The sequence below is a fragment of the Clostridium sp. OM05-6BH genome (assembly GCF_003481635.1).
Lineage (GTDB): Bacteria > Bacillota > Clostridia > Lachnospirales > Lachnospiraceae > Butyribacter.
In genome coordinates this window covers 1-115,343 of the sequence record NZ_QULH01000007.1, presented here as the reverse complement: position 1 = coordinate 115,343, position 115,343 = coordinate 1, and the positions used below count along the sequence as shown (strand labels likewise).

Here is a 115,343-nt window from a genome sequence, read left to right as displayed (position 1 = left end):
ATGTGTGAAGTTTGGATTATTTATTTGTATAGGGGGATGGGTGTCTGCTTTGCATCCCGATAGTATAGTATACTAGCATTTTGAAAATTACTCAACTTTCCTTTTTACTATAGGGCGAAAGAGTGCTACAATAGGTGTGGCTATTATGCGCAGAAATCATGCGCTATTTACTGGAATGACAGGAGGTATGACGATGAGAAGTTTATTGATAAAAGATACCACAAAGGAAGAAAGAATGGCGATCATTGAAGAATCTGTGGGCGGTGATGCAGGTGGCTGTGATGGATGTTCGGCAGGAATCCTAAAAATGTACGAACCGTATATTGAAGGGGAAATGGAATTGCGAGAATGCAATATGGCGTTTCGTGCACATTATATTTCGGGGAAGGAACATCCGATGAAAAACGGCTGCGGGTATATGTAACGTATGAAAAAGATATCTATTTTTGCAAAAAGAAGCATAATTATAATGCTAGGGATAATTTGGGGATGCATTAGTTTTATCTGGCTGGGATACAGTATCTTAACAGCAGGTAATCTTATGGAAGAACCCGGGTCTATTGATTACGTTGCGGAAGGCGAAGCTATGCGGATATATGGTTTCATAGGATGTGCTTTGTATGTTCTTGCCTTTTGTCCAATATTGTATTCGCTGTATAAACGCAAACAGTCTATTGCTGCATTTTTGTTATCTATGCTTTTGGGTGGCGGCATTTGTGGAGTGTATCTATTTGTACTCCGCTAACGCCAATATAACGCAAACTTCCGGTATGAGAAGCTTGAGAATATAAATGAAAACAGGAGGAACTTAGAGAATGAAGTTTGAGAAGATTGATAAAAAGGAAGAAGGTAAATTTATTACCCGTTATGATATTACTTATAAGACGGTAGATGATACGACAAAGATATATGAAATGATCAGCCGCAACCGTAATGTTCAAACAAGAGAAGAGCTTCGTGGCAATAAGCCGGATGCAGTTGTGCTGATGGTCACTGATGAGAGTGGGGAGAAAATCGTTTTGAACAAAGAATTCCGTATGGCGGCAGGTACGTGGGTTTATAATTTCCCGGCGGGATTGATTGATCCCGGCGAGGTGCCGGAGCAGAGTGCGAAGCGCGAGTTGTGGGAAGAAACGGGGTTAGAACTATATGAGATCAATGATGAGTTAGGACTCAGCTATAGTGCGGTTGGGTTCAGCAATGAAATGAATGTATGTGTCATCGGAAAAGCACGTGGTGAATTCCGCCAAAGCACATCTAATGTGGAAGAAATTGAAGCAGGATGGTACACCAAAGAAGAAGTACGGAATCTGTTAAAGACAGAACGATTTGCGGCGAGAACACAAGCATACTGTTATCTTTGGGCAAATAAATAACGCCAACTTCCCATGCCGGAAGTTATTGCACAACCACATATTGCTTATTATGTCAAAGAATGCTAAGTATTTTGCAGACACAACATAGCGCTTTCTGCCGGCAGTGAACTATAGTAATTGCCTTGCCGCATTTTCGTTTTTCGTGATTTCTAGATTTTGTTGTCTCTGATGATTGATTTACATGCCCTTCGGAAACTTGCAGTCCCGGAAGGAAGGTAATCATCATTTTTGAAAGGGACTTTGCGCTCGTCGTTACTTATGTCTCGTATTTCAGAGACATTAAGTAACGTGACGTAGCGCAGTGTAGCGAAAGCGTCCCGTCCAAAAATGGATGATACCTTGCTAAACCGGGACAACTCAGACAATCCTTCGGGCGTGTATTCATCAGAGACCTAACAAAATAAGAAATCACACAAAAACGTTGCGTTCTGCGGCAATTATCTTAGTTCGCTGCCGGCAGAACAAGTTAGTTTGTCGGCTGCAAAATACATATTTATTGCTGACATAATGAGCAGAAATCATGCGCAAGTATTCTGACATAATAAGCAATATGTGGTTGTGGAGGATTTGAGGTATGGGAAGTTGGCGTATATAGGCAGCTAACTCATAGATACTACGGTGAGAATGTCATTCTGTACGAAAAAGCGGACAGTAACGCCGGCGAACTCAAACGCATAGATGCGTTCCGGATCGTTTTGGTAAGAAGGGCGAGGATCTTGAGCCAGCACTTTTTCCAGAGAAAGAAGCTTTTCGGCAGGCAATACTTGGCCCGCATTGTCCGGAAGTATTACGCGCAGCAAATGAGCTTCTACGCTGTCTGTAAAACCACCCGTAGCCAGCGGTTTACAGTCGGCATACGGAAGATATGGTTTTATATCATAGATCGGGGTGCGGTCCATGAGATCGGCACCCGTTATTTCCAGGATTGGTCCATCTTCTTTTGAAAAAATAATGTCCTGTAATTCTACACAAGAAAGCGCCAGTGAATTTGGTCGAAATGGAGATCTCGTTGCAAATACTCCCATGCGCTTATTGCCGCCAAGTTTGGGCGGACGAACGGTAGGTGACCATTCCCCACGTATTGTTTCTGAAAATTCCCAGATCAGCCATAAATGAGAAAAATCTTCCAAGCCGCGGATCGCATCGCGATTGCGGTATTCCGGTTCAAATATGATACGGCTGCGTAACTCCGGAACCAGACCGCTCTGTCGTGGAATGCCAAACTTTCCCGGAAAATCAGAGTGTATCCGGGCAATCGGATGAATTTCCATGTTTTCCTCCTGTCACTAATATCAATTATTCAATATGTCACTGATATCATTTATCATTTCATCATCTTTCAGGCGGAAAAGAAATTCCACGCGACGAGATGCATTTTGATCTTCTTTGCCATCCTTATCCAATATAGGATTGCTAAAGGACTTGCCGTTTGCCGTCACAATTTTGCGTAGTTTCGTGATCTTGGCAGTCGACAGCACTTTCTTGTTTTCATCTAAGCAGAAAGTTGCGACAGACAAGGCTCTTTTTTGGGACAGCTCCAGATTATATAAATAGTCGCCCTGTGTATCTGTGTGTCCTTCAATAATAATCTCTGAGATATAATCATTAAATTGCTTGTCTGTTAATACGCCGATATACTTTGGTAAAAACTTTTGCAGCAATTCTTCGCCCGACGCTTTCAACGCAAATTGTCCGGAATCAAACAAAATGCTTGAGTCAAGCGCGATGGATCCGGTCTTTTCATCAACTTTCACACTGAGATCCGTACCGTCAAACTCTTTCTTGAGAGCCTCGATCAGTTCCGTTCGAATACCGATCAATTTGTCTAACTGTTCCTGTTGCTCCTGCAGTTGTTCCTGTTGGCTTTGAACCAAAGCCTGCTGCTGCTTTAATTCCTCTTGTTTTTGCTCATAACGTCTTTGCGATTGCAGCATTGTAAACGAAATGATCAACACAAAGATCAACAAAAGAGCAGCCATCATATCGGAATAGGAAAGCCAATAACTGGTTTCCTCCAAATGTCTTTTCTTTTTTCTGCGCATAATAAACCTCTTTTCTGTACGCGGAACCGAGTGGTGTTACTGTCTGAGTGCCCGAGCAATCTTATCAGCTACTTCATCACTAAATTTCTCCATCATCTTCTCCGTCTGCATCATTTGCAAAGCTTGATAATCCAAGAAAATATTTGCCGCATTATTTTGTGCACGGGGTGCGACATATTTATGGTAACTGTCCAAAAAATCGTCCATGGCATTATAAGCATCTTCTAAGTTTTTCTTGTAAACAAAGTTAAATACCAAAGAAAATACCATACCATAAATAGATGTGTGGAACGCGATCTTGATACCATTCATCAACTGCGGAATGCTGTCCGTAATTGCGGACGCACTGCCGGTATTAAAATTCTGAAGACCAAACGACAGACCGATAAAAGTACCCAAAATACCTAGACCGGTCATTACGCCGGGAACAATGCTGATCAATCCACATTTCATTACGCTGTCAATGTAATATTCATTCAGATAATCATCAATATCGCATTGGGCACTTCGCTCTAACATTGTTAATCTTCTGCGCTCCTCGCAATATTCACGAAAACGTGTATCTGCCAATTTGTTACCAAAGAGCTTTGGATTATCTTTATAATCATCCCACAAATAATCGCCTTTACGTTTGAAGTCAGTCTGAAAGTTGCGTGCCGCAAGATGCAGGCTAGCCATCATCCGATTAGCAGGCATGAAACAATGTGTCGTAGAATACAAAATAATCCCGCCGACAATTAAAAACATTCCAATATTAATGATAATGTTGGCGATATCAAGACCCGAACCCGTAAACACGTTCAGATATACGGCCAAAGCCAGCATAATAAAATATACAGGGAATAAAATCCCCTCACTACCAAAAGATTTCATAGGTACCCTCCAATGTTTGCTTTGCTGCAAAAAACCAGCGACCATCCCCCCTGTTCTAAAGAAACCGGGCGTATATCAAAAGCTGATGCCTCGCAGTCGTAAAATGTGACGTGTGCCCGATGGCACAACATATATACTATACAAAGTTTGAGGGAGAAAGTCAAAAGGTGGGCGGGGCGGTGCACTGCATATGAGAGGATTTCGTAAAATAGAAAATGTTATGTTATCTATTACGATAAAAGAGAAAGGATGAAAAGCAAATGGCACTAATTAGTTGCCCGGAATGCAACCGGGAAATTTCGGATACCGTAAGAAAATGTCCGAATTGTGGATACAAAATCAAAAATCACCGATCAAAAAAAGAACCTAAATTATTGAAAAATACGATTTAGTACGTTTTATGGGACAATAAATGTGCTATAATAGTGGCATGTCATAAAAGAATGTGTAGAGAATCCACACTAAGACAAGTAATGTTAAATTTTGTACCAAGAAATCTACGATAGGTATGCGTATAAGAGATGGGAGGGTAAATGGCAAAACGACCGAATCAAAGGCTAAAATTGTTGTATTTAGCAAAGATTATGCTTCGACTGACGGATGATGAACATGGTTTACAAGTAGAGCAGATTATCAATGAGTTGGCCAAGTATGACATTGCGGCAGAGAGAAAGAGTATATATTCTGATTTAGAAGCTCTGCAATTGTTTGGAATTGATATTGAAAAAAAGCACATAGGACGATATGTATATTATTGTGTAGGAAATCGAAATTTGGAATTGGCAGAATTGAAACTTTTGGTAGACGCGGTACAGTCTTCTAAATTTATCACAGAGAAGAAATCCAGCCAGCTTATAGAGAAACTGGAACGATACGTTAGTCAATACGAAGCGAAACAGTTAAATCAACAGGTATATGTTCACGGTCGGATAAAAACCATGAACGAAAGTATCTACTATAATGTAGATGAAATACATAATGCAATTACAGCAGACGTAATGATTTCATTTCAATATTTTCAGTGGAATTTGAAAAAGGAGATGGAGCCAAGACACGAAGGAGAGAGATACATAATATCTCCGTGGGGGCTGATTTGGGATAATGAGAATTATTATATGGTAGGATATGACGCAAAGGCTGAGCTTGTCAAGCATTTTCGAGTCGACAAGATGTTACGTATTCAACCGATGAAATGCAAAAGAAAAGGTCAAAAGTTATTTCCACAGGGAAATATAGCAAACTACGCAGAGAAACATTTTGGAATGTTTTCGGGAAAAGAGGAATCGGTCACGCTGCTTTGTCAAAATGAGTTTATAGGTGTGATCATAGATAGATTTGGAAGAGACGTTAAAATTCGTCCGGTGGATGAGGACCACTTTCAAGCAAAAGTTGAAGTGGTTGTCAGTAATAATTTTTTTGGATGGGTGTTAGGATTAGGAGAAGGGGTTAAGATTGCTGCACCGCAGGAAGTTGTCAGTGAACTACAAAAGGAAATTCAAAGAATGAGGAGACAATATTTTGCGGATGATCTGGAAATGGAATTGGTTATGAAGGATAACAAGTGCTGATTCTTAGATTGAAGTGATGGGGAGGAGATGATCTGGTATGAACAAGCAACAAAAAAACTCGCCGAGGCGAGTTCCTAAAGTTCAATTAAATCACACACTGTGATGCCCGAAGGCGATTTGAATAAATTTTTATTTGAACTTATGATGTAGTTAATACGTATGGTACTTAACTGACATCAATAATAAAGCATAAACTACGACATGTCAAGAGAAAAAGGAGGATTTTATGAAAAAATTTGAAGAGTACTATATTGGATTGGATATGGGAACCGGTTCTGTAGGATGGGCAGTGACGGATCCGACGTACAATATTATCAAACGTCATGGTAAGGCATTATGGGGAATTCGCCTGTTTGAGTCTGCTAAGACAGCCGAAGAAAGAAGAATCTTTCGAACATCTCGAAGAAGAACAGAGCGCCGTAAAAATCGATTACATTTATTGCAGGAAATCTTTGCGGAAGAGATTAGCAAGAAAGACATGGGATTCTATCAGCGGATGAAAGAGAGTAAGTATTGGCATGAGGATAAGAAAGACATCAATGGAAACATGCCGGAGCTGCCGTATGCACTGTTTGCAGATGATGGGTTTACAGATAAAGACTATTATAAGAAATATCCGACAATTTTTCACTTGCGCTATGCGTTGGCAACGAATACAACAGATAAGCCCGATATTCGATTGCTTTATTTGGCATTACATCACATTATTAAGCATAGAGGACATTTTCTGTTTGAGGGCAAGAAATTATCAGAAGTAAAAGAATTTTCAACAGCGATTGAGGCATTAGTGCAGCAGGCTGAAGAACAAGAGATTGATCTGAAATCTTTGACGCAAGAAGAAGTGTTGACTCAATTGGAACACATTATGAGTGATGCTCAATGCACAAAATCAGATAAAAAGACGCAGGTCAGCAAGCTCATAGTAGGAACGGATAAGCAGAAGCAAAAACAGGAGAAAGCGATAGCAGCTTTAATTACGGGTTGCACCGTAAAGCTAAGTGATATTTTTGCTGATCCGGAGTTGGATAAAGAAGAAATCTCGAAAATATGCTTTTCTGATAATGGTTATGAAGAAAAAGAGGTAGAAATAGAGTCTGTATTGGCGGATCGATTTTTGCTTATAGCAGCAGCAAAGGGTGTGTATGATTGGACGGTATTGCATGATATACTGGGGGATGCGCGCTTTTTGTCGGAAGCAAAAGTTAAAACCTATGAGAAACACCGTGATGATCTGCGGAAAGTGAAGCAGCTTCTTCGGATGGATAAAGAAGTTTACGAGGCTGTTTTTGGTGTGTCTGAGAAAAATGAGGCAAATTATAGTGCTTATATTGGCATGGCAAAGAAAAATGGAAAAAAACAGCCGATTGAGAAAAAATGTTCACAGGAAGATTTTTATAAATTCTTAAAAAAGCAGCTGGATCGTCTGTCTGTGGATGAAATGGGGCAAGAGATAATCGATGAGTTAAAAGCAGAGATGGATCTTGGAACATTATTTCCAAAACAAATGATTCGCGATAATGGAGTTATTCCTTATCAATTGCATGAGAATGAATTGAATGCAATATTGGACAACGCACAGAAATTCTATCCGTTTTTGTTGGAGAAAGATCAAGATGGTTATACGCCAGTGGAAAAAATACAAAAGATATTCCGCTTCCGCATTCCGTACTATGTAGGACCTTTGAACACGGCGCATCAAGATAAAGGTGGTCATAGCTGGTCTGTACGTAAAAAGGAAGGCAAAATTTATCCATGGAATTTTTCAGAAATGATTGACGAGGAAGAAAGTGCAACGAAATTTATTGAACGCATGACGAATAAATGCACGTATCTGATCGGAGAGGATGTTTTGCCGAAGGAATCATTGTTGTATGCGAAATTCAATGTATTGAACGAGCTAAATAATCTGCGCATTGATGGGGAACTGATAGCTCCGGAACTTAAGCAGGATATTTATAATAATGTTTTCAAGAAATACCAACGTGTAACAGGGAAAAAGGTCAAGGACTACCTTAGAATCAACGGCGTAATTTCTAAAGAACAAGAACTATCCGGATTTGATCAGAATTTTAAGAGTTCGTTGAAAGCGTATCATGATTTTAAGCAGATCGTTGGAACGGGGGTCCTTTCGGAAAGTGAACAGGAGGATATCGTCAGAGATATTACGCTATTTGCAGATTCTCAAAAGATGTTGAAACAGCGTATTCATAGAAAATATCCGATGTTGTCTGACAAACAGGTTGCTCAGCTTGCCAACAAAAAATATGCAGGGTGGGGCAGATTGTCGCGCACCTTTTTGGAAAATATTGAATCAGTCAATAAAGAGACTGGTGAAGTGATGAATATCATCACTGCGCTTTGGGAAACGAATGAGAACTTAATGAAACTTTTAAGTGGAAAATACGATTATACAAAGCAGATTGAGCAATGGAATGCCGGACAGATGAAAAAAGGAGAGATAGAATATCAAGACATTGAAGAGCTTTATGTGTCTCCTGCAGTAAAGCGCCCAATTTGGCAAACTATAAAAATTGTAAGGGAAATTACAAATATAATGGGTGGTGCACCAAAACGCATTTTTGTCGAGGTTGCAAGAGAGCCCGGTGAAAAAGGCGTGAGAAAAGTTTCTAGAAGAAACCAGTTGTTGGATCTTTACAAAGCCTGCAAAAAGGAAGCACCGGAATTATACGACCGTCTGGCAAATAAGGAGTCTGACAATGCATTGCGCAGTGACAAACTTTTCTTATATTATTCGCAGATGGGAAGATGTATGTATTCCGGAGATGCCATTGATTTGGATGAGTTATTCACAAACCGATATGATATTGATCATATATATCCACAATCGAAGGTTATGGACGATAGTATAGACAACCGCGTATTGGTCAAAAGAGATTTAAATAGCAAAAAGACAGATACATTCCCGGTCCCTGAGGAATACCGAAAAGCCGGAAAAGCATTATGGAGCACGCTGTTGAAAAAGGGACTGATCTCTAAAGAAAAATATAAGAGATTAACAAGAACAGAGCCATTTGGTGAAGATGAGTTGGCTGGTTTTATTGCCAGACAATTAGTGGAGACACGTCAGAGTACCAAAGCAGTTGCGCATTTATTGGAAGAGGCATATCCTGATGCCGAAATCGTTTATGCAAAAGCTCGTGCAGTTAGTAAATTTAGGAATAAATTTGACATGATCAAAGTGCGTGAGGTGAATGATTTCCATCATGCCAAAGATGCCTATTTGAATATTGTTGTCGGCAACACATACTATGTAAAATTTACAAAGGATGCGGCTTGGTTTGTGCGCAACAATCCGGGACGTACATACAACTTAAAGAAAATGTTTGAGAATGAAACGGTAAAACGTGGAAATGAAACAGCATGGATTCCTGGAGATAACGGGACAATATGTACTGTGAAGAAATGGATGCGAAAGAATAATGTTTTATTCACCAGAAGAGCATACGAAGTGAAAGGAGGGCTTTTTGATCAAAATATTTTGAAGAAAGGGAAAGGACAGATACCGATCAAGGGAGGTGCCGATGAGAGACTCCAGTCGATCGAGAAATATGGAGCGTATAATAAGGCGAGTGGTGCTTATTTTATGCTGGTGGAATCCGATGGTAAGAAGGGAGAGAGAAAGAGAACGATTGAGTTCGTGCCGGTATTTTTGGCGAAAAGCTTAGAGGAATCTGTGGAGCTTCGTAGACGATATTGTGAGGAGGAACTTGGCCTTGTGAATCCAGACGTGCGAATACCTAAGATAAAGATTAATACGCTATTTGACGTGGATGGGTTTAAGATGCATTTGTCGGGAAGAAGTTCTAATGGTTTATTATTTAAAGGGGCTAATCAGCTTGTTGTACCGTATAAGATGGAAAAGATAATTAAGGTGATTAGTAAATATTGCTTTGATTATAAGGAAAATAAAGAAGCAGTACTTTCAGAAAAAAATAGACCAACAGAAGAGATGTTTGAAGAGTTGTTCGACATTTTGGTAAGTAAATTGGAATACGCAGTTTATGAAAAACGCTTGTCAGCACAAGTACCTAAACTAAAAAACGGAAAAATTATATTTGTTGAATTATCAGCAGAGGAAAAATGTATTGTATTAATGGAAATTTTACACTTATTTCAATGTGCCAGTCAGTCAGCTAATTTAAAATTAATAAACGGACCGGGACATGCTGGAATTTTAATTATGGGATTTGATATATCAGGATTAAGCAATGTGCACATTATTAACCAATCAATTACAGGTTTCTACGAACAAGTGATTGATCTAAAAATGATATGAGTTGGCGGATTGTTGTCGTGCACAACACGGCAAAGTTGGACTTGCAATTGCAATATTTAGTGGTACGGAGTGAGATGAAAACGCAGAAGATACATATTTCAGAAATAGCACTTCTGCTTGTGGAATCTACTTCTGTATCACTGACAGTTGGATTGTTGGCGGAATTAATGAGACAGAAGGTGAAAGTGATATTTTGTGACCATAAGCGAAATCCATCCTCGGAGTTGATTTCGTATTATGGCTCACATGATACAAGCAATAAAATCCGTACACAAATTACGTGGCCACAGTCGGTGAAGGAAGCTGTGTGGACGGAAATTGTTCGTGAGAAAATAAATAAGCAGGCGGAATTCTTGCTGGAAAGGGGGAAGAATACGGAAGCTGCGTTGCTGAGAGACTATGTTCAACAGATACAATGGAATGATGCCACTAATCGTGAAGGTCATGCTGCAAAAGTATATTTTAACGCATTGTTTGGCATGGATTTCTCACGGAGTCAAGATTGCCCGATTAATGCAGCATTGAATTATGGATATTCACTGATGCTTTCTGCAATTAATCGTGAAATTGTAATGAATGGATACATTACGCAGTTGGGGTTATTCCATGATAATATGTTTAACCAATTTAACTTGGGCTCAGATTTAATGGAACCGTATCGTGTGCTTGTCGATCGAAAGGTATGTGAAATGAGACCAATAGAATTTGAGCATGAACAAAAAATGAAATTAGTTGCTTTGCTAAATGAGGAAATAATAATGGAAGGCAAACATTTTGTCATCCTAAATGCGATCAAGCAATACGTTAAGAGCGTATTCGATGCTTTGAATGAGTCGGACATTGCGCAGCTTTCCTTTTATTCTTATGAGTTATAGGTACATGAGAGTGATAGTAATGTTCGACCTTCCTGTACTATCAAGTGCGCAGCGACGAGAATACACGAGATTTCGGAAATATTTGCTGAAGAGTGGGTTTGTCATGCAACAGGAGTCAATCTATAGCAAGTTAGCATTAAATACCAGCATAGCTCAAAGGATTGAAGATAATGTTCGCAAGAACAAACCTCCTGAAGGTTTGGTGCAAATGTTGACGATTACCGAAAAACAGTACGGTCGAATGGAACTTTTGGTCGGGGAAGTTACAAGTGAAGTGATTCAGAGTGATGAACGGTTAATTATACTGTAATCACAGTAAAAGAGGGGAGGGGGATGTTTGAAATTAACACATCCGGATGTTCATTTCGATATAGAATTTGGAAAGGATGATTCTCTGATACCAGTATGTGTTGTAGAATCGCCGGTAAGATGGCGGGAGATTCAAAAGGAATTAATATCTCAGCAAAGTGGTGATAGCGGTAACTGGGTATTGTCGGAAGGTGATAAAGAATTAAAAATCAGCAAAGTCATGGAAATGATATTTAATCCATTGCAGCTAGACGTTAATCAAAGAAAGCTGGTTACTGCCTTTTTGAAATCGTTTGCAGAAAAAGCGGTGAATGAAATGCATTGGAGAGAGGGGCAGGAGCTAAACACACATATCCAAACATTCTTTGGTAATCTAGAGGTGGAGTATTCGTTTGAGTTCAGTATCAATGAGGAACTTGATTATTCGAGTTTGGCGAAAGCTATGGGTATTCAATTAGTTACTGAATATGAAACGGACTTGGAGCGGTTATTGCAATATTGTATATTGCTCCAGGAATTGATAAAGCCAAAATTATTAATATTCTGGAATTTAAGACAATACTTTTCTGCTGAAGAAATGAAATTATTGTATTCGGAAGTGTGCTGTCGAGAATGGAATGTTTTATTAATGGAACATTATATTGACAGTAGAATAGATGGTGAGAAGTGGTATATTATTGATAAGGATAACTGTGAAATCTATTGAAAAAAGAGAAAGATCTCGTTATACTATTATTTAGATAAGTGTGTTTGAGCACAGCAGAGATACATTTTATGTTAGTGATGGCATTTCATTTTCTGATTTGAGGTTTGAGAATGATGTAGAAATGTATGGTGCTCAAACATGTATTATTCGTCAACAACTGATTGACATGTTTGAGAATGATGTAGAAATGTATGGTGCTCAAACCCTATCACTAGGGCCAGCCCAACCGCTATTGTTTGAGAATGATGTAGAAATGTATGGTGCTCAAACTAACACAAACTGGCAGAGTGCGAAGAGTTGGTTTGAGAATGATGTAGAAATGTATGGTGCTCAAACTTTGAGTTTAGATGTACTTACATGTTGACTGTTTGAGAATGATGTAGAAATGTATGGTGCTCAAACTAAGATTATTGCTAATTCAAGCAACCCCAAGTTTGAGAATGATGTAGAAATGTATGGTGCTCAAACTAAACGTCACGTGTTAGAGCAACTCGTTGCGTTTGAGAATGATGTAGAAATGTATGGTGCTCAAACACATTCTCCCTTAAAATGGGTGGAGATATCGTTTGAGAATGATGTAGAAATGTATGGTGCTCAAACTTATTATCTCGATGTAATTTTACACCTATAGTTTGAGAATGATGTAGAAATGTATGGTGCTCAAACTTATAAGGTCCTGTTAATACTCGTCTATTGGTTTGAGAATGATGTAGAAATGTATGGTGCTCAAACAAGGTGCTTGCAGATTTTCTTGACAACCACGTTTGAGAATGATGTAGAAATGTATGGTGCTCAAACGCTTTATGAAGTTCAGATTATCGGCAGTGTGTTTGAGAATGATGTAGAAATGTATGGTGCTCAAACATCGTTCATTGTCGCACGCAACTGACTCTTGTTTGAGAATGATGTAGAAATGTATGGTGCTCAAACTACACTACGAAAGATCCGCAAAACTATGTTGTTTGAGAATGATGTAGAAATGTATGGTGCTCAAACCGATTTTTAGCGGAGTGCTTGGTGACTGGGGTTTGAGAATGATGTAGAAATGTATGGTGCTCAAACTGTAAAGATCATTATATAAACGTGATGCTGGTTTGAGAATGATGTAGAAATGTATGGTGCTCAAACTTCAACAAAAGCAGAACCAGCAGTCTCACTGTTTGAGAATGATGTAGAAATGTATGGTGCTCAAACGATCTATGATATCCAGATGAACGACGCATTGTTTGAGAATGATGTAGAAATGTATGGTGCTCAAACTCAAGATCGACCCCGCCAAGGGGCGTTGCTGTTTGAGAATGATGTAGAAATGTATGGTGCTCAAACCTTATAGCAGCCAAACATTAAAAGAGGATAGTTTGAGAATGATGTAGAAATGTATGGTGCTCAAACTTATCTTTAACATATTTGTATTGTAACACAGTTTGAGAATGATGTAGAAATGTATGGTGCTCAAACGAGAGTTGCCGCCATGCTGCAAACTTGGTAGTTTGAGAATGATGTAGAAATGTATGGTGCTCAAACTCCATCAAGTTTCAGATAATCATAGAAGTAGTTTGAGAATGATGTAGAAATGTATGGTGCTCAAACAATTATATTGGTTTGTGTCTTTTCGGTCATGTTTGAGAATGATGTAGAAATGTATGGTGCTCAAACCGATGAATGACGAAGAAAACAAAATCATTGTTTGAGAATGATGTAGAAATGTATGGTGCTCAAACGGCAGTCCACGCTACAGTATCCCGATTGTTGTTTGAGAATGATGTAGAAATGTATGGTGCTCAAACGGCAGTCCACGCTACAGTATCCCGATTGTTGTTTGAGAATGATGTAGAAATGTATGGTGCTCAAACCTTAAAGCATGATGTATAAGCATCATTTATGTTTGAGAATGATGTAGAAATGTATGGTGCTCAAACAATATGTCGGTAGATACTGCTTTTTGGATTGTTTGAGAATGATGTAGAAATGTATGGTGCTCAAACTGGCAATTCTACCACCTTTTTTAGAATACTGTTTGAGAATGATGTAGAAATGTATGGTGCTCAAACTGGCAATTCTACCACCTTTTTTAGAATACTGTTTGAGAATGATGTAGAAATGTATGGTGCTCAAACTCATTAGCACGTCTGACCCCGATCAACTCGGTTTGAGAATGATGTAGAAATGTATGGTGCTCAAACCTTAAAGCATGATGTATAAGCATCATTTATGTTTGAGAATGATGTAGAAATGTATGGTGCTCAAACAATATGTCGGTAGATACTGCTTTTTGGATTGTTTGAGAATGATGTAGAAATGTATGGTGCTCAAACTGGCAATTCTACCACCTTTTTTAGAATACTGTTTGAGAATGATGTAGAAATGTATGGTGCTCAAACTGCGTCAGATGATAATACTGCACGACCAAAGTTTGAGAATGATGTAGAAATGTATGGTGCTCAAACGATTCAAATGTAGGAATTGAGAGCGGAGTGGTTTGAGAATGATGTAGAAATGTATGGTGCTCAAACAACAAATCAATAAAAAGTTTACTGAACAAAGTTTGAGAATGATGTAGAAATGTATGGTGCTCAAACGTGGTTATCTGTGCGAATATGCTAAAGGTAGTTTGAGAATGATGTAGAAATGTATGGTGCTCAAACGTCTATTTGGACAGATCATATGGGTACCGTGTTTGAGAATGATGTAGAAATGTATGGTGCTCAAACGTGAAAAAGGTAAAAGAGGAAGTGTTGCAGGTTTGAGAATGATGTAGAAATGTATGGTGCTCAAACGGCAGTCATGGAACAATATGTACAGCCGGCGTTTGAGAATGATGTAGAAATGTATGGTGCTCAAACAGCAGATATGGCAAAGTTAGCAATGATCTCGTTTGAGAATGATGTAGAAATGTATGGTGCTCAAACAGTTAAGTTGTCTATCGCCATCATTGCCAAGTTTGAGAATGATGTAGAAATGTATGGTGCTCAAACATAGCAGAACTCACCCTTTGCTGCAACGGAGTTTGAGAATGATGTAGAAATGTATGGTGCTCAAACAAGAGTTGGCAAAAACGATATGGATGGAGTGTTTGAGAATGATGTAGAAATGTATGGTGCTCAAATATACTTTAGCAATGGCGTATTTACCATTTGTTACAGAGACTGGGCACCGGAACATGAGAAAATGGGAAAAGGTGTAACTTTGACTGAGGATGAAATGATGAAATTGAAGGAACTATTGTAAAGAGGTGAGAAGATGGATACGAGCAGGCTTATTGGCATGCGTGTTGTTAATGTTAACACTTATGCTATAGGAACAATTGAATATATAAAAGATGGATATATTGCAATTGATTTCCATGGAGATATAAGTAAGTATGCGTATCCATCTTCATTCGCCAAAATGTTTGAACTCGAAGACGAGGTGCTTCAAGAAAAGATACAAACTGAAGGTGTTGGAGCATCTTTTGAGATGTTTAAGAGAGATTGTAGATTTGCTATTAATAGTGAAATAGAGTATTTGAAAGTAACTGGTGGGAAGAAATATAGAATTATTGATGGGGAAAAATTACTATCTAAAAATGGTGAATATTTATATGCGTTTGATACAGATACTGAAATGCATTATCCAGATGGAACAGCTATAAAATTATGGTTTCCAGATAATATTGTAACAGCTTATGTAGTATCGTGTGAAGATTTTACAATACTTATTAGGACGATGGAGTATATTGGAGAATTTGTAGAGAGCGTAGAATTTACTTCAGAACAATGGCAATTATTGGAGTCATTGATGGATAGGCTTGATGAGATGGAACCTAAATCTGATTCTATTGTATATGAAATTGCATGTAATGGAAGAAGGCAAATCTCGCAATGGAATAGTATTAGAAGTGGACAAAATTATGCTTTTAATAGAGCTATCACTGAAAAAATCACATTTATTTGGGGACCTCCGGGAACTGGAAAAACAGAAACTCTTTCTAATATAGCAATAGAACATATTTTAAAAGGAAGACGAGTTCTTATGCTTTCATACAGTAATGTTTCAGTAGACGGAGCCCTACTTCGTGTTGCAAAAAAAGCGGATCTTCCAGATGGCGTGGTTATCCGATATGGATATCCTAGAACAAAGGAATTGGTCTACAGCAAAAGCCTAACATCGTATCAGTTTGTATTACAAAAAAATCCCAGTTTAGCTCAGGAATATCAAGAACTTTTAGAAAAAAAGAAAAAATTAAAAAGAAGATCACCTGAAAGGCTTGAAATAAATAATAGAATTAATAAAATTAGAGATTATTTATCGGAGCAGGAGAAAGAACTTATTCATAAGTCAGCATTTGTTGCAACCACAGTATCTAAGGCCACAGTTGACAAGGCAATATACACACAAAGATTTGATGTTGTCATATTTGATGAGGCAAGTATGGCGTATGTTCCACAGGTGATATTTGCAGCAGGAATTGCAAAAAACTATTTTGTATGTTTAGGGGATTTTTGCCAGTTACCTGCAATTGTACAGAATAAGGTTGATGATCGATTAACTAAGGATATATTTGAGCATACAGGAATTACATCGGCTGTGGAGAATAATGAAGGACATGACTGGCTTGTCATGCTTGACTTACAATATAGAATGCATCAGGAAATAGCTGATTTTGTAAGCAAAAATATGTATCAGGGAAGGTTAAAAACATTTAATAAAATAATGGAAAGTCGCAACGAAATTGCTACACTTCCGCCATGCCCAAATGAGGCTATGACTTTGATGGATTTGAGTGGAATGTATTCTGTATGCACTAAAACAAAAGACAATTCCAGAATAAATCTTTTATCAGCGATGATGAGTATGAGATTGGCTGAAAAATATATAGGTAATTATGAAGTGGGAATTGTAACTCCGTATAGTGCACAATCCAGATTAATTGTAGCAATGCTTAGAGATATACAGGTAGTAGATAAAAGATGGGAAAAAGTATCTTGTGCTACAGTGCATCAGTTTCAGGGTTCAGAGAAGCCTGTCATAATATATGACGCAGTTGACTGTTATAGAATGCCATATCCTGGCACATTGCTGACATCTTTGAAAAATGACACTGCGAATAGGTTATTTAATGTAGCTGTAACAAGGGCAAAAGGTAAATTTATATTAGTAGCAAATGCTGATTATTTATTAAAGAAGAAAATATCTAAAAATCTAATTTTTACTAAGGCTATAAATATGATGAGGCAATCAACTAAGAAGAAAAAAGGTTTTGAAATATTAGATGAGTTAATGCCTGAATTGAATGAAAAACCAAGCATATACCTTGAGGATAGAGAGACTAGTTGGGGAACTTTTATCAGTGATATTGAGGCTGCAAAAAAGATAATTCATATAGACATGCCGGATATAATGGATGATTTAGATGGTAGGCTTAGTCAGCTCAGTAAAATCCTTAATGAACAGAATGAAAAAAATGTGGAAATTTGCATAAGACATTTGGAAGAGATTGATTTACCAAATGATTTGCAAAAATTCCAAAAGATATTTGAGTATGTTACTACACCGGTAACGATTATAGATAAAAGTATAATATGGTTTGGACAACCTCTATATGCAGCTGATTTTATTTCAGAGGGAGAAATTTTGGATACAGAATATTTTCCATGTATGCGATTTGAGGGGAAATATTTAGCACGTTTGTTGCAAGCTTTTTTGGAAATGTAATGGGAGGTAATAGGATTGAACATAAATGAACATGCCGAAGAATTAAAAAAAGAGGAACAAAAAGTACTTGATATTTTAATTACTAAAATGGATAAGGTAATTAGAAATCTTGATCAAAGAATGCAGGGTTATGTGGAAGAGGCGAGGAATACAGATATATCCATTAATCCAGATTCTTATTTAGCAAAAGTACTGGCTCAACAGGGGCTTAAGGATACTCATGAAAATAGAAAAAATTTTCTTCAAGCAAGAGATGAACTATATCATACACGCTTATTATTGCATTATAAAGATGTTAATGGAGAAGGTTTAGTCGAAATTAAGGTGGGACTTCATTCATGTAATAATAATGCCGAAAATTTTGTGACATCTTGGAAAATGCCATTATGTAGACATTATATATTGAATAACTCATCTGTAGAATATGAAAGTGTAGTAAAAGATAAACATGGGATAGAACATCATACAGATTATACACTTATTGTAAAAAATCAAGTAAAACTGAGATTTACAAGAGTTGTGAGTGCATTAAATTTAGTTCCTGGTGTGTTTGATGATGTACTAATGAATCAGATAAAGGGAACAGGCTATTTCAGTGATTCTTTCTTGGAAAAAATGATACAGGAATTTAAACCGGACGAATATGACCCTAATGCAGCAGCAAAGATAATCTCAGATGAATTTCTTCAGGAATTATTGGAAAGGCGATCTACACCAGAGTTTAAAAATATTGTATTTTCTATTCAAAAGAAGCAGGGCGAAATTATTCAAGCACCATACAATAGAAATATGATTGTACAGGGGTGTGCTGGTTCAGGTAAATCTATGATCATGTTACATAGATTACCGATTATTTTATATGATAATCCGAAAAGTTTAAATAGAAGTAACTTGTATATAATTACACCATCTCAAATGTATATTGATATGGCAGAAAATATGCGTCATCAGCTTGAAATCTCTGATATTAAGATGGGCACAATTGAACAATATTTTGATTATTGTATTCAAAAATATGCAGGACACAAGGCTGGCGAATATGGAAAGATAAGCTATCATACAAAACTGACCTCTAAAAAAGAAAAGTATATTTATTCAAAGGAGTGCATAGAAGCTATTAAGTCTTTTTTAGATAAGAATTGTAAAATGGATATGTCTTTCCTTGAGCAGGCATCCCAGACATTGTCGGTGCCATTAAATTTGACAGATTCAGGCGAAAATTATTTATCACAGATAAGAGGTAGAGTGCTGAATTGTCAGAAAATAATTAATGCAAATAATGTTATTCTTTCACAGTATTATGCAGAAATTAGAAATACTTTGGATGCTCTGGATATGCTTCGCACAGCGTTAAGGCATCGCAAAGATAATACAATTAGAAATATTAATAAAGCTATTTTTAAAGAAAAAAAGACAATATCAGATGCCCAAAAGAAAATGAAAACTTATGATTCAGTAATAAATGCACAGGCAATTGAAAATAGAAAAATAGAAATCAATGAGTCAAATGATAAAATAGAATTTTTAAAATCTACACTAGAGAGTGTGTATGAAGATGATGGCTATTTTAAAAAATTGGTGAATATTGGTGAAAAGTTGCAAGAAGCGTTGAATATTTTCGAAAATCTGAAAAAAGAGTATGCGCAAAATGATGATGACACAATCAATGAAGCTGTAAATAATATTGGAAAAATCATTGGAGCATACTTTATGATATCATGGGATTTATCTAAAGTAGAAGATAAGTATTCAGAATATCAGGAATCCATTGCTGAACTTTTAGATAAGGCTCAAAACTGCGTCAATATATTACAAAATGAAAATAAAAAGTATTTAGAATATAGCTATTTTGCTAAGATAAAAAACAAGTGTGATATATTGATTCAAATGAATGAAGGTATTGTAAAAAATACATATACGTTTATTATGAATAAAATTGGCATAAAGGAGAGTGACAATGGAAAAATTCAAGCATTTAGTTGCTCACCATATTTATACTTGCAGATTTTATATCAATTTCAAGGACATCCGAATAATGGCTTTGAGTCGTTTTTATCAATTGATGAAGCACAGGGAATTGCACCAGAGGAAATAAGATTACTGTATAATGTTAATGATGGAAAAACTGTATTTAATATGTTCGGAGATGTGTATCAACATATAGAGGGAGCAAAGGGTATTGATAGCTGGTCAGAATATGCTGATGTTTTTACTTCTGATATGCATGAAATGCAGGAAAACTATCGTAATGCTTCACAAATCACGGATTTTTGTAATAAACAATTTGGTATGAATATGTCAGCAATTAATACACCGGGAAAAGGTGTTCATGAAATATTGTCAGATGAAGAATTTTACAACGAAATGATATCACAGCTTGTAGATACGCAGAGAACGGGATTAGCTGCTATAATAGTTGGAAATGATATGGAAGCAAGATATTTATTGAATCGTTTTGGAGCATACGAAAACAAATTTCATGATATGACAATTGAAGATTTCAGTATTCATCGTACTAGATGGAATATTATTAACATTGATGATGCGAAAGGACTAGAGTTTAGTACAGTCATTGTGTTGTCTGGGAGAATGAGCAGAAATGAGAAATATATTGCTTATACCAGGGCATTAGATGAACTTTTTGTATATTCAGATGTTATAGATGTGACTGGAATTGAAGGTAAATCAACGAAAGCCAAGACGAATGAAATAAAGGAAAATGTTGCTTCTAATACAAGTAGTCGACAAGTTCATGTAAAACATGTTTCTGAAAAGAATAATAATAGAGGAAACAGTGCAGTTAGAGATTTCTTTAAAAATAGTGGCTTTGAAGTGATAGACAATAGGGGAAATGGAGGTCGTCTATGGATAATTGGGGAAAAGACAGATATTCGTGATACTGTAAATTCGGCAATCGCTCAATTTGGAATGTCTGGGAAATATGCATCGAGCAAAGAAACAAATTTTAAAAATGGATGGTATACAAAGACTGATAAATAAGAGACACAGGAGGATTACATCATGGAACGAGTAGTAAAATTTTTAAAAGAAGCAGAGATATATTATTTGGCAACTGTGGAAGGTGACCAGCCAAGGGTAAGACCTTTGGAACAGCACACATTTTTGAAGGAAAACTGTATATTCAGATTGGAAAGGTAAAGGATGTTTCAAAGCAGATTCATGCAAATCCAAAGGTGGAAATTTGTGCATTTAAAAATGGCGAATGGCTTCGTATAGCAGGAGAACTTGTGGAAGATAATGTTGGTGTTGTAGTAAACGTCTCCAGCATTGAATGAGAAACTTCACGATTGTTGGAGTGATCGTTTTTAATTTTAGACACTCCGATTATGGCATGGATTTGTGAGGGGTGCAATCCGTGGGCAGATTAGGCGCTTACTGTAGAAATGTAAAATAGTGAAAAAATAGTGTAATTTTAATGGAAAAATTAGCACTCTCGTGATATAATGAGCCTCAGAGAAAAACAAGCGGATGCGAAGCAGACAGTTGTTTTTCTTGGATCATTAACGAGCAAATAAGCTTGTGAAACAAGCGAATAAGTTCTGAAAGAGCGGATTTGTGAGTTTGATAAAAGGCTAATTGATGTTTGATATAATATACGTATCAGGAGGGCGCTTTTTATGATTAAAGTAACTTTGTCAAATGAAATATTAAAGTATATTACTGAGATAGATAAAAACAGGTATAAAGCATCAGAGGTTGCGTTGCCTATTGCGGTAGCAAGTAAGTTGCGGAAAAATTCAAAGAAGAAAAGTTCCTATGCATCTACTAAAATTGAGGGGAATCCTTTATCGGAGAAGCAGGTGGATGAGGTTATAGATAGCGATGAACGAAAACACTATCTTAAACCGGAGCAGGAGGTTCGTAATTATTTCCTGGCACTGAATTATTTGGAAGAGAAAGCGGCAAAGAAGGAGAGGTTTTCCAAGAAACTGATATTGGATGTACACAAGTATGTTGAAAAGGGAGCTTCAAAAGAAAAAATCGGACTTCGAGGACCAATGCCCCCCGGAGTATTATTTGCTGTATATGATTCACAAACAGGGAATCCTGATTATATTCCTCCGGAATATATTGATATACCGGATCTGTTGGATGAATTGGTGGAATATGTGAATGAAACAGATGATCATCCGCTCATAATTGCAGCTGTAGTGCATTATCAGCTTGTAACAATTCATCCATTTGAAGATGGAAATGGGCGAACAGCAAGGCTGCTCTCGGGATATATTTTAGATATCAACGGATATGGTTTTAACGGAATTGGCTCATTAGAAGAGTACTTCGCATATGATATTGATGAATACTATGAATCAATCCAGATGGGGCTGCCTGCACTGTATTATTCGGGACGAGAGAATCCTCCGCATCCTGAGATTTGGATCAATTATTTCCTTCGCATGGTGCTGCTATACTCAAATAAGGTTTGCGAATTGTCAGAGAGTTCAAACAACGAAGAATTGGAAGGAAGCCTTTCGTATCTAAAAGGGAAAGAGAAGGCATTGCTCTTGCTGCTCATGAAGAACTATAAAAGAGAGTTCACGCCTATCGAAGTCAGCAAAGAGCTTAAGGTTACAAATAAGACTGTAATCAATCGACTTGCAACACTTGTAAAAAATGGTTTCGTCATTCCGAATTTGGTTAGGGAACGTATACGTTCCTACGAACTTTCTGATTTTACCAAGCAGAATGAGAAGGAGATAAGAAAGCTTTTGAAGTGAGGCGGGAGATTGATGAAATAATGGATGGCAAAGTGGATAACAAAATTATAAAAAATTCCGTCCGCTTTTGTGCTATAATTTATAAGTAGATGGAGTCGTGAGGAGGTGATGTATCATGCTTACCGACGATGAGATTAGAGAAATTTGCTGAAAATTATCATGACCAGGAATTGGAAACAAAGGACTTTCGTGAAGTGGTCAGTTATATTGTGAAACACGATAAGAAGATGTTGCGCAATTTTAAGAAAAGAACAAAGATGGATAAAATATTTGAGGAAATCGAGGAAAATCAATGTTCTGATTAATAGGGAAAGGTAGGTAGAATACTATGGATTTTTTTGGTTGGGAAGATTTGGACGGGGACGGTCATGTTGATGAAGTTGAGAGCCTGCTTGCAGACGATCTTATGTGTACGAATGATGAGGAACGTGAAATGAATGATGGTATCGGAGGCTTGGGTCCGACCTCTGGGTCGTTTGGGCTGGAAAGTGGTCTTGACGGCGATGTGGATGAGGAATTTCATGATGGACTGGAAATAGATTTACTGAATGCCGACATTGATCCGGATGATTTTCGGTTAATGGATGAGGAGGAAAGACTCGAGGCTTTGGATGACGCTGGTTTGGATCCTGATGATTTTGATGATTTTTTATGATTTTTGACATTGATTATAGTAATAGTGTGATGACATAGAGGACGGTATTCTTGATCGCGAGCAAAGACTTAGATCCTGCTCGCAATCTTGGATACCGTCTTTTTCGACAAAGAAACCTTTTCCCGAAGCCTTCAAATATTTAATAGGCATTTTATAGACCTTCTGCATATCTGTTGTTTCAATTAATGTCAGAAAGTCCTTGCCCAAACCTGAGCAAAGTGTTTCCTCTGTCTCAGAGAGCTCGTGTAACTTCTCCAAAAATTCCAAATAATGCCGGAATGGATTTTCTTTGGCATGCGTTATGCAATATCGGTAAACATCATCATCCATATAGGTGAATAATTGCATACGTGTAGGAATCTTGCCATCGAGCTTTTCTTTAACACGATAAAATTCATGTGTTATCCGCTCTTTTGTCGTAAGGGATTTTTGATCTAATTTCTTAAATAGGTCAATTAAGCGCATATCGAAATCTACAATACAGTCATCTGGATATTCTATGCTGGAATCATAATAATTGTTTTTCATTGATTCCACCATACCTTCTATAGCTTGTATCATGTACCATAATGGAAGTTGATATAATAAAAATATTATATTCTATAATTAGAACAATGACAGTCGGATAGTCTGTTTTTTCGGATGCGCAGTGGTAGTGCCACTAGATTTTCATTTGCCAATCCCCCGCCTGCCTGTTAAAATATAACTATAATTACTGTGTATGGATTTTCGTACGATCCACACAATAATAGAACATACAACAAAGCAAACAGTATGCCCTGGGATTCACTCTAAGCGGATCTGGGAGAATGGAGGTTCACCATGAACAAACAAATTTCTAAGATTTTGACAATGTTGGTGATCGCATGTATTTGTGTGACAACAGTTGGAGCAGAAGCTTCTGCATCTGCGTACAAGATGTTTATGTACAAGAAGGGTGTGAAAGTGTATCGGGAGGCATCGCTTACGAAGGGAAAGAAGCATTATACGAAAGGAACCAATCGCAAGGATGAAGCTACGCAATATCAAATTGTGAAGATGACAGGTAAGCGCATTGTGGTTCGTCCGCAAAAAGGATATTTCGACAGTGCCGATCCTTATTTTTTGAAGAAAAAGATTACGTTGAAGTTATCGAAAAAATGCCGATTTTATTACACAGATGTATTGTTTCCGTTAGATGGGGAGAAACGAAAATATCGTCGTGTGTCCAAGAAATCGGTCAAGAAGTACATGAAGGAGTTAAAGATTTATTATTCACAGATAGAGAATGCCGGCAAGTATTACAATGGTGGATATGCCGGTGAAATTTATATGAAGAATGGGGAAGTGGTGGCTGTACTCAGTAACGGCGGTGACTGATGTTGCCGGTGCGCATGAGGATGCACTTATGTATGAACTGCAGGATATGGAAATGGCGATTCCGGGAGATGCATCGCACATATATGCAGAGTATATGGAAGAGGTCATGGAGATCATGACAAGTTTGCGCCGCGAGTGGGGAATTGTTTATCCGGAAGAGGAGGCATGATTACATGGAAGAGCGCTTAAAGGTTGAGGTGCAGATTTCCTCGTATGATGCAAAAGGGCTGCAATGTTTTGTTGCAGAGCAGATACAGAAGTATCGGCCGGAGGAGTCCGGTCCTAAGAAAATGTTCAAAAAGGTTGCGGGCTCTTTGGTTAAGAGAATACCATGCCAGGCAGAATTGCAGCTTGCATTGAATGTGCTTAGTGTCCCGGCGGTCAATCGTAATTTATCTCGTGAAGCGACGGAGGCAATCAATCATTGGCTGGCAGGCGTTGCAGGTACAGATGGGAAAGACGATGAGAGCGTTTTGACAATCGACAGCTTTTCCTGTCAATTGCGCGATGAGGAAATGGATTTGCAGGCAGATGTGAGCGGATTTAAGCTGGAACGGTTATTGGACTGTCTGCTTCCCCAAGGAGACAGCGTGGGAATCCGGGTTTTACAAGAAATCCGTAACAACATTTCCGAACAGGAATCTTACCAATTACTGGAATATATCGTGTGGTGGGCGAATGAACATCGAGTGTATCAACTTGCACTGGATGCATTGCAGCAAGAAGAGGCTCCACAATATAAAGCGCTTCGCCAGATTCAACCGCATATTGAATATGTGCACGTGATCAGAGACATTAAGTAACGTAACGTAGCGCATCGTAGCGAAAGCGTCCCGTCCCAAAATGGATGATACCTTGCTAAACCGGGACATCTCAGACATTCCTTCAGGCATGTATTTATCAGAGACATAACAAAATAAGAAATCACATAAAAACTCTGCGTTCTTCGGCAATTATCTTAGTTCTCTGATGACAGAACAATTTAATATATTGGCTGCAAAATAGTTTTTTTATGCTAACATAATAAGCAATATGTGGTCGCGGCGGATTTGAGGTATGGGAAGTTTGAGTAGGTGAAATGAGAGGTTAAAGGAAGAAAGGAATATCGGCTTATGATGTATCAAATAGGGAATATTCCGGTGCAAATTGTCCGCTCCCGGCGTAAAACGATTTCATTGGAGATCAAAAAAGACTGCCGGGTGGTGTTACGTGTGCCAAATCGGATGCCGAAGCGGGACATTGTTCGATTTTTGAACGAGAAACAAAGCTGGCTGGAAGAAAATTATGCAAAGATGGTGCAACGAAATAAAGTGCGAATGGCGGCCAAGGCAAAGTACCATTTATCGGACAGTAAAATTCATGAGCTTGCAGAGCAGGCGGTTGAGGTGGTGCCAAAGCGCGTGGCGCATTATGCGGCCCGGATGGGTGTGACTTATGGACGCATTACGATCCGTCATCAGAGAACCCGTTGGGGCAGTTGCAGTAGCAATGGCAATTTGAACTTTAATTGTTTGTTGATGTTAGCACCGCCGGAAGTGCTGGATTATGTTGTGGTGCATGAATTATGTCACCGCAAATACATGAATCATTCGAAGCAGTTTTGGGCAGAAGTGGCAAAGGTGATGCCGGATTATAAAAAATGCGAACGCTGGTTAAAACAGGAAGGCAGCTTGCTGATTGGGTAATATTGGAGAGAAAAATGTATACTATTTTGACCGTGGAAGACGATTTACATATTAATAATTTATTGAAGGAAGCGCTTGGCAAGGCAGGGTATGCCTGTAGTCAGGCGTTTTCTGGGACAGAGGCGTTGTTGTGGTTAGAACACAATGAATGTCAGTTGATCTTGCTGGATCTTATGTTGCCGGGATTATCCGGCGAAGAAGTGCTGCAGCAGATCCGGCAAACAAGTAATGTGCCGGTCATTGTGTTGACGGCAAAAGGCGAGATGGAAGAAAAATTGGATCTGTTGACGAGTGGTGCAGATGATTATATGACAAAGCCTTTTGACGTGAAGGAAGTTATTGCCAGAGTGCAGATTCAATTGAGACATTTGCAGCATGGCGCAGGTGAAGAATCCACACATTTAAAATGTCGAGGGATGGATTTGGATAAGGAAACGCATCGGGTGATGATTGATGGTCAAGAATTGGGACACTTGACGCGGCAGGAATTTGCAATTTTGGAATTGTTACTGGAACATCCGGGACAGGTATTTAGTAAAGAGGCTGTGTTTACTTATGCTTGGCAGGAGGAGTATATGGGGGAAACCAAAACATTGGATGTTCATATCAGCAATATTCGCAAAAAGATTAAGAAAATTACAGAGCAGGAATATATACAAACAGTATGGGGAATCGGTTATTGTATGGTCGCGCATTTATAAATCTTTACTATTTCTTTACGATTTCTTAGCGATATATTCGGAAATGGCAGTTATGATAGTCTATGTAAAACAAGAGAGAGCACAGAAAGGATGAATATGAGCGAAGGCAATAGAGAAATGTTATTGAAAACGAGAGGTTTGACGAAGCAGTTTGGCAAACATGTTGCAGTTGACCACGTGGATATGCACATACGGCGGGGTGCGATATATGGATTTATCGGCAGGAATGGTGCAGGCAAAACGACGGTTTTAAAGATGATCGCGGGATTAGCGGATCCAACTGCTGGCGAGTATGAGATATTTGGCTGTTCCGGAAAATCATTAGCGAAAGTACGGTCGAGAGTGGGATGCCTTATTGAGCAGCCGGGATTGTATCCGAATATGTCAGCGCAGGACAATCTTATGATTAAGGCAGAATTGTTTGGAATCCGTGATAAAAAATATGCAGAAGAATTGTTGGAATTAGTCGGTCTGGTACATGCCGGGCGCAAAAAGACAAAGCATTTTTCGCTTGGTATGAAACAGCGGCTTGGTATTGCTTTGGCTTTGGTAGGCAACCCGGATTTTTTGGTATTAGATGAGCCGATCAATGGGTTGGATCCGCAAGGCATTGTGGAGATCCGTGATATGTTGCAGCGTTTGTCTGAGGAACGAAATATTACAATATTGATTTCCAGCCATATCTTGGAAGAATTATCAAAGTTGTGTACGGATTTTGGGATTATTCACAATGGTGTGTTACTACAGGAGATTTCGCAGGAACAGTTGATACAGCAATGCAGCAAACGATTGGAACTTACATTAGATCAGCCGGAGCAGGCGATGCCGATTTTGGATCGACTGGGAATAACTCGTTATGAGATGATCGATGTCAACCATTTGTATTTGTATGAACGGCTGGAGGATAACGCGCAGATCAATGCACAGTTGGTTGAAGCGGGGGTGTTTCCGAGGGAATTACGGATTTACCAGGAAGAATTGGAACGTTATTTTTTGAATATGACAGCAGAAAAATAGGTTGTCGGTGAAAGGAGCAATAATATGTGGAATAGTATTCGCATGGAATTATATAAAATATTTCGGATGAGATCTTTTTGGGTGATCAGTATTATTATGATCGGCTTGGTTTTTATGACAACAGAGTTTAACTGTGATGATATGAAGGCTGCGAGACAGGAACAAAGTGCATCAGAGGGGAATATTTCGGGACAGGAACAAAGTGCATCAGAGGGGAATATTTCGGGACAGGAACAAAGTGCATCAGAGGGGAATATTTCGGGACAGGAACAAAGTACATCAGTGGGGAATGTTTCGGGACAAGAACAAAGTACATCAGTGGGGAATGTTTCGGGGCAGCAGAACAAAGATGGTCTGCAGACAAGTGAATCGAGGAAAAAGGATCAGGCAAATCTGGAAATAGAGTCAGCGAACGATAATAACGCTACAATATTTTTTGGTATTTCCGAGGACACCAGCGAGATGGATGCAGAGTCAGTAGAAGTCTTAGATATGTTTTTATTGCATTTGAAATCGGGTATTTTGACAATGATGGCGCTTATTTTTGCGATAATGTTTGTGATGTTAGATATCAAAAATGGATATATCAAAAATATTGGCGGGCAGATGGAACATAGGCGTCACCTTGTGTATGCAAAGTGGATCGCCATGGCGATATATACAGTCGTATTTGATCTGATCAGTTTGGCTGTGCAGAGCATTGCGGTATACAAAACATTTCATTATATAAAATGGGGTGATGTGACAAAATATTTGCCGGAGATTTTACTGGGAATGGCATTGCAGTATGTGTTTTTGATCCTTTGTATGACGATCGCAATGCTTATTCGAAGTATGGCATTTAGCATGACATTGGGAATGTGTTTGATCATGGGGGCGGCACCGGTTGCCTGCATGGGGATTTCTGCGGTGATAAAGAAATTGTTTAACAGAAGTGTAGACCTGCAGCCGTATTTGCTGACGACCAAAATGAAAACATTGCAGATTGACATGACTGCAACAGAAATTCGGAATGTGTGCTTGTTAGTGGTCGGCTATTTCGTAGTGATGTCTTTGATAAATATAATACAGATAGAAAAGAGGGATTTGGTATGACGTGGTATGTGGCAGTATCGTTGTCCGCGCTGGTGGTAATGTCCTATTTGTTGGTCAAGGTGCGGTGGCAGATGCGCAAGCTGGAGGAACAACTCCGGTTTGTGCAGGACAAGCAAAGTGATGGGATATTGGTCAGTGATATTCGTATATTGGGGATTGGCAAATTAACGGATTCATTGAATGAGATCTTGCAAAAGCAGCGCAGCAACAGGCAGGAGTGGGTGCAAAAGGAGAAAAGACTTGTGCAGACGTATACCAATCTGTCACATGACATTCGCACACCGCTAACCTCCTTGGATGGGTATTTTCAGTTGTTGGAGGATACAGAGGATGCAAAGGAGCGAACACGTTATTTGCAAATTATTCAAGAACGCATTCATGCGTTGCGGGATATGTTAGAAGAGTTGTTTACTTACACAAAATTGGAAAGCAGAAGTTATGAGGTTCCTTTGACAAAATGCGATTTTGGAGCATTGGTCAAAGAAGCCTTGTTTTCGTATTATAATGAGTGGCAAAAACAACAGATGGAACCGCAATTACAGCTTGAGGAGGGCGCATTATGGGTGCTTGGCAATGATCAGGCAATGCGCAGAGTGCTGCAAAATGTGATTAAAAATGTATGGGAACATGGTGGCAGACATGTAAAGATCGTTTTGTCAGAGCAGGAGGGAGAGGCATGCCTGCTTGTACAAAATGAAGTGATGCACCCGGAATATATTGATGTGGAGCGGATATTTGAACGGTTTTATAAGGCGGATCTGGCGAGGAGTACCACGTCGAGCGGACTTGGAATGGCAATTGCACGTCAGCTTGTAGAACAGATGAATGGACAGATCACAGCAGATCTGCAGGAAAATATATTTTCTATTTGCTTGCAGTTTGTATGTATACGGTCATAAATAACGGCACAGGATTTCTATGCCTAATGGAATTTCCGGGGAACTCCTAAGATGAGTACGTCGTGTTTGTTATGGAAAAATGATTGGGATAGATTCTATGTAAAATATATGATACACTGAAAGAGAATTGTGACGTTATGTTGTTATTTTTGGAACAGGAGGAAACAGAAAATGTATTTGCCGAGTGATAAGAGATATGACAAAATGATCTATTCGCGCTGTGGCCGCAGTGGGTTAAAACTGCCTAAAGTGTCTATGGGATTATGGCAGAATTTTGGGCATCAGGGTCGTTTCAGCGATATGGAAGAAATGGTACATACTGCGTTTGATCTGGGGATTACACACTTCGATCTGGCGAATAATTATGGGAATCCTTATAATGGAAGTGCAGAGGAAAATTTTGGGCGGATATTAGACCGAGGAATGCGTGAATTTCGTGATGAACTTTGCATTTCAACGAAGGCGGGTTATGAGATGTGGGACGGACCATATGGCGATCGAAATGGTTCGCGCAAATACTTGATTGCTTCCTTGGATCAAAGTTTACGACGGATGAAATTGGATTACGTCGACATTTTTTATCATCATGTTTTTGACCCGGATACTCCGCTTGAGGAGACGGCACATGCGTTGGATCAGATTGTTCGCCAGGGAAAAGCATTGTATGTGGGAATCTCGAATTATAATGCAGAGCAGACCGAGAGAATGCAGCAACTGCTTACGGAATTGGGGACGCCGTTTATTGCAAATCAGCCGTCATATTCGATGCTTAACCGTCAGGTGGAAAAGGATGGTCTGGATCAATATGCGGTGGCGCATGGGATTGGGCTTGCTGTCTTTTCTCCATTATCACAGGGATTTTTAACAGACCGATATTTAAATGGGATTCCAACAGATTCGCGTGTGGGAAGAGGAAATACATGGCTTGGAGAACAATTGAATGAAGAATTGGTCAGCAAATTGCAACAGTTAAATACTCTCGCCGAGCGACGGGGACAGACGCTTTCTCAAATGGCATTGTCTTGGTGCCTGCATAATCCGGCGGTTGTCACAGTGCTTGCCGGCGCAAGCAGAAAGCAGCAGATCATTGATAATGCGGCTTGTATAGAACATTTAGAGTTTAGTGAGGAAGAATTGCAGGAGATAGAACAAATTCTTAAGTGATAAATGAGATGGGGATGCTGGATTTGCCAGGGAGGAGAAATGTTATGGAATTATGCGGATTTTTAGCAGGGGATGGAACTTTTACATTTTGTGAATGTTGGCAGCATGTGGCATCTGCCCAAAAACTGGTACAGGAGACCTATGGCGAATATTTGACAGGTATCAGAGCTGAGAACTTTTTAATGGAACAAGGCTATGTTGTTTATTATGCGAATAGCGTGCAACATCGTTTTTGCATAGGATTTGGTGCGAAAAGCAGAATGATGCTATTGACGGCAGAACAAAAGGATTTCATTGTGGCAAATCTTTCAAATGCACTTACTGTAGAACAGCGTAAATCGATGGAAGCATTGCTGCGGCAAGATGAGGAGTGTCAAGAGAAGAGCGTTTTGTCGAGAATGGAGGCAAAATATTTGCAGTGATTTTCGTCTTTACAAAATGTTAGTAAACGTGCCCCGTAATAAGTATTATGGGACTTTGGCGTACATTCGGGTGTGGGAAGTTTGAGTTATTGACATAATAAGCAATATGTGGTTGTGGAGGACTTGAGGTATGGGAAGTTGGAGTTGTTAATAAACAGAACGTTAGAAGCTTTTTAAGCTTGATATAGTTGGAAAGGAAAAGTGAATTTATGAAAGTATTAATTGTAGTAGATATGCAAAATGATTTTATTGACGGTGCACTTGGCACGAAAGAAGCGGTTGCTATTGTACCTAACGTTATTGAGACTATTAAGGGCTTTGAAGGAACGATTTTATACACGAAAGACACACATTTTGATGATTACATGGATACACAGGAAGGAAAAAATCTGCCGGTGCCACATTGCATCAAAGGAACCGACGGTTGGAATCTGGCAGAGGATATCGAGGCGGTGAAATGCCCACAGGACAAAGTGTTCGAGAAGATGACCTTCGGCTCCAAAGAGTTGGGAGACTATTTACAGAGACTGGCTATTGAGGAAGACATTGAAGAAATTACGTTGGTGGGGCTGTGTACGGATATTTGTGTTATTTCCAATGCATTGCTCGTTAAAGCGTATTTACCGGAAGTACCGGTTGCTGTATTGCAGGATTGCTGCGCCGGTGTTACGCCTGAAAGCCATAAGAATGCTTTAGAAGCAATGAAGATGTGCCAGATCGAAGTGCGGTAATACAAAATACCACCATGTCATCTCCGACTGGTGGTATCCTCCTATAAGTTCTGGTCATTCCTTTAACTTGTCACTTTCTTCTTTAAGTTTCTTCTCTTCCTCCTCAAACTCTTCTATTGTCCAATCCGGATGGTGTTCCACGACATCTAAATAACATTTTACTTTGTTTCCCGCCATGATATTTCACATTCCTTCCCAAACTTATTCAATGCCGATTCATATGCTTCCTCAGAAAAAAATATACCATCTTAAACAATACTTGTCAATTTTAGTCTTTGGCTGGTGGTATTTAATCCCAAATTATTTCAGGTTTAGGCTGTTCTGTTTTTGGCACCGTTCCAACAACTTTCGGACAGAGATATTGGAAACAGAGTTTGTTACTCAGGATTGCACTTAAAAAGTGGCGGGAAACCGCCACTTTTTGCGTTTAATATATTTTAGACTACTGTAGAGATGCAATCCTATAACCCGTATTTAGTCCTTATTTCGCCTGAAACATCTGTTGCATTTTTGTACATTTCTCTTGCGGCATGTTGACGAGATTTTTCTAGTTTCGCTAACAACTCTTGTTCTGTTAAGAGTGTATAAGGACTTTTTATGCTATTTGTCGATTCTAAAGGAAATTTAGCTAAATCAGAATCTGCTGTTGTCTGAACTGTAGTGGTCATTTTTTGTTCCTCCTATCATGCTTTATATATATTATAAAGGTGATTTGTGTTCAAAGCAATGAAAAAAGAGTGGCGAATTATCAGAAATTGAGACGATATTTGGAATGAAATAGAATAGGAAAAAAGAGGTTTTAATCCTATGAAATGCTATAATTTACGGGAAAATGTTGATTTTCAAACAAACTTGAGGTATTATATTGAAAGGAGATTACTTCGTGAAATCCGAAATAATAAACAGGAGGTTGCAAAAGATGATAGTAATGAATATAGAAATGGATAATTTTATGTCATTCAATAACTTTGTTATGAATTTGTCATATCCTAAGAAAATTGTCAATTCAAGCATTGAGAATGAATTTTTGACCGGTTTTACGAATTTCAGGTACAAAAAAGTGAACATCTTGATGGGCGCAAACGCAACCGGAAAAACTTCATTTGGCAAAATGTTAATGAATATATTCCATTTCATGGATAAAAAGCAATATACTAGAATTGCCGGACTTATTTCCGATAAAACGAAAGAGGCAGCCTTTTGTATTGATTTTGTGGCAAATATGAAGTATTTATTTCGGGTAAATACAGTCATTTCTCCTCCAGAGGAGGGGCAGAAGCTTACCGGGGAAAATATTGATGTATCTGTCCGCTCCGTGGAAATTCAGAAGAAAGACAGTTATGAAAGTTGCTTGAAGCGTTTGTTGGAAACAAAACAGAAAAAGTATGACAACTACATAGAGGAGCTTGAAAAGGTGACAGGGTTAAGCTGGACGTTTGCCTATCCGGAAGACGATAGCGCAGTGGAATTATTCAGCGCTCCAAAAGATTCCGGTACTTTTATTAGAATATTAGACTTTATATTACGCGCACTGGATCCTTCCATTGTTGCGGTGTATCGATTATCAGAGGTTGAAGGAGCATATGCAATTCGTACCAAAAATAATGTGGCGATTATTCAGGATGGTCAAATTCCGGATATAGGGTGGCTTTCCAGTGGTACAAAATCGGGGATAGCGATTGCGGTTATGATTGCAGATATGATAGAGAAGAAGTGTGATTTTTTCTACTGCGATGAGAAATTTTCGTATATACATAGCGATATTGAAAAAGCACTTTTATCAGTAATGATTGAACTTTTGGGTGCAGATACACAGTTGTTTTTTACAACACACAACACTGACATTTTGGATATGCAACTCCCAAAGCATTCATATACCTTTATGAAAAAAGAGGTATATGGAGAAGATAGCAAGATTGAATGTATCAACGCAGGTGAAATTTTGAAGAGGAGTACCGATTCATTAAAATCAGCAGTAGAAAATGATCTTTTTTCATCGGCACCGGCAACGGATTTGATTTACGATATATTGGATATTTAGGAGAGGTGATATTCGGTAATGGCAGATAAAAACTATGTATATTATGTTGAGGGACAATGCGAGGAAAAGCTGTTAAAGATATTAAAGACAGATATGCGTCTGATCCAACCCGGAAAAGTCATAAAACGCAATGTTATACAGGATAAATTAAGACAGGCACAGTTAAAGACTTTGAAAAAGGGGACGACAGCAGTATTAGTTTTTGACACAGATACAGACAACACGGACATTTTATTTGAAAATATCGAATTACTCAAACGAGAAACTGCTATTTCTAAGGTGGTATGCATCACACAGGTTGAAAATCTGGAGGATGAAATCGTTAGAAGCTGTAATGTAAATACGGCAAAGGAGTTGACCAACAGCAAGTCGACCAGCAGTTTTAAAAGCGATTTTATCAGGGCATCTAATTTAAAAGGCACATTAGAAAATCATGATTTTTGCTTTCAAAACTTTTGGAGCAAATCCACGACAAAGAAGCAATATCATGGCATACTAAACGAAGCAGATCAAATAAGACTGAAAAAATAATAAATTGCCTCTGGCAATATTGTGCAATCTATAAGGAATGTCTTAGATAGATTGTACAGTATTTCCGGGGGCTATTTTTTCTTAGATATAAAATTATTTCATGTAAAAATCGACATATAATTCTAAAAAAATAATACTAAACTACACGATTTTTTTCTGTAAAATACCACTTAAATTGCTACAAAAAGGAGTCAAAATTTGCAATCAAAAAGCAGCGGTGATATAATGGCTTTGTTCAAAACGAAAATCTTCGCAAAGCCTTATTTTACGGGCGTTGAGACTATGGTTTCCACCGAGACATATATCCCGATGTCAGTCAACGTTCCGGCCGCAATGCGGTTTTCCATGGAATAACGCTGTGACAGATATCGCATGGAAGCACCAATTTCGCCGTCAGGACCACCGTACTCGGATAATAGCAATTGCCCCAAAATGCCTAAAATACGGCTATGCCAGCAGGGGTTGCGATTATAGGGACCATATATTTAATTTTTAAATATTGCAAATATGGCAAGGATATATTTTTGGGATTAGCATTTTCGTTTTTTGGTTTTTTTGTCAATGTGTTTATAAACACATTTTGCGGATATTGTGTCATGGTAATGGGTATGACCATGGTTGTATTGACATTGATGCAAATGGTATTCCATCACAAACAGGATGTTGAGCAGCCGACTGCATATCAGAAGTTATGTCGAGAAATGGACGAAGAGAGGGAAAATGAATATATGGACAGATTGGAGAACTGGTCAAAACTTGAAAAATAGCCAGGTGAAAATAGAAATATAAAGAAAAGCGATTAGGAGACTGTAAAAGGTCTCCTTTTAAGTGGGGGAATTTATGACAAATAAAGCAAAGATTGGGGCATCGATTGTATTAGATGGGGAAAAAGAGTTTAAAAGTGCAGTGACAGCGTGTAGTAAAAAATTAGCTACAATGAGATCTGAATTGGGTCTTGTTAAGGAAAAATATGCAGAGAATGCCAATAGTTTGACTGCTTTGCAAGATAAGCATAAGGTGCTGTCTAATATTTTGAATAGCTTAAGGCAAATCGTGAAGTACAGCAGAATGAAAAATATATGCATGAGGCGGAAAACGCTACTGATGCTAAAGTACGATACAAGGGAAAAGTAGGTCACGTAAACAAGAAGTTTATAGAATAAAAAGGTATAATAAAAAGGGCTTGCTACTGTCCGAGAGAGACTGGTGGTATCCTATACAAGTTTTGGCCATTCCTTTAACTTGTCACTTTCTTCTTTAAGTTTCTTCTCTTCCTCAGCAAAAAAATATACTATCTTAAACAATACTTGTCAATTTTAGTGTCTGGCTGGTGGTAGTTAATCCCAAATTATTTCAGGTTCAGGCATCTCTTCCGGAATCTTTGTTCCATATTTTTTAATTGTATAATCAAAGTCATCTTCGACACATTTTAACAGTTCTTCTGCATAGGCATCCTGATCAAAATCCATTGCAGACGGAAAATTTGGTGAATATTTAAAATGTTTTACAAACGTTATTCTTGCTTCTCTAAGTTTCTTTTTCATTTTACAATCTCCCTATAAGCATCATACAACTCTCGCGTATCCCAATTTACTGCCTGGCCACATATTGCTATTTTACCAATAAAATAATAACAATATGTGGATCGGCCAGTAACCTCCGATATGGGAAGTAGTTAGTAATTATAACATAATATTTTATCAATTTGTGGGTTGGAATGCAATGCCTTCAACCCAATGTAATTTTAGCATGATTTCTTATTGATCTGCGGGTTGGAATGCAATGCCTTCAACCCAATGTAATTTTAGCATGATTTCTTATCGATTTGTGGGTTGAAGGCATAGAAGTTGCGTGAGTCTCGTTCATCCTGTACTTTGCGGAGCGCTTCACCAAAGCGCTGAAAATGAACAATTTCACGTTCTCTTAAAAAGCGAATCGGATCTGCAATCTCTGGGTCCTTCACAAGACGGAGAATATTGTCGTAAGTTAAGCGTGCTTTTTGCTCAGCCGCCATATCTTCGTAAAGATCTGTGATCGTATCGCCGGTGCTCTGGAACTGGCTGGCACTGAAAGGCTCGCCGCTTGCGGCCTGTGGCCAAATGGCTAAGGTGTGATCGATATAATATTTGTCAAATCCAGAAGCCTTGATTTCTTCCGGAGTAAGATTCTTGGTTAATTGGCAGATGATGGTTGCAACCATCTCTAAGTGGGCCAATTCCTCGGTGCCGATGTCAGTCAACGTTCCGGCCGCAATGCGGTTTTCCATGGAATAACGCTGTGACAGATATCGCATGGAAGCACCAATTTCGCCGTCAGGACCACCATATTGACTTGCTATGATCATGGCAGCTTTTGGATCGCAGCGTGTGATTTTCACAGGATACTGCAGTCTCTTTTCATAATTCCACATAATTTAGTTTCCTTTCGAAGTTATAATTTAAGAAACGCAACAAAAAACGTTCTCATATATTCTTAAACTTGTGTTGCCCTTTAATGCCCGATTATTCCCAAGGCAAAGGCTCCTGTCCCCAGTCCCAAGTGCAGCCATCACCGGCGCAGTCAAGGACAAGAGGACCAAACTTGCGTGTATAAATATCCATGGCTGCTTTTCTTTTTTTCTTCATTTTTTGAAAATAATCCAATGCACAAGAATCCATAGGGTGTGTATCTAAGAACAGGCAGCAGTCATACATAGCGAAGCTGACTTCGTTAATTACTTTGAGAAGATCATCGCGACACAAATTCATAAGATTTTGTGAAAAATCCACAGATTCACAGCCACAGCCATTGTCCGGCCGGTTCATTTGGTTGCCACAGCCACAGCCATTGTTCGGCCGGTTCATTTGGTTGCCACAGCCACAGCCATTGTTCGGTCGATTCATTTGGTTGCCACAGCCACAGCCATTGTTCGGCTGATTCATTTGGTTGCCACAGCCATTGTTCGGCCGATTCATTTGATTGCTGCAGCCACAGCCATTGTTCGGTCGGTTCATTTGATTGCCACAGCCACAGCCATTGTTCGGTCGGTTCATTTGGTTGCCACAGCCACAGCCATTGTTCGGCCGATTCATCTGATTGCTGCGGCCACAGCCGTTCATCCCATTCATTTTATTTCCGTTCATGAGAGACCTCCTTTTTGACAGCGAAATCCTTTAGGGATGCAGCCGCAAAACGGCAGATCCAGTGGTGGAAAAATAGTTCCGCGTTGTAATGCTTTATCAGGACAATACGTCTGTCCCCATTCTTGGACAGGAACATAGCCAATACCTAGAGGCATGCCGCGTAAGGGATCAGTGTTCGGGCAGTCTGTACTAGGACGGGAGCAGGAATTACAGCAAACATTCATCTCACTTCTGTTATTCATTGCGAGTATCCTTTCTTTCTCTATTTATTGCCGGAATAATTTCCGTGCTAATTCATATATATGTACGTGGCGGTGAAATGTGATTCCCGGAATAATTTGAATGCTAATTCATATACATGTATTTAACTCGAACTTCACACGTCCATAGACGCTAACAGGCCACATATTGCTTATTATGTCGATAGCTATATCGCATTTTGCAGCCACTACCTGGTGGATTCCGCCATCAGGGAACTATAGCAATTGTCTTGCCGCATTTTCGTTTTAGGTGATTTCTAGATTTTGTTTATCTCTGATGTTTGATTTACATGCCTTACGGAAACTCGAAGTCCCGGAAGCAAGGTAATCATCATTTTTGAAAGGGACTTTGCGCTCGTCGTTACTTATGTCTCGTATTTCAGAGACATTAAGTAACGTGACGTAGCGCATCGTAGCGAAAGCGTCCCGTCTAAAAATCGATGATACCTTGCTAAACCGGGACATCTCAGACATTCCTTCAGGCATGTATTCATCAGAGACTAAACAAAATAAGAAATCACACAAAAACTTTGCGTTCTGCGGCAATTGTCTTAGCCCCCTGATGGCAGAACAATTTAGTTTGTTGGCTGCAAAATGGATGGCATATTATGGTCATAATAAGCAATATGTGGCCATACGGCAGTTTTTACTGTGTGAAGATGGAGCGCTTAATAATAACTTCTCAGACCCATATGTGGTTGTGAAAGTATTCCTGAGATGGAAAGTGTCAGAATTTTATAAATAGCAATATAAATGTGGGGGCATTCGGTAGATGGCAAAATATGTAGGAAGAAGCAAACAGCGGTTTTATACAAAAAAAACAGCGGCAAAGATTATGGTAAGCTGTTTTCTTGTCATTGTAGCATGTGGCACATTGTTGTGTTATGGCAGGCAGCAAAAGGGATGGAAAACATCGATTTATTCGATGGAGGATGACAATGTATTGTCGCATCCGAGCGTTCATGATTCGCGAAGCAAAAAGGAGGTTCGTGCAGATTTTGAACAGTTTTTGCAAGAGGTGTTTCGGGAAAATGTGACCAGTGATGGAATTACATTAAATTATACATTAAAAAATCCTACGGATTATGGGATAAAGAATGTGAAACCTGCGTTAGGGCATTATACGAAGGAGGCAATGCAAAATGCACGGATGCTGACAGAAAACGAACTGGCAGTTTTAGAGCGTTATGATTATGACAAGTTAAATGAAGAGCAGCAGTTGGCGTATGACGTTTTACATACGGTGTGGAAACAAGATCTGTCAGGGGATAATGTAGACGAATATCAGGAACCGTTGAGTCCAACAACAGGGACACAGACACAACTTCCGGTCATACTCACAGAGTACCATTTTTGGGACAAAGAGAGTGTTGATACCTATCTTCAACTGTTGCAGAAAATTCCGGATTATTTTGATGAAATTATTACATTTGAGCAACAAAGATCCAAAGAAGGTTTATTTATGAGCAAGCGCACGGCGCAAGATATTATAACGCAGTGCAAGGAATTTGTTGCACTGCCGGAGAAGAATTTTATGATCACGACTTTTCCGGAGAGACTGAGCGGTCTGACGCTTACGGCAGAGCAGAAAGCAGATTACGCAAAACGCAATCGTTCCGCGGTGCTGCAGAACGTGATCCCTGCTTATCAAAAGCTGATCAAAGCTTTGGAAGAATTGGCAGATACCGGCAAAAATCAGGCAGGTCTTTGTAATTTGCCGAAGGGAAAAGCATATTATCAGCATCTGGTTCGTTCAATGGTGGGAACTGATCGAAGTATGAAAAATATTTTAAAATTATTGGATCAAACGATTGAGGATAATAAAAATATAATGTCCGATTTGTTGGTCAAGGACGGTTCTATTTATGAGAAAGCGTTATCTGTAAAATACCCGGAAGAGGAGCCGGACAAAACGTTGCAGTATCTAAAGAAACAGATCAAGAAATCATTTCCTGATCTGCCGTCGGAAGTGTCTTGCCAAATGAAGTATGTTGACAAATCGTTAGAAGAACATATTAGTCCGGCATTTTATTTGACAACACCATTAGATGCATATCAGGACAATGTGATTTATTTGAACGGGAATGCAAAGTATGACCTTACGAAAGCGTTTACAACGATTGCACATGAAGGCTATCCGGGACATTTATATCAAAATTGTTTTTACCAGTCGCAGAATCCTTTGCCGGTGCGGAGCGTCGTGAACATCGGCGGTTACACAGAAGGATGGGGGACTTATGCGGAATTGTACAGTTATTCTCTGGCAGGTTTGACGAAAAATCTGGCAAGTTTTTTGAAAACAAATACGCTGCTTACGTTAGCGATTTATGCAAAGGTTGATCTGGAGGTTAATTATAATGGCTGGACAGAGGCGGAAGTGCGAGATTATCTGACGGATTTTGGCTATGACAAGACGGCCTGCCGGACGATATTTGATGCAGTTGTTGCTGAACCGGCGGGATATATGCAGTATACGCTCGGATATTTGGAGATTATTGATTTGCAGAAACAAGCGAAGGCGAAATGGGGCAAACAGTACAGCGACAAAAGATTTCACACATTTTTCCTGTCGTTGGGGGAGGTGCCTTTTGTGGTGGCAAGAGATCGTCTGGCTGCATCGTAAATATATAATACAGGTTTGGCGGTTGACCGGATAAAATTATATGACATTTGTGTTGTATGAAAAGATTAGAGATGATATGATAAAAACACTATTGATACAATAATGAGAGAAAAGTATAAGGAGAACTGATTTGAAAAAAGTATTTAAAAATAATCGAATTATAGTGGGATTGTGCGGTGTTTTACTGGCAGCAGGTGTCTGCATAGGAACAAACCATTATATGATTTCCGATAGTGCCGGCAGTGTGGCAGCAGAAAGTCAGAAGGCCGATCCATTAACTCGCCTTGCGGCCGCAGCTGAGCAGGATTTGGATATTCTTGAGGAGGAACAGGAATCTGACAATTCACCGGGCTGGCATACAGAGACGCAAGGCAGCAAAACTTATAAATACTATAATAACAGTGCAGGAAACCGTTTGAAGGGCTACCGCAAGATCAAAAAAGACTATTATTTCTTTAGCCAAAAGAGCGGTTATGCTGTATGTAATGGTTGGAAATATGTACGTATCAAAGGCAAAAAATATAAGTTGTATTTTGATAAGAAAGGCCGTCGGTCTGATCCAACCAAAAAGCTTGGCAGTAAAGCGCGTTATCAGATCAGAGTCAGCCTGCGGGATAATATGGTTACGATCTACGCAAAAGATGGTGCAAAGGGGTTCATCATTCCGGTCAAAGCAATGGTTTGTTCGGTGGGCATGAGCGGACACACAACGCGTAAGGGGACATATTCTTTGAGTCGTTCCGGACGGTGGCATGTGCTGCGTTACAATTCGAACGGCCAGTATGCGACCAGATATTCGGGTCCTTACATGTTCCATTCAGTAACCTATGATCGTTTGGGCAATCACTATTCTTTGCAAGCGGCAGAATACCGCAAGCTTGGCAAGGCGGCATCGCATGGATGTATTCGTCTGCAGGTGGAGGATGCCAAATGGATTTACGATCATGCACATCAGTCGATAACGACGATTCGAGATAAATTTTCCAAAGGACCATTTCAGAAACCAAAGGCAAAGAAGATCAAGAAGTCAAAGCGCGGCTACTACGATCCGACAGATCGAACCGTTGCCAAATAATTCATAAAAAAGGCAGATTGTCGATAAAGTTTCTCGTCAATTTGCCTTTTTTTGGATAAAATTTATTTTTTTAGTGCTTTTTCTTGACAAATCATGTATAATGGTTGCGATGGCTGAAAAAGGTCCACTGCAGGGACAGCGTGCAAATGCTTGATCTATGCGGGAAAGAGGCATGACAGCCGCAATGTTATCACACTATATTATAAGAAAAGGAGTTAGATTCAAGATGGCAGAAATTAATTTAACACAGTATGGAATCACTGGAACAACTGAAATTGTGCACAATCCTTCTTATGAGTTGTTATACGAGGAGGAGACTAAGGCAGATCTCACAGGCTATGAGAAGGGTCAGGAGAGTGAGCTTGGTGCAGTTAACGTAAAGACAGGTGTATATACAGGTCGTTCTCCTAAAGATAAGTACATCGTTATGGATGAGAACTCTAAAGACACTGTATGGTGGACTTCTGATGAGTATGCTAATGACAATCATCCGCTTTCTGAGGAGAATTGGGCAGTTTTGAAAGATCTTGCTAAGAAAGAGCTTTCTAATAAGAAACTTTATGTAGTAGATGCATTTTGTGGTGCTAACAAAGACACTCGCATGGCTATCCGTTTCATCGTTGAGGTTGCTTGGCAGGCTCATTTCGTAACAAACATGTTCATTAAGCCTTCCGCAGAAGAGCTTGAGAACTTCGAGCCGGATTTCGTTGTTTACAACGCTTCTAAGGCAAAAGTATCTAACTACAAAGAGCTTGGATTAAACTCTGAGACAGCAGTAGCATTTAACATCACAAGCCGTGAGCAGGTTATCATTAATACATGGTACGGCGGTGAGATGAAGAAGGGTATGTTCTCTATGATGAACTACTATCTCCCACTTAAGGGTATGGCTTCTATGCACTGCTCTGCTAATACAGACAAGGACGGCAAGAACACAGCAATCTTCTTCGGTTTGTCTGGAACAGGTAAGACTACACTTTCTACAGATCCTAAGCGTCTCTTGATCGGTGACGATGAGCATGGTTGGGATGACAACGGTGTATTCAACTTCGAGGGTGGCTGCTATGCTAAGGTTATTGACCTTGACAAAGAGTCCGAGCCGGATATTTACAATGCAATTAAGCGTGACGCTCTTCTTGAGAACGTTACTTTGGATGAGAATGGTAAGATTGATTTCGCAGATAAGAGCGTAACAGAGAATACTCGTGTATCTTATCCGATCGATCATATCCAGAATATCGTTCGTCCTATTTCTTCTGCACCAGCAGCTAAGAACGTTATCTTCCTTTCTGCAGATGCGTTCGGTGTACTTCCTCCGGTATCTATTTTGACACCTGAGCAGACACAGTACTATTTCTTGTCTGGATTTACAGCTAAGCTTGCAGGTACAGAGCGTGGAATCACAGAGCCAACTCCTACATTCTCCGCTTGCTTCGGACAGGCATTCTTGGAGCTGCATCCTACAAAGTATGCTGAAGAGCTTGTTAAGAAGATGAAGAAGAGTGGTGCTAAGGCATATCTTGTTAATACAGGATGGAATGGTACCGGTAAGCGTATCTCTATCAAGGATACTCGTGGAATCATTGATGCAATCCTTAGCGGAGACATTAACAAGGCTCCAACAAAGACAATTCCACACTTCAACTTCGAAGTTCCTACAGAGCTTCCGGGTGTTGACAGCGGAATCTTAGATCCTCGTGACACATATGCAGATGTTGCTGATTGGGAAGCTAAGGCTCAGGATCTTGCAGGCAGATTCGTGAAGAACTTCGCCAAGTACGAGGGTAATGAGGCTGGTAAGGCACTTGTTGCTGCAGGTCCTCAGAAATAATTTTGCTCCTTTCTGTGCAGATATTTTTCTATAATACAGGCCAACGGAACTGTTTTAGAACTGTTTCGTAATTGTAGAAAAAGGAATTGGTCTCTTCTATGAGGCTGGTTTTACATGTACTTAAAGCATTATTACGTAATGTAAGAGGCAGGGCGTAAGCCCTGCTTCTTACTTTTTTTAATGGTATAGGAAAATGCTCGTAGCGTAGAGGGATGCAGAGCAAAACATACCGGAGGCAGTTAACTTCTTTACAAAAAAAAGAGACTGTGCTATTATTTGTCTGATTGTGCGGTTGTATAATGAGGAAAGACGTTAAGTGATCTTTATGGCAATTACAATTGCACAAGGAATGAGCGGTATTCGAGAGAAACTGCATCAGAGACAAGTGCGTAGAGCATAGAAAGGTTTGATGATATGCGAATTGGTATTATTGGAGCAGGCCGTGTAGGCGTAACGATGGGAAAATACCTCGGTGACGCCGGTGTAGAAGTGACGGGCTTCTATAGTAAAACTACGCAGAGTGCTGTGCAAGCAGCAGAATTTACCGGTACAACGGTTTATAAATCATTGCAGGATATTGTAGAAGCGAGCGACACCCTGATGATCACGACGCCGGATGGCGTGATCAGTGAAGTATGGGATTGCATTGCAGGATACGATTTAACAGGTAAAATTTTGTGCCACTGTAGTGGCTCTTTGTCATCTAATGTATTTTCTGGAATTGAGCAGACCGGAGCTGTTGGTTGTTCGATTCATCCGATGTACGCGTTCAGCGATCGATTTACTTCCTATCAAAATTTTTCAACTGCTTATTTGGTGGCAGAGGGAATGCCGGCAGCATATGAACCACTGGCACAGATGTTTCGTGAATTAGGACATACCGTGCTTTATCTGCAGGCAGAGAACAAGGTAAAATATCATGCAGCGGCGGCGATGGTGAGCAATGATATGATTGCATTGTTTCAAACTGTGTTGGATCTGTTGGAACAGTGTGGTTTTGCACGAGAGGACAGCGTTGGATTGCTTCGTCCGCTTGTTATGGGTAATGTGTCCAATATGTTGGACAAGGGACCGGTAGCGGCTCTGACAGGACCGGTAGATCGTGGTGATACAGAAACGGTTCATAAACACTTAGACGCCTTGGCAGACAGCGAGGCGGGGGAAGTGTACCGAGTGCTTGGCAAAGTATTGGTTAAGATCGCAGAACAAAAATATAAGGGACGAGATGATACTGCCATGCGACAGCTTTTTGAGTTAAGTGATAGGAATCCGACTGAAGAGCAGCGGATATCCGGAAAGGACGAAACATGAAAAACACAGTAAGTACATTTCAGGCAGCAAAAGAAAAAGGTGAGAAATTAACGATGCTCACCGCATATGATTATTCCACCGCAAAATTAATGGATGAAGCAGGCATTAACGGTATTTTGGTGGGTGACTCTTTAGGGAATGTTATTCTTGGTTATGAGGATACGATTTCTGTGACGATGGAAGACATGATCCATCATGGAGCAGCCGTTGCAAGAGGAACCAAAGATACTATGGTTGTGGTTGACATGCCATTTATGTCGTACCAGACATCGGTTTACGATGCGGTTATGAATGCCGGCAGATTAATGAAAGAGGGTCGCGCAAACGCTGTAAAACTGGAAGGTGGAGCTGCTGTTGTAGAACAGATAAAGGCAATTACGGCAGCGGGTATCCCGGTTATGGGACACTTGGGACTGACACCGCAGTCTATTAATGCATTTGGCGGTAATAAAGTGCAGGGCAAGAGCGAAGAGGCAGCTAAAAAGCTGATCGAGGATGCTTTGGCTGTACAGGAAGCAGGTGCTTTTGCGGTTGTATTGGAATGCATTCCGGCGAAATTAGCTTCTATTATTACGAAGAAATTGACAATCCCGACGATCGGTATTGGTGCGGGTGCAGGATGTGACGGACAGATTTTGGTTTATCAGGATATGTTAGGTATGTTTTCAGATTATGTGCCGAAGTTCGTAAAGCGTTTTGCAGATGTCGGAAGCGTTATGAAAGAAGCATTTCAGGCGTATGGCGATGAAGTGAGAGCAGGAAGTTATCCGGCACAGGAGCATACGTTCCAGATCAGCGATGATGTTTTAGATAAATTGTATTAATTGAGAGCAGAAAGGACATGGGATCATGAAAATAGTAGAGACAATAGCGGAAGTCAGAGAGCAGGTAAAACAATGGCGTAAGGAGGGACTGACAGTGGGTCTTGTCCCAACAATGGGATATCTCCATGAAGGACACAAGAGTTTGATCGACCGTGCGGTTGCAGAAAATGATCGTGTCGTTGTCAGTGTATTTGTAAATCCAATGCAGTTTGGCCCATCAGAGGATTTGGAAAGCTATCCACGTGATATGGATCGTGATGCAGCACTTTGTGAAAAAGCAGGTGCAAGTCTTATTTTCCATCCAGATCCAAGCGAAATGTACCACAAGGATTTTTCTTCTTTTGTTGATATGACAACGCTGACGGGTGGTCTTTGTGGCAAAACAAGACCGATTCATTTCCGCGGTGTGTGTACGGTTGTGTCCAAATTGTTTAACATTGTTGTACCGGACAAAGCATATTTTGGGCAGAAGGATGCACAGCAGCTTGCAGTGATCCGTCATATGGTAAGTGATCTGAACTTTGGTATTGAGATTGTCGGCTGCCCGATCATTCGAGAAGAGGATGGATTGGCTAAGAGTTCTCGCAATACGTACTTAAGTGCACAGGAGCGTGAAGCAGCGCTGATCCTCAGCAAGTCTTTGGCAAAGGGTAAGGAAGCCCTAAAGGCGGGTGAGGCAGATGCAGCGAAGATCCGTCAGATCATTTTGGATGAGATTGCAACGGAACCTCTTGCAAAGGTTGATTATGTAGAAGTTGTTGACTGGAATACATTAGAGCCGGTAGAGACGGTTAAGGAGCCGGTTCTTGTGGCAATGGCTGTATATATTGGAAAGACACGTCTGATCGATAATTTTATTACGGAAAAGTAGCATTGAGGTGCAGGATACGACAGTAAAAATTATGCGGAGATTTTGAGAAAAACTTTGCAAAGCAAAAGAATGGAGGATTCTTATGGAACTTACGATGCTAAAAGGAAAGATTCACCGTGCGGTTGTAAAGCAGGCGGAACTGAATTACGTTGGTAGTATAACGATCGATCCGGAGCTGATGGATGCGGCTGGGATCTTAGAATATGAGATGGTACAGATTGTTGATGTAGAGAATGGCAATCGTTTTGAGACATATACGATCTGTGGTGAAGCCGGCAGTGGAATGATCTGCTTAAATGGTGCAGCAGCACGACAGGTTCAGGTGGGTGACCATGTGATCATTATGTGTTATGCATCAATGACCCCGGAAGAAGCCAAAACGCATCGGCCAAAGGTGGTCTTTGTGGATGAAGAAAATAAGATTCATCAAGTGTCGCGTTATGAGAAGCACGGAGAGCTTGGCCCGGTGCAGTAAGGTGGAATAACGAATTAGTTTGAAACGGTGCAGTAAGGCGGGATAACGAATTAGTTTGGCCCGGTGCAGTAAGGCGGGATAACGAATTAGCTTGGCCCGGTGCAATAAGGCAGAATAACGAATTAGTTTGAAACGATGTGGTAGACAGATATCGCATGGAGGAAAGAAAGATGCTTAAAGGAAAAACGGTGGTACTCGGTGTGACAGGGAGTATTGCAGCATATAAGATCGCAAATCTGGCAAGTATGCTTGTGAAGATGCATGCGCAGGTACACGTATTAATGACGAAGAATGCGACCAATTTTATTAATCCGATCACATTTGAGACATTGACAAGTACCAAATGTCTGGTTGATACATTTGACCGCAATTTTCAATATAGTGTAGAGCATGTCGCGCTGGCAAAACAGGCGGATGTGGTGTTGATCGCTCCGGCGTCTGCGAATGTTATTGGAAAGATTGCAGGCGGCATTGCGGATGACATGTTGACAACAACTGTCATGGCGTGCAAATGTAAAAAGATCATTGCTCCGGCGATGAATACCAACATGTACGAAAATCTAATCGTTCAAGATAATTTGGAGAAACTTCGTCATTATGGTTATGAAATTATTGCTCCGGCAGTTGGATATCTGGCTTGTAAAGATGTTGGGGCGGGTAAGCTCCCATCGGAAGAAGTTTTATTGGAATATATTTTACGTGAGATTCGCTTCGAAAAGGATCTGGAAGGCAAAAAAGTACTTGTTACTGCCGGTCCGACCGTCGAAGCAATTGATCCGGTACGCTTTATTTCTAATCGTTCCACAGGTAAAATGGGATATGCGCTTGCGAGAGTTGCTATGCAGCGAGGCGCGCAGGTGACACTTGTGTCCGGACCGGTTTCTTTAGAGCCGCCGCTCTTTGTAGATGTCGTTCCGGTAGAAAGCGCAGAAGACATGTTTCAGGCAGTTACTTCCCGCATGGCAGAGCAGGATATTATTATCAAAGCCGCTGCAGTGGCCGATTATACACCTGCTACTGTAGCAGACAATAAGATCAAAAAGACAGATGGGGAAGCAGCGATTGCACTTACACGCACGAAAGACATTTTGGGTTATTTGGGAGAACATCGCACAGAGAAACAGATCTTATGCGGATTTTCTATGGAAACAGAGAATATGTTGGAAAATTCCCGCAAAAAATTGGATAAAAAGCATTTGGACCTGGTTGTTGCGAACAACTTGAAAGTAGAAGGAGCCGGGTTTGGCGTTGATACAAATGTGGTGACCTTGATCACAAGAGAAGGAGCCCGCGAGCTGCCGAAAATGACAAAAGAGGAAGTCGCAGGCGCCATCTTAGATACATTAGTTGAGTAGTGCCAGCAGATGCTATCTTGGATGCATTTGCTGAGAACGGCTAATAAGTAACATTCATAAGAAATAATCCTTGTGGAGGGGCAGTGAAACCGGCTGCCTCTCTTTTTTGTGCCTGTAGAATGGCAGGGATATCTTCAGGACTTTTTAGCCCAATGCCAACTTCTAACAGAGTGCCGGTCAGAATGCGTACCATATGATACAAAAAGCCATTCCCATAAAAGTCAAGTATCATTTTGTTATTTTCATTTCGAATGGTCAGATTCGTAATTGTACGGACGGTTGACTTCTTCATACGCTTATTATCGCAAAAACTTTTGAAATCGTGTTCGCCGCACAACAGGGCAGCGGCTTTCTGCATTGCTTTCAAATCGTATATTATTTGAGGCGGCATTGTGTTGTTGGATGCCACATTGTTTCTTTCAGACGGTCTTGAAATATCCGTGTTGACAGAACTATCGCCAAATGTGGCGAATAAGTGACCGGTTTGTCTGCATAATTTATAGAAATAGTCCGTATCTGCAAAGCGAGTCATGTATTTTCGCTCAAACACTTCAGCGGCAGAGCCGTTGTCAATTTGGTAACAGTAGTGTTTCTGCTTAGCATTGAGGCGTGCGTGAAATCGTGGATCCACCTGTGTCACGCTTGTGATCCGAACGTCTAGCGGTAAATATTGGTTAAGCGCTACCATGATCTGTGGACACGATAAGGTAGCAGATGTTTTGAAATTGGCCACCTGACATAGGGCATGGACGCCGGCATCCGTGCGGCCGGATCCATGGATCTCAATGTCTTCTTTCAGCCATTTTTGCAATACGTTTTCAATTTTACCTTGGATCGTATCAGCAGTATTGCCCTGCTTTTGCCAACCGCTGTAGCGTGTGCCATCATATTGTATTGTTAATTTATAATTGTTCATTGAAGTCCTCATTTCTATTTATGGTATATGTGGTTATTATCATATAATGTTCTTTCCGGAAAAACAAGCAGCAGCTTCAAATGTGTAAAGTTTGAATTAATGATAAAAAATATCAATAAATCATCTTGACAAATTAACGGAGTTAGTTGCAACTACTTGCCGAGCGCTATCGAAAACACGCGCTTTTTTAAAAGCTTAAATAAGATATTGGGCGTAAACGTACGTTTGGTAAGTTGCGTCTAACCCAGTAAAACAGGGCGTTTGGAGAATTTTGGGGGTTGCCATTTTAGATGAATTGTATTAAAATTAAGCCATACTTAAATCAAAAGGAGGTACTTTATAATGGCATATGTTATTAGTGATGATTGCGTAAGCTGTGGAGCTTGTGCAGGTGGATGCCCTGTAGGAGCAATTTCTGAGGGTGAGGCTCATTATGAAATTGATGCAGATAGCTGCATTTCTTGTGGAGCTTGTGCAGGAACATGCCCATCCGGAGCAATTTCTGAGGCTTAATTTATGGTTGAAACAACTATAAACAAAATTAGCAGCCAGTTTGTTGATGAATGACAGACTGACTGCTTTTTTTCGTTATGAATCAGTAATAAAAAATTACAGCTTGTTTTTATAGAAAGAGAGTGTTATAATCGGTGCGTACTTAAGCGAACGGCAGTCATTCTGCCTGTATCGCTGAATATATCATATAATGGAGGTAATAAATATGGCAGCAACAATTAATAAAGATATGATAATCGCAGATATGCTTAAAATTGATCCGGGCATTGCAGCAATTCTTATGGCATCAGGAATGCACTGCATCGGATGTCCTTCTGCACAGGGAGAGACATTGGATGAAGCGGCTATGGTTCATGGCATGAACGCAGATGAGCTTGTTGTAAATGTAAATGAGTATCTGGCCAAGAAAGAGGCATAATAGAACTGTTTTTATAGTAAACAATCATAAAAAAGCCATTGCTTTGATAGGTTGCCCGAAAGATTGACATTGGGGCAGTCGCTTATCAGTTAAGCAATGGCTTTTGATGTTTATATCCGTCATTTAGAGGGTGCCAAGAACTTGAACAGCGCGGTCGGCGATCAAAACTTCACAATGTTCTGCGAGAAACTGCGGAGCAGCATGATTGTTCGGACAAGGTGTACCGTACTCGGCTGCAACAGCTTCAGCTCTGGCAAAGCGGGCAAGGTCATAAATCCCTCTATGCAAAATGATATAATATTTACCCGAAGAGGTGGAGCGGTAAGCTGTATTAGGTCCATTATAAAAGTTGCGTAAATGCTCGCACATTTCGACCAGTTTCTCGAGAGAGGAGAATGAGAATATACGGGTAATATCTACAAGTGCCTCATTAACATCTACATCTGGTTCCATAGGGTGTTCCAAATTGATGTCGGGTTTGTTCTTGTCGGCAGTGGCTTTGTTGTCCTTCGATTCTTTTTGCACATTACCATGGAAAAGCTGATCCAGGACGGCATCTGCTTTGCCATGACCGGGCCATTTTGTTTGAGAATTAACTTTATTGAGCATTTGCTCAATATTCATATCCTCTGCGGAATCCGGTCCATCGATATCAAAGTCATCTGCATCAAACTCTTCGTCATCGTTAATGATTACAAAATCATCTGTCGAGGAATCATCCAAATAATGCTCTGACGGATCGTCAGTAAAGTTTGAAAAGCGGGTATCCAATTCATCGGGATCTTCCACTTTGGTGATCAACAAAATAAGTGCATCCGGAAGCATTGGAATTGCTTCTATCATTAATGGAATATCATCTGCCTCAAATCCAAATTCGTAGGACGCTTGCTGCATCATATCTCGAAAAAGAGCCCGAGCTTTTTCGGTTCCGTATGCCAATTCGCTAATGCGGATTTCGCGGTCCTTTAAATCTTTTTGATACAACGTACAACGGATCTGATGTTCATTGATTTTTTCAATTCGCATAGGCTCACTTCCCTTCGTCAATAATTAATATTAAGCCTTATAAAAAGCTAGAATATGCGGTCGGGATGAGTTGTCATACCGACCTATGTTCTTTATATATTCAGTATAAAATAATACTGAAAAGAAGTCAAACGATAGGAAAGTCTGCTATCGGATCAAAGCTGCTTTGTCTATGTACTTAAAATGGAATGAAATATGCTAATTATAGATTTCGTCAGTTTGAACAAAAGCATACGTGGAGAATATTCTCAATTTCTCCAAATATTTTGAAATCTATTTAAAATCTATCAAAAAAAACAAAAAGTTGGTAAATACTAACAAAGTTTAGAGGTTGTTTTCTAATGTCAATTTGTCGATTTGGTATTGCCAGAATGTTTGCAGGGAGCATATAATGCCCTCAGAGAAACGAACCCGATGTGTAGGAGGTGATGATGTTTCGTTAAAAGGACGGATATGATACTTTTGTTTCAAACACTGTGTCTCGCATAATAGCAGTGTATTCTGAAATAACCAAAAGGTTCCGATTGCGGCGTATGATAGGGATTCGATTCTCAGTGATTCAAGTATGGTTTATATGGAAATTGTGATTTTCATATGAGCGATTTGAGCCCTGTGGTTTATGATTTATGAACTGCAGGAGCATGGGTGAGCAGTATGAAAGATTGACATGTCACAATATACAACCAATGTTCAGAAAAGTCGTACTGTCATCGAGCAAAGGGGGATAAGCAATTGGAGAGAAAATCAACAGGTCTGCGGGAGACAATGTATTCTTGGGTGATTTCCGAAATATCTGATGCAGAGCGCGTTGGTGTGCCGGTGCGGGTAGACGGTGTGCTCTATTCGACGAGGGATGCCAGAGTGCTGCATCAGGTCATGGAGGATCATTATTACATGAAGAGTTATGTTGGCGATGAAGCAGGCAAAATATGTGAGATTGATTTTGATCATATTACGGAATTTTGAGTAAAACCGTTTATTGGCAGGATGGCTGATAACGGGAATGTATGTCTGTGCGAAACTTCGCACACAACCTTTTTCGGAGAGACGTCAAGGCCCCGATGTCTCTCCGATATTTCAGTTTGCCCGATAGAGGGAAAAGTGGTATACTAAAACAGAGTATTGTTGTATGACTAGTACGATTAAGAAATGAGGGCTTTGACGAATGAAGAACAAGAAGAGGATTACCATTGGAGTAGTGGTTGTGCTTTTGGCTTTGGCAGCAATCCTTGCAGTGATCATGCTTAAGAAATTTGCACCAAACAAAACGCACATGAGTCTGACAAAGTATTTTCAGGTGACCGATCAGGGGATGATGCCGGTTGTGCTGGAAGATGATATATGTGGACTAAAAGCTATCGAGAAAGATGGTCATATTTATGTAGATAGAGAATTTGTGACAGAGAAGTTAAATCATCGTTTTTATTGGGATGCCAATGAAAATATGCTGTTATATACAACTTCGACCAAGCTGATCTCCGCTGCATTAAACAGTAAAGATTGTTATATTAATAATAAAAGCCGTGATAGCAAGGATTATACAATTGCTGTAGCACAGGACAATGTTGTTTATGTGGCTTTGGACTATGTTAAGCAGTACACGGCGATGGATTATAAACAATACAAAAAGCCAAATCGTATTGTGATCCACACGGTATACAATAAGGATATAAGCTATGCGGATGCGAAGGATGATGTGCAGATCCGCAATAAACAGAGCATTAAGAGTCCGATCCTGCAAGATGTAAAGTCGGGACAGAAGCTTCGTGTTCTTGCCGGTGAAAATAAGGACACAGGATTTATGAAAGTGATGTCTGAGTCCGGTGTGATAGGATACGTACAGGCTAAGAAGATGAAGGAAACCTATAAGAAACAGTCAGAAACAACGTTTCGTGAAGAGTCCTATAGCCATATCCTAATGGATAAGCAGGTGAATTTAGTGTGGCATCAGGTGACGAATCAGTCAGCTAATGGAAGATTATCCGGTTTATTATCTGCAACAAAAGGTGTGAATGTCGTGGCGCCTACTTGGTTTGAGACGTCGGATAATGATGGCAATGTTACATCACTGGCTTCCGATTCTTATGTGCAGACGGCACATCAGGCTGGTGTACAGGTATGGGCACTGTGCAGTGATTTTGGCCCTAAGATGAAGATTGGCAAAGTGCTGGGTACAACGAGCAAACGTCAAAAATTAGTCAAGAATCTGATTGCCGAGGCAATACGATACGACCTTGACGGAATTAACATTGATTTTGAGAACGTTAAAAAGGATTCCGGCGAGGATTTTATACAGTTTGTAAGGGAACTTGGAATTATGTGCCGCAATAATGGAGTTGTTTTGTCTATAGACAATTACCCGCCGGCGGGAGGAATTTCGGCATATTATAATCGCAAAGAGCAGGCAGAGGTTGCTGACTATGTAATTACGATGTCATACGATGAGCATTATGCCGGCAGTAAGGAAGCCGGTCCGGTTTCTTCGATCAGTTATGTGACGAATTCCATACAGGAAGTAGGTGAGGAAGTCCCTGCAGAGCAGATGGTTATAGCATTGCCGTTCTATTCCAGACATTGGAAAGAGAAGACAAAGGGTGGGAAAGCAAAGTTATCATCCGAGGCGTGCTCTATGAAAGGTGCGCAGACTGTGCTTAAGGATTCTGGCAAAAAGGCAACTTGGGATGATGCAACAGGAATGAATTATGTAGAATATACAGAGAGCGGAACGGTTCATAAAATTTGGATCGAGGATGCGAAATCGTTGGAACTTAAGATGAAAGCGGTATCGGATGCGAATCTGGGTGGAGTTGCCTTTTGGAAACTGGGATTGGAAGATGCCTCTGTGTGGAATATGATTGAGAAGTATGTGAAACATTAATTGGGATTCCTATCATTAGTATGTTTTTTGCTTCATAGATATGTATAGAATAATGGCGGAGGATGCCACAATGTGGCCTGCGTATGAATAATGTATCTTTTTTGAAGCAATGGGGGAAGAAATACGGAATTGGAATTATTGTTGGTTTGTTAATGTCTGTTGGTTTTTTGGTGATGGATGCAGATCGGTGGATCAGTGTGCATACATTGAATCAAAAAACAGCAAAATACACTGTTGTGATCGATAGTGGTCACGGAGGAGTAGATCCGGGTAAGATTGGCGTTGATGGTGTATACGAAAAGGATATCAATCTGGCAATAGCAAAACAATTGCAAAAGGTATTGGAACGCAATGACTGTCAGGTGATAATGACACGTGAGGCGGATCAGGGATTATATGAGGAATCTGATACGAATAAGAAACGCGCAGATATGGCGAAACGTGTCAGCATTATGAATGGGTGCGATGCGGATGTTGTTGTCAGTATTCATCAAAACAGCTATACAGATGCGACGTCGAGAGGGGCGCAGGTGTTTTACCAGGCAACCTCTGAAAGCGGCAAACAGTTGGCCGCTAAGATCCAAGAAACGTTGAAACGAGATGTAGCACCCGATAATCGCAGACAGATCAAGGCAAATGCGGATTATTATCTGCTGAAAAATACAACGAGCACAATGGTAATTGTGGAATGTGGTTTTTTGTCGAATCTGCAGGAAGCAAAGCAGTTACAGGAAGCAGAGTATCAGAAAAAGGTTGCACAGGCAATTGGAATGGGGGTATTGTATTATTTAGGGGAATCTGGGGAAACTAAGCAAAGAAAAGAGGATTCAAATGGAGACGAAAATACTGCAGGTCAATCCGGAGCAGTTTGGCGATGAGGAGTTGCAGGAGGCATGTCAGGTACTTCGGAACGATGGCTTGGTGGCGTTTCCGACAGAGACGGTATATGGTCTTGGAGGAAATGCATTACATAAAGAAGCTGCTAATCATATATACGCGGCCAAGGGAAGACCGTCCGACAACCCATTGATCGTACATATCTCAGAGGTAAAAAGTTTATATGAACTGGCGGCGGATGTCCCGGAAGCGGCCAAAAAGCTTTCGGAAGCATTCTGGCCGGGACCGCTTACGATGATTCTGCCAAAAGCAGATATTGTGCCTAAATCAACAACAGGTGGTTTGGATACGGTTGCAATACGAATGCCATCGCACCCAATTGCTAAAGAATTGATTCGGCAGTCTGGAGTATATATAGCAGCACCGAGTGCAAATCTATCCGGCAGACCGAGTCCGACCAAGGCAGAGCACGTTATCGAGGATTTGTCGGGGCGTATTGATATGATTATTGACGGCGGAGAAGTGGGAATTGGTTTGGAGTCAACGATCGTGGATCTGACAGGGAATGTGCCAATGGTGCTTAGACCTGGTTATATTACATTGGAGATGCTTCGAGAAGTATTGGGAAATGTAGAAGTTGATCCGGCAGTGCTCAGCCGAGAAGTTAAGCCGGGGATTGTAGCAAAGGCGCCGGGAATGAAATATCGACATTATGCGCCGAAAGGTCAATTGACGATTGTAGAGGGAGAAACAAAACAGGTCGTTGCGTCTATCTTACAGATGGTACATGATAAACAAAAGGAGGGATACAAGGTAGCAGTGATCGCTGCACAGGAGACAGCGAACTGTTATCCAAGTGGCATTGTTTATAGCATTGGTTCTAGAAAATGTGAGGGATCTATTGCTGCGGGGTTATATGACATATTGAGAGAAATGGATCATTTGGGGGCTGAGTATATCTTTGCAGAAAGTTTTGAGGATGATAATTTGGGACAGGCTATTATGAACCGGATGCTCAAAGCTGCTGGGTATCACATAGTTGAGGCGTGAAAGGAGCGTAACACGATGAGACCATATGACAAAATATTTTTTGTATGCACATCCAACACGTTGCTAAGTCCCATCGCAGAAGGGATCTACCGTTCGGAGGCGGCTGTTTATATGCCGGAGCCATATTCGAGAGGACTGGTTGTATTATTTGAGGAGCCGATCAGCCCAAAGGTAAATCTTTTGCTTAGTAAGCATGAGATGACGCCGGGAAATCATTCACAGTCAATGCAATTGCAGAAAGAAGAGTTAACTGATAAAACATTGATCCTAACAATGACATTTCCGGAGAAGGTACAATTTTTGGAAACGTATGGAGATGGTTATGCGGTTTATACTTTGGGGGAATTTGCCGGAGTAGAGACGGATGTGTCAGATCCGTACGGAGCGGAAGAGGAAGCATATGAAAAATGCTTTGAAGAGATTGAGGAGAGAATCAGACTTACAATACACCGATTGGAGGAGGAAGAAAAAGATGATAGCATTGGGTAGTGATCATGGCGGATACAGCTTGAAACAGGAAGTGAAAGCATATCTGGAAGGAAAAGGAATTCCGTATAAAGACTATGGTTGTCTGGATGAGTCGCCATGCGATTATCCGGTTTATGCCAAGGCAGTGGCAAAGGCAATAGTAGATGGAGAATGTGACAAGGGCATTTTGATCTGTGGTACAGGTATTGGGATTTCTATCGCTGCGAATAAGGTAAAAGGTATTCGTGCGGCAGTTTGTCATGATACATTTAGCGCACAGGCAACGAGAGAACATAATGACGCCAATATTCTTGCTATGGGGGCACGAGTGGTTGGACCGGGTCTTGCATTAAAGATCGTTGATACGTTTTTGAATACTGAATTTTCGGGAGAAGAAAGACATGTAAATCGTATTCGTCAGATAGAAGATTAAAGAATCCTTTGTTAAGAGTATTCGACGGATAAGGGATTCGCGAAATTATAGAAATAGTATACTTGTATACTTTGTCTTGACACTCTGAGAATCAAGGCGTAAAATGAAGTTCAAATAATGTATTTCGATTGAGGCAGACGCAGTTTGTCTGAAACGGATATTAGGAAAGGAAGTAATAATATGGCAAAGAAAGACATTGATTGGAACAATCTTGGATTTGGTTATGTAAAGACAGATAAGCGTTATGTATCCAACTTCAAGAATGGCGCATGGGATGATGGTGCCTTGATTGAGGATGACCAGATCACCATGAGCGAGTGTGCCTGTGTATTGCAGTATGCGCAGACAGTATTTGAAGGATTAAAGGCATACACAACAGAGGACGGTCATATCGTGTGCTTTCGCCCTGACTTAAATGCGCAACGTTTAGCACAGTCTGCAGCAAGACTTGAGATGCCGGTATTCCCGGAGGATCGTTTTGTGGAGGCTATTGCTAAAGTAGTTGAGGCAAATATAGATTATGTACCACCATATGGATCTGGAGCAACCTTGTACATCCGTCCATATATGTTTGGTAGTGATGCTGTTATCGGTGTAAAACCGGCGAGTGAATATCAGTTTCGTGTATTCACGACTCCTGTAGGACCATACTTTAAGGGTGGCGCAAAGCCAATTACTATCCGTGTTTCGGATTTTGACCGTGCAGCACCTCATGGAACAGGTAATATCAAAGCTGGTCTGAACTATGCAATGAGCTTGCATGCAATTGTAGATGCGCATAAGAATGGCTTTGATGAGAATATGTATTTGGATCCTGGTACACGTACTAAGGTCGAAGAGACCGGTGGAGCTAACATTCTTTTTGTAACCAAAGATAATAAATTAGTTGTACCAAAATCAGATAGTATTCTTCCATCTATTACAAGACGTTCATTGGTAACAGTGGCTAAGGATTATCTTGGATTAGAGGTTGAGGAGAGAGAAGTTCTTTTTGAAGAAGTGAAAGACTTTGCAGAATGTGGACTTTGTGGTACAGCAGCCGTTATTTCTCCGGTTGGAAAGATTGTTGATCATGGTAACGAGATATGCATGCCAAGTGGTATGGATGAGATGGGACCGATCATGACAAAATTACGTGAAACATTGACTGGTATCCAGATGGGTCATATTGAAGCACCAGAAGGATGGATCAAGGTTATCAAGTAATAAATACATAAAAAGTGATAGGGGCCAATGGATTCATTCTGTTTCTGTTATGTGAGCAGAGACAGAATGTGATCCGTTGGCCTTTTGTTGTTTTGTGTCATGCTGATATAGCGTGATCCGTTGACTCTTTATTATTCTGAGATATGCTGATAGGCTTTCAAGTTATGTTTCGCAACACTAAAGAATACCGTCTGTTTGCTTTAAGAGGATCAGTTTGTCACCGGGAGTGACAGCATCAGACTCTAATTCATTGATTGTGCGAATGTCATTTGTGGTGGTGCGGAACAGTTTGGCAATATCCCATAGTGTATCGCCGGTTTGTACTACATAACAAACTAATCCCGGCATTTGTTGAAAGGTTTCCATGTCAATTTCATGCTCTTCGATGTCAGTCACAACATCGTTACAGCATTCAGTAAAGACGAGAACACAGAGATTTAATACAAGTTTAGCTTCCAGTTCTTCACGGTCGAGCATGAGTACATTGATACTGCTGATGTCGGTCTGCAGTTCGTAATCATCTTCCGGAGAAATGCCGCGTACTTCAATGGTATGTTGAAAAGGAATGCTTGCCTGCAATACGTTTAGCGGATGCAGATCATCTTCGGTGATATATAGGATATCCAGTTCTACTGCACCTTCGATAGAGATACCATCCGTGACAATGGTTTGTTCATCAATTTGGATCGTTCCGGTAGCGTTGCATATTTGCAAAATGTTGTCCTTTTCGGGATTGACTTTGATGTGGTCCGAAACACGTACTGCACTCTGATTTTTGAGCAATAATTGTTTGGCATGCGAATTGCTCTTAGTCAAACGAAGATCACAGGAGGTGGAGTAGGCGTCCTGCAAGCAGTCGAAATGTTCTTCTTCATAGAACTTGATATCCAGCAGCAAAGAAAGTTCTACATCAAAGATGCGCATTTCGCCGTCTTCATCGCTGCGGCATTCCAGTGATTTTTTGCCGGGAACAATTTCAATATCAGCAACCATATCTTCGTGGCAGCCACTACAAGAGACGATGCCGTCAAATGGCAATTCAGTTTCAAAATATTCCAAATTGCGCTCATCATCTTCGGGGGTGTATAAAACAAATATCAGAAGATCGCCGGTGATCCGGATACCGTCATCAACGAGCCTTGTTGCAAGACCCTGCGTGGATAGCTCATAGTACAATACATTTTCGCAACTTGGTTTTCCCTTCGGCAGCGAGGTTTCATCTTTGATCCGAAACAGATCTTTTTGGTGGGAGGTCATTGTGGTAACGGACATAGGTGCCAGTTGTTGTTCAACACCGGCCGGCGGGGTGGGATCGCCCATCTCTGCCTGCACTGCATCGTCCGAAACAATGCCGGTTCCGATGGCGAGTATGTGTTCCTCTTCCTGGCAGCAATGAAGACTTAGGATTGCACGAACGCTGATCTTGCGCGAGTTGATGAGACTGGCTCGGCAGTCCTCCAAATCATAATGACAGTGAACTTCCTGATCTGGGTTGGCGTTCTCTAAATTGATGCTTTCCTCAAAAGGAATCTGTCCCTGCATAGTATGTATTTGGCGAAAATCCACGTCGCTTAAATAAAGGAGGGAGAAGCTTAATTGACCGCGAATAATGGCGCGATCTGTCTCAGCTGAGGTTTCTTGTACATGGATCTCCCCCTGGATTTTAATGATGTGTTCAATATCGGGCTTGCTGTCAGGTACATTAATGTCATCCTCGAGCGTCAACTGCATATCGCTGTGACAATTTTTCAGACTGGTGCGGATTTGCCTGGTCATGAGTTTCATAGGTGCTTTCTCCCTTTCCTGCATTGAAATCAATTTGCGTCCGCAGAACACTGTTTTGCGGCAAGTGTCTTATGCGGAAACTATTACTATTCTCATTGTATGCATCCGGAGTGTAAAATAGACAATATATTTGGGGACTTGTGAAAAGATTATGATTGCGATACACTGTAGGCATGAGTATACAGAAAAGAGGATGACTATGAAATCTACAATTACATTTACAAATAATATCACGGTAGAAAATTATAATGCACTGCGTGCGGCAGTTGACTGGATACAAGTCACAGAAAAACGTGCATCTATTGCATTGCAGCACTCTTTTTATTTGTGTGTTGCGATGGATGGAGAACGTCCTGTAGGAATGGCACGTATTGTCAGTGATGGTGGATATACATATTTTATTACGGATGTCATTGTGCATCCGGACTATCAAGGGTATCATATTGGGACAGAACTGATCGGCAGAGTGTTGGATTACATTCAGAAAGATGTGATGGACGGTGAAACGGTTATGGTCAGCCTGATGGCAGCATATAAAAGGGACAGCTTTTACCACCGCTTCGGGTTTCATAGCCGTCCCTTTGGAAATCACGGATCAGGAATGTCCATGTGGGTTTCACGCGACATTTCCGGTAAGATCATTACTGCGTAATGCTTGCTTATGACAAGTCCGCTACTGCCTAATGTTTGCGCATAGTAATGGCATGCTCCACTATTGCCGGACGATTTATTATACAAATTGATTCCTAGCAGGATCATATTGATAATCAATTCCGGCAAGTGTTTTGCACAAGGTTTCCTGCTCAATACTCAGGGACTTGCACATTTCCTCCAAAGAGGGATAGAAGTCCCTAAGCTGGGTGTTGACGTAACTGAGTAATATCATTGGATCATTTGGTAGTGCCATAGTTTCGTTATCCTCATTTCTGTTTTCTGTTCAGACGGCGGTTATGCTTACGCGCCTCATTGATCAATCCCACGATTTTTTCAATGGAATTATTCAACTGACTTTTGTCCATGGCGTGAATATATTGTTCTCGGTTCGTGTACACGTCATTTACCGTCTTCAGCAATAATTCGTTGGTCACATCTTTTTCCTGTATTACAACGCTGTAACCGGACTTTTCAAAAGAAGCAGCATTAAGGATCTGATCGCCGCGGCTGGCTTCAGCAGACAGCGGGATTAAAATGTTCGGTTTGCGCAGTGCCAAAATTTCACAGATTGCATTTGCGCCGGCACGAGAGATTAAAATATCGGCAGCGGCCATAAGGTCTCTTAATTCCGGTCCGATATATTCATATTGAGCATATCCTTTTGTGTCGTTTAGCGAGTCGTCTAATTTGCCCTTACCGCACAAATGGATCACATGAAACTTTTGCAACAGTTCCGGCAATATGCCTCGGACAGCATCGTTGACTGCTACGGCACCAAGACTTCCACCCATGATCAGAAGAACCGGTTTTGTATCATCAAAACCACAGAATGCAAGGCCTTTTTCGCGACTTCCCTTAAATAACTCCTGGCGGATCGGGGAGCCGGTTAGTACAGCCTTTTCTGCCGGAATATGCTTCATCGTTTCTGGAAAGTTAGTGCATACGCGGTGCGCACATGGAATGCAGATCTTATTGGCAAGACCCGGTGTCATATCAGATTCATGGATCACGCAGGGAATGTGACGAAACTTTGCTGCCAATACGACAGGTACAGACACAAATCCACCTTTGGAAAACACAACATCCGGCTTGATTCTGCCCAATAATCGAATTGCCTGACCGAGACCTTTTACTACCTTAAAAGGATCACTTAAGTTTTTGACATCAATATAACGTCTAAGTTTACCACTGGAAATCCCGTAATAAGGGATCCCCTGCTCTTTGATCAATGTGCGTTCAATTCCCTCATAGGAACCAATATAATGTACATCGTACCCTTGTTTTTTTAGCTCAGGGAGTAATGCAATATTCGGGGTGACGTGGCCGGCTGTGCCGCCACCGGTAAGTACGATTTTTTTTACTTTGCTCATAAATATCCTCCTTGCTCTGCGGTAAAAATGCGATAGTACGGCTTATGAATATGTGATAACAGCCGCTTCATATATGTGCAGACACTATTACCAATAGTATACCAGTATCAAGAAAACTCGCAACAGGTGCACGGGTGAATTTTATTCACCTGCAAAGTGAAAGAAAAGAAACTTTCTCGCTTTACTTTTTCGATACACCCTATATAATAGTATTGTTGAGAAAAAATGAACAATTACATGAAAAATATTCACGAGACGGAGGACACCATGAAGAATGGAATAGAAATCAGATGGCATGGCAGAGGTGGACAGGGTGCTAAGACTGCAGCACTTTTGCTGGCAGATGTTGCGTTTAAGACAGGACAGAATGTGCAGGGATTCCCGGAGTATGGTCCGGAACGTATGGGGGCGCCGATCACAGCGTACAACCGTATCAGTCAGGATGTGATTCGCGTTCATTCAAATATTTACCATCCGGATTATGTGGTCGTTGTGGATGAGACGCTGTTAGAGTCTGTTGACGTCACAGCAGGTCTTAAGAAAGAGGGTGCGATCATTGTAAACACACCAAAGTCTAAAGAGGAGATCATGGAGCATCTCAAAGGATATGAGGGTGATGTGTACACTGTGGATGGTCGTAAAATTTCGGTGGATGCGTTGGGCAAGAATTTTCCGAATTCGCCGATGTTAGCTGCTATTGTCGCAGTAAGCAAGGTGATGCCTCGTGACAAATTTATTACAGAGATGCGGGCATCTTATGAACATAAATTTGCAAAGAAGCCGGAAGTGATCGATGGTAACATGAAAGCACTGGAAATGGCGTTTGATGCGGTAGAAGCATTGATGTAGGCGACAGCACTGCGAATGTAGAAAGAAAGCATCAGCAACACAGCCTGCAGCATCAATAAAATGAATAGAGTTTAAGATAGGAGAACAAGAGATGAGAACCGATATTACCAAAATCAATGAAAAGACACCTCATCAGGATCTGACAGAGGGATTGATGGTATTTGCCGGTGGTACGTCCAAACTGTTTAACACAGGAGAATGGCGTACTAACACGCCGGTATATGTAGCTGACAAATGCAAACAGTGCCTGCTGTGCACACCGACTTGTCCGGATGGATGTATTCCGGTTGTCGATGGCAAGCGTCTGGCATTTGATATGGATCATTGCAAAGGATGTGGTATTTGCGCAAATGTATGTCCATTTGGAGCAATTGAGATGAAGGAGGGAAATGTATAATGGCGATCAAAGAACGTATGTCAGGTAACGAGGCGGTTTCCTATGCGATCCGTCAAGTCAACCCGGATGTTATGCCGGCTTTCCCGATCACGCCATCCACGGAGATTCCGCAGATGGTATCTACTTATATTGCGAATGGGGAAATGGATACAGAGTTTATTCCGGTAGAGAGTGAGCATTCCTCCATGAGTGCAGCCATTGGTTCTGAGGCAGCAGGAGCAAGAAGCCTGACGGCAACATCTTCCGCCGGATTGGCGTTGATGTGGGAGGAACTTTTATTAGCAGCTTCAAATCGTCTGCCGCTAGCACTTACTTTGGTCAACCGTACCTTATCCGGCCCGATCAACATCAACTGTGATCACTCCGATGGAATGGGCGCAAGAGATACCGGCTGGATCCAAATATATGCAGAAAATAATCAGGAAGCGTATGACAATTTTATTCAGGCGTATCCAATTGCGGAAGACACCAGAGTACATTTGCCGATCATGATCTGTCAGGATGGTTTTATCACCAGTCATGCGGTGGAAAATATCATGTTATTAGAGGACGAGCTGGTAAAAGATTTTGTTGGCGAGTATGAGCCGGAAGAGTTTTTGCTCAACCCGGGCAAGCCGATCGCAGTTGGACCATATTCAGTCAGCAACTATGCAATGGAAGCTAAGAAAAATCAAGAAATTGCAATGGAAAATTCCAAAGAAGTCATTCTGGAAGTTGCCAAAAAATTTGCAGCAATGTCTGGCAGAGAATATGGATTATTTGAGGAGTACCGCACAGAAGATGCTGATTATATCATATTGATCATGGGTTCAGCAGCAGGAACGGCAAAAGAGGCAGTGGATGAACTGCGTGAGCAAGGGAAAAAAGTTGGTGTGTTAAAGCTTCGTGTTTTCCGTCCGTTCCCGGCAGAGGAAATCGCAAAGGCACTCAAAGGCTGCAAGGCAGTGGCTATTTTGGATCGTTGTGAAAGCTATAACGGTAACAATGGACCGCTCGGTCAGGAAGTAATGGCTGGATTATTCCGCGAGAAGGTAATGATCGAGGCAGTAAATTATATTTACGGACTGGCAGGAAGAGATTTTACCATATCTGATGCAAAAGCTGTATTTGAGGAAATTACGGATCTGGTAGAAAATGGCAAGGAAGTTCCGCAGCATCAGTACATCCGTTTACGTTAACAGTATGAAAAATAGAATGGAGAACGACAATGAGTGATTATACATTAAAAACGATGATGAACAAGCCGGAGCGTTTGGCACCGGGACACCGTATGTGTGCGGGTTGTGGAGCGACGATTGCTGTTCGTGCCGTACTTCGCGCTCTGCATGAGGGAGATCAGGCAGTGATCGGTAACGCAACAGGATGTTTGGAGGTATCTTCTTTCATGTATCCGTATACGGCATGGGAAGACAGCTATATTCATAACGCATTTGAAAATGCCGGAGCTACGTTGAGTGGTGTTGAGACAGCATATAAAGCATTAAAAAAACGCGGTAAACTGCCGGAAGATGTTAATTATAAATTCATCACTTTTGGCGGCGATGGTGGAACTTATGATATTGGTTTTCAATCGTTATCCGGTGCAATGGAGCGTGGGCATGATATGGTATATGTCTGCTATGACAACGGAGCGTATATGAATACCGGTATTCAGCGTTCTTCGGCGACACCGATGTATGCAGATACAACGACAACGCCGGTTGGCAAGCAGTCTAATGGTAAAATGCAGAACCGTAAAGATCTGGCAAGCATTATTGCAGACCATGATGTCCCATATGTGGCACAGACAACCTTTACTACGAATTTTCAAGATATTCACCGAAAAGCAGAAAAGGCAATTTACACAGAAGGTGCTTCTTTTCTCAATGTAATGACGCCGTGTCCAAGAGGATGGCGTTATGATGCGGCAGAAGTGATGAAGATATGCAAATTGGCAGTAGAAACATGTTATTGGCCGTTGTTCGAGGTAGATCATGGTAAGTGGATCTTATCTTATGAGCCTAAGAAAAAATTGCCGATTGAGGATTTTCTTCGTGAGCAGGGACGTTTCAAGCATTTGTTCAAAAAAGGCAATGAGCATTTGATCGAGCAATTTCAGGAAGAAGTTGACAGACGTTGGGAAGATTTGCAGTTTAAGTGTTCCAGATAGTTGTGTGTGGATCTGAGATAGAACTCACAGGAAACGACAGCCAAGCTGGAACGCAGAAATGGAAACGGCTATGACTTTATTAATGTATCAGGTATTAAAAACAGTGACGGAACAGGGGAGCTTTCGTAAAGCAGCAGAATTACTGGGGCTGACGCCATCTGCGATCAGTCACGCGGTTGCTTCGCTGGAAGGAGAACTTGGATTTCCGGTGCTTAACCGCAGCAAATCCGGCGTCACATTGACAGATTATGGGGAGCGGCTGCTCCCCTATGTTAACGCAGTGTTAAATAGCAACGAGAGTTTACAACAGAAAGTGGCGCAGTTTAACGGCTTAGAACAGGGAACCGTTAAGCTGGGCTGCTTTTCCAGTACTTGTACTAATTGGATTCCGGATATTTTGCATTCGTTTCACAAACTTTATCCGGGAATTGTGATAGAAGTACTTCAAGGAACATATGACGATGTGGTATACTGGATCAAGAACGGTGTGGTGGATATGGGATTTTTGTCGGCATCAAGTGCAGGTGATCTTTCCATTGTTCCATTGTACAAAGATCCGCTGCTGTGCGTTATGCCCCAAAATATGGAGCGGCACGGCGATGGTGAATACATTGGGATTGACGAGATGAAGACGTATCCGTTTGTAGCGCAGCGGGAGTCTACAGATGCAGATATACAGAACTTTTTGAAAGGAAGTGATCTGGATGTACATGCCAAGTATCATGTTGTAGATGATCTTGCCATGGTATCTATGGTTGCACATGGATTCGGAATATGTATTATGCCGGAAATGGTCATGAAAGACATTCCATATGAGGTGAAATGCTATCCGATCAAGCCTGAAGCATACAGAATCGTTGGACTCGCCACACAGAACTCGGAGTTTATGGCTCCGGCAGTCAGCACAATGTATCAATATATTATTGAACATTACAAACAGAAAGACGAGGTAGATGTATGAAACAGTGGGAGAAATTAACGGCGTGGCTGGTGGTATTTGCGCTGGTTGCCGGTTTAGGCGGTGGAAGCACCTTCGTGCAGGTGAGCGCAGCAGAGGAAACCAGCGATTTTGCGTATGTTGTCAATGAAGATGGAACGGCAACGATCACCGAAGTGAAAACCAATGCGGCAGATGTGATCGTTCCGGCGGTGATCGATGGACATACCGTAACGGCGATCGGAAGTCATACGAGCGAATGGTCAACAACGCCGGCGGGCGCGTTTGAGAGCAAATGGCAGGCTGTGAATGTCTATTTGCCGGATACGATAACAAGTTTTGCAGACAGAGCCTTTGCTTCTTGTGCGGTAGAACATATATATCGATATGATCCTGCACAAATATCAGCAGAAGATATTGTCAGCAGCGGTTCGGCATTGGGTGTGCCAATGCAGCTTAAGACAATGGGAAGTCATTGCTTTGATAATAGCCGGTTGAAAGAAGTTCAGATCGACGCACAGGTGGACAGTGTTGGAGATGGGGCCTATGCTACGATCGCAGCGCTTAGCAGCGTGACACTCGGCAAGACCGGACGTATTGGAACGATCGGTAAAAATTGTTTTCAAAATTCCGGAGCACAGACGCTCAACTTTTATTTCTATGGAAGGGTAGATGCGATTGGTGCGAATGCGTTCGAGGGTTCGGGCGGTATTCAGGATTTTTATATGGAAGATGTCGGGATCGTGGGAACAGAAGCATTTAAGAATTGTCACATCAACACAATGACACTCAAGGGTTCGTTATCAGCGATCGGTGATCGCGCCTTTATCGGATGTGGCAATTTGGACAAAGTGACAATACAGTCTTCTGCACCATATACCATTGGAAAATATGCCTTTACTTGTGCATCGATTAAAGAGGTGACATTTTCAGATGGTCTTAGTTCGGTAGCGGAAGGAACTTTTTCCGGCTGCGGCAAACTGTCTAAAGTGTATTTGCCAACGACATTAAAAGAAATTGAGAAAAATGCCTTCGAGAATGTATCGACGATCACAACGATCACGATCAATGATACTGCCAAAGTTGATGATGAAGCCTTTAAGGGAGCGGGTGGCACAACTTGGGGTGCCCTGGACCGTTTGAACAATCAGTCTGTCAAAAAGATCGTGGCAAAGGCATTGCATCGAAATCTGAAGACGCCGCTGCCAAAGGTTGCCAAGGCATCGCTTAAGAAAGCCAAGGCTGCAAAAAATAAAAAGAAGGCAAATCTTAAATGGACAAAGAGCAAGAACGCAAATGGATATATTGTGTACTGCAAGGTTGTTAAGAAAGGCAAAAAAGCCGGTAAGATTGCGTGGAAAAAGGTAAAGACGGTCAAAAAGCCGAAGACAACCAAGTGCACGGTAAAGATAAGTGCCAAACAGCGTAAAGTATTAAAAAAGAAGGGAAAGATCTATTACAGCGTGCGTGCTTACAAAAAGGTAACCGTAAATGGCAAGAAAAAGACCATTTACAGCGTGTATTCTCAGAAAAAACTGAAATAGTTCATTGTCCCAGCTCAAATGGAGCCGACAATGGCATATATTTGTAAAAAAGCAGAAATAGCCTTGACAAAGAAAAAATCGCACAGTATTATTAAGGTTAGATTACAAAGACGATGACGAAGACAGTAGCCTTAGGGGAAATGTTTCAGAGAGTCCGGGGGAGTGTGAGCCGGACACGGAGTATCCTATGATCGCGAACATCACTTCCGAGTTGCGGCTGGAACGGATCACAGATCTCAGTACAAACCGTCGGTGCCCACCGTTACATGGGTCATGCATAGATTATTGTGCAGCAGAATAGGTGGTTATACGAAATTACAGCTTTCGTCCTGTTTGGGGACGGAAGCTTTTCTTTTTGAGGAAAGGAGAACACAATGTATCAAAAAGTATCAACAGACTTAAATTTCGTTGACAGAGAGAAAAATGTTGGCGAATTTTGGCGCAACCAAAAGATTTTCGAAAAATCCATGAAAGCACGTGAAGGAAATCCAACCTACACGTTTTATGATGGACCGCCTACCGCAAATGGTAAGCCGCATATCGGTCACGTTCTGACTCGTGTTATCAAGGATATGATTCCTCGTTATAAGACGATGAAGGGTTATATGGTGCCACGTAAAGCGGGATGGGATACTCACGGACTTCCGGTTGAGCTGGAAGTAGAGAAACTGCTTGGCTTAGATGGCAAAGAGCAGATCGAAGAGTATGGTATGGAGCCATTCATTAAGAAATGTAAAGAATCTGTTTGGAAATACAAAGGTATGTGGGAGGACTTCTCCGGCACGGTTGGATTCTGGGCTGATATGGACAACCCATACGTTACGTATGACGATAACTTTATTGAGTCTGAGTGGTGGGCACTCAAAGAGATCTGGAATAAGAAGCTATTATATAAGGGCTTTAAGATTGTTCCTTACTGTCCAAGATGTGGTACACCACTGTCTGCACAGGAAGTGGCACAGGGTTATAAGTTAGTGAAAGAACGCTCCGCTATCGTGCGTTTCAAAGTGACTGGCGAGGACGCTTATTTCCTGGCTTGGACGACAACACCTTGGACGCTGCCATCTAACGTTGCGCTTTGCGTAAACCCAGAGGATACTTATATTAAAGTAAAGGCAGCAGACGGTTATACGTACTATCTTGCAGAAGCATTAGCAGACAACGTATTAGGAAGCCTGGCAGATAAAGACAGTGATACACCTGCTTATGAGGTGCTTGAGACTTATAAGGGAAGCGATCTGGAGCGCAAGGAGTATGAGCCATTGTATGCTTGTGCCAAAGAGTGCGCAGACAAACAGCACAAGAAAGGTTTCTTCGTGACTTGTGATACTTATGTAACCATGTCCGATGGTACCGGTATCGTGCATATCGCTCCTGCCTTTGGTGAGGACGATGCCAATGTTGGAAGAAACTACGATCTTCCATTTGTACAGTTTGTTACAGAGAAAGGTGAGATGAGCGCAGAGACGCCATTTGCCGGACTTTTTGTAAAGAAAGCAGATCCGGAAGTGTTGAAAGATCTGGATGCGAAAGGACAGCTTTTTGCAGCACCGAAGTTTGAACATGATTATCCACACTGCTGGAGATGTGACACACCACTTATTTACTATGCACGTGAGTCTTGGTTCATCAAGATGACAGAAGTGCGTGATGATCTCGTGCGCAACAATAATACCGTAAATTGGATTCCGGAGTCGATCGGAACCGGACGTTTCGGTAACTGGCTGGAGAATATTCAGGACTGGGGTATTTCCCGTAACCGTTATTGGGGAACACCATTAAATATTTGGGAATGTGAAGGCTGCGGCAAGCAGGAGTCCATCGGAAGCCGTGCAGAGCTCGCTGAGCGCAGTGGTAATCCGGAAGATGCCAAAGTAGAGCTTCACCGCCCATATATTGATGCCGTTACATTTACCTGCCCGGACTGTGGTAAGACAATGAAGCGCGTACCGGAAGTGATCGACTGCTGGTTTGATAGTGGAGCAATGCCGTTTGCACAGCACCATTATCCATTTGAGAATAAGGATCTTTTCGAAAAACAGTTCCCGGCTCAGTTTATTTCTGAGGCAGTAGACCAGACCCGTGGATGGTTCTATTCTTTGATGGCAGAGTCTACACTGCTCTTTAACAAGGCGCCTTATGAGAACGTTATCGTCCTTGGACATGTACAGGATGAAAACGGTCAGAAGATGAGTAAGTCTAAGGGAAATGCAGTGGATCCGTTCGATGCACTTGAAAAATACGGCGCAGATGCGATCCGCTGGTATTTCTATATCAATAGTGCACCGTGGCTGCCGAACCGTTTCCATGGCAAAGCAGTGCAGGAAGGACAGCGCAAATTCATGGGTACTCTTTGGAATACCTACGCATTCTTCGTATTATATGCTAATATTGACAACTTTGATGCGACAAAATATACATTGGATTACGATAATCTTGCCGTTATGGATAAGTGGCTGTTGTCACGTTTGAACAGTACGGTTCAAGCTGTGGATGATAATTTAGCAGCTTACAAGATTCCGGAAACTGCCAGAGCATTGCAGGAATTTGTGGATGAGATGAGTAACTGGTATGTAAGACGTTGCCGTGACCGTTTCTGGGCAAAGGGCATGGAGCAGGATAAGATCAATGCATACATGACATTGTATACAGCGCTTGTAACCATTGCCAAAGCTGCAGCACCAATGATCCCATTTATGACAGAGGATATTTATCGTAATCTTGTATGCTCATTGGATGCAAGTGCGCCGGAAAGTGTACATTTGTGCGACTTCCCTGAGGTGCAGAAAGAGCATATCGACAAGAAGCTTGAGGCAGATATGGAAGTTGTACTCGAGGCAGTTGTACTTGGACGTGCATGTCGTAACACTGCAAATATCAAGAACCGTCAGCCGATCGGTAAGATGTTTGTCAAAGCAGATGCGGCGTTGTCACAGTTCTACCTTGACATTATCAAGGACGAGCTTAATGTCAAGGAAGCAGAGATTACCGAAGATGTCAGTGCACTCACGACCTACAGCTTTAAGCCACAGCTTAAGACGCTGGGACGTCGTTTTGGCAAAAACATCAATGCGGTTCGTGAAATCCTTGCAGGATTGGACGGACAGGCTGCTATGGCAGAATTGAAAGAGAAAGGCACTCTGACGATCCAGGTAGAGGGCGTTGACGAAGCACTCGCTGAAGAAGATCTGTTGATCGAGGCTGCACAGATGGAAGGCTATGTATCTGACAGTGATCACGGAGTAACTGTTGTACTGGATACGAACCTGACTCCGGAACTGTTAGAGGAAGGTTTTGTGCGCGAGGTTATCAGTAAAGTACAGACCATGCGTAAAGATGCCGGATTCGAGGTGATGGATCACATTCAGTTGTACGTTAAGGACAATGACAAGGTGAAAGATATCGTGCAGAAGAACGAGGAGAGTCTTTGCTCAGATGTTCTGGCGGATGGCGTAACCTATGATGAAGTTTCCGGATTTACCAAAGAATGGAGCATCAATGGCGAGAAAGTTACGCTCGGTGTAGAGAAGAAATAATGTGTTATATACTTAAATAATAGTAGAATAATACTTGCATTATTTTTCATTTTATGTAAACATAAAGAAGGGCAAACAGTGATGACAATGTTATATGTATATGACATTGACAGAGGCGTTTGCCCTTTTGTAGTATAGACAATAAAGTATATGAGGCAAGACAGGTGACGTAATAGAAGAACAGCCGCAGGTTGATCAATAAAGAGTATGGAAGGGTGATGTATATGATTAAGGTTTTTTTAGTTGAAGATGAGGTGGTAATTCGCGATGCGATCAAAAATAGCATTGATTGGGAACAGGAGGGCTATGAATTTGTTGGGGAGGCAAGCGATGGGGAACTTGCATTGCCAATGATCTTGAAAGAAAAGCCGGACATACTTATCACAGATATTCGTATGCCGTTTATGGATGGGCTGGAGTTAAGTCGTCTTGTCAAAAAAGAGCTGCCGGACACGAATATTATTATTCTTAGTGGATATGATGAGTTTGAATATGCAAAAGAGGCGATCAAGATAGGGGTTGAAGAGTATTTGCTGAAACCAATCTCTTCCAATGTATTGTTGGAGCATTTAGGGGAGGTGGCTTCCAAAATTCATGAAAAACAGAAGGAATATGAGCAACGAGAACGACGTATTCGTGAAATGCGCGAAAAATATCTTTCATTTCAAAAGAAGGATCGTGACGATAACATCAATTCCATCAAGAGTTCAGACGCGGATTTTGATATTAATAGTGTAGATGATCTTAAAGAAATACAGGATGCGATCGCAGACTTTTTGAGCGAAGGAAGCCCTGAGGACGTCCCTCATTTTGTTGAGGCGTTACTGGACAAGATGCCAAGAGAGCATTTTCGTTCTATAATATTACGGCAATATGTTATTGTAAACATCTTTGCCACGGTAACTTCTTTTTGCAAAAAATTTGAAGATAAAGTGGAGAAGACTCAGACAGAAGAGATTGCACATTTGCAGGAATTAAAAGATCGTGAAAAATTGCTTCGGGAGGCATTGGCAACTGCAGAGTCACAGGAAGACATTCAAACATACATGACACAGCTTTTGGCGAATGCATTGGAAGTGCGCAATACAGTAAGTGACAGGAGATATTCAGATGTTATTCTTGCGGCGCAAAAGATCATAAAAAAACAGTATATGTCAGAAGACATTTCGCTGAATACAGTTGCAGCAGAAGTGGGGATGAGCGCCAGCTATTTTAGTACGATCTTTAGCCGTGAAATGAATCAGACATTTGTTGAATATTTAACAGAGATACGCATGAATAAGGCAAAAGAGCTGCTTACCTGTTCGTCTCTTAAAACTGCAGAGATTGCATTTGAAACGGGATATCGAGATCCTCACTATTTCAGTTCGCTGTTCAAGAAGACACAGGGGTGTACACCGAAGGAATATCGCGCATCAAGAAAGGGGTGATTGTCCGTGAAGTGGCGAAGATATAATCAACTATCCATCAACAAGCGCTTGATCATGATTCCGTTTGTTGCGATCATGCCCATGATAGTTCTTGTGTGCTATCTGGTGTGGACGGTATCCAGTGCAACTGCAGCATATGCCGGCATTAATAAAAATGTGGAGCGAGCCAATCAGTATGTACGTGATTTTAAGGAACGAATTGATTACACCATGTATCTGTCCGTGATTCGGAACAAAAGCATAAATGAGCTGGATATTGGAAAAACGACAATCAATGGTATTGTTACAGTGAATCCATATGATTATATTGAAGAGTTAAAAACTGTTTGTGATGAGTTGTCGGAATCTGCTACAGTAGATATCAATCGCAATCAGATCAAACGACTGAAAAATTCCTTAAAATCCTTAAAAAAGAATGTTGCAGAGTTAGAATATAATATCAAAAATAATGAATTGTACGATGCCAACATGAAATATTTGGATGACAACATCTATGAATTGACTGCCTTGATCCAATCAGGCCTACAAAATTATATTTATATAGAAACAACCAACTTTGAGGAGGTAAAAGAAGCGCTGGATAAAAATAATGAAAGAACGATCTTGCTTTGCATGATTACAGCGATGGTCGTGACGGCATTATCAATCTGCCTGTCTGCACAGGCAACCAAAAGCATTATTGTTCCGATACGCAAATTATGCAAGATGACAAGTAAAGTGGCAGAGGGAGATTTTACAGCTAAGACAAAAGTGAATACCAAGGATGAGATTGCAGTGCTGGCACACAACTTTAACGACATGACGAAGGAGATTGGTCATTTGGTGGATGATATGCAGCACAATCATGAAACGCAGCGGATATTGGAGAGTAAACTGCTTCAGGCGCAGATCAATCCACATTTTTTGTATAATACATTAGATACTGTCGTGTGGCTTGCGGAAGCAAAGCAAAATGATCAGGTTGTGGCGATTGTGACTTATTTGTCAGAATTTTTCCGAACAACACTTAGCAAGGGACAGGACATTATTACGATTTATGATGAGAAGCGGCATATTGAAAGTTATCTCAAGATCCAGCAGTTCCGATATCAAGATGTATTAGAGTACAGTATTGATATCGAGGAGAAATTGTATGAGGTAAAAATCCCCAAACTATTATTGCAGCCCTTGGTAGAAAATGCATTGGTGCATGGGATTCGCAATAAGAGAGGCAAAGGGCACTTGTCGGTTCGGGGTTACTTTCAAGAAAATGATGTGATCTTTGAAGTGGAAGATGATGGAAAAGGAATGAACAAAGAGGAACTGGAAGCATTGATCCACGGTATGGATCATGATTCCGGTGCTGACAGACAAAGTGGATTTGGGGTGGCAAATGTAAATCAGAGAATACATATTTATTATGGTGAGCAGTATGGAATCAGCTATGAAAGTCATCCCGGAGAAGGAACGCTTGTCCGTATACAGGTGGCGGATCACGTGTCAGAGGTTCCGGTGATACAGTGACAAATATCATGTGTCATTGTGAAAAGAAGACTATGGGGATGGGGTGGTCGAAAAAAATTCTACTTTTTTTAAAAAAAATCTCCCTTATTCTGTTTGCAAAGAAAAAATCTCAACCAAAACAAAATGATATTCTGTATGCGAACGGTGAAAAAAACAGTATTCTATATATACAAGTTACAGATGAGACTGCAATACATAAAACTGTTTGCCCGATGGTTACTGATTGCTAAACATCTGAAATAGAACGTCAAATTAACGAGATAAGGAGGATACGCTTATGAAAAAGAAATTACTCGGACTGGCTCTTTTAGGAGCAATGATGGCAACGTTGTTAGTTGGATGTGGTTCATCCGGAGGGAAGAAAGGTGATACGAAAGATGATGTGATTACCGTTGGATTTTCTCAGGTTGGTGCAGAATCTGATTGGAGAACAGCTAACTCAGAATCAATGAAATCAACATTTAGTGAGAAAAATGGTTACAAATTGATTTTTGATGATGCTCAGCAGAAACAAGAAAACCAGATCACAGCAATCCGCAACTTTATCCAGCAGGAAGTTGATTATATCGTACTTGCTCCGGTAACAGAATCCGGATGGGATCCGGTTTTGAAAGAAGCAAAAGATGCAGATATCCCGGTAATCATTGTAGATCGTATGGTAGATGTATCAGACGATAGTCTTTATACTGCATGGGTTGGCTCAGACTTCAAACTGGAAGGTGAAAAAGCATGTGCTTGGCTGAAGGCTTACACAGAAGCTAAAGGCATGAAGGAAGTAAACATTGTCGACATCCAGGGAACGATTGGTGCATCCGCACAGATTGGTCGTACAGAAGCCCTAAATGAAGCTGTAAAAGCCAATGGCTGGAATCTTCTCGCACAGCAGACCGGTGAATTTACACAGGCAAAAGGTCAGGAAGTTATGGAGTCTATGTTGAAACAATATGACAATATCAATGTTGTATATTGCGAAAACGATAATGAGGCATTTGGTGCCATCAATGCAATTGAAGCTGCAGGAAAAAAAGTGGGACCGGATGGAGATATTTTGGTAATGTCCTTTGATACGACAAAAGCTGGTATCACAGATACCCTGTCTGGCAAGATTATCTTAAATACAGAGTGCAATCCACTTCATGGACCACGTGTAGAAGAGATCATTAAGAAATTAGAAGCGAATGAAAAGGTTGATAAGAAAGCTTATGTTGATGAAGGAATTTTTGCTCACAGCGATGATGTGACAACAGTAAAAGCGGGCGACAAAGATTTTGATGTTACCAAGGTAACACAGGATGTGATCGATAAGAGAGCTTATTAATTGACAGCAGCTTCAAAATAAGCAGAAAAAAAATAAGCGGCGTGGTGGACAACCGGCAGATGCCTAAGGTTACTGCCACGCCCTTTTTGCGCAATTTTTCAGGACGGATCGTACGGAAAAATAATGCAAAGGTACAAAACATATGGCACGGGAAAATAAATCATAAACAGTAGAAAGTGGGTGAATCTTTATGGAAAACAATGTGGTATTAAGTATGCATGACATTTCCAAAACATTCCCTGGTGTAAAAGCATTACAACATGTAGATTTCACACTTCGTAAAGGTGAAATTCATGCGTTGATGGGTGAAAATGGAGCGGGAAAGTCGACATTGATCAAGGTGCTTACCGGAGTACATTCCTTTGAGAGCGGCGAGATTTTGATGGCAGGATCAGATGGAGCGATCATTAATCGATCTCCGCAGGAAGCACAGGAACATGGAATCAGCACGGTATATCAGGAAGTGAATCTGTGTCCGAACCTGACGGTGGCAGAAAACTTATTTATCGGCAGAGAACCTAAAAAACTTGGAATGATCGATTGGCATACAATGAATAAAAAATCGGCAGCATTGCTAAAAAGTTTATCGATCGATGCACGAGCAACGGACAAATTAGAAGAGTGCTCTATTGCAAAACAGCAGATGATCGCAATAGCCAGGGCGGTTGATATGAAATGTCAGGTATTGATCTTGGATGAACCAACATCATCCCTGGATGATGAAGAAGTAGAAAAGTTGTTTGTATTGATGCGTAAACTGAAAGATCAGGGAGTAGGAATTATCTTTGTTACACATTTTCTGGAACAGGTGTATGAAGTATGTGACAGAATCACCGTATTAAGAAATGGACATTTGGTGGGAGAATATCCGGTGAAGGAATTGCCTCGTGTGGAATTGGTTGCTAAGATGATGGGCAAAAATTTCGATGATCTTGCAGATATTAAAGGAGATCATAAAAAGCTGGAACAGTATATTCCGGTTGTGGAAGCGGAGCAGGTTGGCCGAAAAGGCAGCATTCGTCCATTTGACTTTACCGTCAATAAAGGTGAAGTGGTAGGACTTACCGGGCTTTTGGGGTCGGGACGCTCTGAACTTGTTCGTGCAATATATGGTGCTGATAAACCGGATGGTGGCACGATCAAGGTAAATGGCAAAGAAGTTAAGATCAAATCACCGCTTGATGCAATGAAGCTGGGAATGGCATATTTGCCGGAAGACCGCAAAAAAGATGGCATTTTGGCAGATCTGTCGGTGCGTGAAAACATGATCATTGCACTTCAGGCAAAGAAAGGTATGTTTCATCCGATGAGCCGAAAGGAAATGGAAGAGGCAGCAGATAAATATATCGATCTGCTTCAGATCAAGACAGCGAGCCGTGAGACACCGATCAAGAGCCTGTCTGGTGGTAATCAGCAAAAGGTGATCATTGGACGTTGGCTATTGACTGATCCGGATTATCTTATTTTGGATGAGCCGACGAGAGGTATTGATATTGGTACGAAAACGGAAATTCAGAAATTGGTGCTTGATCTCGCAGATCAGGGAATGGCAGTAACTTTTATTTCTTCTGAGGTGGAGGAGATGCTTCGTACTTGCACAAGAATGGGAGTTATGCGAGATGGTAAAAAGGTAGGAGAAGTTGCCGGAGATGAATTAACACAGGAAAACATCATGAAGGCAATAGCGGGAGGTGACAACAATGAGTAATGTAAAAGAAAAGGTAAAGGCAGTCACATCAATGCGCTTGTTTTTGCCAATCGTTTGTTTAATTGCTGTGTTGTTGGTCAATCTGATCACGACACCGGGATTTTTCAAGATCTCCATTAACAATGGCGTATTGTATGGCTATGTTGTAGATATTGTAAACCGAGCATCGGAGCTTGTTATATTGGCAGTTGGCATGACATTGGTTACAGCGGCTTCCGGTGGACAGGATATCAGCGTAGGCGCTGTGATGGCGGTGGCAGCAGCAGTTTGCTGCCAGATATTATCCGGCGGAAAGGTGTCGGTCGATGCGTTGGCGGCACCACTTGCTTTAGGAGTTGTAGCTGCACTGTTAGCCTCTGCATTATGTGGAGCTTTCAATGGATTTTTGGTAGCAAAGCTTAACATCCAGCCAATGGTGGCTACATTGATCTTGTTTACGGCAGGGCGCGGCATTGCACAGCTCATTACATCCGGCCAGATCACTTATGTACGAGTTGGTTCCTACAAAGTGTTTGGTGGTTACATTGGCAAAATTCCAGTGCCGGTGCCAATCTTTTTAGCGATCATTGTTGTACTTTTAGTGCACTTAGTGCTGAAGAAGACAGCGCTTGGATTATATATCGAGAGCGTCGGGATCAATGGAACGGCATCTCGCTTGGTAGGACTTAATTCTACAATGATCAAATTTGTAACATATGTAATTTGTGGCTTAATGGCAGGAATCGCCGGAGTGATCGCTTCCAGCAGAATCTATTCGGCAGATGCAAATAACATTGGCTTGAACCTAGAGATGGATGCCATCTTAGCGGTTGCTCTTGGCGGCAATGTATTGGGCGGTGGAAAATTTAGTCTGATGGGATCAGTGATCGGCGCCTATACAATTCAGGCATTGACTACGACATTATATGCGATGAATGTTAAAGCGGATCAGTTGCCGGTATATAAGGCAATCGTAGTTATTATCATTGTCACATTACAAAGCCCTGTATTCAAAAGCTTTATCAGCAAGCAACGTGCAAAAAGAGCGGCAGCTATAGCGGAAGGGGGTAAATAATATGAAGTTTTTACGTAGAAATGAAGAATCCAAACGATCTATTAATAGCAATACCTTTCTTCTGTTTATCACGATCGGCCTGTTTGCGGCAATGTACATAGCAGGAATGATTATATTTGAGGATAAGGGATTTGCGAAACCACAGATGTTTTTGAACTTATTTATCTCCAATGCAGGTCTTTTGGTCATTGCTGTTGGACAGACCATTGTAATGATTACCGGTGGTATTGATATTTCGGTAGGCTCGGTAACTGCCCTGGTATGTATGGCGGTTGCGAATCAAATGGAACATCATGGAATGAATGCCTATATGGCGGTTCTCTTGGCACTGTTCATTGGTGTCGCCTATGGCGTGGTGCAAGGATTTTTGATCTCCTATCTTGAGATACAGCCTTTCATCGTCAGCTTGGCAGGTTTGTTCTTTGGACGTGGTTTGACGTCCATGATCAGCACGGAAATGATCTCAATCAAGAATAAAACATTTCTTGCATGGGCCAATTATAAGATCTATCTGCCAATTGGTTCGTACAGCAGGCGTGGAAAATTCTTGCCGGCATATATTTATCCAACCGTTATTATTGCATTGCTGATCGTCATTATCGTCGCGGTCATCATGAAGTATACTAAATTTGGCCGTGAGGTATATGCAGTAGGTGGAAATGCGCAGAGTGCCATGATGATGGGATTAAATGTACGCAAAACAAAGTTTAAGGCATATCTTCTGAATGGACTTTTGGCAGGATGTGGTGGATTCCTGTTTTGCCTGAATAGCTGTTCTGGCTTTGTGGAGCAGGCTAAGGGGCTTGAAATGGATGCCATTTCCGCATCTGTCATCGGAGGAACCTTGTTAAGTGGAGGTGTTGGTACACCGTTTGGAACAATTTTTGGTGTATTGATCAAAGGTTCGATATCCAGCTTGATCACCACACAGGGATCACTTTCCAGCTGGTGGGTTCGCATTGTGTTATCAGCACTGCTTTGCTTCTTTATTGTATTACAGGCTGTGTTAGCACACATGAAAAGAAAGAGAGCCAATTAACGAGAGTTGGTATTAGAGGAAGGGATGGTTTTCTATGGACGAGATCAAAAAAAGAATAGAAGAAGGAAGAACAACGCTTGGTATCGAATTTGGTTCGACCAGAGTAAAAGCGGTCTTGGTAGATGAGACATTTCAACCTATTGCGTCTGGTAATTATCGCTGGGAAAATCAATTGGTAGACGGTTATTGGACATATTCTCTGGAAGAGATCATAACAGGTTTGCAGGAAAGTTATCAGAACCTGGTGTTGGAAGTGCAGAAAAAATATGGCGTGGTTCTGACGAAAATCGGTGCGATTGGTTTTAGCGCAATGATGCACGGATATATGGCATTTGACAAGGAAGATAATTTGTTAGTACCATTTCGGACTTGGCGCAATAGCACAACAGAAAAGGCGGCAGCAGAATTAACGAAATTGTTTGGGTTTAATATTCCTGAACGATGGAGTATAGCTCATTTATATCAGGCGATTTTGAATGAAGAAGATCATGTAAAAGATATTTCATACATTACAACGCTGGCGGGATACCTTCATTGGCTGCTGACAGGGGAAAAAGTGATCGGGATCGGCGATGCTTCCGGTATGTTTCCAATTGATGTTGATACGAAGCAATATGATCAGGAGATGATTGCGCAATTTGAGCAATATATTTCCGGAAAAGACTATTCGTGGCATTTGTCAGATGTTTTGCCAAAGATTTTGCTTGCCGGAGAGCAGGCGGGAGTTTTGACAGAAAAGGGAGCTAAGCTATTAGATCCTAGCGGGACACTGTTGGCTGGAATACCGCTTTGTCCACCAGAGGGAGATGCCGGTACGGGCATGGTAGCGACTAACAGCGTGCGTGTGCGAACCGGTAATGTATCGGCTGGAACATCTGCTTTTGCTATGGTTGTCTTGGATAAACCAATAGAAAAAGTATATCCGGAAATTGACATTGTAACAACACCGACCGGAGAGGCAGTGGCTATGGTACATACCAATAACTGTACTTCTGATATTAATGCTTGGATCGAAGTGTTTGGTGAAACGTTGAAATGCTTTGGTGTTGAAGCTACAAGAGAAGAGATTTTTGATAAACTATTCCGGGTTGCAATGGCGGGAGACGCAGATTGTGGAGGATTGCTATCCTATGGATATTACTCTGGAGAAAACATCACCAAATTATCCGAAGGCAGACCTTTGTTTGTGCGAACACCGGAAAGTAAATTTACACTTGCCAATTTTATGCGGATGCATTTGACAAGTGCTTTAGGAGCGCTCAAGGTTGGCATGGATATTCTCTTGAAACAGGAAAAAGTAAATTTGGAGCGGATTTTAGCGCATGGAGGTTACTTTACCACGAAAGGTGTAGGACAAAAACTGCTTGCCGCAGCGCTTGGTACACCTGTGTCAGTCATGGAAACGGCAGGTGAAGGCGGCCCTTGGGGTATGGCGATCTTGGCAAGATATATGATAGACAGAGGTGAGGTTGAATCGTTAGCTGCCTATTTAGATCATTATGTATTTGCAGAAGCTGTTGGAAGCACAGAACAGCCGGATCCTGATGCAGTAAAGGGCTTTGAAACGTTTATTGCCAGCTATAAACAGGGACTTGGTGTAGAACAGAAAGCTGTAGAGATAATGTAAGGTGTTACATATCGCCTGGATGGAAAGTGAGGGAATGAGATGTTAGAACAGCTAAAACAAGAAGTGTATGAGGCAAATATGTTGCTTCCTAAATATCATCTGGTGACATTTACCTGGGGAAATGTTAGTGGTATTGATCGTGAAAAGGGATTATTTGTCATCAAACCAAGCGGTGTGGATTATGACAAATTGACTCCCGACAGCATGGTAGTTGTTAATTTGGAGGGTGAGGTGGTAGAAGGAGATTACCGTCCATCTTCCGATACACCTACACATGTGGTGCTATATAATCGTTTTCAAGAGATTGGTGGCGTGGTACATACACACTCACCGTGGGCAACAAGTTGGGCGCAGGCTGGCAGAGGAATCCCGTGCTATGGCACAACGCATGCGGACTATTTGTATGGACAAGTTCCGTGCGTGCGTACCCTCACGAAAGAAGAAATTGAAACTGCTTATGAAAAAAACACGGGAGTGCTTATCGCAGATGAGTTTGAACGCTTAGCAGTGGATTATATTGCAACACCGGCAGTGCTTTGCAAAAATCATGGTCCATTCACGTGGGGAAAGGATGCGAAAGAGGCAGTGCACAACGCAGTGGTCTTGGAAGAAGTTGCCAAAATGGCGGCACGTTGTGAGCAGATCGATCCGAAGGTAAATCCTGCACCCCAAGAACTGCAAGATAAGCATTATTACCGCAAACATGGTAAAAACGCATATTATGGTCAGAGCAAGTAAAGTAATAGATTCAAACTTCGCACATCCGAAGCTTGAGTAATGGATGAAAAATCCATACAAAATATCCCTTGCATATCGGCTATCGCATAACCTTCTCAGATGCTACTGCATTATGTTTTCCCCGAATAAAAACCGGTATGCAGGGGGATAAAATATACGCAAACCCAGTAAATATGCGGGTTCCAGGACTTTAGAAAAAAAGTTGCAAAAAAAATAAAAAAAGTGTTGACATTTTGGTGCCATGGTCATATAATATTACTTGCGTCACGGGAAAACGGAAAGTGATTCGGGGTGTGGCACAGTTTGGCTAGTGTACCTGATTTGGGATCAGGGGGTCGCAGGTTCGAATCCTGTCACCCCGACTAGTGACGCTTTACATACATTTTAATATAGGGAAGCATTTTGGAGCTTTCCAATTTATGCGGGTGTAGTTCAATGGTAGAACACCAGCCTTCCAAGCTGGATACGTGGGTTCGATTCCCATCACCCGCTCTTATACGTGTCAATAGCTCAGCTGGATAGAGCAACGGCCTTCTAAGCCGTAGGTCGGGGGTTCGAATCCCTCTTGACACGCTTTACATGTATGGTGGGTATAGCGCAGTTGGTTAGCGCGCCAGATTGTGGCTCTGGAGGCCCTGGGTTCGAATCCCAGTATCCACCTTTTATCCTTGTTAGAGAGCTAGCAAGGATTTTTTTCTAACAAGGGAAGAATTTGCAGAGGCTTCTTCCTATATAATGATGGGCTATCGCCAAGCGGTAAGGCACAGGACTTTGACTCCTGCACTCGTGGGTTCGAATCCCGCTAGCCCAGTGATAAAAAGAGCATCATGCCAAAATGGCATGGTGCTCTTTTTCACGAGCTCGCGCGTCTGCACGCGCGAGTCGTGAGATCGGTCTCCGATCTGCTCCGGTCGGTGCAAGGGGGATATGTTAAAAGATGGAAGGTGGTTATTTCTGTGTAATGACTAGCACATTTCCTTCAGATTCTTTCATTACATTCCACAGAAACTGCTTTGAGGTGCCGTCACTATAAAGGAATTGCAGATCTTTCACCGTCACATTACGTTTACCGATATAAGCTTCGTACATCGTGCGATTGTCAGTCAGTAATGCTTTCTTGGCAGCTTTCTTATATTTTTTCCAACTTGTAAAGCGCTGCTTGCTGCGGACATAAAAGTTCATTTTGGTGGCAGTCATCGTCGGATAATAAGAGGCATTAAAATGATGGCTGCTTTTGATATAAGAGTCTGTCACATTAAAATAGGTATGTATGATGCGCCTTTTGCGGTCCGGCGTCGGATCATCCCAAGTAGCATCCAGGTGATACCAGTCATTGCCCAATTTCACGAGATTCCATGCATGATCCATAGAACCATTGGCGTCGGTTGCCGTTCCGTAAATGTATTTGGATGTGATTCCAGAGCAGGTAAAGAGCAATTGCAACGCCTGCGCATAGCCGTCGCAGACTGCTTCGTGATTGACGAGTGCGCCATAGGCCTCATATACGTCTGATGAGGTAGAATGCGTACTATAATGGCATTGTTTTACCAAATGATCGTGCAGTGCCAGTTCTTTTTGGTAATCCGTCATCGACGGTTTGATTTTTGCTTTCAAAACGGCGTTTACCACTCGATAAAGACGTTTTGCTTTTATCTCGTTGTTGGGGATGGCTTTGTGCTGCATAATCGCTGCATAGACATAGTAAGCGGGTTTGAGTTGTATTTTAATCGTTGTTTTCGGTGCCAGACGGTTGTTCGTTGTTTCCTGATAGTTGGCAGAGCCAAAAGTAGGATCGATATAGGAATTAATGTCTTGGATCTGTGAAGGGTCAAGCCTGGTCGTATAAAAGGAAAAGGAACCTGAGCCGGACAAGATCTCCTCTTCCAGCCTTGCTGCGATCTGCTTTATATTAGAATAGGTTTCTAATTGTTCGTTCGCTGTAGGAATGATCTTCTTACAGAATTGCTCATTTTGCGTAAAGAGAATCAAAAAAGCAGCAATTCCAATACATATCAGATTTCTTGTTAGCCGTAAAATCGGAGATGTATTAGAACGCTGCCTCATCATAATCTGCTATTCCTTTCTCAATTGGCAATTACATCTTGAAACGAACCAGAGATTCATCTAATGCACGTGCCATATCTTTCAAACTTTCCGATGCATTTTCCAATGAGTTCATTGTATCGCTCATGCCGAGTGCAGAGTCCATTGTTGCCTGTGTGGAGGACTCATTTTGCTCTGCGATAGATGCGAGATTTGTTACAATATCCTGTATCGAATCACCAGACTGGCTGAGTACGCTGATCTTATTGCGGATCGTATCAATATCGCGCAGGGAATTGTTAACGCCAAGTGCAACAGCACCTGATTTATCCATTGTGTCATCCAGTTTTTTCTGCTGTTCGTGAATTTTATTCTTCACGTCACCCATCATTTCAACCATGCGGTCTGCTTCTGCAATGATATTAGCGATAATATCAGCGACATTTTCTGCGGTCGAATTAGATTGATCGGCAAGTTTGCTAATCTGTGTCGCCACAACGGAGAAACCGCGTCCGGACTCGCCGGCACGTGCTGCTTCGATATTAGCATTCAAAGATAGCAGATCGGTTTCTTCGGCAATGCTTTGAATCATATTGATCGCCGTTTGGATCGATTCTACCGAAGAGTGCAAAGCATTGATCTGTTCTGCAACATTGGTGATCGTATCTATGGTTTCTTCATTAGAAGCATTTAACTGGTGAATGATTGCTTCAGAGGCCTGTTCTGCTTCTGACATTTGGTTGGCGTGCTGCGTCAGAGAATCCATAATGTGTGAAATATAGGCAATCTCATTCGCCATGCCCTGTACGTTACCGATAGCCACGGTGGTTTCCTCATTTTGAGTGACAGACGCATCAGTGATGCCGCGCATAGAATCACATACGGAATCCACAGTGGTTCGTGTGGACTGTGCCATACCGGTCAACTGATTTGCTGAGTTGATCAGACTTTCTGAAGATTGTTTGATATTATCAACAATCTTGCGCAACTCTTGCTGTAATTGTACGGAACTGCGGTAAATATCACCAAGCTCATCGTTTCGTTTCACATGTTTTTGCTTTGGAACGACGCCAAATTCACCCTGTGCCAATTTGGCAAGGAAATGTTTGGTGGACTTCATAACCGTAACCATTCGTGTCGTCAGGAAGATGATCACAACTGCTGCGAGCACCAACAGAACGATGGAAATCAATGTGATTCGTCTCGTCTGTGCAGCAATTGTTTTCTGTACGTCTGTTGCATCTTTAGCGACACCTATACCTCCGGCAACTGTGCCATCAGCATTTACGAGAGGCTGATACAATACATAATATTCTTTGCCATAAAGCTTTACATTTGACAGGAATACAGTCTTGCCTTTCATGATCTTCTCGTAGACTGCAGAATCTGCCGGGGTACCGTTAGCCGGTGCCCCGGTATCGCTGCGAAGCGTAGTAACCAGACGCATACCGTTAAAGTAAAGCGTAATATCATAGTTAGTGCGTTTTTTCAAAGCATCGATCAGATCAGTATTACCTGAGATACTAACATCACCCTTTTTGATCTTGCCGGATTTATCCTGTTCATAATCGCCCTGATAGAGGTTACTGTAAGTTTCATCCAGCGAAATAGCAACGATCTTCAAAGCACCCTCGATCTCGTTCTCAACCGACTTGGTCAATGACTGACGGCTGAATACAGTGATAAGGATGCAGATCAACATCATAGGTGCCAGACAAAGAAGCAGCATTTTGCGCGAAAATGTCAGAAGACGAAAACGCTTGGCAGTATTCGCGCTTCCGGCTTTGGCCGAAACTGCTTTGTCTTTTTTGAAAAATAAGCGCTTTTTAGGTAACGGAAGTTTTTGCCAAAGATTACGCAGGATATGTCTTTTTGTGCGCTCTTTTGCTGTGCGGTCTTTGCGTTTCTTCTTTGGACGTTCCTTTTTAATAGCAGTTGTTTTTTTGGATTTTTCCCGTTTGTGTTTTGATCGTAAAGAACGCTTTGGTTTCGCGATGGTGTTCTCATTCATGGCCTTCTTTTTGTGCGGTATTTTTAGTTTCATCATTATAAAATTCCTCCTCCGGTAAAGTAAGTATATTCCCCAATATATCTGTCTTATCATACCGTTCATTTGATAGAATCTGTAATACATATCCTACATTTGTAAAGAATATTATACCATACAGGTCGGTGCTGCGAAAGTACTTTTTAACTCGAAGTCCCGGTTTGGCACAGAGAATATGCGCAATTAAGATTTCAGGAAAATAAGTCTTGAAAAGCCAGGCAGTTGCGGGGACAGCTAAGTAGTGGTACAATAGTACAGGTATTGCTATATGGGGTAGGGGGAAGTTTACCCTGAGACAATAGGAATGTAAGGAGAAATATGGAGGAAGTATGAAACGATTAATTAGCATAATATTGATGGCAGCGCTGTTGTCATTATGTCTGACCGGATGTGGTGACACAAGAGAAAATGCAGATAAGAGCACTGCAAAGACGACGAAGAAAGAATCTTTTGCGGAGAAGAAAGATGCAGACACCTCTAACAGTCAATATTTGACGGGAAAACATCATGCAGAGATTGTGATTGCAGAGTATGGCAAGCTGGAGTTAGAGTTGGATGCAGACGTTGCACCGATCACGGTAACCAATTTTGTTAATTTGGTGAAGAAAGGGTTCTATAATGGCTTGACTTTTCACAGGATCATGTCCGGATTTATGATCCAGGGGGGAGATCCGAATGGAGATGGCACCGGTGGATCCGAGGAGACGATCAAGGGTGAGTTTAAGTCAAATGGCGTAGAGAATACGATGTCTCATAAACGTGGTGTGATTTCTATGGCGCGTACGCAGAATGATCCGGACAGCGCCAGCAGTCAGTTTTTTATTGTACAGGCGGATTCCGACTTTTTGGATGGAGATTACGCAGCATTTGGTAAAGTGACTGCCGGAATGGACATCGTCGATAAAATCTGTCAGTCTGTGCAGCCAATCGACAACAATGGTACGGTGCCTGCAGATCAGCAGCCGAAGATTACTGCGATCAAAGTGATTGACTAGAATACAATAGTAAAAGTCCATTTGCATGATAGTCCTCCGTCAATGAGACAGGGGAGCCGTGTGTGATAAATATTTAGAAGGAATGAGTTAGTGGATGAAGAAATCAGTAAAACGATCTTTGGATGCTTATATTCGCCAAATGGATCGAATTGATCTGCGCGTGATCGCCTGCGTTATACTATTAAATGTGTTTGGTTTGATCATGATATATAGTGCATCGGCATACAGTTGCAGTACACTGGCAAAGTACAATTATGATTCCTTGTATTTATTAAAAAAGCAGGGGATATTTGTGCTGGCAGGCATTGTTGTGATGTTATTATTACAGTATTTTAATTACAACTATCTGCAAAAGCTTGCACCGATCATCTTTTTGGTTTCAGTGGGATCTCTCTTTTTGCTGAGAACGGGGCTTGCTGTACGCTCTCATGGTGCAGCGCGCTGGATCCGCTTGGGACCGGTTCAATTGCAGGTTGCCGAATTGGTTAAGATTGCGATGGTCATCATGATCGCAGCATTTGTTGCGAAACATGCCAATCAGGTACAGCGGTTCAAAAATATGGCAGTGTATTTGTGGATATTCTTTACGATCATACCAGCGGTCATGGTCATGTTGCTTAGTAATAACCTGTCATCAGCGTTGATCATTTTAGGGATTGGTTTTATGCTTTCGTTTGTGTTTACCAATCAGGAGAAACTGCATGGTATCATTGCCGGGATTGGTCTGATCGGCATTTTTGTAGGAAGAAATCTTCTTGCTAAGAATCTGCCGACGCAAAAACAGCTAAATGCTTCTTCGTCATCTTTCCGTTTGGGGCGTTTTTATGCGTGGATAGATCCGGAGCGTTATGCAGGAGATCAAGGATTTCAGCCATTACAGGGCAAATATGCTGTTGCCTCCGGCGGTTTATTTGGCAAGGGGTTAGGCAACAGTGTGCAAAAATTAGACAAAATTCCCGAGGCACAGAACGATATGATCTTTTCTATCGTTTGTGAGGAATTGGGATTGGTGGGAGCGGTAGTTTTACTGGCTATGTTTTTATTTTTGATCTACCATTTGATTCGAATTGCTGTAAATAGCGAGAATTTATTTGGTAAAGTGTTAGTCATGGGAATTGCGTTTCACATTTCATTACAGGTACTTATCAATGTTGGCGTTGTATTGACCATCATCCCGAATACGGGTGCATCGCTTCCATTTATCAGTTATGGTGGATCGGCGGTGTTGTTTACGTTAGCGGAAATGGGGATTGCGTTATCTGTAAACAGGTATCACATGCGGCGCAGTTTACAGCGTAAACGTGCTGAACTGGAGAAGGAGGAAGAACAGTGACAACACAAAAGTTATGTCCAAATTGTTTTCAAAAGGGGACATATTTGGGGGGAAGATGCGAAAAATGTGGCTATGTAAAGGAAGATCGTCCGCAGTGTGCGCTGCCGGATGATTATGTATTGGGACAGCATTACGCAGTGGGCCGTGTGATCACACAGGATGATGTCATGATCACGTATCTGGCGCAGGATCTGCGTACTGAGAAGATTTATGCGTTGAGGGAGTATTTCCCGACTGCATGGGTGGTGCGTTCCGGTGATGGCATCCATGTCAAGGTGCAGGAAGGGGCAAATGCAGAATCTTTTCAGGCAGGAATGGATGTGTTGGAAAATGAGGCAAAGATCATTCGTGCACTCAGTGAGGAAACGATTTTAGCAGAGACGGGGGATTTTCTGCGCAAAAATGATACGGCATATTTATTGATGGAATATATTTCCGGAGAGACGATAGAAGAATATATTACTCGTACCGGGGAGCCAATACCATGTCAACAGGCGGGGCAGATACTTCGGTCCGTTGCGGGGACAATAGAGGATCTGCACAAACTGGGTCTTTTGCATCGTGGAATTGGGCCGGATTCGATATGGATCCTGCAGGACGGCACGGTCAAAATGCTCGACTTTGAAGCGACAAAGCAGTATGTGCTTAGCGAGGTTAACGGTGCAGAGGCAGTGATGAAAGAGGGATTTGCACCGTCGGAGCAGTATGCCGGACCGGACGGACAGGGAACTTGGACAGATGTGTATGCATTGGCAGCAGTGTATTATTATATGATCACGGGCGTAAAACCAATTTCGGCGATCGAACGCAGCAAGGGGACATTGCTATCAGCGGCAAACGTGGAGAATAAGGATATCCCGGAGCGTATCAGTAATATGTTAAAACAGGCATTAGCGGTTATGTATTGGGAGCGCATTCAGACCATGCCGGCGTTTGTGGAAGCATTGGATGCCGCAGAAGGAACGCCAAAGATGGATCCGTATTTACGCCTCAAAGTTGGTGATGAAATGCGTCAATGGAAGATCGAACCGAATCGAGATATTCGTGTTGGACGTTCGGGAGAGGATTGCGAAATTGTTGTAGATGGTGACAATGTCAGCCGTCTGCATTGTATGATCCATTATGATAAGCGCAAAAATATCTTTTTGGTGAAGGATATGTCAGCTAATGGTACATTTACTGTGCGTGGACTTATCGGAAGAGGACGTGTGGCTGAAGTGGTGCCGGGAGAGCGGATTTATCTGGTATCAAATCGATATGAAATATATTTGGAAGTAAAATAGTATGAAAAAACCTTATATGAAAGTTTTTTCATACGGCAAATTTGGCCCAAGGGGCCAAAGTTTGCGGGTTGAGAAAGGCATGTAGGGTTAGTATGGAAAAAAAGGGTTTTAAATGGCAAATATTTTTGGCGGCACTCCTGCTTTTGACGCAGAGTGCCGTACTTCTTATGCCGTGGCTGCAAATTACCGGAGACCGCTTTGTGTCGGTTGCGATGGAGATCAACCGCGAGGCAGAGCAGATCGCTGCCGGTAAAGCCAGGGAAGCCGGGGCATATGAGGTTACGGACAACTACGAACGTGGTACGTCTATGCGGGAAGCCAAAGCCAAGGAATATCAACAAAAAGCAGATGAAGCATTACATGGCAGACAGGACAGCATTGATGGACTGCATCTGGCGGGATGGTGTTTGAGCAGCGGGGCGGATCTGGCGTTTGAGGGGATTCAGGTACGAGAGGGATACTCTCTGCGCACCAGTGATATTCAGATGGTGCTGCAAATTATGGGAGCGATGCTGTTTGCACCGGCGTTGATGGGGCTGGTAGTTTGCTCGTATATGCTTTTGCGACGAAAAACCCCGCGGACACTGATCTTTTTGGATGGTGCAGTGACGATCGGGATTGGTGTGGCGTGGCTGACTGTGATCCCGGAACTTTTGTGGGAGCAGATGCAGTCGGCGGTGCAGTCTTATGAAATGGTGTCCGAGGGCGTTCTTGCAATCCCGGGTGTGGGAGAATACTCCATTCGTGCGGTGTTGTGGGGATTTGCGGACAGCGGATATTTTATACAGATATTGTTGGGGGGCTTGCTGATACTGTTGAGCTTCGCTTATTTTACAGTGTGTCGGCCGGAACGGGAGCTTGTCGAGATCGAGGAAGTGCATCACGGAGAATATGAGCCGAAAGAAGTTCAGAATTGGGAGGTATTTCCAATGGCTCCGATGCCACAGGCGGTCAGAGAAGCGGAAAGACCGGAGAAAGCAGCAGAAAAAGAGCTTGCTCCCGAATTAGAATGTTTTCCGATGCAGTATGATGGCAGTGGACACATTCAAGGAGTGCGGGGACAGTTATCCGGACAGGATTTCGTTATGCAGCCGGATGCCGAGGTTATTCTTGGCAATAGTTTGGAACTATGTGACATTGTGGTCACACATTCTGGTATTAGTCGTCGACATTGCGGTGTACGATATGATTCCCTGATCGGACAGTATCGTGTGATCGCCTATACAAGTCAGCCGATCAAGATGTCAAATGGCAAGATCTTGCGGACGGACAGCTATACGCTTGCCAGACCGGGTACAATGGTCTATCTTCTTGGCGATGAGGAAGTGATCCGGCTTGGGTAAAAAAGCAAGGCCAGCGCTTTGCTTCGCCAAGAATTGCTAAAGCAATTCTTGGCGATGTCACGCTACATAACAGCAATTTCCTATCAAAAAAAAGCGGGGCACCTTGACATATATCCAAAGTGCCCCGCCCTTTACAAAAGAAAGGAATCGTTGTCAATTATATTGTATTGACAACATCATTATGAATAATTGTCCCACGAATTGTTAATGGGAACACGTCATAATCGTATAGATCATGATAAATAATCAGAGTAATCAGCGGCAGTCGTTACGCCGTTTTTCCAATCATTCATCTTCTTCTTTGTCTCTTCTAATGTTTTCTGACAAATATCAGGAAGATCTTCTCCCCAGGATTTCGTCGCCTGCTTAAATCCCTTTTCAATAGCAGAGATCATTTCGTCTGCTTTATCAGTATCGCCACCGGTTAAAGCAATTGCCATACTTACCATGCGGTCAGAAGTTTGTTTTATGCCCCAGTAACCATCGTCAGAGATTGCTTCTTGTGCGGCTTTGATCGTATCAGGATCTGCATTTGCAGCAGCCTCGCGGAATGTAGCTGCCAAATTTGTTCCATTGGCAAGATCAAATACACTGCCCTGTTTATTCAAAAGCTTCTGTACAAGATTCTGCATAGAAGTCATACGAGACTCCTGATCTTTCTTTAACTTTGCGATAATATTATCGCGGTTGTAGATCTGATTGGCAGAATCTTTCTTTGTGGTTGTTGACTTCTCATATACTACAGAAGAATCCTCTTTCTTCGCTGCAGATGAAGAATTTGTGGTATCCGGCTTGGCTGCTGCCTGGCTGTTCACCATTGCTGCTTCAGCAGTATATGTACCTGGAACACCACTTGTTGCTGTTAAATCCATAATTGAACCTCCTTTTTCTTTGCTTATCAACCGCTGCCATCCGTGGCACACGGACTGTTTTCGTATAACACAAGCATTTCTTCTCTCATATTATATATCGGCATATTAGAATAGAACTTTATAGCGCCGGTACATTTTTCGTCTGGCACAAAATGACATCATAATTGGTGTACTTTTGTGTCGCAGCAGACAGAGCCATGCGTGCCGCAATTTCGTCTTGGAATAATCCATAAGTAGTCGGGCCGCTGCCGCTCATCAACGCACCAACAGCGCCGTTTTCCAACAGAAATTGTTTCAGCTCTGCTAAGACAGGATATTTCGGAATCGTCACCGTCTCCAATACATTACTGAGCAAGTGTGCGACTTTGGCTCCATCGCAGTGTGCGATCGCATCTAAAACCGCATCCGTATCCGGGTGATCCAGTTGTTTTTGCAGATCAAGATTGCCATAAACATAAGCGGTGCTAACGGAAATATTTGGTTTGATCAGTAATGTCCACATTGATGGAAGTGGAGTCAGCGGAGTCAGTATTTCGCCAATGCCCTCCGACAACATTGTTCCTTTGCGGATGCAGAAAGGCACATCTGCACCAAGTGTAACACCAATGTCGCATAGTTCATCGAGGGACAAGCCCAGATTATATAGTTCGTTAATTCCCAAGAGAGTGGCTGCGCAATCACTGCTGCCGCCTGCCAAGCCTGCTGCCGCAGGGATATTTTTGGTCAAAATGATATTCATGCCATCCGGCAGAGCATAGCGTTCCTTCATAAGAATTGCTGCGCGGTACACAAGATTTTTCTGCATAGGGCAGCCATCAGGGAGCTCCTTATTCATGGAAAGGGTAATTTCTTCAGCAGTTATCTGTTCGATCGTGACTTCGTCACACAGGTCGATCGTCTGCATGATCATGCGCAGGTCGTGATAGCCGTTTTCACGACGCCCGAGGACATCCAGAGTCAAATTTATTTTAGCGGGTGCTTTTACCGTTATTTTATCCATATCAAACCTCCTTGTTTGTAATGATGCTTGCATGAACAAGCCTGATACTGTATACTGTTTCTGCTGCATGCAAAGAATGCAACCGTTTCTATCAGTATAGACGATGCTGATTGTTTAAGCAAATGTAATATATTTGTCATAGAAATTTTACACGACTATGCTATGATTTTATGGTAGAAGCTTTCTATACGAAGTGTGTGGGAAGTTCAGAAGAATACAGATTAGAATGTGGGGATACGATGAGGAAAAAAAGAATGATAGTAACAGGGGCAGTTGTCTTTTTGACAATTGCCGGTGTTTTGTGTGGAAAAAAATTATTTGCAGGCAAAGACACATCCGATCATAAAGGCACCAAGACATCCGGATATGAATATTATTATAAGGATAATGATCATCCGGAGGACAAAGACGTGAAAAGTTCGAGTGAACCGGGAGCAACGAAAGCACCACTGATTCAGGTGGATACGGATCCAGAGAGCATTACTGTGCTTGTTAATCGAGAGTATTTATTGCCGGAGGAATATATTCCGGAAGATCTGGTAGTGCCGGATGTGCCGTTTAGCTTTTATGGGACGTATGAGAAAAGCTATATGAGAAAAGATGCAGCGGCAGCGCTTGAGAAGCTTTTTGCGGGGGCAAAAGAGCAGAATATTTCATTAAAAGGAGTATCGGCATATCGTTCTTACAGCCGCCAAAAAGAAATTTACAATCGAAATGTCAGTACAAAAGGGAAGAAGAAAGCGAATCAGGTATCCGCTTTTCCGGGCAGTAGTGAACATCAGACCGGTCTTACGATAGATGTCTCTGCAGACTCGATCGGCTGTGCGTTGGAGCAGTCCTTTGGAAAGACGATCGAGGGGAAATGGCTGGCAAGTAACTGCTATAAATATGGATTTACGATCCGATACCCAAAGGAGAAAGAAGATATTACAGGGTATTCTTATGAGCCATGGCATATTCGTTATGTTGGCAAGAATTTGGCAAAGCGCTTGTATAAGAAGAAATTAACGTTGGAGGAGTATTATCAGACGACAACTGTAGATAAGAAGGTGAAACCGGAAGATCAGGTTAAGGATACGGATACTGGAGCACCAAAGGAGCCACAGATGACTTCTGCACCGACACCAAATCCTTCGTATAAACCGAAGAAAACATCGAAACCGTCCAAGTCGTCTGCACCGACTAAGTCGGCTAAGCCTAAGAAAACGAAAGCTCCAAAGCGGACACATGCGCCGAAGCCAAAGAAGACTAAGAAACCAACAGTTACGAAAGCACCGGTCAAAACACCGGCTGCAACGAAAGCACCGGTGCCAACGAAGGCGCCAACAAAAGAACCAACGAAGGCTCCAGAGGAGACCAAAGTGCCATCTGGAGATGAAATGAATGAGTAATTAGGATAGGAGGATGTTATGCGTACTATTATCGTAGTATTGTTTTTACTTTTGTATACGATCGTCAGCTTGCCGATGTATCTGATCGGATTTATCTTGGGTAAGATGGATCCAAAGAAAAAGGTGCGAATGTCACAAAGATTTGTAGCAGGAGGATTTCGATGTATTTTGTTCTTGTCCGGTGTTAAGGTGACAGTCAAAGGTAAAGAGAACCAGATCCATGACAAGGCGGCGTTGTATGTGTTTAATCACCGCAGCTTCTTTGATATTGTGGTAGGATATGCGACTGCGCCAATTCCGTCTGCATTTGTATCAAAAAAAGAGATTGAAAAGGTGCCAATGATCTCCTGGTGGATGAAATACTTAAATTGTCTGTTCTTGGATCGCGATGATATTCGTCAGGGAATGAAAGTGATCTTAACCGGTATCGAGTTAATGAAAGAGGGAACCAACATTTTTATTGCTCCAGAGGGAACGCGTAATAGCAGTGATGAGCTGCTTCCATTTCATGAGGCGAGCTTTAAGCTTGCTGAGAAGTCCAAATCGCCGATCGTGCCGGTTGCCATGAATAATATGGACGCTGTGTTGGAGCAGCATATGCCTTGGATCCACCGCACACATGTTATAATCGAATATTGTGAACCGATCTACATGGATAGTATGGAACGTGCCGAAAAGAAAAAGATCGGCGAGAAAGTTCGTCAGATCATCAGTGATAAAATAAAAGAAAATGCTGCGGAAGTATAATCCGCAGCATTTTTGTTTTAGCCTTAATCCTAGAATTAAAATTGTGTTGCATTTACATATCCGGTATGTGATTTTTTGCCTTTGAGATAGACTGTCATATACCATGTATGCTTGCCGGACTTCTTGGTTTTCAATACGATCACCGGCATATTCTTTGGCAGTGTTGCCAAGGTCTTCGCAGAGGCAGAAGCGCTCTGTTTGAGCGGAGATCTCTTGGCGGTGATCAAAGTCTTGCGTAACTTTAACCCTTTGATCGAGGTCAGGTATCCGTCAAAGGTCTTGCTGCCTTTATGGAACTGTACATGGTAAAATTTTGCTTTATTCTTCAATACCGTTTTACCAATGTAGTGAACAGTTGCACCTGCCGGGATCGTCGCACGTTTGGCAGATTTTGCCGACGGTTTCTTGAGGAGCTTCATAGCGGTTTTAGTCTGAAAACCTTTGCCGCCCGGGGTTGTTCCTGCGGAAACTTTCAAGTATGCACCAAAGTACTCTTTGCCGTTAACTTTGCGATAGGCGCGTATTTTATAGAAATATTCGCGGTTTTTTGCTAACTTTTTGTTGATCCATTTTTTGGTTGTCGCTTTTGTGATCGTTTTCACTTTCTTATAAGTACCGTTGTATTCGCTGGAACGATATATTTCATATCCATCGCCACCGGTCGCACCCTTCCAAGTCAGCGTGATCTTTTTGGAGCCGGATTTAGCAGTTATACCGGAAACTGCTTTTGGTTTGATCGTAAAAGATGTTGTGCGTGTTCCGGTGAAGTTGCCTTTGCCTGTGATCGTGACGGTTGCCTTGCCCGGTTTTTTATTGTTGCTGTACGTGACGGTATAATCGCGTCCGGCTTTTAATCCGCGGCGGTTTAGTGTAACGGTTAGCGCAGGCTTGATCTCTTTGCCGGTATAGATCTGCGTCGGGATTTTTGCGATGGCTGCATCTTTGAGCTCACCGCTGTTGAAATTTATCTTTGCAATATCGGTATCCGAATACCAGAAATTACAGTCTACATTTGTCGTAAATCCATTGATCTTGCCGGTACTGCTGTATTGCCAAATATCGTATTCGCCGGTATAAGATGTTTTTGTCGTATAGTTGGCGAGCCAGATCATGTATTTTTGCTGAAGACTGGCGCCGTTGATCAGTGTCTTTAAGTCACTCGAATTGGCATAGATCATCGGTGTGTATCCGCCTGCCGAGATCGTGTCGCAGAAAGCTTCACAGTTTGCCGTTGCCTGTGCTTTACTGATCCCTGCCTTTGGACTGACAAGCGATCCGTCGGAGTATTGGTATTCATAATCAAAAGCGATTGGAAGCTCTATGTCATAGTTTGCTGCCATTTTCAGGCAGAAGTTAGCTTCTTCGATAGCTTCTTTGGTCGTGCGGGCTTCGGTGAAGAAATATAATCCGACATGGACTCCGGCATCCAGTGCATCTTTGATATATGTTTCAAAACGAGGATCTTCTACAACTGTGCCGGATCCCCAGCCGCGGTAGCCAACACGGATAAAGGCGTATTCCACACCATCTGCAGCGGCTTTCGCCCAATCAATTGCTCCATTATGATAGGATACATCGATGCCATGATAGACGTTTTTTCCATGGAATACATCAGAGTGTGTATAGGTTTTGCCGGTAAAAGGACTGACCGAAGTGGATGCTGCACTTGCGGTGACTGCCTGTGTGTTCGGTAGCATTGTTCCAGATGACACTACCATAGATACTGCCAGTAAGGCACATAATAATTTTTTTCTCATCCTTAATATTTATTCCTTTCTATAAATAAGTCCCGGCATAGTAAATAATGCCATGGACTACTTCGTTCATATGTTTTTACTGCCATCGTCGTTGTACCAGTGTATTCGACAAATGTGGTAAAAAAATGACAAGCCCATTATAACAGGAAACAATTGGCAGGTCAATGTTTGTTGACAGGATAAGGACCGGGTGATATAATACGAACAAATGTTCGATTATGGTTGCGATTGCGTGATGGGAAAGGATTGTGGTTTGCTATGATATTACAGGAGAATGCAACATTACAGCAGAAGCTTGCGATATTATCAGATGCAGCGAAGTATGATGTTGCATGTACTTCCAGTGGTGTTGCCAGAAAGGCAGAAGCCGGGAGCATTGGAAATACAGAGGCGGCAGGTATTTGCCATACATTTTCCGGAGATGGCAGATGTATCTCTCTGCTTAAAATATTGTATACCAATGAGTGCGTATTCGACTGTAAATATTGTGTGAACCGATGCTCAAATGATGTGCCAAGAGCGAGCTTTACCCCAGAAGAAATATGTACTTTGACAATGGAGTTTTATCGACGTAATTATATCGAAGGGCTTTTTTTGAGCTCCGGGATACTGCATTCACCCAATGAAACGATGGAACAGATATGCAAGGCATTACGTGACCTTCGGATCATACATCGGTTTAACGGATATATTCATTGTAAGGCAATTCCGGGGGCGGATCCTGCGCTTATTGAGATGGCAGGTTGGTATGCGGATCGTATGAGTATTAATTTGGAGCTGCCGACGGAAGAAGGATTAAAACGTCTTGCGCCCAATAAGACGCGAAAGACGATCTTGACACCGATGCGCCAGATTCAAAATGGAATGGCAGAAAGTCGCGAGTATCTCGGCATGAAAGGGGGCAATTACGGCGCATATCATTTTACGCAGGAGCGGAAGCAGAAACGTCTCGTCATGCGGGGAGCTAAGGATACTTTTGGTACACATGCAATCTCACGGGGAGTTGCGAGTGCTTCCGGTGCACATACAGTCTCACGGGGAGTTAAGGGCGTTCCCGGTACAAATGCAGACAATGGTGGATATAAGATTTCTCATTCCGGAAGCGGGGACAGCGTGATCACAGGGACAGACCTTATGCGGCAGGGGAAAACCACATCTGGATTGCAGTTGTGGAATTCCTGCGATACGAAGAGGGGATTTGTCCCGGCCGGACAGAGTACACAGATGATCATTGGTGCCTCCGGGGAGACAGACTATGAGATCATGGCGGTATCAGAAGCGTTATACCGGCGTTTTGACCTGAAGCGGGTGTTTTATTCTGCGTTTATCAATGTCAATAAGGATAGTACTCTTCCGGCACTGGATAGTCAGCCACCGCTGCGGCGGGAACACCGCTTATATCAAGCAGATTTTTTGCTGCGCTATTATGGATTTGAGGCGAATGAGCTATTATCACCCAGCCACCCTAATTTTAATACGTATTTGGATCCTAAATGTGATTGGGCGTTGGGACATTTGGAGTTATTTCCGGTAGAGATAGAAAGTGCAGATTATGATACGCTGCTTCGCGTGCCGGGGATCGGCGTGAAGTCAGCAGGCCGTATTATCCGCGCAAGGCGTACCGGCAGAGTGGATTTTGATTCGCTCAAGGCGATGGGAGTCGTTCTTAAACGGGCTATTTATTTTATTACGTGCCATGGGCGTATGTTTCAGGATTTTCTCAAAGTGGAGGAGGACTATATCACACGCAGTCTTTTGGCAGATAATACAGATGTGATGCGGGGATTTGGTGAGAGGGTAACGTATCGGCAGTTGTCGTTGTTTGATGATTTTCCAAACGGAGGATTGGTATGAGGCAGGAAGAGGAGAACAGACCGCTTCGGATCTATCAGTGTGAAGATACACAGGACGGGATATTGACAGCGGTATACGAGGCGGGCATTTCCGGATATGGGCATAAGTATATTCGGATCGCACCGATAAGGGAAGGCGAGACAGAGTCCTTTGTCCTATTTGCGGAATATATTACGGTAGTAACGGATCCGGAGCATGCTCGCATTGTCTTAGATAAGGTGCAAAGCGGCATTAGCAGAAATGCATATGAGTATGTTATGTATGCGCTGGCGTCGAATGATCCGGAGAAGGCCAATCTGGTGTATCAGTTTGTTACATATGGTTTTACCATTGGCAGAAGGGTAACGGATGCGATGCAGATACCGTGTGTCAAAGCAATCTTCGCGCTGCAGAGGCGTGTCCGCAATGAAGCGGCATGGTTTCGGGAAATATTGCGTTTCCAGGAAGTCTCTGTAGAGCCATCGGTACTTTTGGCGGTGATCGAGCCGGATCACCGTATATTGACGATGATCGCCTCGCATTTTGCAGATCGTCTCAATCCGGAGCGTTTTATGATCTATGACAAGGGACACTGTGAGGTGATGATCCATGTTCCCGAGCAGCCTTGGTATATTCGAGCGTTGACAGTACAGGAATGCGCACAGTTAGATGTGCTTTTGGAGCAAAAAGAAGAATATGTCATATTGTGGAAGACATTTTTTGACAGCATTTGTATTCATGAGCGTCGCAATGATTCATTGCAGACAAATATGGCACCCAAGAAATACCGCACGCATATGACAGAATTTCAACCCGAACAACAATAGACTATTTTCGCGACAGGGTGATCTTTTCAGAAGACAAATTGTCATAATCGCCGTGTTTTGGTATGAAAATGCAAACGTATTGTGTAGATTTTCCACAAGGGATATGTTATAATGTCGAAAAACTGTATTGAGAAAAATTATTAAGATGAACCAAATGGAAAGGAGTACAATATGCTTTCAGATGACGTAACAGTGTTAAACATTAAGCACAAGGTTTTACAAGAGGTAGCCAAGTTAGCGTATGACAAGAAACTTGAGGAGGGGAAGGAGCTTCTTCCATTCCAGATGATTCCGGGACCAAAAGCAAGATTTCGTTGCTGTATTTATAAAGAGAGGGAAATTATCCGCCAGCGTGTGCGTTTGGCAGAGGGTAAATGCCCGAGTGATAAGCAGAGTGACAGCATGATTCAGGTTATTTCTTCTGCTTGTGAGGAGTGTTCCATTGCACGTTATGTAGTAACAGATAACTGTCGTAAGTGTATGAAGAGATCCTGTCAGCAGGCGTGCCGCTTTGGTGCGATCTCTATGGGAAAAGACCGTGCTTACATCGATCCTAGTCAGTGTAAAGAATGTGGACTTTGTTCTAAGGCATGTCCATATAACGCCATTGCTGATCTGATGCGTCCATGTAAGAGAGCGTGTCCGGTAGATGCAATGTCTTTCGATGAGAATGGCATTTGTGTGATTGATGAGGAGAAATGTATTCAGTGTGGACATTGTATTCACAGCTGTCCATTCGGTGCAATTGGATCCAAGACTTTTGTTGTAGACATTATTAATGATATGTTGGCTGGTAAGCCGGTATATGCTATGGTAGCTCCGGCAACAGAGGGACAGTTTGGTAAAGATATTTCCATGACCAGTATCCGAGAAGCCTTAAAGAAGATTGGATTTAAGGATATGATCGAAGTTGGTCTTGGTGGAGACATGACAGCGGCTGCAGAGGCAGAAGAATGGGCAGAAGCAGCCAAAGATGGCAAGAAGAAGACAACCTCCTGCTGTCCGGCATTTGTAAATATGGTCAAGAAACATTTCCCAGAGGTATGGGATTGTGTATCTACGACAGTATCACCAATGTGTGCAGTGTCCAGAATGATCAAGGCGAAAGAGCCGGAAGCGGTAACTGTATTTATCGGACCATGTGTTGCTAAGAAATCAGAATGTCAGGATAAGAGCATTGAGGGCAATGCAGATTATGTATTAACATACGGCGAACTCAGTTCTATTATGAAAGCTAGGAATGTGAAGTTTGAGCCGGCGGAGAATGATTCACAGGAAGCAAGTATTTATGGTAAGAAATTTGCTAATGCAGGCGGTGTTACTGCGGCAGTGATCAAATGTTTGGAAGAGACACAGGGAGATGCCGATATCAAAGTTCGTACCTGTAATGGTGCAGCTGAATGTAAGACAGCATTGACATTGTTAAAACTTGGCCGTTTGCCGGAAGACTTTATTGAAGGTATGGTCTGTGAAGGCGGTTGTGTTGGCGGCCCTAGCCAGCACCGTACCGAGAAGGCAGCGATGAAAGACCGTAATGCATTATTGGGTGAGGCAGATGAGCGTGGAGTACACGAGAATCTCGAACATTATCCGATGGACACCTTCTCGATGCATCGTTAATTTTGAGCATAGGAATTTGTCAATGAGGTATCTTGACAGACCATATGGGATAAACTAAACTAGTAAAAGGCTAGGAACACAAAGAAGCAATAAAACGAGTAAATCGTCTTTAAGGTTTGGGACACCGAGCCTTAAAGACGTTTTTTGCAGAAAGAGGGAACGAAATGGCAGACAAGAAGACATTTTATTTGACGACCGCGATCGCATATACGTCCGGCAAACCACATATCGGTAATACGTATGAGGCAGTGCTCGCAGACAGTATTGTGCGTTATAAAAGATTAGAAGGATATGATGTTCGTTTCCAGACCGGTACGGATGAACATGGTCAGAAGATCGAACTGAAAGCGGAAGAGGCAGGAGTAACGCCAAAGCAGTTTGTTGATGACGTATCCGGACAGATCAAGACAATCTGGGATCTGATGAATACATCGTATGATAAATTTATTCGTACAACGGATGATTATCATGAGAAACAGGTACAGAAAATATTCAAGAAATTATACGAGCAGGGAGATATTTATAAAGGATTTTACGAAGGAATGTATTGCACACCATGTGAGTCTTTCTTTACATCATCCCAGCTTGTTGATGGTAAATGCCCGGACTGCGGCAGAGAATGTCAGCCGGCGAAAGAAGAGGCATACTTCCTCAAGCTCAGCAAATATGCAGACCGCCTGATCGAGCATATCAATACGCATCCTGAGTTTATTCAGCCAGAGTCCCGCAAGAACGAGATGATGAACAACTTCTTGCTTCCGGGACTGCAGGATCTCTGTGTATCCCGCACTTCTTTCAAATGGGGAATTCCGGTAGATTTTGATCCGGATCATGTTGTATATGTATGGATTGATGCATTAAGCAACTATATTACCGGTCTTGGATTTGACTTAGATGGTAATGACACTTTGGAAAATGGCGAGGATCTTTATAAGAAGTTTTGGCCGGCAGATCTGCATCTGATCGGTAAAGACATATTGCGTTTCCATACGATTTATTGGCCGATCATGCTGATGGCACTTGATCTTCCACTTCCGAAGCAGGTATTTGGTCATCCATGGCTGCTTCAGGGCGACGGCAAGATGAGTAAATCCAAGGGTAATGTGATCTATGCAGATGATCTTGTTGATATTTTCGGTGTTGACGCTGTGCGTTATTTCGTATTGCATGAGATGCCATTCGAGAACGATGGTGTGATCAGTTGGGATCTGATGGTAGAGCGTATGAACTCCGATCTTGCGAACGTACTTGGTAATTTGGTAAATCGTACGATCTCGATGACAAATAAATACTTGAGCGGCGTTGTGGCAGACAAGGGTGTATCTGAGGAAGTAGACGATAACCTCAAGCAGTTTGTTCTGGCAACACCAGCCAAAGTAACAGCCAAAATGGACCAACTTCGCGTAGCGGATGCGATTACAGAAGTATTTGCTCTGTTCAAACGCTGCAATAAATATATTGATGAGACAGAGCCTTGGGTTTTAGGCAAAGATGAAGCAAAGAAAGATCGTTTATCAACAGTATTATATAATCTGGTTGAGGCGATCACGATCGGCGCCAGCCTGTTAGAGGCATTTATGCCGAATACAACGGATAAGATATTAGCTCAGCTTGGCGCACAAAAACGCGCTTATGATCAGATGAATCAGTTCGGGCTGTACCAGTCAGGTGGACACGTTGTAGAAAAACCGGAGATCCTCTTTATGCGACTGGATCCAAAGGAAGTGCTTGCCAAAGCAGAGGAGATCAAGCAGAAACAGATCGCAGAAGCTAAGGCAGAGAGTGGCGAGACCGAAGAGGAAGTCATTGATATTGAGCCAAAAGAGGAGATCACATTTGATGACTTTATGAAGATGCAGTTCCAGGTAGGAGAGATCATTGCCTGCGAGGAAGTGAAAAAGTCCAAAAAGCTTCTTTGTTCACAGGTTAAGATCGGCAGCGAAGTAAAGCAGATCGTATCCGGAATCAAGCAGCATTATTCCGCAGAGGAAATGGTCGGCAAGAAAGTGATGGTTTTGGTGAATCTGAAACCAGCTAAGTTAGCCGGAGTTCTTTCTGAAGGAATGTTACTTTGTGCAGAAGATGCAGAAGGTAATCTGGCACTGATGGCACCAGAGAAGACGATGCCGGCGGGTGCAGAGATTTGCTAAAGAAATCTTTACTTTTTGAGTAAAATCTGATTTAATATATAAGAAACAAGGGTCAAAAGCAGATAGCAAGTATGCAGACATACATTGTTATCTGCCGGGATGGCCTGTTAAGAGCCAACAAGTAGCAGATCACTTGCAAATATGCAGCTGTAGTATATCGGTAGTACATTAGCTTCCCAAGCTAAGGGGGCGGGTTCGACTCCCGTCAGCTGCTTTTTTACGGAATAGGAAATAATTACTAAAGCAAAGCGCTGGCTTTGCTTTTTTACGGAAAGAAGGAAACGAGACCATGTATGCAAATTATCATACGCACACCAAACGCTGTCAGCATGCAGTAGGTGAAGACCGCGAGTATGTTGAGGCTGCCATTGCAGCAGGGATACAGGTGCTGGGCTTTTCGGACCATTGCCCATGGGTCTATAAAGATGATTTTGTGTCCGGAATCCGTATGAGAGCGGATCAGGTTGAAGAATATGTGGATTCTATGCAGAGACTGCGAACAGAATATCGCAATGATATTCGAATTTTGATCGGCTTTGAAACGGAACATATGCCGGATCTGATCGAAGCGCAGGATGAATTACTTGCACCATATCCGATCGACTATATGATATTGGGTCAGCATTTTCTGAAGCAGGAACGCGACGGAGTTTATACCGGTGCGCCGACAACGGATGAAACAACGTTACAGAACTATGTGGATACCGTTATTGCAGGGCTCGAGTCCGGCAGATATCTGTATTTGGCTCACCCGGATCTCATTAATTATGTTGGAGATGCAGCGATTTATGAGCGGCACATGACAAGACTTTGTCAGTATTTAAAAGAACATGACCGCCCGATCGAGTTAAATATGCTTGGTGCTGTTGATGGCAGACATTATCCGAGCAAACGCTTCTTGGATATTGCGAGCAAAGTGCAAAACAAAGCAATTATTGGAATAGATGCACACAGTCCGGAGCAGATCAAGCGGTCCAACGTTGGAGAACAGATGCTCCGCAGGATGGCGCAGGGAATTACAATTATCGAGCAAATGGAGGAAGTATGAGATTACGAAATATAAAAGGAGCTGACGAAAGAATTTTAGCGGATCCGTATACGATACAGACGGATGGTACGGATGGAGCTGATTTCAAGGGACGTTGGAATCGTGAGTATTTTCATAATGACCATCCGATACACATAGAGATTGGCATGGGAAAGGGTCAGTTTATTACGACGTTGGCACAGCAGAATCCGAACATTAATTATATAGGTATTGAAAAATATTCCAGTGTATTGATTCGCGCCATTGACAAAAGAGAGGAGCTTGCATTAGATAATCTGCTTTTTATGAGAATGGATGCGGAAGAAATTACCGATTATTTTGAGCCGGGCGAGGTTGGCAGGATATATCTCAATTTTTCAGATCCATGGCCAAAGGATCGTCATGCAAAGCGTCGTTTGACCTCGACTACATTTTTGTCAAGATACGATCAGATCCTGCAGCGGGCTGGTGTCGTTGAATTTAAGACAGACAATCGCCCATTATTTGATTTCTCACTCGAGCAGCTTCAGGAAGCGGGCTGGCATGCCGATTATGTATCCTATCATTTACATGAAAATGGACCGGCAGCAGATAATATTATGACGGAATATGAGCAGAAATTTTATGCTCTAGGCAATCCAATCTGTAAATTCAGAGCACACCGATAGACAAAAAAGAAACAGCAGATAGGCTTCATGTTGTTTGCATGAAACCTGACTGCTGCTTTTCGTTATAGAAAACTTCTCGCTTCCTATAATGAAAACATGATCTGCGAGAATGCGATCACTGCACAATTGATGTTGTGTAGAACAGATCCCCACTCTAGTACATACAATCGTTTGACGTATTAGAAGAACGATCGGAAGCCTTGTTGGAAGATTTGTTGGAAGAGCTGTTAGAAGATTTGTTAGAGCTCTTGTTGCTTGACTTTGCAGAAGATTTGTTAGAGGAATTGTTGCTTCCGCAATTCTGTGTGCTGTCAGAGCAGTTCTCATAATTTGGTGACTGATTTGTTTGTTTTTTTGACATAATAATCTCCATTTCTGTAAGGTGTTTATGGGCACCGCAAAACGTTTCAGAGTAACCCATAATGATCAACCGGTTACATTTATAGTGTGCCACCGGTTAGCAAATTTATGACGATGTCAAATGGAAATACATGGTAATTCCATATTATTTTTAGTAGCATTTTACACATAGGATGTGTATAATAGAGGCAGAAAAAAAATAAGCCCGTTGTGGCAAGAATGGAGGATACATATGAGTGTTAAGTTTTCAGATTCTGTAAAATACATTGGAGTGGACGATACAACGATCGATCTATTCGAGAGTCAGTATGTAGTACCGAAAGGAGTTTCTTATAATTCCTATGTCATTTTGGATGACAAGGTTGCATTGATGGATACAGTGGACAAGCGAGGCATGGAGCAGTGGGAGAAGAACTTGACTGCAGCGTTAGACGGTCGTGCCGTAGACTATTTGATCATACAGCATTTGGAGCCGGATCATGCCGGAAGCATTGCGCGTTTGGTAGAATTATACCCGGAGGTAACTTTAGTTGGAAATGCGAAAACGTTCCAGATGCTTCCACAGTTTTTTGACCTGCCGTTAGAGGGACATACTTTGACAGTTAAAGAAGGTGATACACTTTCTTTGGGATCACATACATTGACATTTGTAATGGCACCGATGGTACACTGGCCGGAAGTTATGGTTACTTATGAGAGCAGCGAAAAAATTCTGTTCTCCGCAGATGGTTTTGGTAAATTTGGTGCACTGTCTCTTACTGAAAATGAGGACTGGGCGTGTGAGGCACGCAGATATTACTTTAATATTGTTGGTAAATATGGAATACCGGTGCAGACTTTGTTAAAGAAAGCGGCCGGACTTGATATTGCAACAATCTGCCCGCTACATGGACCGATCTTGACAGAAAATCTCGGATATTATTTGGATCTTTACAATACTTGGAGCAGTTATGAGCCGGAAAGCAAAGGTATCCTGATCGCATATGCGTCTATTCATGGCAATACCGGTAAAGCAGCAGAGAAACTTGCAGAAATCCTCCGCAGCAAGGGTGCAGAAAAAGTCGTTGTCAGTGATCTTGCGCGAGAAGATATGGCAGAAGTAATAGAGGACGCATTCCGTTATGACAGAATGATCGTGGCAGCAGCAAGTTACGATGGCGGCGTATTTCCTTGCATGCAGGACTTCCTGCATCATTTGCAGAGCAAGGCATATCAGAATCGCAAAGTTGGAATCGTAGAGAATGGTTCTTGGGGACCAACTGCGGCACGCACGATGAAAGCAATTTTAGAGCCGATGAAGAATATTACGATCGTAGATCCGGTCGTTACGATCAAGTCAACACTGAAAGAGAGTGATATTCCGAATTTGGAAGCATTGGCAGATGCAATGCTGTAGATATAGGTTATGTTATGACAGCAGAAGTGGACTGTAATGACAATGGGAATCCTATTAGATAACGATGTCAGTAAAAAGGCTTGCACCGCAACGGTGCAAGCCGGTTTTGCTTTTGTATGCCATTCGCTTATTTATTTGCTTTTTTCTTAGCCGCCTTAGCGGGAGCGGTTACCCGTCGGCTGGATTTTTTGTCTTTGGAACGATGAAATAGAGTATCTTTCCACAACGCAGGATGAAATAGGATCAACAGTGGGAATAGCTCCAGTCTGCCTGCGATCATATCAAACATAAAGACACATTTGCTGAAAGGAGTAAATGCTCCAAAATTTTCTATCGGGCCGACTTTTTCCAATCCGGGGCCAACATTGTTGAGTGTTGTTGCAACAGAAGTAAATGTTGTCACCAAGTCCTTTTCCTCAAAGGAGATCAGGAAGGTTGAAACGGCAAATACGATTATATATGTGATAAAATATACATTCGTTGCACGCAGCACTTCGTGTTCCACCGGTTTCTTTTCAAATTTAACCTTCTGAATACTTTTCGGATGGATATAGGAGTGCAATTCCTTACCAACTGTCTTAAATAAGATCACGATACGCGATACTTTCATACCGCCGCCGGTACTTCCTGCACATGCACCGATAAACATCAAAAGCACCATGATCGTGCGTGAAGATTGCGGCCATAAGTTAAAGTCAACGGTGGAATAGCCGGTTGTTGTAATAATGGAAGCAACCTGGAAAGAAGCCTGGCGCAATGCATCTGCTGCATTTCCAACCATCTGTAAAATATTGCAAAAGATAATGCCGATCGCTACTGCAATGATCAGAAAATAATAACGAACTTCCTCCATTTTCAGAGCATTTTTCCATTTGCGAAGTAGTAACAGATAATAGGCATTAAAATTCACACCAAATAGCAGCATAAATATTGTGATCACCCATTGCAGATATGGAGAATAACTTGCAATGCTATCATTTTTAATACCAAATCCACCAGTACCGGCGACACTAAATGAGGTCGTGATCGCTTCAAATAAAGACATGCCGCCGAGCAACAGCAGGATTACCTGAACGACAGTCATGCCAAAATAGATCACATACAAAATCTGTGCCGTGGATTTAAGATGCGGCACCAGCTTGCCAACGGAAGGCCCCGGGCTCTCCGCACGCATCAGATTCATATTGGAGCCGCCACTCATAGGAATGATCATCAGCAAAAAGACGAGTACACCCATACCACCGATCCAATGTGTAAATGCGCGCCAAAAAAGTGTTGCATGGCACAGACATTCCACATCACTCAACACCGTCGCTCCTGTGGTCGTAAAACCGGACACGATTTCGAACAGTGCATCCACGTAACTTGGATATTCACCAGTCAATATTAATGGGAGAGAACCGAAAATACTGAGTGTGATCCAACTGGCGGCTGTTGCCAGACAGCCTTCCTTAAAATAAAACATCGCATTTTTGGGTTTATGACGTGTTCCCAACACACCCAGAACAATGCAGATAACTGCGACCAGCAGATACCATACACTTTTCTGTTCCATATATAGGACACCAACAATAAATGGAAAAAGGAGCAATGCACCTTCAATCATCAATACATACGATAAAATATATTTTACAGCCGAATAATTCATATCAAATCTACATTCCTTTCTATGCCAGCCAGCCTTTCTGGGGCTTCAGCACATTGCCGCAGGCACAGTATATCTTGCCGTTTATGCCAGAATATCCTGCAGATCGCCCAGTCCGGTGTGTGTAGTTACGATCAATACGGCATCGCCGACCATAATGCAGTCATTACCGGATGGCATGATGATTTCGCCATTGCGGAAAATACACGAAACCAAAAGATCCTTCTTGAGTTTCAGTTCCATTAAAGGTTTGCCGGTTACTTCACATTCTTCTTTCACCAAAAATTCCACTGCTTCCGCACGAGAATCAAACAAATTGTATACAGTTTCTACGTTGCTGTTCAGCGAAGCACGTTTTGCGCGCACGTAGGCAATGATCGTTTCAGAAGTAATATGTCTTGGATACACAACACTTCCCAGATCCAGTTCATTGATCACGGTTTTGAAGTTGGAGCGGTTAATCTTCGTAACCACTTTGGCATCCGATACGTTTCTGGCATGAAGCGTCAGAAGCACATTTTCCTCATCAATTCCAGTCAGAGAGACAAAGGATTCTACATGTTCAATGCCTTCTTCCTTAAGAAGTTCGGTATCTGTGCCATCGCCATTAATAATGATTGCATCCGGAAGCATCACAGCCAACTCTTCACAGCGGGCGCGGTTTCGCTCGATCATTTTGACTTCGATACCGACATCCAGTAAGCATTTTGCCAAATAATAAGCAGCTTTGCCACCGCCGACGATCATTGTGTCACGCACCTGATTGGTAGGAAGTCCAATGCGTCGCATAAAATTCTTCGCGTCATGTTGAGCGGCAACGAAAGAAACCATATCTCCCTCTTCAAAGATAAAATCTCCGGCTGGGATTGTCATTTCGCCATCGCGTTCTACGCCGCAAATGACGATACGGTCGAGAAGTCCGGTACGACCCAAGTCTGCAATCGATTTTTGATTCATTGTATTATTTTCAGCAAGCTTAAACTTTACAATCTCGGCCTGACCATGAGCAAAAGAGTGAACTTCCAAGGCAGTAGGCAGGTAGAGTAATCGCGCTGCCTCATTTGCAGCTGCCTGCTCCGGGTTAATGATCAGCGCAAGTCCTAGTTTCTCACGTAAATAAGGGATTTCTTCACTGTATTCCGGATTTCTTACACGGGCAATTGCAGAGCAATCGCCGACGCGTTTTGCAACAGTACAGCACAGCAGATTGAGCTCGTCAGATTCGGTGACAGCGATCAACAGGTCTGCGCTCTCAATGCCTGCCTCCATCTGTACACTGTAACTTGCACCTGTTCCAACAATGCCCATTACATCATACATGTTTGTCAGGTCATGGACTTTAGTGGGATCTTTGTCAATCAAAGTGACTTCATGCCCTTCTCTGGTTAGCTGGTCGGTGAGCGTTTCGCCGACTTTACCACAGCCAACAACAATAATTTTTAACCCTCTGCGGGTTAAACTTTTCTTTGCCATCTCTATTCTCCATTCTTTCATTTAATTCCTGCGAGAAAACGACATTGTCCCTTGCGTAAATTATAGTATAGCACAATTCTCTATTTTTGACACTATAAAGTATTATGTGGTACAGTTATTGGTGCAGCAAATAAAAATAGGTGAATACGATTTATAGAAATTATCTATGGAAATAGATTTGCTATATTAGAAAAAGAACAGAGGAGATAATACGATGAGTAGTTTTATATTTAGCTTAAATGCGACAGTTCCGGTATTTGCAGTGATCGTGATCGGTAATCTTTTATGCAAGATTGGCTTGATCGATGAGCACTTTGCAAGCATATCCAATAAATTCGTGTTCAGAGCCTGTCTGCCTTGTATGATCTTTTTGGATCTGGCTGATACTAACATCCGACAGAATTTTGATGCACCGTACATAGGGTTTTGTTTTATTATAACGCTGATTTCCATCGTTGTGATCTGGTTTTTGGCGGCAAAGCTAATGCCGGACAAATCAATGGTCGGTGCTTTTGTGCAGGGATCATACCGCAGCAGTGCGGCGATCTTAGGTGTTGCCTTTATTCAAAACATATATGGGACTTCCGGCATGGCACCATTGATGATCATTGGATCTGTCCCTCTTTACAATATCTTTGCGGTCATCATTTTGACCTTTACGAGCAGTGACGCAGACAAAAAGGGCATCCGCAAAGCGTGTATTGGCGTGTTGACAAATCCGATCATCATTGGAATTGTGCTTGGGATGATCGCATCATTTTTTAATATTAAATTTCCGGGGATGGTTAAAAAGACAATATCGAATATGGGAGTTATGACCTCGCCGTTAGCACTTATTTCGATCGGTGCAACATTTCGTGGCAGAGAGGCACTTGCAAAGATTAAGCCGACCTTGGGTGCATCCTTTATTAAGTTGATCGGTCTGGCTGCTGTATTTATGCCACTTGCCATATATATGGGATTTCGCGATCAAAAGTTGATCGCACTTCTTATCATGCTGGCATCGCCCTGCACACCGGCGTCTTATATCATGGCAAAAAACATGGATGGCGATGCAGAGCTTGCCTCTAGTATTGTGGTCGCAACCACAGTTTTGTCAGCGGTAACATTGACCGTTTGGATCTTTGTATTAAGAAGTTTTGGTTTCGTCCAATAATTGATCCAGCTTATCATGGATCTCTTCTGTTGATTTTTTATTATATTTCACAATAAGTTTGGCGGCCTGCAACGTAGTTTTGTTGATGGATTCTTTGTACTGTTCGAAAGAAGCATCGTCGATAGTGGCAGGTTCGCCTTTTTTGTCATTCAGACGTTCCATCTCCTGACTCATTAATTCTAATAATTTATCTTGATAAGCTCGCTGCAGTAAATCCTGCTGTTCTTCGCTCTGTTGTTTCAGCATGAGCATACCGTCCACCATAAAATAGGTAGCAGCCAGTGTGACGATCACCATCAGTATACCTAAAACTGCGCCCAACAGGGATCCGGCAAAGACATCTTGAAAAAGAATGATTCCAAGCAAGCCTGCCATCCAAACTAAAGCAGCCGCAATAATTGTTTTTCTCGTTTGCATAATAATCTATCAATCCTTTCTTAAATCGTAAATGTTGCTTTATCAGCACAAAAATAGAATACCACGAACAAGGATATGCTGTCAAAGAACATACAATACAAAATAAAACATATGCAACAAATAAAATGTATAATTGACCGTTCACCGGCAAAAAACGACCGTTCAAAAGTTTTTTGGTCGCAATTATAAAAAGTGTGCTAGGATATCGGCAACAAAAAAAGGAGGAAATACAAATGGGAGAGATTATCGCATTGGTAGAAAATGTTTTAATTCTTAAGAATTCTTAAGATTGCGTTCAAACTATTGATTTTGTTATTAATATTTGATGTACTAAATGTATCAAAGACAAAAAGCAATATCCCTTATGCTGCTATGTTGCGGTATAAGGAAAACAAAAAATTTCATAATAGCAGGAAGGAGTGATCATTATGATCCAATGGAAAAAATTAATCTTAAGTACAATAGCAGCGATAGGAATCGCCTGCTTTGCAGGAGGAACAGCAGATGCGGCATCGGTTAAAATTGATGAGAAGACATTTCCGGATGTTTGTGTACGTACAGCAGTAGCACAGTATGACAAAAATAAAGATGGAATTTTGTCCGATCAGGAAAGAGACAAGGTGACAGGGATCGACTTTGATTCGGCGCTTGCGCAGCACTATACAGAAGGTCATTGTGTTGACTTTGAGGGCATGCAAAATTTCACAGACATCAATTCGATCTATTTGGATTTGCGATATAAGGCAAAGAATAACTCGTACAAATACTGGAATTATCGCGCTGACAATTTGACGCAGTGTTTTCCAAATGCACAGAGAATTTCAATTTATTGGTATGGTAATCAGACAATATCGTTAAAAGGAACCGCTGTAAATGCAAGGAAAATTTCCCTTTATGCTTTGCAAAATGGAAAACTGGATTACTCTTTGTATGCACCGAATGCGCAAAATGTGGAAATATGTGGGAAATTTACGGATACTAAGAAATCCTATGGTCAATATTTCCCGGATGCATCAGAAGTGATATTAGAAGAGACTAATATTGGAGGCAACAATACGTTAGCTGGGTTCAAAGGTTTGCAAACATTGTACTTGTCAGGAAAAGCGATTACGTCTTTGAACTTTTCACCGTTAAAGAATAACCCGATTTATAGTTTGAGCGTTGAACGAGCTGCTTGCAGATCAATGGATCTTTCGCCACTCAAAACGTGTAAGTTGAAGGTACTTAGTTTAAAAGATTGTGGAGTGAATTCTTTGAACTTTCAACCATTGGCGACATCACCATTGCACAAATTATATGTGATCAATTGTCCGCTGAAAAAGATTGATGTGAGCCCGTTGAAAAACACGTTGACAGAATTATGGCTGGGAACATTGCAAAATACTTATTTTTGGGAAGAAATAAATCATAAGCAGACCAAGCCAAAATATCAATTGTTAGATCTGTCCAAGATGAAAAAGCTCAAACGTGTTTATGCCTGTGGCGTGGCTTCGTTGAAGACTGTGAAATTAAAAGATACCAAAACGAAACAGGGTATTCGCTCTTTGTTGGAGCTGCATTTATACGGCACCGGAATAAGAACATTGGATGCCACGGCAGCCAAAAATCTGAAGCGTTTGTTTGTAGGTGACCGGATCAGAAAATTGACTGTTGATAAATGCAAAAAACTGAAAGAAATTGGAGTAATTAATCTCGGCTCGAAACAGGCAGCTACAATTAAGAGCAGCTCAGTGCAGCATATACAGTATCAGGGAAAAACATTAAAGAAATTAAGTTTTTCAAAATGTCCTAAATTATACACATTATCAATCAAATGCACTAAGGTTGGAACCGTAAATCTGAGGTCAAATAAAAGACTGCATTATATGACCTTGAACAGTAAAAAGACGGGAAAGGTTGTGTATCCAAAGGTTTCCACAAAGGGATGGCATGATTGCTGCGATCTGGTGGAAACGAATTATTATAAAAATCTGGATGAGTATAAAAATGATCCGGATGCAAAAGGAGTATATAAGGAGTATGTTGGATATACTTTGGAATATCCAACCAAGATATTAGATATATCTGCATGGACATCGCTCAACAAAACGGTGAAGAGATGTATGTTTGGGTATGGTGATTTTGATCATGAAAAGTGTGCGACAAAGAAGATCATCATCAACAAAAAGCTTCGAAAAGCAGACAAAAAATGGATCAAGAAGTTTGCTAAGAAATGGCACGTAAAAGTAGTTGAGAAATTATAAAAGGGATTTTTAGAAAGGAATGGTGGTAAAAATGAAAAGAAAATGTTTTGGTATCATGGCATTGAGTTTAGCGCTAATCTGTAGCAGTGTTACGGCGACAGTCACTTCAGCATATGAACCAGACCGTGCAAAGGCATCTTATGCTACGCCGGCAAAAGCAAATGTAGATGAGAAAAATATGTCTCATATCGGTAATTATTCGTATTGCTTAATCCGTAATAAAACAGCAGCGAAGATTTATGTAAACAGCGGCACGGAGAAAACAGGCGTTATCCCAACAAAAATCAATGGTATTCCCGTAAAAGAAATTGGTTGTGTGGACAGTGATGTAAAATGGGAAAAGTTGATTGTTTCAGATGGTATCGAGGTGATTGATGCCAAGGCATTTATGGGATTATCACATTTAAAAGAGATATGCATCGGCAAGGACGTGGAATATATCGGTGAATATGCTTTTCCGCGTGGCAGAAAACTAACTAAGATCACTGGTGGACAAAACATTAAATTTCTGGGAAGAGGTGCTTTTGCTGAATGTTATGGAATAACAAAACTTCCAGCATTTGTAAAAACGAACAAAAACTGTGTATATGGTCAGGCTATATTTATGAAAGCAAAAGGTTTGCGAAATGTTGTTGTTCCACAAACTATGAAATATACTGTTGCAACATTTAAAAATTGTGACCAGCTTAAGACAGCACGTGTGGAAGGTGTTGGATATAAGCCGAATAAGCAAAAGTGGAAAACCATGACGAACACAGCAGTGAATCGTGCAATGTTTAAGAATTGCCGTAAACTGCAGAAGGTGACATTGACTAACAATATTACACATTTAAATGAACAAATATTTGCTAATTGTATTCGTTTGAAGAAGGTGAATATACCAACACAATGCAGATACATTGGAGAGGGCGCATTCTTAAATTGTAAGAGTCTTCAAAAGGTGACCGTTTCAAAGAAGTGTAAAGTAATTGGCAAATCAGCATTTTTGCGCTGCAGTAATCTTAAAAAGGTCAATATACCAAAAGGATGTCGTACGATTGGACCGCTGGCTTTTGGTAAATGCAAGAATCTTCGTAGTCTGTATGTGCCAAAAACCGTTAAAAACATTGATCAATGGGCTTTTTATGGTAGCAAAAATCTTACATTGACCGTAGATAAAGGAAGTGCTGCAGAGAAGTTTGCGAAAAAGTACGGAATGAAATACCGTTATAAATCATGTCGATAAGGCGAGAATGTTGCGACAAAAGTGAACAGTCAAAAGGCTTGGTATAGTAAGATAAAAAAATAATGTAAAAGGAGGAAGGGAATATGAGGTTAAAAAAAGGTATCATAAGTATTGTTCTGATATTAGCTGTTATTGCAGGGGGCTTAAGTGTGAATCAGGAAAAGGTGCAGGCAAGTGATGCAGATCTTGGATTTGAACCATATGTGACAGACTATGCAACACCTGCAAAGCAGGAAACAGAGTGGAAGACAGATGGAATTTATGAATATGCGTTAATTCGTAACAAAACAGCGATAAAATTGATGATAGTGAAACCGCAACATACCAAAAAGATCATTGTGCCATCGCAGTTTCATGGACTTCCGGTTAAAGAATTAGCATTTGTAGATGCAGGAAAAGCAGAAACACTGGTAATTTCTGATGGAATTGAGGTCATTGATCATCAAGCAGCAAAAGCAAATCCATACTTAAAAAAAATACACTTAGGGAAGGATGTTCAATACATTGGCTCATGGGCATTTGCATATAATAAGCGTTTACAGAAAGTGACTGGCGGAGAAGACGTGCGATTTGTTGGCAGATG

At 41.6% G+C, this 115,343-nt stretch carries 102 protein-coding genes, 6 tRNA genes, 2 pseudogenes and 1 CRISPR repeat array; of the genes and pseudogenes, 85 read left to right on the top strand and 25 right to left on the bottom strand.

Annotation, left to right across the window (positions count from 1 at the left end; all coding sequences use genetic code 11):
* Window positions 1-193: 193 nt before the first annotated feature.
* The 3 genes from DXB73_RS08245 to DXB73_RS08235 all read left to right on the top strand — a co-directional run bounded on the left by DXB73_RS08245 (window position 194) and on the right by DXB73_RS08235 (window position 1,376).
* On the top strand, window positions 194-424 hold the full coding sequence (locus tag DXB73_RS08245) for a purine biosynthesis protein PurH (RefSeq protein ID WP_118690764.1): 231 nt from the start codon (window positions 194-196) through the stop codon (window positions 422-424).
* 117 nt (window positions 425-541) lie between these two features.
* Complete coding sequence (locus tag DXB73_RS08240; RefSeq protein WP_118690763.1) at window positions 542-745, top strand: hypothetical protein; 204 nt, start codon at window positions 542-544, stop codon at window positions 743-745.
* Between the two features lie 70 nt (window positions 746-815).
* A complete protein-coding gene (locus DXB73_RS08235) occupies window positions 816-1,376 on the top strand; it encodes an NUDIX hydrolase (protein ID WP_118690762.1) in 561 nt (186 codons plus the stop codon).
* 599 nt (window positions 1,377-1,975) lie between these two features.
* On the opposite strand, the gene tsaA is transcribed toward DXB73_RS08235, so the two are convergent.
* The 3 genes from tsaA to DXB73_RS08220 are packed head-to-tail and all read right to left on the bottom strand — an operon-like array spanning window position 1,976 to window position 4,291.
* Window positions 1,976-2,647, bottom strand: a complete 672-nt coding sequence (tsaA, locus tag DXB73_RS08230; protein ID WP_118690761.1) for a tRNA (N6-threonylcarbamoyladenosine(37)-N6)-methyltransferase TrmO — start codon at window positions 2,645-2,647, stop codon at window positions 1,976-1,978.
* 21 nt (window positions 2,648-2,668) lie between these two features.
* Window positions 2,669-3,418, bottom strand: coding sequence for an OmpA family protein (locus DXB73_RS08225; protein ID WP_022024643.1), 750 nt, complete (start codon window positions 3,416-3,418; stop codon window positions 2,669-2,671).
* Window positions 3,419-3,454: 36 nt separating this feature from the next.
* The gene (locus tag DXB73_RS08220; RefSeq protein ID WP_022024644.1) at window positions 3,455-4,291 is read right to left on the bottom strand and encodes a MotA/TolQ/ExbB proton channel family protein; all 837 of its coding nucleotides are present in this window, start codon (window positions 4,289-4,291) and stop codon (window positions 3,455-3,457) included.
* 533 nt (window positions 4,292-4,824) lie between these two features.
* On the opposite strand from DXB73_RS08220, the gene DXB73_RS08210 reads away from it, so the two are divergent.
* The 11 genes and pseudogenes from DXB73_RS08210 (at window position 4,825) to DXB73_RS08165 (ending at window position 23,134) form a co-directional block, all read left to right on the top strand.
* Window positions 4,825-5,859, top strand: coding sequence for a WYL domain-containing protein (locus DXB73_RS08210; protein ID WP_118690759.1), 1,035 nt, complete (start codon window positions 4,825-4,827; stop codon window positions 5,857-5,859).
* A gap of 226 nt (window positions 5,860-6,085) precedes the next feature.
* Window positions 6,086-10,156 (top strand): type II CRISPR RNA-guided endonuclease Cas9, encoded by a 4,071-nt coding sequence (gene cas9 / locus DXB73_RS08205; RefSeq protein ID WP_118690758.1) that lies wholly within the window; start codon window positions 6,086-6,088, stop codon window positions 10,154-10,156.
* Window positions 10,153-11,031, top strand: a complete 879-nt coding sequence (cas1, locus tag DXB73_RS08200; RefSeq protein WP_118690757.1) for a type II CRISPR-associated endonuclease Cas1 — start codon at window positions 10,153-10,155, stop codon at window positions 11,029-11,031. Before cas9 ends, cas1 begins: the two co-directional genes overlap by 4 nt.
* Before the next feature lie 4 nt (window positions 11,032-11,035).
* Window positions 11,036-11,341 (top strand): CRISPR-associated endonuclease Cas2, encoded by a 306-nt coding sequence (gene cas2, locus DXB73_RS08195; protein ID WP_118507332.1) that lies wholly within the window; start codon window positions 11,036-11,038, stop codon window positions 11,339-11,341.
* 27 nt (window positions 11,342-11,368) lie between these two features.
* Window positions 11,369-12,046: a type II-A CRISPR-associated protein Csn2 gene (csn2, locus tag DXB73_RS08190; protein ID WP_118690756.1), complete on the top strand. Its 678-nt coding sequence runs from the start codon at window positions 11,369-11,371 to the stop codon at window positions 12,044-12,046.
* A 102-nt stretch (window positions 12,047-12,148) separates the two neighbouring features.
* A CRISPR array of direct repeats spans window positions 12,149-15,153; the repeat unit is 36 nt; unit sequence GTTTGAGAATGATGTAGAAATGTATGGTGCTCAAAC.
* 133 nt (window positions 15,154-15,286) lie between these two features.
* Complete coding sequence (locus tag DXB73_RS08185) at window positions 15,287-17,740, top strand: AAA domain-containing protein (RefSeq protein ID WP_118690755.1); 2,454 nt, start codon at window positions 15,287-15,289, stop codon at window positions 17,738-17,740.
* 15 nt (window positions 17,741-17,755) lie between these two features.
* Complete coding sequence (locus tag DXB73_RS08180) at window positions 17,756-20,740, top strand: hypothetical protein (RefSeq protein ID WP_118690754.1); 2,985 nt, start codon at window positions 17,756-17,758, stop codon at window positions 20,738-20,740.
* A 21-nt stretch (window positions 20,741-20,761) separates the two neighbouring features.
* A pseudogene (locus tag DXB73_RS08175) lies at window positions 20,762-21,000 on the top strand (pyridoxamine 5'-phosphate oxidase family protein); the annotation flags it as partial.
* Between the two features lie 378 nt (window positions 21,001-21,378).
* Window positions 21,379-22,479 carry a Fic family protein gene (locus DXB73_RS08170; protein ID WP_118690753.1) on the top strand — a complete coding sequence of 367 codons (1,101 nt, stop codon included), beginning with the start codon at window positions 21,379-21,381 and terminating at the stop codon, window positions 22,477-22,479.
* Between the two features lie 128 nt (window positions 22,480-22,607).
* Window positions 22,608-22,784, top strand: coding sequence for a hypothetical protein (locus DXB73_RS14525; protein ID WP_182448265.1), 177 nt, complete (start codon window positions 22,608-22,610; stop codon window positions 22,782-22,784).
* Window positions 22,785-22,807: 23 nt separating this feature from the next.
* Complete coding sequence (locus DXB73_RS08165) at window positions 22,808-23,134, top strand: hypothetical protein (RefSeq protein WP_022024053.1); 327 nt, start codon at window positions 22,808-22,810, stop codon at window positions 23,132-23,134.
* On the opposite strand, the gene DXB73_RS08160 is transcribed toward DXB73_RS08165, so the two are convergent.
* Window positions 23,129-23,662, bottom strand: coding sequence for a hypothetical protein (locus DXB73_RS08160; protein WP_243104004.1), 534 nt, complete (start codon window positions 23,660-23,662; stop codon window positions 23,129-23,131). The genes DXB73_RS08165 and DXB73_RS08160 overlap by 6 nt on opposite strands.
* A 294-nt stretch (window positions 23,663-23,956) precedes the next feature.
* Between DXB73_RS08160 and DXB73_RS08155 the strand changes: the two genes are divergently transcribed.
* The 11 genes from DXB73_RS08155 (at window position 23,957) to DXB73_RS08110 (ending at window position 32,207) form a co-directional block, all read left to right on the top strand.
* Window positions 23,957-24,493: a hypothetical protein gene (locus tag DXB73_RS08155; RefSeq protein WP_118690752.1), complete on the top strand. Its 537-nt coding sequence runs from the start codon at window positions 23,957-23,959 to the stop codon at window positions 24,491-24,493.
* A 28-nt stretch (window positions 24,494-24,521) separates the two neighbouring features.
* Window positions 24,522-24,662, top strand: a complete 141-nt coding sequence (locus DXB73_RS14380; protein WP_182448266.1) for a hypothetical protein — start codon at window positions 24,522-24,524, stop codon at window positions 24,660-24,662.
* A 4-nt stretch (window positions 24,663-24,666) separates the two neighbouring features.
* Window positions 24,667-25,296 (top strand): hypothetical protein, encoded by a 630-nt coding sequence (locus tag DXB73_RS08150; RefSeq protein ID WP_118690751.1) that lies wholly within the window; start codon window positions 24,667-24,669, stop codon window positions 25,294-25,296.
* A 309-nt stretch (window positions 25,297-25,605) separates the two neighbouring features.
* Window positions 25,606-26,178 (top strand): M48 family metallopeptidase, encoded by a 573-nt coding sequence (locus DXB73_RS08145; protein ID WP_118690750.1) that lies wholly within the window; start codon window positions 25,606-25,608, stop codon window positions 26,176-26,178.
* A 14-nt stretch (window positions 26,179-26,192) separates the two neighbouring features.
* Window positions 26,193-26,879 carry a response regulator transcription factor gene (locus tag DXB73_RS08140; protein WP_118506712.1) on the top strand — a complete coding sequence of 229 codons (687 nt, stop codon included), beginning with the start codon at window positions 26,193-26,195 and terminating at the stop codon, window positions 26,877-26,879.
* Window positions 26,880-26,975: 96 nt separating this feature from the next.
* Window positions 26,976-27,896, top strand: coding sequence for an ABC transporter ATP-binding protein (locus DXB73_RS08135; RefSeq protein ID WP_118690749.1), 921 nt, complete (start codon window positions 26,976-26,978; stop codon window positions 27,894-27,896).
* A 24-nt stretch (window positions 27,897-27,920) separates the two neighbouring features.
* Window positions 27,921-28,991, top strand: coding sequence for an ABC transporter permease subunit (locus DXB73_RS08130; protein ID WP_118690748.1), 1,071 nt, complete (start codon window positions 27,921-27,923; stop codon window positions 28,989-28,991).
* Window positions 28,988-29,890, top strand: a complete 903-nt coding sequence (locus tag DXB73_RS08125; RefSeq protein ID WP_022025020.1) for a HAMP domain-containing sensor histidine kinase — start codon at window positions 28,988-28,990, stop codon at window positions 29,888-29,890. The genes DXB73_RS08130 and DXB73_RS08125 overlap by 4 nt, the downstream gene beginning before the upstream one ends.
* A gap of 171 nt (window positions 29,891-30,061) precedes the next feature.
* The gene (locus tag DXB73_RS08120) at window positions 30,062-31,054 is read left to right on the top strand and encodes an aldo/keto reductase (protein WP_118690747.1); all 993 of its coding nucleotides are present in this window, start codon (window positions 30,062-30,064) and stop codon (window positions 31,052-31,054) included.
* Window positions 31,055-31,098: 44 nt separating this feature from the next.
* On the top strand, window positions 31,099-31,476 hold the full coding sequence (locus DXB73_RS08115; RefSeq protein ID WP_022025018.1) for a hypothetical protein: 378 nt from the start codon (window positions 31,099-31,101) through the stop codon (window positions 31,474-31,476).
* 209 nt (window positions 31,477-31,685) lie between these two features.
* Entirely contained in the window at window positions 31,686-32,207 is a 522-nt protein-coding gene (locus tag DXB73_RS08110; protein WP_118690746.1) for an isochorismatase family cysteine hydrolase, read from the top strand.
* Window positions 32,208-32,261: 54 nt separating this feature from the next.
* Here the strand turns inward: DXB73_RS08110 and DXB73_RS15080 are convergent, their stop codons facing one another.
* Window positions 32,262-32,384, bottom strand: coding sequence for a hypothetical protein (locus tag DXB73_RS15080; protein ID WP_279221300.1), 123 nt, complete (start codon window positions 32,382-32,384; stop codon window positions 32,262-32,264).
* 284 nt (window positions 32,385-32,668) lie between these two features.
* Window positions 32,669-32,875 carry a hypothetical protein gene (locus tag DXB73_RS08105; protein ID WP_118690745.1) on the bottom strand — a complete coding sequence of 69 codons (207 nt, stop codon included), beginning with the start codon at window positions 32,873-32,875 and terminating at the stop codon, window positions 32,669-32,671.
* Between the two features lie 251 nt (window positions 32,876-33,126).
* Between DXB73_RS08105 and DXB73_RS08100 the strand changes: the two genes are divergently transcribed.
* Together DXB73_RS08100 and DXB73_RS08095 are read left to right on the top strand one after the other, a co-directional pair.
* Window positions 33,127-34,248, top strand: coding sequence for an AAA family ATPase (locus DXB73_RS08100; protein WP_118690744.1), 1,122 nt, complete (start codon window positions 33,127-33,129; stop codon window positions 34,246-34,248).
* Between the two features lie 18 nt (window positions 34,249-34,266).
* On the top strand, window positions 34,267-34,779 hold the full coding sequence (locus tag DXB73_RS08095; RefSeq protein ID WP_118690743.1) for a hypothetical protein: 513 nt from the start codon (window positions 34,267-34,269) through the stop codon (window positions 34,777-34,779).
* A 305-nt stretch (window positions 34,780-35,084) separates the two neighbouring features.
* Here the strand turns inward: DXB73_RS08095 and DXB73_RS14860 are convergent.
* Window positions 35,085-35,222: pseudogene (locus DXB73_RS14860) on the bottom strand (manganese catalase family protein); the annotation flags it as partial.
* A gap of 81 nt (window positions 35,223-35,303) precedes the next feature.
* On the opposite strand from DXB73_RS14860, the gene DXB73_RS08085 reads away from it, so the two are divergent.
* Together DXB73_RS08085 and DXB73_RS08080 are read left to right on the top strand one after the other, a co-directional pair.
* Window positions 35,304-35,546 (top strand): hypothetical protein, encoded by a 243-nt coding sequence (locus tag DXB73_RS08085; protein WP_118690741.1) that lies wholly within the window; start codon window positions 35,304-35,306, stop codon window positions 35,544-35,546.
* Window positions 35,547-35,619: 73 nt separating this feature from the next.
* Window positions 35,620-35,913, top strand: a complete 294-nt coding sequence (locus DXB73_RS08080) for a hypothetical protein (RefSeq protein WP_118690740.1) — start codon at window positions 35,620-35,622, stop codon at window positions 35,911-35,913.
* 203 nt (window positions 35,914-36,116) lie between these two features.
* Here the strand turns inward: DXB73_RS08080 and DXB73_RS08075 are convergent, their stop codons facing one another.
* The 4 genes from DXB73_RS08075 to DXB73_RS08060 all read right to left on the bottom strand — a co-directional run bounded on the left by DXB73_RS08075 (window position 36,117) and on the right by DXB73_RS08060 (window position 38,056).
* Window positions 36,117-36,323, bottom strand: coding sequence for a hypothetical protein (locus DXB73_RS08075; RefSeq protein WP_118690739.1), 207 nt, complete (start codon window positions 36,321-36,323; stop codon window positions 36,117-36,119).
* Between the two features lie 260 nt (window positions 36,324-36,583).
* Window positions 36,584-37,189, bottom strand: coding sequence for a manganese catalase family protein (locus DXB73_RS08070; protein ID WP_022024027.1), 606 nt, complete (start codon window positions 37,187-37,189; stop codon window positions 36,584-36,586).
* A 91-nt stretch (window positions 37,190-37,280) separates the two neighbouring features.
* Window positions 37,281-37,901, bottom strand: a complete 621-nt coding sequence (locus DXB73_RS14855; RefSeq protein ID WP_243104707.1) for a spore coat protein CotJB — start codon at window positions 37,899-37,901, stop codon at window positions 37,281-37,283.
* The gene (locus tag DXB73_RS08060; RefSeq protein ID WP_243034647.1) at window positions 37,898-38,056 is read right to left on the bottom strand and encodes a spore coat associated protein CotJA; all 159 of its coding nucleotides are present in this window, start codon (window positions 38,054-38,056) and stop codon (window positions 37,898-37,900) included. Before DXB73_RS08060 ends, DXB73_RS14855 begins: the two co-directional genes overlap by 4 nt.
* 877 nt (window positions 38,057-38,933) lie before the next feature.
* Between DXB73_RS08060 and DXB73_RS08050 the strand changes: the two genes are divergently transcribed.
* From DXB73_RS08050 to coaBC, 8 genes are all read left to right on the top strand, one after another.
* A complete protein-coding gene (locus DXB73_RS08050; RefSeq protein WP_118690737.1) occupies window positions 38,934-40,784 on the top strand; it encodes a DUF885 domain-containing protein in 1,851 nt (616 codons plus the stop codon).
* Window positions 40,785-40,914: 130 nt separating this feature from the next.
* The gene (locus tag DXB73_RS08045) at window positions 40,915-41,859 is read left to right on the top strand and encodes a L,D-transpeptidase (protein WP_118690736.1); all 945 of its coding nucleotides are present in this window, start codon (window positions 40,915-40,917) and stop codon (window positions 41,857-41,859) included.
* 226 nt (window positions 41,860-42,085) lie between these two features.
* Window positions 42,086-43,690 (top strand): phosphoenolpyruvate carboxykinase (ATP), encoded by a 1,605-nt coding sequence (pckA, locus tag DXB73_RS08040; RefSeq protein WP_118690735.1) that lies wholly within the window; start codon window positions 42,086-42,088, stop codon window positions 43,688-43,690.
* A 414-nt stretch (window positions 43,691-44,104) separates the two neighbouring features.
* Complete coding sequence (locus DXB73_RS08035; RefSeq protein WP_118690734.1) at window positions 44,105-45,001, top strand: Rossmann-like and DUF2520 domain-containing protein; 897 nt, start codon at window positions 44,105-44,107, stop codon at window positions 44,999-45,001.
* Entirely contained in the window at window positions 44,998-45,825 is an 828-nt protein-coding gene (panB, locus tag DXB73_RS08030; RefSeq protein ID WP_022025998.1) for a 3-methyl-2-oxobutanoate hydroxymethyltransferase, read from the top strand. Before DXB73_RS08035 ends, panB begins: the two co-directional genes overlap by 4 nt.
* Window positions 45,826-45,850: 25 nt before the next feature.
* Window positions 45,851-46,696 (top strand): pantoate--beta-alanine ligase, encoded by an 846-nt coding sequence (gene panC, locus DXB73_RS08025; RefSeq protein WP_118506675.1) that lies wholly within the window; start codon window positions 45,851-45,853, stop codon window positions 46,694-46,696.
* An 82-nt stretch (window positions 46,697-46,778) separates the two neighbouring features.
* Window positions 46,779-47,171, top strand: a complete 393-nt coding sequence (panD, locus tag DXB73_RS08020) for an aspartate 1-decarboxylase (protein ID WP_118690733.1) — start codon at window positions 46,779-46,781, stop codon at window positions 47,169-47,171.
* Window positions 47,172-47,341: 170 nt separating this feature from the next.
* Window positions 47,342-48,526, top strand: a complete 1,185-nt coding sequence (gene coaBC, locus DXB73_RS08015) for a bifunctional phosphopantothenoylcysteine decarboxylase/phosphopantothenate--cysteine ligase CoaBC (RefSeq protein ID WP_118690732.1) — start codon at window positions 47,342-47,344, stop codon at window positions 48,524-48,526.
* A gap of 40 nt (window positions 48,527-48,566) precedes the next feature.
* Here the strand turns inward: coaBC and truA are convergent, their stop codons facing one another.
* Window positions 48,567-49,442 carry a tRNA pseudouridine(38-40) synthase TruA gene (gene truA / locus DXB73_RS08010; RefSeq protein WP_182448267.1) on the bottom strand — a complete coding sequence of 292 codons (876 nt, stop codon included), beginning with the start codon at window positions 49,440-49,442 and terminating at the stop codon, window positions 48,567-48,569.
* Between the two features lie 342 nt (window positions 49,443-49,784).
* Between truA and DXB73_RS08005 the strand changes: the two genes are divergently transcribed.
* Together DXB73_RS08005 and DXB73_RS08000 are read left to right on the top strand one after the other, a co-directional pair.
* Entirely contained in the window at window positions 49,785-49,955 is a 171-nt protein-coding gene (locus DXB73_RS08005) for a 4Fe-4S binding protein (protein ID WP_022026003.1), read from the top strand.
* 205 nt (window positions 49,956-50,160) lie between these two features.
* The gene (locus tag DXB73_RS08000) at window positions 50,161-50,373 is read left to right on the top strand and encodes a DUF1858 domain-containing protein (protein WP_118506672.1); all 213 of its coding nucleotides are present in this window, start codon (window positions 50,161-50,163) and stop codon (window positions 50,371-50,373) included.
* A gap of 123 nt (window positions 50,374-50,496) precedes the next feature.
* Here the strand turns inward: DXB73_RS08000 and DXB73_RS07995 are convergent, their stop codons facing one another.
* Window positions 50,497-51,399, bottom strand: a complete 903-nt coding sequence (locus tag DXB73_RS07995; RefSeq protein WP_118690730.1) for an adaptor protein MecA — start codon at window positions 51,397-51,399, stop codon at window positions 50,497-50,499.
* A 732-nt stretch (window positions 51,400-52,131) separates the two neighbouring features.
* Between DXB73_RS07995 and DXB73_RS07990 the strand changes: the two genes are divergently transcribed.
* From DXB73_RS07990 to DXB73_RS07960, 7 genes are all read left to right on the top strand, one after another.
* A complete protein-coding gene (locus DXB73_RS07990; protein WP_118506670.1) occupies window positions 52,132-52,365 on the top strand; it encodes a hypothetical protein in 234 nt (77 codons plus the stop codon).
* A gap of 199 nt (window positions 52,366-52,564) precedes the next feature.
* A complete protein-coding gene (locus DXB73_RS07985) occupies window positions 52,565-54,277 on the top strand; it encodes a glycosyl hydrolase family 18 protein (protein WP_118690729.1) in 1,713 nt (570 codons plus the stop codon).
* An 83-nt stretch (window positions 54,278-54,360) separates the two neighbouring features.
* Window positions 54,361-55,155 (top strand): N-acetylmuramoyl-L-alanine amidase, encoded by a 795-nt coding sequence (locus tag DXB73_RS07980; protein ID WP_182448268.1) that lies wholly within the window; start codon window positions 54,361-54,363, stop codon window positions 55,153-55,155.
* Window positions 55,109-56,164 (top strand): L-threonylcarbamoyladenylate synthase, encoded by a 1,056-nt coding sequence (locus DXB73_RS07975; protein ID WP_118690727.1) that lies wholly within the window; start codon window positions 55,109-55,111, stop codon window positions 56,162-56,164. The genes DXB73_RS07980 and DXB73_RS07975 overlap by 47 nt, the downstream gene beginning before the upstream one ends.
* Window positions 56,165-56,179: 15 nt before the next feature.
* Entirely contained in the window at window positions 56,180-56,653 is a 474-nt protein-coding gene (locus DXB73_RS07970; RefSeq protein WP_022026010.1) for a protein-tyrosine-phosphatase, read from the top strand.
* A complete protein-coding gene (gene rpiB / locus DXB73_RS07965) occupies window positions 56,637-57,065 on the top strand; it encodes a ribose 5-phosphate isomerase B (protein ID WP_022026011.1) in 429 nt (142 codons plus the stop codon). The genes DXB73_RS07970 and rpiB overlap by 17 nt, the downstream gene beginning before the upstream one ends.
* A gap of 159 nt (window positions 57,066-57,224) precedes the next feature.
* Window positions 57,225-58,271 (top strand): branched-chain amino acid aminotransferase, encoded by a 1,047-nt coding sequence (locus tag DXB73_RS07960; RefSeq protein ID WP_279221302.1) that lies wholly within the window; start codon window positions 57,225-57,227, stop codon window positions 58,269-58,271.
* Window positions 58,272-58,448: 177 nt separating this feature from the next.
* Here the strand turns inward: DXB73_RS07960 and DXB73_RS07955 are convergent, their stop codons facing one another.
* Window positions 58,449-60,056, bottom strand: coding sequence for an SPOCS domain-containing protein (locus DXB73_RS07955; RefSeq protein ID WP_182448269.1), 1,608 nt, complete (start codon window positions 60,054-60,056; stop codon window positions 58,449-58,451).
* Between the two features lie 199 nt (window positions 60,057-60,255).
* Here DXB73_RS07955 and DXB73_RS07950 point away from each other — a divergent pair, with 199 nt between their 5' ends.
* Entirely contained in the window at window positions 60,256-60,708 is a 453-nt protein-coding gene (locus DXB73_RS07950; protein ID WP_182448270.1) for a GNAT family N-acetyltransferase, read from the top strand.
* A gap of 78 nt (window positions 60,709-60,786) precedes the next feature.
* On the opposite strand, the gene DXB73_RS07945 is transcribed toward DXB73_RS07950, so the two are convergent.
* Window positions 60,787-60,963 (bottom strand): DUF4250 domain-containing protein, encoded by a 177-nt coding sequence (locus DXB73_RS07945; protein WP_022026015.1) that lies wholly within the window; start codon window positions 60,961-60,963, stop codon window positions 60,787-60,789.
* 13 nt (window positions 60,964-60,976) lie between these two features.
* The gene (locus DXB73_RS07940) at window positions 60,977-62,080 is read right to left on the bottom strand and encodes an undecaprenyldiphospho-muramoylpentapeptide beta-N-acetylglucosaminyltransferase (RefSeq protein ID WP_118690723.1); all 1,104 of its coding nucleotides are present in this window, start codon (window positions 62,078-62,080) and stop codon (window positions 60,977-60,979) included.
* 267 nt (window positions 62,081-62,347) lie between these two features.
* Between DXB73_RS07940 and DXB73_RS07935 the strand changes: the two genes are divergently transcribed.
* The 20 genes from DXB73_RS07935 (at window position 62,348) to DXB73_RS07835 (ending at window position 82,720) form a co-directional block, all read left to right on the top strand.
* Window positions 62,348-62,929: a 2-oxoacid:acceptor oxidoreductase family protein gene (locus DXB73_RS07935; RefSeq protein WP_022026017.1), complete on the top strand. Its 582-nt coding sequence runs from the start codon at window positions 62,348-62,350 to the stop codon at window positions 62,927-62,929.
* Between the two features lie 91 nt (window positions 62,930-63,020).
* Window positions 63,021-63,326 (top strand): 4Fe-4S binding protein, encoded by a 306-nt coding sequence (locus tag DXB73_RS07930; RefSeq protein WP_022026018.1) that lies wholly within the window; start codon window positions 63,021-63,023, stop codon window positions 63,324-63,326.
* Window positions 63,326-64,504, top strand: a complete 1,179-nt coding sequence (gene porA / locus DXB73_RS07925; protein ID WP_118690722.1) for a pyruvate ferredoxin oxidoreductase — start codon at window positions 63,326-63,328, stop codon at window positions 64,502-64,504. Before DXB73_RS07930 ends, porA begins: the two co-directional genes overlap by 1 nt.
* Before the next feature lie 29 nt (window positions 64,505-64,533).
* Window positions 64,534-65,475: a thiamine pyrophosphate-dependent enzyme gene (locus DXB73_RS07920; RefSeq protein WP_022026021.1), complete on the top strand. Its 942-nt coding sequence runs from the start codon at window positions 64,534-64,536 to the stop codon at window positions 65,473-65,475.
* A gap of 70 nt (window positions 65,476-65,545) precedes the next feature.
* Window positions 65,546-66,436 carry a LysR family transcriptional regulator gene (locus DXB73_RS07915; protein WP_118690786.1) on the top strand — a complete coding sequence of 297 codons (891 nt, stop codon included), beginning with the start codon at window positions 65,546-65,548 and terminating at the stop codon, window positions 66,434-66,436.
* Entirely contained in the window at window positions 66,433-67,956 is a 1,524-nt protein-coding gene (locus DXB73_RS07910; RefSeq protein WP_118690721.1) for a leucine-rich repeat domain-containing protein, read from the top strand. The genes DXB73_RS07915 and DXB73_RS07910 overlap by 4 nt, the downstream gene beginning before the upstream one ends.
* Before the next feature lie 374 nt (window positions 67,957-68,330).
* The gene (gene ileS, locus DXB73_RS07905; RefSeq protein ID WP_118690720.1) at window positions 68,331-71,492 is read left to right on the top strand and encodes an isoleucine--tRNA ligase; all 3,162 of its coding nucleotides are present in this window, start codon (window positions 68,331-68,333) and stop codon (window positions 71,490-71,492) included.
* A gap of 224 nt (window positions 71,493-71,716) precedes the next feature.
* Window positions 71,717-72,922, top strand: coding sequence for a response regulator (locus DXB73_RS07900; RefSeq protein ID WP_118690719.1), 1,206 nt, complete (start codon window positions 71,717-71,719; stop codon window positions 72,920-72,922).
* Between the two features lie 6 nt (window positions 72,923-72,928).
* On the top strand, window positions 72,929-74,425 hold the full coding sequence (locus tag DXB73_RS07895; RefSeq protein WP_243104006.1) for a histidine kinase: 1,497 nt from the start codon (window positions 72,929-72,931) through the stop codon (window positions 74,423-74,425).
* Window positions 74,426-74,702: 277 nt separating this feature from the next.
* Window positions 74,703-75,743, top strand: coding sequence for an ABC transporter substrate-binding protein (locus DXB73_RS07885; protein ID WP_118690717.1), 1,041 nt, complete (start codon window positions 74,703-74,705; stop codon window positions 75,741-75,743).
* 190 nt (window positions 75,744-75,933) lie between these two features.
* On the top strand, window positions 75,934-77,451 hold the full coding sequence (locus DXB73_RS07880; protein ID WP_118690716.1) for a sugar ABC transporter ATP-binding protein: 1,518 nt from the start codon (window positions 75,934-75,936) through the stop codon (window positions 77,449-77,451).
* On the top strand, window positions 77,444-78,505 hold the full coding sequence (locus DXB73_RS07875) for an ABC transporter permease (RefSeq protein WP_118690715.1): 1,062 nt from the start codon (window positions 77,444-77,446) through the stop codon (window positions 78,503-78,505). The genes DXB73_RS07880 and DXB73_RS07875 overlap by 8 nt, the downstream gene beginning before the upstream one ends.
* Window position 78,506: 1 nt before the next feature.
* Complete coding sequence (locus tag DXB73_RS07870; RefSeq protein WP_022026030.1) at window positions 78,507-79,544, top strand: sugar ABC transporter permease; 1,038 nt, start codon at window positions 78,507-78,509, stop codon at window positions 79,542-79,544.
* A gap of 34 nt (window positions 79,545-79,578) precedes the next feature.
* Window positions 79,579-81,171: an FGGY-family carbohydrate kinase gene (locus DXB73_RS07865; protein WP_118690714.1), complete on the top strand. Its 1,593-nt coding sequence runs from the start codon at window positions 79,579-79,581 to the stop codon at window positions 81,169-81,171.
* Window positions 81,172-81,210: 39 nt separating this feature from the next.
* Window positions 81,211-81,909, top strand: a complete 699-nt coding sequence (locus DXB73_RS07860) for an L-ribulose-5-phosphate 4-epimerase (RefSeq protein WP_118690713.1) — start codon at window positions 81,211-81,213, stop codon at window positions 81,907-81,909.
* Between the two features lie 287 nt (window positions 81,910-82,196).
* A tRNA-Pro gene (locus DXB73_RS07855) sits at window positions 82,197-82,271 on the top strand.
* Between the two features lie 59 nt (window positions 82,272-82,330).
* Window positions 82,331-82,401 (top strand) — tRNA-Gly (locus DXB73_RS07850).
* Between the two features lie 7 nt (window positions 82,402-82,408).
* A tRNA-Arg gene (locus DXB73_RS07845) sits at window positions 82,409-82,482 on the top strand.
* Window positions 82,483-82,495: 13 nt separating this feature from the next.
* Window positions 82,496-82,569 (top strand) — tRNA-His (locus tag DXB73_RS07840).
* Between the two features lie 79 nt (window positions 82,570-82,648).
* Window positions 82,649-82,720, top strand: a tRNA-Gln gene (locus tag DXB73_RS07835).
* A 137-nt stretch (window positions 82,721-82,857) separates the two neighbouring features.
* On the opposite strand, the gene DXB73_RS07830 is transcribed toward DXB73_RS07835, so the two are convergent.
* Together DXB73_RS07830 and DXB73_RS07825 are read right to left on the bottom strand one after the other, a co-directional pair.
* Window positions 82,858-83,976: a transglutaminase domain-containing protein gene (locus DXB73_RS07830; protein WP_118690712.1), complete on the bottom strand. Its 1,119-nt coding sequence runs from the start codon at window positions 83,974-83,976 to the stop codon at window positions 82,858-82,860.
* 28 nt (window positions 83,977-84,004) lie between these two features.
* Window positions 84,005-85,999: a methyl-accepting chemotaxis protein gene (locus tag DXB73_RS07825; RefSeq protein WP_182448271.1), complete on the bottom strand. Its 1,995-nt coding sequence runs from the start codon at window positions 85,997-85,999 to the stop codon at window positions 84,005-84,007.
* 329 nt (window positions 86,000-86,328) lie between these two features.
* Here DXB73_RS07825 and DXB73_RS07820 point away from each other — a divergent pair, with 329 nt between their 5' ends.
* The 4 genes from DXB73_RS07820 to DXB73_RS07805 all read left to right on the top strand — a co-directional run bounded on the left by DXB73_RS07820 (window position 86,329) and on the right by DXB73_RS07805 (window position 90,953).
* Window positions 86,329-86,994, top strand: coding sequence for a peptidylprolyl isomerase (locus DXB73_RS07820; RefSeq protein WP_118690710.1), 666 nt, complete (start codon window positions 86,329-86,331; stop codon window positions 86,992-86,994).
* A 94-nt stretch (window positions 86,995-87,088) separates the two neighbouring features.
* Window positions 87,089-88,327, top strand: coding sequence for a putative peptidoglycan glycosyltransferase FtsW (locus tag DXB73_RS07815; RefSeq protein ID WP_118690709.1), 1,239 nt, complete (start codon window positions 87,089-87,091; stop codon window positions 88,325-88,327).
* Window positions 88,324-89,610: a protein kinase gene (locus DXB73_RS07810; protein ID WP_118690708.1), complete on the top strand. Its 1,287-nt coding sequence runs from the start codon at window positions 88,324-88,326 to the stop codon at window positions 89,608-89,610. The genes DXB73_RS07815 and DXB73_RS07810 overlap by 4 nt, the downstream gene beginning before the upstream one ends.
* 92 nt (window positions 89,611-89,702) lie before the next feature.
* Window positions 89,703-90,953: an FHA domain-containing protein gene (locus DXB73_RS07805; RefSeq protein WP_118690707.1), complete on the top strand. Its 1,251-nt coding sequence runs from the start codon at window positions 89,703-89,705 to the stop codon at window positions 90,951-90,953.
* Window positions 90,954-91,186: 233 nt separating this feature from the next.
* On the opposite strand, the gene DXB73_RS07800 is transcribed toward DXB73_RS07805, so the two are convergent.
* Window positions 91,187-91,825, bottom strand: a complete 639-nt coding sequence (locus tag DXB73_RS07800) for a hypothetical protein (protein WP_118690706.1) — start codon at window positions 91,823-91,825, stop codon at window positions 91,187-91,189.
* A gap of 118 nt (window positions 91,826-91,943) precedes the next feature.
* The gene (ispE, locus tag DXB73_RS07795; protein ID WP_118690705.1) at window positions 91,944-92,825 is read right to left on the bottom strand and encodes a 4-(cytidine 5'-diphospho)-2-C-methyl-D-erythritol kinase; all 882 of its coding nucleotides are present in this window, start codon (window positions 92,823-92,825) and stop codon (window positions 91,944-91,946) included.
* A gap of 254 nt (window positions 92,826-93,079) precedes the next feature.
* Between ispE and DXB73_RS07790 the strand changes: the two genes are divergently transcribed.
* On the top strand, window positions 93,080-94,216 hold the full coding sequence (locus DXB73_RS07790) for a M15 family metallopeptidase (RefSeq protein ID WP_207665552.1): 1,137 nt from the start codon (window positions 93,080-93,082) through the stop codon (window positions 94,214-94,216).
* A gap of 18 nt (window positions 94,217-94,234) precedes the next feature.
* Window positions 94,235-94,963 carry a lysophospholipid acyltransferase family protein gene (locus tag DXB73_RS07785; protein WP_118507622.1) on the top strand — a complete coding sequence of 243 codons (729 nt, stop codon included), beginning with the start codon at window positions 94,235-94,237 and terminating at the stop codon, window positions 94,961-94,963.
* A gap of 35 nt (window positions 94,964-94,998) precedes the next feature.
* On the opposite strand, the gene DXB73_RS07780 is transcribed toward DXB73_RS07785, so the two are convergent.
* Window positions 94,999-96,720, bottom strand: a complete 1,722-nt coding sequence (locus tag DXB73_RS07780) for a glycoside hydrolase family 25 protein (RefSeq protein ID WP_118690703.1) — start codon at window positions 96,718-96,720, stop codon at window positions 94,999-95,001.
* 258 nt (window positions 96,721-96,978) lie between these two features.
* Here DXB73_RS07780 and DXB73_RS07775 point away from each other — a divergent pair, with 258 nt between their 5' ends.
* The 7 genes from DXB73_RS07775 to trmB all read left to right on the top strand — a co-directional run bounded on the left by DXB73_RS07775 (window position 96,979) and on the right by trmB (window position 104,845).
* Window positions 96,979-98,574, top strand: a complete 1,596-nt coding sequence (locus DXB73_RS07775; protein WP_118690702.1) for a putative DNA modification/repair radical SAM protein — start codon at window positions 96,979-96,981, stop codon at window positions 98,572-98,574.
* Window positions 98,571-99,380, top strand: coding sequence for a TIGR03915 family putative DNA repair protein (locus DXB73_RS07770; RefSeq protein ID WP_118690701.1), 810 nt, complete (start codon window positions 98,571-98,573; stop codon window positions 99,378-99,380). The genes DXB73_RS07775 and DXB73_RS07770 overlap by 4 nt, the downstream gene beginning before the upstream one ends.
* A 171-nt stretch (window positions 99,381-99,551) precedes the next feature.
* A complete protein-coding gene (locus DXB73_RS07765; RefSeq protein ID WP_118690700.1) occupies window positions 99,552-101,000 on the top strand; it encodes a 4Fe-4S dicluster domain-containing protein in 1,449 nt (482 codons plus the stop codon).
* 116 nt (window positions 101,001-101,116) lie between these two features.
* Entirely contained in the window at window positions 101,117-103,150 is a 2,034-nt protein-coding gene (gene metG / locus DXB73_RS07760) for a methionine--tRNA ligase (protein ID WP_279221301.1), read from the top strand.
* A 143-nt stretch (window positions 103,151-103,293) separates the two neighbouring features.
* A tRNA-Gly gene (locus DXB73_RS07755) sits at window positions 103,294-103,364 on the top strand.
* 75 nt (window positions 103,365-103,439) lie between these two features.
* On the top strand, window positions 103,440-104,198 hold the full coding sequence (locus tag DXB73_RS07750; protein ID WP_118690698.1) for a histidinol-phosphatase: 759 nt from the start codon (window positions 103,440-103,442) through the stop codon (window positions 104,196-104,198).
* Complete coding sequence (gene trmB, locus DXB73_RS07745) at window positions 104,195-104,845, top strand: tRNA (guanosine(46)-N7)-methyltransferase TrmB (protein WP_118507617.1); 651 nt, start codon at window positions 104,195-104,197, stop codon at window positions 104,843-104,845. The genes DXB73_RS07750 and trmB overlap by 4 nt, the downstream gene beginning before the upstream one ends.
* A gap of 154 nt (window positions 104,846-104,999) precedes the next feature.
* Here the strand turns inward: trmB and DXB73_RS14375 are convergent, their stop codons facing one another.
* On the bottom strand, window positions 105,000-105,206 hold the full coding sequence (locus tag DXB73_RS14375; protein ID WP_147352635.1) for a hypothetical protein: 207 nt from the start codon (window positions 105,204-105,206) through the stop codon (window positions 105,000-105,002).
* 231 nt (window positions 105,207-105,437) lie between these two features.
* On the opposite strand from DXB73_RS14375, the gene DXB73_RS07740 reads away from it, so the two are divergent.
* Window positions 105,438-106,601 (top strand): FprA family A-type flavoprotein, encoded by a 1,164-nt coding sequence (locus DXB73_RS07740; RefSeq protein WP_022024527.1) that lies wholly within the window; start codon window positions 105,438-105,440, stop codon window positions 106,599-106,601.
* A 127-nt stretch (window positions 106,602-106,728) separates the two neighbouring features.
* On the opposite strand, the gene DXB73_RS07735 is transcribed toward DXB73_RS07740, so the two are convergent.
* A complete protein-coding gene (locus tag DXB73_RS07735; protein ID WP_118507616.1) occupies window positions 106,729-108,249 on the bottom strand; it encodes a TrkH family potassium uptake protein in 1,521 nt (506 codons plus the stop codon).
* Between the two features lie 81 nt (window positions 108,250-108,330).
* Complete coding sequence (gene trkA, locus DXB73_RS07730; protein ID WP_118690784.1) at window positions 108,331-109,719, bottom strand: Trk system potassium transporter TrkA; 1,389 nt, start codon at window positions 109,717-109,719, stop codon at window positions 108,331-108,333.
* 214 nt (window positions 109,720-109,933) lie between these two features.
* Between trkA and DXB73_RS07725 the strand changes: the two genes are divergently transcribed.
* The gene (locus tag DXB73_RS07725; protein ID WP_022024088.1) at window positions 109,934-110,875 is read left to right on the top strand and encodes an AEC family transporter; all 942 of its coding nucleotides are present in this window, start codon (window positions 109,934-109,936) and stop codon (window positions 110,873-110,875) included.
* Here DXB73_RS07725 and DXB73_RS07720 read toward each other — a convergent pair.
* Window positions 110,849-111,292, bottom strand: a complete 444-nt coding sequence (locus DXB73_RS07720) for a hypothetical protein (protein WP_118690697.1) — start codon at window positions 111,290-111,292, stop codon at window positions 110,849-110,851. The genes DXB73_RS07725 and DXB73_RS07720 overlap by 27 nt on opposite strands.
* A 428-nt stretch (window positions 111,293-111,720) precedes the next feature.
* Between DXB73_RS07720 and DXB73_RS07715 the strand changes: the two genes are divergently transcribed.
* The 3 genes from DXB73_RS07715 to DXB73_RS07705 all read left to right on the top strand — a co-directional run.
* Window positions 111,721-113,535, top strand: coding sequence for a hypothetical protein (locus DXB73_RS07715; RefSeq protein WP_118690696.1), 1,815 nt, complete (start codon window positions 111,721-111,723; stop codon window positions 113,533-113,535).
* A gap of 31 nt (window positions 113,536-113,566) precedes the next feature.
* Complete coding sequence (locus tag DXB73_RS07710; protein WP_182448273.1) at window positions 113,567-114,760, top strand: leucine-rich repeat domain-containing protein; 1,194 nt, start codon at window positions 113,567-113,569, stop codon at window positions 114,758-114,760.
* Window positions 114,761-114,843: 83 nt separating this feature from the next.
* Window positions 114,844-115,343 (top strand): hypothetical protein (locus DXB73_RS07705; protein WP_147354466.1); only part of this gene is annotated, 500 nt, incomplete at its 3' end.

Bases quoted from the DNA above. Each gene is read 5' to 3' on its own strand.
- DXB73_RS08245 (WP_118690764.1), top strand. From the start codon at position 194: ATGAGAAGTTTATTGATAAAAGATACCACAAAGGAAGAAAGAATGGCG.
- DXB73_RS08240 (WP_118690763.1), top strand. From the start codon at position 542: ATGGAAGAACCCGGGTCTATTGATTACGTTGCGGAAGGCGAAGCTATG.
- DXB73_RS08235 (WP_118690762.1), top strand. From the start codon at position 816: ATGAAGTTTGAGAAGATTGATAAAAAGGAAGAAGGTAAATTTATTACC.
- tsaA (WP_118690761.1), bottom strand. From the start codon at position 2,647: ATGGAAATTCATCCGATTGCCCGGATACACTCTGATTTTCCGGGAAAG.
- DXB73_RS08225 (WP_022024643.1), bottom strand. From the start codon at position 3,418: ATGCGCAGAAAAAAGAAAAGACATTTGGAGGAAACCAGTTATTGGCTT.
- DXB73_RS08220 (WP_022024644.1), bottom strand. From the start codon at position 4,291: ATGAAATCTTTTGGTAGTGAGGGGATTTTATTCCCTGTATATTTTATT.
- DXB73_RS08210 (WP_118690759.1), top strand. From the start codon at position 4,825: ATGGCAAAACGACCGAATCAAAGGCTAAAATTGTTGTATTTAGCAAAG.
- cas9 (WP_118690758.1), top strand. From the start codon at position 6,086: ATGAAAAAATTTGAAGAGTACTATATTGGATTGGATATGGGAACCGGT.
- cas1 (WP_118690757.1), top strand. From the start codon at position 10,153: ATGAGTTGGCGGATTGTTGTCGTGCACAACACGGCAAAGTTGGACTTG.
- cas2 (WP_118507332.1), top strand. From the start codon at position 11,036: ATGAGAGTGATAGTAATGTTCGACCTTCCTGTACTATCAAGTGCGCAG.
- DXB73_RS08185 (WP_118690755.1), top strand. From the start codon at position 15,287: ATGGATACGAGCAGGCTTATTGGCATGCGTGTTGTTAATGTTAACACT.
- DXB73_RS08170 (WP_118690753.1), top strand. From the start codon at position 21,379: ATGATTAAAGTAACTTTGTCAAATGAAATATTAAAGTATATTACTGAG.
- DXB73_RS14525 (WP_182448265.1), top strand. From the start codon at position 22,608: ATGAGATTAGAGAAATTTGCTGAAAATTATCATGACCAGGAATTGGAA.
- DXB73_RS08165 (WP_022024053.1), top strand. From the start codon at position 22,808: ATGGATTTTTTTGGTTGGGAAGATTTGGACGGGGACGGTCATGTTGAT.
- DXB73_RS08160 (WP_243104004.1), bottom strand. From the start codon at position 23,662: ATGAAAAACAATTATTATGATTCCAGCATAGAATATCCAGATGACTGT.
- DXB73_RS08155 (WP_118690752.1), top strand. From the start codon at position 23,957: ATGAACAAACAAATTTCTAAGATTTTGACAATGTTGGTGATCGCATGT.
- DXB73_RS14380 (WP_182448266.1), top strand. From the start codon at position 24,522: ATGTATGAACTGCAGGATATGGAAATGGCGATTCCGGGAGATGCATCG.
- DXB73_RS08150 (WP_118690751.1), top strand. From the start codon at position 24,667: ATGGAAGAGCGCTTAAAGGTTGAGGTGCAGATTTCCTCGTATGATGCA.
- DXB73_RS08145 (WP_118690750.1), top strand. From the start codon at position 25,606: ATGATGTATCAAATAGGGAATATTCCGGTGCAAATTGTCCGCTCCCGG.
- DXB73_RS08140 (WP_118506712.1), top strand. From the start codon at position 26,193: ATGTATACTATTTTGACCGTGGAAGACGATTTACATATTAATAATTTA.
- DXB73_RS08135 (WP_118690749.1), top strand. From the start codon at position 26,976: ATGAGCGAAGGCAATAGAGAAATGTTATTGAAAACGAGAGGTTTGACG.
- DXB73_RS08130 (WP_118690748.1), top strand. From the start codon at position 27,921: ATGTGGAATAGTATTCGCATGGAATTATATAAAATATTTCGGATGAGA.
- DXB73_RS08125 (WP_022025020.1), top strand. From the start codon at position 28,988: ATGACGTGGTATGTGGCAGTATCGTTGTCCGCGCTGGTGGTAATGTCC.
- DXB73_RS08120 (WP_118690747.1), top strand. From the start codon at position 30,062: ATGTATTTGCCGAGTGATAAGAGATATGACAAAATGATCTATTCGCGC.
- DXB73_RS08115 (WP_022025018.1), top strand. From the start codon at position 31,099: ATGGAATTATGCGGATTTTTAGCAGGGGATGGAACTTTTACATTTTGT.
- DXB73_RS08110 (WP_118690746.1), top strand. From the start codon at position 31,686: ATGAAAGTATTAATTGTAGTAGATATGCAAAATGATTTTATTGACGGT.
- DXB73_RS15080 (WP_279221300.1), bottom strand. From the start codon at position 32,384: ATGGCGGGAAACAAAGTAAAATGTTATTTAGATGTCGTGGAACACCAT.
- DXB73_RS08105 (WP_118690745.1), bottom strand. From the start codon at position 32,875: ATGACCACTACAGTTCAGACAACAGCAGATTCTGATTTAGCTAAATTT.
- DXB73_RS08100 (WP_118690744.1), top strand. From the start codon at position 33,127: ATGATAGTAATGAATATAGAAATGGATAATTTTATGTCATTCAATAAC.
- DXB73_RS08095 (WP_118690743.1), top strand. From the start codon at position 34,267: ATGGCAGATAAAAACTATGTATATTATGTTGAGGGACAATGCGAGGAA.
- DXB73_RS08080 (WP_118690740.1), top strand. From the start codon at position 35,620: ATGACAAATAAAGCAAAGATTGGGGCATCGATTGTATTAGATGGGGAA.
- DXB73_RS08075 (WP_118690739.1), bottom strand. From the start codon at position 36,323: ATGAAAAAGAAACTTAGAGAAGCAAGAATAACGTTTGTAAAACATTTT.
- DXB73_RS08070 (WP_022024027.1), bottom strand. From the start codon at position 37,189: ATGTGGAATTATGAAAAGAGACTGCAGTATCCTGTGAAAATCACACGC.
- DXB73_RS14855 (WP_243104707.1), bottom strand. From the start codon at position 37,901: ATGAACGGAAATAAAATGAATGGGATGAACGGCTGTGGCCGCAGCAAT.
- DXB73_RS08060 (WP_243034647.1), bottom strand. From the start codon at position 38,056: ATGCCTCTAGGTATTGGCTATGTTCCTGTCCAAGAATGGGGACAGACG.
- DXB73_RS08050 (WP_118690737.1), top strand. From the start codon at position 38,934: ATGGCAAAATATGTAGGAAGAAGCAAACAGCGGTTTTATACAAAAAAA.
- pckA (WP_118690735.1), top strand. From the start codon at position 42,086: ATGGCAGAAATTAATTTAACACAGTATGGAATCACTGGAACAACTGAA.
- DXB73_RS08035 (WP_118690734.1), top strand. From the start codon at position 44,105: ATGCGAATTGGTATTATTGGAGCAGGCCGTGTAGGCGTAACGATGGGA.
- panB (WP_022025998.1), top strand. From the start codon at position 44,998: ATGAAAAACACAGTAAGTACATTTCAGGCAGCAAAAGAAAAAGGTGAG.
- panC (WP_118506675.1), top strand. From the start codon at position 45,851: ATGAAAATAGTAGAGACAATAGCGGAAGTCAGAGAGCAGGTAAAACAA.
- panD (WP_118690733.1), top strand. From the start codon at position 46,779: ATGGAACTTACGATGCTAAAAGGAAAGATTCACCGTGCGGTTGTAAAG.
- coaBC (WP_118690732.1), top strand. From the start codon at position 47,342: ATGCTTAAAGGAAAAACGGTGGTACTCGGTGTGACAGGGAGTATTGCA.
- truA (WP_182448267.1), bottom strand. From the start codon at position 49,442: ATGAACAATTATAAATTAACAATACAATATGATGGCACACGCTACAGC.
- DXB73_RS08005 (WP_022026003.1), top strand. From the start codon at position 49,785: ATGGCATATGTTATTAGTGATGATTGCGTAAGCTGTGGAGCTTGTGCA.
- DXB73_RS08000 (WP_118506672.1), top strand. From the start codon at position 50,161: ATGGCAGCAACAATTAATAAAGATATGATAATCGCAGATATGCTTAAA.
- DXB73_RS07995 (WP_118690730.1), bottom strand. From the start codon at position 51,399: ATGCGAATTGAAAAAATCAATGAACATCAGATCCGTTGTACGTTGTAT.
- DXB73_RS07985 (WP_118690729.1), top strand. From the start codon at position 52,565: ATGAAGAACAAGAAGAGGATTACCATTGGAGTAGTGGTTGTGCTTTTG.
- DXB73_RS07980 (WP_182448268.1), top strand. From the start codon at position 54,361: ATGAATAATGTATCTTTTTTGAAGCAATGGGGGAAGAAATACGGAATT.
- DXB73_RS07975 (WP_118690727.1), top strand. From the start codon at position 55,109: ATGGAGACGAAAATACTGCAGGTCAATCCGGAGCAGTTTGGCGATGAG.
- DXB73_RS07970 (WP_022026010.1), top strand. From the start codon at position 56,180: ATGAGACCATATGACAAAATATTTTTTGTATGCACATCCAACACGTTG.
- rpiB (WP_022026011.1), top strand. From the start codon at position 56,637: ATGATAGCATTGGGTAGTGATCATGGCGGATACAGCTTGAAACAGGAA.
- DXB73_RS07955 (WP_182448269.1), bottom strand. From the start codon at position 60,056: ATGAAACTCATGACCAGGCAAATCCGCACCAGTCTGAAAAATTGTCAC.
- DXB73_RS07950 (WP_182448270.1), top strand. From the start codon at position 60,256: ATGAAATCTACAATTACATTTACAAATAATATCACGGTAGAAAATTAT.
- DXB73_RS07945 (WP_022026015.1), bottom strand. From the start codon at position 60,963: ATGGCACTACCAAATGATCCAATGATATTACTCAGTTACGTCAACACC.
- DXB73_RS07940 (WP_118690723.1), bottom strand. From the start codon at position 62,080: ATGAGCAAAGTAAAAAAAATCGTACTTACCGGTGGCGGCACAGCCGGC.
- DXB73_RS07935 (WP_022026017.1), top strand. From the start codon at position 62,348: ATGAAGAATGGAATAGAAATCAGATGGCATGGCAGAGGTGGACAGGGT.
- DXB73_RS07930 (WP_022026018.1), top strand. From the start codon at position 63,021: ATGAGAACCGATATTACCAAAATCAATGAAAAGACACCTCATCAGGAT.
- porA (WP_118690722.1), top strand. From the start codon at position 63,326: ATGGCGATCAAAGAACGTATGTCAGGTAACGAGGCGGTTTCCTATGCG.
- DXB73_RS07920 (WP_022026021.1), top strand. From the start codon at position 64,534: ATGAGTGATTATACATTAAAAACGATGATGAACAAGCCGGAGCGTTTG.
- DXB73_RS07915 (WP_118690786.1), top strand. From the start codon at position 65,546: ATGACTTTATTAATGTATCAGGTATTAAAAACAGTGACGGAACAGGGG.
- DXB73_RS07910 (WP_118690721.1), top strand. From the start codon at position 66,433: ATGAAACAGTGGGAGAAATTAACGGCGTGGCTGGTGGTATTTGCGCTG.
- ileS (WP_118690720.1), top strand. From the start codon at position 68,331: ATGTATCAAAAAGTATCAACAGACTTAAATTTCGTTGACAGAGAGAAA.
- DXB73_RS07900 (WP_118690719.1), top strand. From the start codon at position 71,717: ATGATTAAGGTTTTTTTAGTTGAAGATGAGGTGGTAATTCGCGATGCG.
- DXB73_RS07885 (WP_118690717.1), top strand. From the start codon at position 74,703: ATGAAAAAGAAATTACTCGGACTGGCTCTTTTAGGAGCAATGATGGCA.
- DXB73_RS07880 (WP_118690716.1), top strand. From the start codon at position 75,934: ATGGAAAACAATGTGGTATTAAGTATGCATGACATTTCCAAAACATTC.
- DXB73_RS07875 (WP_118690715.1), top strand. From the start codon at position 77,444: ATGAGTAATGTAAAAGAAAAGGTAAAGGCAGTCACATCAATGCGCTTG.
- DXB73_RS07870 (WP_022026030.1), top strand. From the start codon at position 78,507: ATGAAGTTTTTACGTAGAAATGAAGAATCCAAACGATCTATTAATAGC.
- DXB73_RS07865 (WP_118690714.1), top strand. From the start codon at position 79,579: ATGGACGAGATCAAAAAAAGAATAGAAGAAGGAAGAACAACGCTTGGT.
- DXB73_RS07860 (WP_118690713.1), top strand. From the start codon at position 81,211: ATGTTAGAACAGCTAAAACAAGAAGTGTATGAGGCAAATATGTTGCTT.
- DXB73_RS07830 (WP_118690712.1), bottom strand. From the start codon at position 83,976: ATGATGAGGCAGCGTTCTAATACATCTCCGATTTTACGGCTAACAAGA.
- DXB73_RS07825 (WP_182448271.1), bottom strand. From the start codon at position 85,999: ATGATGAAACTAAAAATACCGCACAAAAAGAAGGCCATGAATGAGAAC.
- DXB73_RS07820 (WP_118690710.1), top strand. From the start codon at position 86,329: ATGAAACGATTAATTAGCATAATATTGATGGCAGCGCTGTTGTCATTA.
- DXB73_RS07815 (WP_118690709.1), top strand. From the start codon at position 87,089: ATGAAGAAATCAGTAAAACGATCTTTGGATGCTTATATTCGCCAAATG.
- DXB73_RS07805 (WP_118690707.1), top strand. From the start codon at position 89,703: ATGGAAAAAAAGGGTTTTAAATGGCAAATATTTTTGGCGGCACTCCTG.
- DXB73_RS07800 (WP_118690706.1), bottom strand. From the start codon at position 91,825: ATGGATTTAACAGCAACAAGTGGTGTTCCAGGTACATATACTGCTGAA.
- ispE (WP_118690705.1), bottom strand. From the start codon at position 92,825: ATGGATAAAATAACGGTAAAAGCACCCGCTAAAATAAATTTGACTCTG.
- DXB73_RS07790 (WP_207665552.1), top strand. From the start codon at position 93,080: ATGATAGTAACAGGGGCAGTTGTCTTTTTGACAATTGCCGGTGTTTTG.
- DXB73_RS07785 (WP_118507622.1), top strand. From the start codon at position 94,235: ATGCGTACTATTATCGTAGTATTGTTTTTACTTTTGTATACGATCGTC.
- DXB73_RS07780 (WP_118690703.1), bottom strand. From the start codon at position 96,720: ATGAGAAAAAAATTATTATGTGCCTTACTGGCAGTATCTATGGTAGTG.
- DXB73_RS07775 (WP_118690702.1), top strand. From the start codon at position 96,979: ATGATATTACAGGAGAATGCAACATTACAGCAGAAGCTTGCGATATTA.
- DXB73_RS07770 (WP_118690701.1), top strand. From the start codon at position 98,571: ATGAGGCAGGAAGAGGAGAACAGACCGCTTCGGATCTATCAGTGTGAA.
- DXB73_RS07765 (WP_118690700.1), top strand. From the start codon at position 99,552: ATGCTTTCAGATGACGTAACAGTGTTAAACATTAAGCACAAGGTTTTA.
- DXB73_RS07750 (WP_118690698.1), top strand. From the start codon at position 103,440: ATGTATGCAAATTATCATACGCACACCAAACGCTGTCAGCATGCAGTA.
- trmB (WP_118507617.1), top strand. From the start codon at position 104,195: ATGAGATTACGAAATATAAAAGGAGCTGACGAAAGAATTTTAGCGGAT.
- DXB73_RS14375 (WP_147352635.1), bottom strand. From the start codon at position 105,206: ATGTCAAAAAAACAAACAAATCAGTCACCAAATTATGAGAACTGCTCT.
- DXB73_RS07740 (WP_022024527.1), top strand. From the start codon at position 105,438: ATGAGTGTTAAGTTTTCAGATTCTGTAAAATACATTGGAGTGGACGAT.
- DXB73_RS07735 (WP_118507616.1), bottom strand. From the start codon at position 108,249: ATGAATTATTCGGCTGTAAAATATATTTTATCGTATGTATTGATGATT.
- trkA (WP_118690784.1), bottom strand. From the start codon at position 109,719: ATGGCAAAGAAAAGTTTAACCCGCAGAGGGTTAAAAATTATTGTTGTT.
- DXB73_RS07725 (WP_022024088.1), top strand. From the start codon at position 109,934: ATGAGTAGTTTTATATTTAGCTTAAATGCGACAGTTCCGGTATTTGCA.
- DXB73_RS07720 (WP_118690697.1), bottom strand. From the start codon at position 111,292: ATGCAAACGAGAAAAACAATTATTGCGGCTGCTTTAGTTTGGATGGCA.
- DXB73_RS07715 (WP_118690696.1), top strand. From the start codon at position 111,721: ATGATCCAATGGAAAAAATTAATCTTAAGTACAATAGCAGCGATAGGA.
- DXB73_RS07710 (WP_182448273.1), top strand. From the start codon at position 113,567: ATGAAAAGAAAATGTTTTGGTATCATGGCATTGAGTTTAGCGCTAATC.